The organism is Streptomyces sp. NPDC004838 (genome assembly GCF_053600955.1).
The window spans coordinates 112,977-228,319 of sequence record NZ_JBSGAW010000006.1; the positions used below are offsets into that span (position 1 = coordinate 112,977).

Below are 115,343 nucleotides of genomic sequence, written 5' to 3' on the forward strand. Positions count from 1 at the left end.
GGCCCGTACGACGTCCATGGTCGAGGAGTCCGGTCCGCGTACCGCCAGGCCCATGGTGACGAGCCCGGAGTCGGAGGAGAAGTGCTGGGTGCGTACCCGGCGGATCTCGGCCTCGTTGCTGGGGGTGGTGCTGGTGAAGGGCGGTGAGAGGATCTCCAGCTGTTCGGACATCGCCCCGCCGTAGCCGAACATCGCGCGAATGCCGCTGGTTCGCAGCGCGCGCACGGTCTCGTCTGTGTGCTCGGGCGACGACTGGTTGTGGGAGTAGTCGAAGACCGCGGTGACCCCGCAGTCAAGGGAGTCGTAGGCGCCGAGGGTGGTCCCCAACGACATGTGCTCCGGCGTCATGTGCGGGCCGAGCATCCCGAACATCGTCGTGAAGTACTGAAACAGGGACCAGTCGGTGGCCATTCCGCGCAGGAGCGCCTGGAACAGGTGCCGATGGGAGTCGATGAAGCCGGGGATCACGATGTGCCGTGAGGCGTCGACGATGTCGGCGCTCCCTTCGGCGATCTCCAGATCGGGGCCGATCGCGGCGATCGTCCCGTTCTCGATGAGCACATCGCCGACCAGGTCACCGACCGTCGGGTCCATCGACACGATCCGGCCACCGCGCAACAGCGTGCGCGCCGCCGTCATGGTGTGGCCGCCTTACACCGGTGAAGAGCAGAGTTCATTCGGGAACCCCTCCTGTGAACGGTGGGTCAGTCTGTTACTGTTCTGCATTACAGAACAAGAGACTGTGACACAGAACAATATGTTCGCACCGTTACGAAGCTGTCAAGAGCGTCGTGGCCTGATTCGCCGGAGTACGCGACTCGCTCGCCCCGGATGGCGCAGCCCTCCCGACAGCGCTCCCGTCATCCGCGGCGGATCGGCGAGCGGCGTCGGACGCGGTGCGACGCCGGGGCGGAGAGACGTCCGTGCGGCGGGCGTCTTCGGACGTTCCCGCAACGCGGCACGGGGGCATCTCACCGGCCGTAACGCGCAGGGGGGTGCTGTGGCTGTCGTCGCGCGCCCGCCGGGGATGAAGGGACAGCCCTTAGACTCTGCGCCGTGCCTCGGGACTTCAGACGCGCATTGAGGAGCACTGAATGGTCGCGCCAGCCAAGGAGACGGATACGTTGACCCCGAACTACCCGATCGGCTCAGTCGACAAGGCGCTGCGGCTGCTGTGCGTCCTCGCCGAGGAACGGGCGATCCGGGTCGCCGACGCCGGCCGGAGGATCGGCGTCGCCCGGTCGACGGCCCACCGGCTGCTGGAGATGCTCCAACTGCATGGATTCGCTCAGCAGGATCCGGTCACCCGCGCATACGTGCCCGGGCCGAGGCTGCTGGACATCGGGGCGGCAGCGCTCACCAACCTGGACATCCGGGCGATCGCCAGACCCGTCATGGAGGAGTTGGTGGCCGAGGTCCAGGAATCGGCGCACCTGGTGATCCTCTCCGGCGCGGACATGCTGATCATCGAGGCGGTCGAGAGTTCGCGCGCGTTGCGTGTGGGCTCCCGAGTCGGTGTCCGGATGCCGGGCTACGCCGCGGCCGGCGGACGGGCCATTCTCGCGGAGCTTCCCGAGGACCGTCTGATGTCCATGTTCCCGTGCGAGGAACTGGACGTGATCACACCGAACACCCTCAGCAGCCGCACCCGACTGATCGAGGCGCTGGAGGAGGTGCGTGAGCGCGGGTTCGCCGTGTGCGTCGGCGAGGTGGAACCCGACGTGGCCACGGTGGCGGCGCTGATCCCGAACGGTGATCGCGTCACCCCGGCCGCGATCACCGTGTCGGTCCCCCGCTTCCGGTTCGCGGAGGAAGATCTCACCAGGCTGGCGCATGCCACCATGCAAGCGGCGCGGCGCTGTGCGGCGGCGGTCTGAACCGGCGCCGCCCACCCGTTGGACGCGATGGGCCGGGCAGTCCCCGCCGAGCGCGACCGTGAGTCCCCCATCGGGCGGAGCCCCCGGGGATGAGCCGTCGGACCGCCAGAACCCACGAAGAACGAGGTCAGCGCTCGGCGGCCCGCCGCAGCAGCGGCGTCAGCCGGTAGTCGACGAGTTGGCGCATGACGAGGGCGGTGTTGGTGCGTTCCACCCCCGGGATGCCCAGAATCTGGCCCGCGACGCGATAGAGATCGTCGGCGTCCGTGGCGACGACGTGGACGAGCAGGTCGGTCTCGCCCGAGAGGCCGTGGACCTGAAGTACCTCGGGGACTGCCGCGAGGGCCTCCGCGACCTGGTCCAGTCTGCGCTGGGTGACCTGGGTGGTCACAAAAGCGGTGAGGGGATAGCCCAACGCCGTGGGATCGACCCGGCGTTCGAAGGAACGCAGCTTGCCGGTGCGGTCGAGCGAGGCCAGGCGGGCCTGAACCGTGTTGCGGCTGAGCCCGCTCTGCTCGGCGAGCGCGATGGTCGTGGCGCGGGGGTGTTCGGTGAGTGCCAGGAGGAGGCGGGCGTCCGTGGAGTCGATACGCTCGGGCTTGTGCACGATGCTGCCTTTCGAGCAGAGCGAAGGCCGGTTGTTGGGCATTCTGCGCAACTTCCCGGCAGGATCTTGTGCACATTCTGATGTCGTGGTGTCCTTACTGACAACGACTGCACCCACTTGGAGCGCGGCGCCGGCGGTGATCCGGTCGGTCCCACTCGCCCCTGGGGCAGTACTGCTTCGCGTGTCTTCCACGCGCCCCCCATTTTCTCTTTTCCAGCACGGTGCCTCCCTGTTTCCGCCGGGGTCGCCGGGCGTGAGGAGGCTCGTTTCCCATGTCCACCGCATCTGAGACCCGTCCGCGTACCGCAGCGGATCCCTTCGCCGTCCTCGGCGAAGTCGAGGACCGTGTCCTGTGGCTGTCCAGCGCGATCGTCGACCATGCGAACCGGGTGCGGCCCAACCCCTCGGGTCTGAAGGTCGGCGGCCACCAGGCGTCGTCCGCGTCGATGGTGTCCATCATGACCGCGCTGTGGTTCCGCCATCTGCGCCCCGAGGACCGGGTCTCGGTCAAACCGCACGCCTCACCCGTACTGCACGCCATCAACTATCTGCTGGGCGAGCTGGACGCCTCGTATCTGCCGACGCTGCGTGCCTGGGGCGGCCTGCAGAGCTACCCGAGCCGCTCGAAGGATCCCGATCCGGTCGACTACTCCACCGGCTCGGTGGGCATCGGCGCCACGGCCACGATCTGGGGGGCTCTGGCTCGCCGGTACGCGGACAAGTCCGGCGACGACGGCTTCAGGGGCCGGCAGTACGCCCTGGTCGGCGACGCCGAACTCGACGAAGGCGCCGTGTGGGAGGCACTGCTCGACCCGCAGGTCCCCGAGCTGGGCGAGCTGGTGTGGATCGTCGACCTCAACCGGCAGTCCCTGGACCGCGTCGTTCCGAAGATCGCGGCGGACCGGCTCCGGAGCATGTTCGCGGCGGCGGGCTGGCAGGTCCTCACACTCAAGTACGGCACACTGCTGGAGGAGCTGTTCACCCGTCCCGGCGGGGACGCTCTGCGTGCTCGGATCGATGCCATGTCCAACCCCGAGTACCAGCGGCTGCTGCGCTGCCCGGCGGACGAACTGCGTGAGCGGCTGCCGGGAACCGGCGCGGACGCCGACCGGATCTCCGATCTGCTCAGCGGGCTCGACGACGCGCTGCTGACCGAGGCGATCCGTAATCTGGGCGGACACGACATGGCCGCCTTGGACGCCGCGCTGTCGGCGATCGACGACACCCGGCCCACCGTCGTGCTGGCCTATACGGTCAAGGGCTACGGCCTGCCGTCCCAGGGCCATCCGCAGAACCACTCCTCACTGCTGACGGAACAGCAGATGCGGGAGCTCGCCGACCGGGTCGGGACGGATGCCGACCACCCCTGGGTCGGGTTCACGTCCGATTCGGCGGCGGGACGACTCTGTGCGGAGGTCGCGACGCGACTGCGCCACGACGCCCCGGCTGCGGCGGCCCCGCCGGCCCTCCCCGTGGACATCGGCCGCACACCGGCCGGTACGGCGACCACACAGGCGGCGCTGGGCAGGGTGCTGCTCGACCTGACCCGGTCTGCGCCGGAGGCGGCCCGCAGGGTGGTGACCGTGAGTCCGGACGTCAGCTCGTCGACCAATCTGGGCGGCTGGGTGAACAAGGTCGGCGTCTGGTCGGCCGGTGAGCGCACGAACTGGTTCGCCGACGACCCGGAGACCATTCTGCACTGGCGCGAGAAGCCGACCGGGCAGCACATCGAACTGGGTATCGCCGAGACCAACCTGGTCGGCCTGCTGGGAGAACTCGGCGCGACCTGGAGCCGGTGGGGTGAGCCGCTGCTGCCCATCGGAGTGATGTACGACCCCTTCGTCCAACGGGCCCTCGAGCCCTGGTCCTTCGGAATCTACGCCGGGGGCCAGTCGATCCTGGTGGGCACGCCCTCCGGGGTCACTCTCGCCCCCGAGGGCGGGGCCCACCAGTCCATCACCACCCCGTCCCTCGGTGTCGAACAGCCCGGCTGCATCACCTACGAACCGGCGTTCGCCATCGACACGGAGTGGACGCTCCTGGCGTCCCTCGCCCGCCTGGGGCGGCCCGACGGCACCTCCGCCTATCTGCGGCTCTCCACCCGTCCCGTCGACCAGAGCCTGGCGGACGTGCCCGGCGACCCAGCCGCCCGCGAACGCCGCAGGCAGCAGGTCGTCGCGGGTGCCTACCCCCTGCTCCGGCGCGAGGGCGCCCAGGTCACCATCGCCGCGATGGGCGCGATGGTGACCGAGGCCCTGGCCGCCGCCGACCGGCTGCGCCTGATGGGAGTCACGGCGGATGTGGTGTGTGTGACCAGCCCGGGCCTCCTCTTCCGCGCCCTCAACTCCCGCCTCGGGCAGGACGATGCCCCCGACTGGATCCTCGACCAGGTCTTCCCCGCCGACCGGGCGACCCCGCTCGTCACCGTCCTGGACGGGCATCCGCACACGCTCTCCTTCCTCTCCACGATCCACCACGTGCCGCTCCGCACTCTGGGCGTCACCCGCTTCGGGCAGTCCGGTTCTCTGGAGGAGGTCTACCGCTATCACCGCATCGACACCGACAGCATCATCCGGGCGGCCCTCGACCTCACCGAGTAGGAGCGCCCGCCGCACCACCGTCCGGCCAGACCGACCCCTGGTGCCGCGTCACTCGCACACCTGAGAGGCCGTTCCGCCTGCGTGAAGCACGCGCGCAGGCGGACGGCCCGCTGTCCGCCTCCTTACCCCGCTCCGCGCGGGGAAGGGGCATGGCCTGTTGGGCACTGCCGTGTCCGGTGCGGACATCCGCCCCTCCGTCGGGAACGACCGCCACGCCGGTGAACCGGAAGCTCTGGCGGCGACCGCATGGAGCCTTGCATGGCGCAGCGACTCCCTCGGACTCTGTCGGGTCCCGTCTTCCCGCAGCGTTCTCCGGAGGCCGTTGCGCCTGTTGATCACGCGATCCGCCATACTCGCGCACTCTCCGACTCTGCACAATCCTGCACAGCGATGAACGCTATGCTGCACATTCTGCACGGGCGATGAGGTGTCGCCCGGAGAGCAGGCGGGTCGTACCGGGCATCTTGCCACTCTTCACCCCTTCCCGCCCTCACTCTTCAAGAGATTTTCGCGAGAAGCCGCGCAGACCTTGCACGAATACTGCACATGCGTCCACTATGACGCACATCGCAATCGGCGCTCACACGACTGTGTGGAGGATTGGCTGTGACGGACAACAGAGTGCGCATCCCCATGGGGTGGGCCCGCCGTTCCCCCCGAAGACGAACGGTCCGGATGACGGGAGCGGCGCTGCTCACCACCGCGCTGACCGTCGCCCTCGCCGCTTGCGGCGGCACGGGCACGGACGGGAAGACCGGTACCGAGAAAGCCGGTGACGGGCCGAGCGGAACGCTACGCTTCGGCACGAATCAGCAGTTCACCGACTGGGACCCCGTCACCAAGCAGAACAGCACCTTCACCTCGCTGGTCTACGAGTCGCTGCTCAGCATCGCCCCGGACGGCTACACCCTCCGGCCGCAGCTCGCCACCGAGTGGAAACAGACCCCGCTACAGGTCGACTTCACCCTCCGCTCGGGCGTCACCTTCCACGACGGCACACCCTTCGACGCCGAGGCCGTCGTCAAGAATCTGGAGCGCGTCAAGAACACCCCCAGTCAGTACCGGAACCAGCTTGCCGCCGTCAAGTCGGTCACCGCGGTCGATGCCACCCATGTCCGCATCGACCTCAAGGAACCGGCACCGAGCCTCGTCAACAACCTCGCCCGCTTCGCGATGTACATGATCTCCCCCAAGTCGCTGGAAGCGGGCGACTGGAAGACCGCCGGCGTCGGCACCGGCCCCTGGAAGTACGACGCCAAGGCGTCCACCAAGGGACTGCGCACGGTCGTCACCTCGTACGACAAGTACTACGACAAGAAGTCCGTCGGGCCGGCGCGCATCGAGGTCACGCAGATCAACGACCCCGACAGCCTCTACAACGCGCTGCGCGCCGGACAGCTCGACGTCGTCTGGGCCAGCCCGCCCCTGGCGGAGCGCGCCGAGAAGGAGGGCCTCAAGTCCACCTCGTTCCCGTCCGTGCTCTGGCACCTCCAGATGTACGACACCAAGACGGTGTTCAAGGACAAGAAGTTCCGCCAGGCCGTGTGTCACGCGATGAACCCGCAGGACTACCTCGACGCGGCGCTCGGCGGCAAGGGCGAGATCCACACCCAGCGCTTCCCCGAGGGCCAGCCCGGCCACAATCCGTCCCTGAAGGGCTACCCCTACGACGTCGCCAAGGCGAAGCAGCTGATGTCCGAGCTGGGGGGCGGGAAGCGCTCGTTCACACTGATCAGCTATGACACCCAGCGGCCCGTCGCGGAGCTGTTCCGCAGCCATATGGCGGAGATCGGGGTCGACGTCACACTCGAACTGCCCAACTTCGCACAGTTCCTGAGCTCCTTCCAGAGCGGCGAGTACCCGGCGTCCATCCTCTCCGACGGTTCGCGCTCCGGCCCTGACGACTACTACAACCGGAAGTTCGCCCCGGACGCGGCGGGCAACCCCCTGAAGCTGCCCTACCCGGGGCTCGCCTCCGCCGCCGCCGAGGCGCTGGCGGCGACGACGCCTCAGGCGCAGGACGCGGCCTGGCAGAACATGTCCAAGATCATCGACGAAGAGGCCCTGGACTGCGCCTACTTCGACTACTCCGGCTTCTGGGCGTACAACCCGAAGAAGGTCGAGAACATCGTTTCCACCAACAGTGACGTCGCGGTGTTCCGGTACAAGGAGGCCAAGCCCCAGGGCTGAGCAAAGTCCCCCAGGCGGAGGGCCGCTGCTGTGGAGCACGGCCTTCCCGCCCCTCGAACGGCCGCGTGAGCACATGCCCACGCCCGCCCCGTCGGCGAAGGGTTCGCCCACAACGCGATCTCCGCCGCACTGTCCGTCACCATCCCCGTCTTTCAGGGAGTCAGCTGTGCCCGAAACCCACATCAACGAGTCCAGACTGCTGATCAAGGGCGCCACCGTCCTCACCATGGACCCGGCGCTCGGTGACCTCACCACCGGTGACATCCTCATCGTCGGCGACCGCATCTCCGCCGTCGCCTCCGAGTTGTCCGACCCGGAAGCCGAGGTGATCGACGCCCGCGGGATGATCGCCATCCCCGGCCTGATCGACACACACATGCACGCCTGGCAGACCCCGTTGAAGGGGCTGCACGCCACCGGCTGGACCTTCGACGACTACCAGTCCCGTGTGTTCTACCTGCGAGAGCACTTCAGCGTCGCGGACATCCACGATGCCACCCTCGCGGGCTCCATCGAGATGCTCGACGCCGGAGTCACCGGAGTCCTCGACTTCTGTCACAACGTGATGTCGGCCGAACACGCCGAAGCGGCGCTGAACGCTCACCGTGCCACCGGGCAGCGGACGCTGTGGGCGTACGGAATGCTCGGCACCTTCGACGGCCCCCGTGAGGAAGACGCCTGGCGACTCGACCACGTCAGCGCGATGCGCAAGGAGACCGGCGACGACGGGCTGCTCCGGGTGGGTATGGCGCTCGCGTCGATCGAGCGCGGCAGCATGGACCAGATCGCCAAGGAAATCGGGCTGGCCCGTGAACTCGGCATGCAGATGACCGTCCACCAGAACCCGGCCGGCCAGATCCGCGACCTGCACGAAGCCGGACTCCTCGGCCCCGACATCGTGCCCGCGCACTCCAATCAGGCCGACAACGAGGAACTGGAGCTCATCGCCGCCTCCGGCGGCAGCATCTCCTTCACCCCCGAATGCGAGTTCGGCGGCGGCCGTTCCATGACGGTCCTCAACCGCGCCCACCGGGCCGGGGTCGCCTCCAGCCTCGGAATCGACACCCCGGCCCGAGTGGACATCGATCTGTTCGCCACCATGCGCCTCACCTTCCTCCTGATGCGCAGCGTCGACGCATTCGACGAGCGCGAGGCCGGCCGCTACCCACTGGCCCGCCGCCCCGGAACCCCTCTGGTCGAACCCCGCCACATGCTGGAGTACGCCACGGTGAACGGGGCGCGCGCCATCGGGCTCGGCGACGACCTCGGCCGGCTCGCCCCCGGACAGCTCGCCGACATCGTCCTGATCAACACGGAGCCCTACGGAGTGGCCCTGGGCGACCCTGCCGCCCATGTGGTCCTGCGGACCCAGCCCAGCGATGTGGACACGGTCGTCGTCGGCGGAACCGTCCGCAAGCGGAACGGCAAGCTGACGGACCTGGACCGCGCCGACGCGGGCGCCGCGACCCACAAGGTCCGCGAGCGGATCTTCGCCGACGCCGAGTCTTCGGCGCGGGGCGACGGCAGGTGAGGTAGCCCGGCGTCCAACGGCCGTCCGCCGCCCGCCCACGTCTTCCTCACGGTCACCCGCGCCGCCGAACTCACCGTGGGGAAGGCGGAAACGGATCAGCCGGACTCGTCCCGCTCACCGTCCCCGGACTCCGGCGACCGGGCTCAAGGTCCGTGCGCGCCCCGATGGCCCCAGAACGCGTCGAGCAGGGCGGCGAACTCCTCCGCCCTCTCGATCTGGGGCATGTGACCCGTGCGGGGGAACATGTGGGTGCGGGCCCGAGGGAGGGCGTTCGCCGCGTTGGCGAGATGGGTGGGAGGCAGGATTCGGTCGTGGGTCCCCCAGACGACGAGTATGGGGATGTCGAGCGCCGCCACCGCCGTCAGCAGGTCCGTGCGCCAGTCGCCGTGCACGCCGCTCAGCGAACCGAGCGTACGGACCACATGGCGCAGTGTTCTGGCCGCGTTCGGTCGTCGGGCCAGTTCCAGGGCCAGATCGACGCGGTCGGTGGTGGCGAAGGCGGGGTCGTAGTAGAGGGAGCGCTCCGTTGTCCGTGCGCTGCGCTTGTCGGGGTGCAGCAGGAGCCGCCAGAGGAGCGGCAGATCGAGGACGCGCAGCGCCCAGGTGACCTCGCGGCCGAATCCGGCGCTGTTGGCCAGCGCCAACGAGGCCACGCGGGCCGGGTGGTGGACGGCGAGCCGCATCGCGACGGCTCCGCCCAGCGAATTGCCCACCAGGTGCACGGGAGCGGTGACCCCGAGCCGGTCCAGGGACTTCGCGACGTGTTCGGCCATCGACGCGAGCCCGAGGTCCGGCGGCGCCTGGGACCAGCCGAATCCTGCGAGGTCGAGGGCGAGCAGCCGCCGCGTGGGCAGTGCGGTCCGCAGCGGTTCCCAGTCCTCCAGGCTGCGGCCGAGACCGTGCAGGAGAACTACGGGCGACCCGGTGCCGGTGGCCCTGTAGCGCACGCGGTACCCGTCCACGTCCACGAATCCCGTGGGGGTCTCATCTGTCACGGCCGGTCTCCGTCACCTCGACGACCACGCCGTCGCGGTCCGGACCGCCGTCGCTCGCGAGGGTGGGTACCTCACGTGTCAGATCGGCGAAGAACCGCTCGGCGTCGATGACGGTCTCGGGCGGGTGGACGCCGGGCCTGACGCGAGTACCGTCCAGCAACTGGGCGAGCCCCAGTGCCAGGGGGACGCCGGTCGCCTCCGCCATGTCGTCGATCAGCGATGCCGTGCCGGACGTCTCGGCGAGCCGGGCGAGAACGGTGACCGGCCGGCCGTCACGGGTTCCGGTGGCCACGGCGAAGAACGGCGGCAGCGACCCGGGGCCCTTCAGGGTCATGGCGCCCATCGTCGCGCGCAGCGCACGGGAGACCGAGGGCTTGGCGAGGTCGGCGGCGGCGGTCTCGTTGGTGAGCTTGCCCGCGTCGATGTCGCGGCGCAGCACGTCCAGGTAGGCCACGGTGCCGGGGGTGACGACCATGAGGTTGGCGGCCTCGCCGCTGGGGCGGAAGCTGCGGTGGAGGGTGACCGGCTCGGGGTGGCCGACGGTGTAGGCGGTGCCGGAGCGGTCCGCGGAGACGGTCAGGGTGACGGGCAGGAGCGGCCTGCGGTGCACGAGCCGGCCTCCGCTCACCACGGCGACCTTGCCACTGATCTGCTCCATCCAGTGCACGGCGGCGGCGCTGGGACGCCCGTCGGCGTCGAGGAGTTGCGCGTCGTCCTCGGTGTTGTCGCCGGAGACGTCGACGGGCCACGCGGTGTACACGTCCTCGACCTGGTCGAGGTGGTCGATCGCCCGCGCGGCGAGGAGGTTGCTGACACCGGGGCTGGCGCCCATGCCCACCACCGCGCAGACCCCGGTGGCCCGCGCCGTCTCGTCCAGCTCGAGCATGCGCTGGGTGGGTTCCCAGTCGTCGCAGATGTCCAGGTAGTGCGTGCGGGTGGTGATGGCGGCACGGAGCACGGCCATGCCGAACCGGTAGTACGGGCCGACCGTGTTGAGCACGATGTCGGCCTTCTCCATCGCGGCCCGCAGGGCGGCCTCGTCGGTCACGTCCACTTGCAGCGGTCGCATCCGCGTGCCGCTGTCGGCGAGACGGCGCACGAGTCCCTCTGCCGCCTCCAGCCGGCGGTCGGCCACCACGATCTCGGTCACACCGGACAGTCCGGTTGCCACACGGACCGCGACCGCCCCCATCGCTCCGGGGCCGCCGAGTGCCAGGATCCTCATCCACTCACTCCTTCTATCGAATCATTTACGATCGAATGCTATACGATCGTTTTTGATTCGAGCAATCAGTGGTTGTCAGGAAGGGAGGGACACCCATGTCCGAGAGGGCCGGGATATCGCCGCCGGAGCGTCATGTCTCCGTCGTCATCGTCGGCGCGGGTTTCGCGGGTCTCGGCACGGCCATCCGGCTGCTGCGGGAGGGACACCGGGATCTGCTGATCCTCGAGCGGTCCGACGAGGTCGGCGGGGCCTGGCGGGACAACACCTATCCGGGCTGTGCCTGCGACGTACCGTCCCGTCTGTACTCGTTCTCCTTCGCCCCCAACCCGGACTGGAGCCGGCGCTACGCCCCGCAGAGGGAGATCGCGCAGTACCTGCGACGGTGTGTCGAGCAGTACGCCCTGGAGCCCCACCTGCGGCTCGGCTGTGAGCTGCGGCGTGCCACCTGGGACGCCGAACGGCAACGCTGGGAGCTGCGAACCGGCCAGGGCACCATGTCCGCCGATCATCTGGTGATGGCGCAGGGGCCCTTGTCGGAACCCGCCGTCCCGTCGCTGCCCGGCATGGACGGCTTCGCGGGCGAACTGTTCCACTCCGCGCGCTGGCGGCACGACCTCGATCTGAGCGACAAACGGGTGGGAGTGATCGGGACCGGAGCGAGCGCCATCCAGTTCATCCCCCATCTCCAGCGCGAGGCACGCCAGGTGACCGTCTTCCAGCGGACCCCGCCATGGATCATGCCGCGCCACGACCGGCCCATCCCCGAATGGCGCCGCCGTCTCTTCCGACGGGTGCCACTGGTGCAACGGTTCGCCCGTCTCCGGGAGTACGCGATCCGTGAGGCGAGCCTGCCCGCACTGCTCGGCAACCGCGCCATGGCCGCCCTCGGGCGCAGGGAGGCTCTGGCCCACCTGCACCGTCAGGTCACCGATCCCGTGCTGCGGGGCAAACTGACGCCCGACTACGCCCTGGGCTGCAAACGGGTCCTCATGTCCGACGACTACTACCCTGCCCTCGGCGCGCCCAACGTGGACGTGGTCACCGAACCGATCGCCCGCATCAGGAAGGAGGCGGTGCTGACCGCGCCCGACGGCGACGCGGCACCGGAAGCCGCGGAAGGCGCGGTCCACCCCGTCGACGTACTGGTTCTCGGCACCGGCTTCCGGGTGACCGATGCCACCTACGCGCAGCTCATCGTGGGCGCGGACGGGCGGACACTGCACGACGTGTGGCAGGGGAGTCCACAGGCGTACCTCGGAACGAACGTATCCGGATTCCCCAACCTGTTCCTGATGGCGGGACCCAACACCGGAGTCGGGCACACCAGCCTCATCTACATGATCGAGTCACAGATCGACTATCTGCTCGACTACCTGCGGTTCGTGGGCGAGCGCCGGGTCGGCGCGGTGGACGTGCGCGCCGACGTCCAGCTCTCGTACAACACCGAACTGCAGCGGCGTATGACCCGCACGGTCTGGTCCGCGGGCGGCTGCGCGGGCTGGTACCAGGACCGTCAAGGGCGCATCAGCGCCATCTGGCCCGAGCCGACCTGGCGATTCCGGCGCAGAACCCGCGGCTTCGACCCGGAGCGCCACACGCTGACCGCACGGCCCAGCGGCTCGTCCGGCCCCGCACCCGACCGGCTCACGACGCGAACGGCCGACTGATCGGTGGGCGCCGGCTCCATGACAAGGCGTGGCCCGCGGTGGCATGTGAGCTGCTTGGCGCTGGACCGCACACCCGCCACCCGTCTGTTCGCCGTCGAAGCCCTGAGCACCCTGCCGCTCTCGATGTCCACCCTTCTCGTCACCACACCCGGCCACACCCATGTGCCGGACTGGGTGCAACTGTGGGGACTCGGTGTCCTGCTCACCATGACGGGCGCCACCGTCCACACGTGGCGGCTCACTCTCGCGCGGGGGCTCATGCCGTCCGCACACGAGAGCGCCGCACCGGGGGGAACCAGCCTGCGCCTTCGGCACCAGATGTCGGTGGAGCGCCGGTTGCGACGGATACTCCTGCTCTATCCGGCCGTTCTGGTCGTACTGCTGCCGGTGCCGGCGACCTGGGTGCGTTTCTGGTTCGTCCTGTCACTTCTGAGCATCCTGGGCGTGGCCTTTTCGATCGGCTTCCTGCTGCGTACGCACGTCTCCGCCGGCGGAATCGGCCGTTGCCGGATGCCGAGGCCGGGCCAGGGCATGCCTCGTCGGCGGTTGGCCGGCTGACCGAAGGCGTCTGTCCGGTGAGGACTCGCCCGGTCGTCGCCGGGGGTGTGCGGGTGGGCGGGCCGACAAGCGCGAGCGGGAACGGCCGTGGCCGTTCCCACCGGTCGGCGGGAGGCGGTGTCGCCTCGGGCAGGACCCCCGGCAGGTGAGGGCCTGGTACGGCACCGGGGCGACCCCTCGGTCGGCAGGACCGTCGCCCCTGGCACCGGCCTGCCTTGAGACGCCGAAGGTACCCTTCTTCAAACGATCGGAGACGTTCCGATCGCTCCTCGACTCAGCAGCCCTACGCGGCACCCCGATGAACCTTCCCGACGACGCTCGAAGGGCCCACCAACCCATGACCAGAGCCGATTCGCGCCGCGCTCCGGAACCGGCCGTCCAAGTCCCCACCCGGACCCTCGTCGAGGCACTGATCCGCACTGACCACACCGTCGACACCGGCGAGCTCTACGCCATCGCCCCACTGCTCGGCATGACCGACCAACAGGTGCGGCTGTGCGTCAAGCGGCTGGTCACCGAGGGGCGCTTCACCCAGGAAGGCCGGGGGCGCACAGCCGTCCTGCGGGCCACCGGTGCCACCGAGCGGGCCCTTGGGCCCGACGTCGAGTTCGTCGCCCACGCCTTCAGGCAGGACGCGGGCCTCGCACCCTGGGACGGCATCTGGCACCTGGTCGCCTTCGCGGTCCCCGAGACCGCCCGCACCGCACGCGACGCCCTACGGGCCGCGCTCACCCGGCTCGGCGGCGCCGCGGTACAAGGCGGGCTCTACATCAGCGCCAACGCCTGGGAACCCCATGTCGAAGACCAAGCCCGCCACCTCGACGTCCTCGACCACCTCACGCTGCTCACCACGGACGACCTGCGCCAGGGCGACGAACGCGACCCCGCCGCACTCGCCCGCACCCTATGGCCGCAGGAAGAGGTCGCCGACCGTTACCGGCGACTCGCCTCCGTCGCCCGACCGCGGTTGCGCCGACTCCAGGAGGACGCGGATCTCTCCGTACCCCAGCAGCTGACCATCGCGGTCGAACTGGCTGCCGAGTTCACCCGTGCCATGGAGCCCGACCCCCTCCTGCCCCTGGAGCTGCTGCCCCGGCCCTGGCCCGGCGCCCAGGCTCGTGAACTCGTCGCGCAGTGCTGGTCGCTCCTGGAGGAGCGCACACAGGGGAGCGGGCGCGTCAGCCTCTTCCACCTCTACCGCGGCGCGGTCCACCCGACAGCCGCCGTCGACTGAGACGCCGCGGCCCCGGCCGCTACGGGCGGCTTCGCCGCGCACACCAACCGCTCCCGACTGCGACGCGGCACAGGCGGCGAACCCCCGTCCGGGCCGCGGTCCAAGCCTGCGCCAAGGTCGGCTGTCGTTGATCCATGTGCCTTTCATGTGCACGTGTGCGTCAATGGAATTGAGCGAGCACTACCCTCAACGGCTCAGCGCCAGTTGTTGAATACGGCATCGCTGTTGAACACGGCGTCGCTGTTGAATACGGCATCGCTGTTGGATGCGTCATCGCTCATCGCCGCGGCCACCAGAGCCTGCGTGTCAATCGGAACCGCACCTCAGAGGAAGAGGAGAAAGGGTCATGACCGAGCAACTGAGCAGGGGCAAACCCGGCCACGACGAAATCGTGGCCCAGGTACGCGAAAGTCTCCAGGAATCCGGCATCGACTCCTTCGATGCGATGGTGGAACGACTGGCCGCGTCCGCACCCCGACTCACGCATGAAGATCACCTCATGATGATTGAAAACGCCGCGGTCGAGGACCAGCCACCGCCGCCGCCACACCAACCGCCCGAGATAATGGTGGTGATCGACGGCGAGACCAACGAGCCCGAAACGGTACGGGAATTCGACGGGCAACCGCTCTACTCGATGCCGGGCCTCGACGACAAGGGAAATGAAGTTCTCTACATGTTCACTTCCCTGAAGCGGCTCCGGGATCACCGGCTGACCGCTGCCCGCCACGGCGATACCGGAACGACCAACCCGGACTCGCTTTCGAACGTTTCCCACTACTACGAGCACGACGACCTCGGTGGGGACTGGCTCCAGAATGGCCCCGGGCGCGGCTGGAAGAATCTCAAGAAGGTGCCTCGCGGATTCCTGGGCCTGGGAGACTGGAACGACATCATCTCGTCGGTCGACTGGTGCCGATGGGACATCACGTTGTGGGACAGGCCCGACTGGGGTGGTAACCGGCTTGAGATCCCGGCCGGGTTCACACGCTTCCACCTGAGCAAGTTCGGGTGGAACGACTGCGTCTCCGCAACCGCGAACTGGGGAACTCGTTTCTGAACCGCCCCATCGTATGGGGGCTGGTGTCGGGGACCCCGGGCGAGAACACCGCCCGGACCGCGCCCCCTGATACGGCCACGGGCCCGACGGGGCACCGGTCACGCCGCCACGGAAATCGCCGAAACGCCGACATGCCCGGCACCTGTCCGTGGTGGCCCGCCGGTGCCCGACGGGCCCGTCGGCCCGCGCGTCCTCGAAGTGACCGTTGTACCGGCGGCCACACGGAGTCCCTCACGCCCAAACCAGCCGCGCTCTGTGCGCCCAATAGGTTTCAGCCGGCTCGGGCAGTGCGGTCAGCCGTTCGAGCCGGTCGGGGCTGAGGCTGAGGTGCGCCGCTCTGAGATTGCTGGTGATCTGCTCGACCGTGGCCGCTCCGGACAGGACGACATCCACCCAGGGCTGTGCGGCGACGGCCGCGAGTGCCACGGCATCACACGGGAGACCCGCCGACTGCGCGACCTCGCGCAGGGCGGCTGTTTCCGGCCCTGTGGCGTGGCGATCGGCCAGGCGGCCGTTGGCCAGGTCGAGTCGGCTGCCGAGCAGCGCGCGTGTCTCCGGCATGAGAGGGAGCCCGCGGCCGAGGTGACCGGGCCGGTGACCAGGCGGCCGACAGCCGGTACCGCCGGCCCGGCGGTGTCGGAGAGCCGCTCGCGGGCGCCGCGGGCCGCGCGGTCAGGTGCGGGCGTCGACCTCGCCGGCCAGCGTGAGTAGTGCGTCGGCCGCCGGACCGGAGGAGGCCGGGTTCTGACCGGTGATCAGCAGGCCGTCCTGTACGACGTACGGCTCCCAGTCGCCGGCCTTGGAGTAGGCGCCACCGAGCCGTGTGAGCTCGTCTTCGACCAGGAAAGGGACCACCTCGGTCAGCTCGACGGCGGCTTCTTCCGTGTTCGCGAAGCCGGTGACCTTCTTCCCTCGGACCAGAGGGGTGCCGTCCTCGCCGGTGGTGTGGCGCAGCACACCCGGTGCGTGGCAGACCAGTGCGAGTGGTTTCCCGGCACGGAGTGTCGCCTCGATGAGCCGGACGGAGTGTGCGTCCTCGGCCAGGTCCCACAGGGGGCCGTGGCCGCCGGGGTAGAAGACGGTGTCGAAGTCGTCGGCGGAGACGGTGTCGAGGCGCGCCGTGTTCGCCAGGGCGGCCATGGCTTCGGGGTCTGCTTCGAAGCGTCGGGTCTGGTCGGTCTGGGAGTCGGGCTCGTTGCTCTTGGGGTCCAGCGGCGGTCGCCCGCCCTTGGGGGAGGCGAGGGCGACGTCGACGCCGGAGTCCTTGAAGCGGAAGTAGGGGGCCGCCAGCTCCTCCAGCCAGAAGCCGGTCTTCCTGCCGGTGGTGCCGAGCTGGTCGTGCGAGGTGAGGACGATGAGGACTTTCACGGTGATCAGTCCCTTCCAGTGGACAGGTCGCCTTGGCTGAGATGCCCGGCCGTCTTCCTCCACGATTCCGCCACCCGCTCCCCCGCGCATCGCCGCCCGACAGCGCCTGGCGGCCGGAGCCGGCGTGCCGGGCCCGTCCGGGCTCCTCGCGCCCCCGCCCGGATTCGGCACTCTCCGCCGCCCACCGGTAGTCCCGGGCGATCGGTGCCACTGCCCACAGAAATACTCAGGGAGGGCGGGAAAGGGGGCAAATCGGCCCCATCATCGTTCGACCGCACAGGACGGTCGGTAAATCCCTCCTGATCTGCGGCTCAAAGCGTTCACCCCACCGACTGTCGTTGATCCAAGTGCCTTTCATGTGCGCGTGTGCGTCAATGGAATTGTGTGAGCGCTGCCCTCCACGGCTCAGCGCCCATTGTCGGAGACGGCATCGCTCATCGCCGCAGCCACCAGAGCCTGCGTGTCCGCCAGACCGCATCTCGGAGGAGAAAGGGTCAGGACAGAGCCGCCGAGCAAGGGAGAACCAGGCCACCAGGATTTGGTGGCCCAGGTACGCGAGGCGATGATCGACGGCGAGACCGACGAGCCCGGTAAAGCGCTTCACTCGACCTCACGGAATTTCGCGCCCCCGGAGATCGGAAACGAATGATTTCGTCGGTCGACTGGTGCCGACGGAACATCGCAATGCGGGAAAGGCGCGACCACGGACGGCAACCGACTCAGCATTCCGGCCGAGCGCATGCCATTTCACCTGAGCGAGATCGGGTGAAAGGACCGCGTCTCTTCATCCGTAAACCATAGAATCCGCTGAATTCTCGTGACCGAAAATCCGACCTGACGGCGCTTGGAACTCTGAACGCCGCTACTCAGGAAACTTGACGCGAGCAGCCATTATACCAGCGGTCGCCGAAAGTGTGATCGCGTGAATTCGGGTGGAGTCGATTGCGTTGATTACCACGCGGTGGTCCTTCCAGCACCCGCCCCGGCCCACGGCCACGGGAAGGTGCGGCTCCGATCGTGTCCACGCATCCTTGGACGGGTCTCCCCGCACAGGACGGGAACGTTCACAGAAGCGCCTGGACACGCGATCCGTCGGACAGGCCCCGGGCATCCTTCATGCCCACCGCCTCGCCCAGGGACCGGTAGCGGGCGGTCCACCGCCGGTCGGTGGCGGGCGAGACCCGGAATCGCCCGGCGGTCCGGCGTAGCGGCCGACCGTCCTCGGTCCTCCGGGCTCGCGGAGTCGCCGCGCAGCCGTGGCTGGGACGTCCCTTCCTGTCCTTTCCGGACCCCGGGGCGTTGGGGGATTCTCCGAAAGGAGCCGCAGGTGTCCGCTCTGCCCGTGAAATGGCGGCGCATGATGCGCCGGAGAGCCGAGATGCCCCTTCTTGGGGGAGTCCGGCCGCCCATCGTCGTTCTGTCGTTCCTTCTCCTCGCCATCGCGGGCTTCACCGCAGTCGCTCTCGGTCGCCCCGCCCAGGAGCGCGTTCCGGAGGCCGTACTCACCTCGCAGCAGCACGTCGCCGAGGACGGCGCGATCGGACTGCGTACCTCCATCGACGAGACCGTCGCCGATCTCACCCGGACCGTCGGCCTGCTCAGCGCCTCCGCACGGGAGCCGGCCGACGCCGTCCTCGACCGGGTCGGCGAAGCAGACCACCGCTGGAAGGGCACCGCCGTCGTCGACATCGCCTCGGGCAAGCTCCTCGCCGCCCGTGGCGAGAACGTGCCGCTGACCGGGATCGTCCGAGGGGCGCTCCCCGCGGACGGCGGCCTCACCCCCCGCATCGTGCGGACGGAGAACGGCGACTCCCGTCTCCTCGCGGGCGCCGTACTGGCCCGGAAGGGCGAGCCGGGGCGACTGGTCGTCGCCTCCAGCGGACTCAGAATCCCCGGCAACGGCCCGGACGGCTCCCGGACCCTGGCGGTCGTCGATCGGGACGCCCGGATCCTCGGTCACCAGCGCGGCCCCGGACACGGGCAGGCCGCCGGAACCGACCGGCAGCTCGGCGCACTCGCCGTGACGGCGGCCGCCGCGTCGCGAGAGCACCCCGTGAGCGCCCAGGATCCCGGCGCCGGAGGCTTCCGGGGCATCAGCGGCAGCCTCACCGGCGAATCCCACGACGGAGTCCGTACGGTCGCGGGGTACGCGGCCCTCGCCGCGCCCGAACCGGGCGGATCGACCGCCGCCACCGGCCTCGGCCTCACCGTCCTGACCACCACCGGGGTCGCCGAGACGCCGGCGACCGGCGGCGACCCCTGGTTCGGCCTCGTCGCCGCGGGCTCCCTCCTGCTCGTCGGCGGGCTCACCGTCGCCCTGCTGACCGGCGCCGTCCAGAAACCTCTCGTCCGGCTCGTCCTGGAGAGCCGGGGTCTCGCCCGCGGCGATCCGACCCGCCCCATCACCGTGCCCCTGCACGGCGAGGCGGCCCGCACGGGCCACGCCCTGGAGAGGCTGCGCAGGCAGCTCCTCGTGGAGAGAGCGCCACACGGCACGGCCCGGCTCCGGGAAGACCCCACCGCGCCCCCGCGCCGGCGCCTCTTCGGCACCCGCGCCGTACTCGCCCTCGCGGGCGTACTCCTCATGCTCTGGTCGGGCCCGCTGCTGCTGGCCCTCAACCGAGCCGGGGACTCCGTCGTCGTCCCGCGGCAGATCGTCTCCGACCAGCGCGAGCGCACCGCCACCCTCGCCGACCGGGTCCGCCGTGCCCTCAACGAGGGACAGACGGACCTGGTCCCGGCCGCTTCGCTCGTCGGCGACCGCACCGAGCGCTCCCGGATGACGGAGGTCCTCGACGAGACACTGGCCAGGAACCCGCGGTACGCGTCCCTCTACGTCGTCGACGCCCACGGCACCGTCCTCGCACGGGCGGGCGGCGAACCGAGCGGCGCCCGCGCCACGGAAGCCTCCGCCGTACCGATCCGGATCCTCGACGACCGGGCCAGAGCGCCGGTGATCGCCGCCACCGCCCCCGTTTCGGGACGCGAGGGGGCTGCCGTCGTCGGAGAGCTGCGGATCGGCTTCGTCAACGCCCTGCTCAAACGCCCCGGACTCGGCGAGGTCCGGCTCATCGACGCGGAGCGCCGGGTCATCGGCGCCAACACCGGTTATCGGGCGTTCGAGAAGGTGACCGGCTCCCGTGTCGACGGGCTCGTCGAACGCACCCGGCCGAAGGCCGGTGCGGGCCCGCGTCCGAGCGAGGCCGCCTACCGGGACCACGGCGAACTGCGGATCGCCGCCGCCGCGCCACTCGCCGGTACCGGCCCGGCGGCCTCGCTCGACTGGAGGGTGCTGAGCGAACAACCGGCGTCCGGACTCGCCATCGCCGAGTACAGCCGGGAGAACCGAACCGTACTGGCGGGCCTGTTCGGCGTCACCGCGGCGCTGCTGTGCCCGGGGTGGCTGCACCTGCTCGTGGCCCGCCCGCTGCGCGCCCTCGCCGACCAGGCCGAGGCGCTCGCGGACGGGGACCGCCGTACGGTTCTCTACCCCCGCCATCACGACGAGGTGGGCGCCGTCACCCGGAACCTGGAGATCATCCGTCGAGAGCTCGCCGGGCAGCGCGAGCCGGGCGGTGCGAGGACTCCCGCGGGAAGGAGCTGAACCACATGCTTTTCCTGTACACCGTGCTGGTGTTGTGCGGCGTGGTGCTGCTGGTGGCCGGTGTCGTCGAGCAGCGGCGGCACTTCGGCAACCTCGCGCGCATCCCGACGCGTGTCCTCGTCAACGGCATTCGCGGCAAGTCGTCGATCACCAGGCTCTGCGCGGGAGCCCTGCGAGGCGGCGGGCTGGCGACCGTCGCCAAGACCACGGGCACGGCGGCCCGGTTCATCCACCCGGACGCCTCGGAGGAGCCGGTCCACCGCAAGTTCGGCATCGCCAACGTCGTGGAACAGATCGGCATCGTCCGCCGCGCCGCCGCGTACCGCCCCGACGCCCTGGTCATCGAGTGCATGGCCGTGACACCGGCGCTCCAGGAGATCAACCAATCGAAGCTGATCCGCTCCACGATCGGTGTGCTGTGCAATGTCCGTGAGGACCATCTCGCCGAGATGGGGCCCACCCTGGACGACGTGGCCCGCTCGCTGTGCCGGTCGATGCCCGAGAACGGCGTCTGCGTCACCGCCGAGAAGGAACGCTTCCACATCCTCCAGGAGGAGGCCGACGCCCGTAACTGCCGGCTGGTCTACGCGGATCCGGAATCCGTCGGCGACGAGGAGCTGCGCGGCTTCGGCTGGTTCACCTTCAAGGAGAACGTGGCCATCGCCCTCGCCGTCGCCGAACTGATGGGCGTCGAGCGCACGACCGCCCTCCAGGGCATGTACGACGCCCCGCCGGACCCCGGTGTCCTCTCCGTCGAGCGCTATCTCACCGAGGACGGCAAGCGGCTGCGGTTCGCCAACGTCTTCGCGGCCAACGACCCCGAGTCGACGCTGATGAACATCAACCAGTTGCTCGACCTCGGCGCCGTCCACCGACCGTTGAACATCGTCGTGAACTGCCGCCCCGACCGGGTCGAGCGCAACGGCCAGATGGGTGCGATCATCCCCGAACTCGACCCGGAACAGGTCTTCGTGATCGGCCACCCGTCCAAGTCCGTCATCGACGCCATCCCCGCCGCGTCCCGTTCGCGGGCGGTCGACCTCGGCGGCGACCGCCGCGACCCGAAGGAGTTCATGGCCACGCTGATCTCCCGGCTCGGCCCCGACTCCTCCCTCGTCGCCATCGGCAACATCCACGGCCAGGGTGAGCTGCTGCTGGAGCACCTCGCCGAACTGCAGCCCGACGAGACGCCCGACGAGAGTGTTTACGACGCCATGGGCGCGCGTACGGGACCCGCCGACGGCCTGCGCGACGGCATCGAGCGGTCCGGTACCGACAGGGCCGCGGACCGGTCCCCCGCGTCCGCATCCCGGCACGGCCGGCCACGAGCCCTCCCGCTGCCGGCGCCCCGCCGAGCCGCGGCCGGGCGGTGCGGCCCGGATCCCGGCCGTGAGGCGCCGCCCGGCCCCCCGCCCCGCCGGCCCCTCCCCCGGCCGGCGGGCCGACGCGGAGCGACTCCGCGGACCATACGGGACCCCTGTCCCGTCCCCCGACCCCGCCCGCGCCCCCGCTGAGGAGCAGCAGGGGCACTGCCCTGGAGGAGCGCGTTGAACCGAACCGTTCTCACTCCGGAGATCGCCGCCATCGGTATCGCCCTGGGCCTGCTCTTCTCCCTGGTCTGCTACCTCACGACCAATCTCTCGCCCGGTGGCATGATCACGCCTGGCTGGCTCGCCCTCACCCTCGTCGAGGACCTCCAGCGCGCCGCCATCGTCACCGGCGCCAGTGCCCTCACCTTCGCGACGACCCTGGTCACGCAGAGATTCGTCATCCTGTACGGCAAGAGGCTGTTCGCCGCGGTCGTCCTCACCGGCGTCGTCGTCCAGGCCACGGCCACGATCGCGCTCTCGCTCACCTTCCCGCTGCTGTACAGCAGCCAGACCCTCGGCTTCATCGTCCCCGGTCTGATCGCCTACCAGTTGGTCCGCCAGCCCAAGGGACCGACCCTGCTCGCGACCGGATCGGTGACCTTCCTGGCCTACGTCGTGCTCACCACCGGCATCCTCCTCGGCGTCATGCCGTCGGTGTGAACTCCCGCCCGAGGCCCTGTTCATGGAGCCCCGGGGGGAACCGTCCGCGTTCATGGAGCCCCGGGGGAACCGTCCGCCGTCCGGCCCTCGTCGTAGGAGTGCGGGGCGGGCGGCGCCGGTGTGGAGCCGCGCCGCCGGAACGGGATCGGCGAGGGGGACACCGGGTGGGTACGGGAACGGTACGGATCGACGGGAACAGCCTGCTGCTGGGCGACGGGGCGTGCGTCCGGTTCATCCGCACCCTGCGACTGCCCGAAACGGGCACCCATCCCCTGCCTCCGGGGCTGGGCGAGTTCCCCCTGCGGCGCGTGGAGGACCACGCTGCCTCGGTGCCGCCCGCCATGCGGGAACGCGGCGGCGTCATGCTCCCCATGTACCTGCGCGAGGCGATGTGGCTGAGCTTCACCGGCAGCCGCGAGCCGACGGCGCTCCAGGTCGGCGTCGGCAAGGTCTGCGCGGTGTCGGGCGAGCCCTGGGGCGACGGCCTCACGAGCCGTCCGCAGAACTACGTCGTCGTTCCTCTGCAGCCCTGGCTCGACGGCATCAACTCCGGTACCGGGACCGTCCGCCAGTTCGTCGCCGTCCCGCTGGGCCTCGGGGCGACGGTGGAGGGCCAGGTCACCGGGGAGGAGACCTGGGGCGGGATCCAGCTGCGGTCCTTCCCGCTGGCGGCCGGGGCGCTCGCCGCCTGGCGCGAGGAGGAACGCCGGAAAGCCGAGCGGATTCCGCGTCGGCCCGCGACGGCGTACCCCGAAGAGCTCGACGCACCGGACTTTCTCATGGCGCCGGGTGCCGCACCGGCGACTTCCTCCGGATTCGGGGCGGCCCCCGCGCCCGCCCCCGCGCCCGCGGCGCCGGGGAGTCCGCCACGGGCCCCCGCGCCCGTGCCCGCGATGGGGCTCGGCGCGGGCGGCACCATGCACCAGGAGGTCTACCGGGACGACCGGCCGCCCGCCGACTGGGCGGACGAATACTCGGCGCGGGTGTTCGTGCACCTGGTGACGCCGCCGCAGTGGCGCGCGATCACCGGAGAGGAACCGCCCCCGTCGCCCATCGACCGGGCCGCCTACACAGAGGCGGGGCTGCCCTGGTACGAGTACGGTGACGACGACGCCACGGACCTCGCTCCCGCCCCGGAGCTGATCGGCGTCAAACCGGTAGGAGAGTGGATCGGCGACGACCACGCCCCCTGGACGGCCCCCGGCCCGCACCAGATCAAGCCACTGGGCGACGCCGCGCCCCCCGGCAGCCCGGTGGCCGACGGCGACTGGTGAACCGACGGACCACACCGACTCCCCGTCCGGGGAGCCGGCCCGGTCCTCACCGCTGACGACGACGTATGCGCGCGACCGGCCGTCCTGACGAACCGTCACGCGGCGAATCCGCATATCGTGCGGCTTTCCCGCGGAATGACGGCCACCGCACCCTTCCATATGCCCCACAGGCGGACTTCTCGACGCGGGGCCCGGTCGCCGGACCGGGCCCGCGCCCCCACCCGGCCGCATCCCGCCAAGATGCGGGACGCGCATTGACCCCCGTGATCCATTTCTTCTAACGTTCCACACGTCTAGCCACGTCCATGACAAAGTCGTCAGACGGTCGGCACAGCTTCCCCCCACCGTTCTCCCTCCCCCACGAGGAGACCAGATGACCGTTTCCCAACGTCCCCGTGCCCGCTTCCGGGCACTCATCGCCGCGGCGTGTACGGCCGCGCTCGGCGCGACGCTGCTCACCGGGGTCCAGACCGCCGCGGCGAAGACGCCTGACACCGCCCCTGTGGTGAAGGCCGCGGCCCCCGCCGCGCCCGCCGCCGCCGGAGACAAGGTGATCGGCTACTTCGCCCAATGGGGCATCTACGCCCGCAACTACCACGTCAAGAACATCGCCACCTCGGGCTCGGCGTCGAAGCTGACGCACATCAACTACGCCTTCGGCAACGTCCAGGGCGGTCGGTGCACCATCGGCGACTCCTGGGCCGACTACGAGAAGGCGTACACCGCGGACCAGAGCGTCGACGGCGTCGCCGACACCTGGGACCAGCCGCTGCGCGGCAACTTCAACCAGCTCCGTAAGCTCAAGGCGCAGAACCCCAACCTGAAGATCCTCTGGTCGTTCGGCGGCTGGACCTGGTCCGGCGGCTTCGGCCAGGCGGCGGCCAACCCCGCGGCCTTCGCCGAGTCCTGCTACAACCTGGTCGAGGACCCCCGGTGGGCCGATGTCTTCGACGGCATCGACATCGACTGGGAGTACCCGAACGCCTGCGGCCTGACCTGTGACACCAGCGGACGGGACTCCTTCACCCGGCTGATGTCCGCCCTGCGCGCCAAGTTCGGCGGCAGCAACCTGGTGACCGCGGCGATCACGGCCGACGCGTCCGCGGGCGGGAAGATGGACGTCGCGGACTACGCCGGCGCGTCCCAGTACGTCGACTGGTACCTCCCGATGACGTACGACTTCTTCGGCGGCTGGGCGGCCCAGGGCCCGACGGCCCCGCACTCGCCGCTCACCTCCTACCCGGGCATCCCGCAGGACGGCTTCAACTCCGACGCGGCGATCCAGAAGCTCAAGAGCCAGGGCGTGCCCGCCTCCAAGCTGCTGCTCGGCGTCGGGTTCTACGGGCGCGGCTGGACCGGAGTGAGCCAGGGCGCACCCGGCGGCACGGCCACCGGACCCGCTCCCGGACGGTACGAGCCCGGAATCGACGACTACAAGGACCTGAAGACCCGCTGCCCCGCCAACGGCACGGTCGGCGGGACCGCGTACGCCCACTGCGGCAACGAGTGGTGGAGCTATGACACCCCGGCCACCATCGCCGGGAAGATGAACTACAAGAACCAGCAGGGCCTGGGCGGCTCCTTCTTCTGGGAGCTGAGCGGTGACACCGCCGACGGCGAGCTGATCAGGTCGCTCCGCTAGGACCGAGGGTAGAACCGAGAGCGGCACTGTACGACCGAGGGTGGGGAGCCGGACCGGCTCCCCACCCTTGCCGTGCTCCCCCACCGGCGCACGACCGGCTTCCGCACCCCTGCTCTGGACGCCCTGGCGCGGGAGCCGACGGCGCGCACCGGCTCAAGCGGCACTTCGACGACGTACGGACGGTGTCCTGGCAGGACCGGCTCCGGTTCACCGCCCCCGAGCCCTCACGTGCTGCCACGAGGCCGGCCGCCATCACTGCCGCGCCTCGTCCGAGCCCGACGAACACGTGGACAACGGCTTCTTCCACGAGCTGCGCCACCGCGTCCACGCGCAGGTCACCGAGGCGATCGGCCGGCCGGGTACTTCGCGGTGACGAAATACACCGGATCCTTCCTGTGCCGGTGAACACCAGGTCATTTCGGGTCCGGCGCGTTGATAACGTCGAGGCACACCGCGCCGGCCGGTTCGGTGCGCCGTGCGACCGAGAGAGACCTGATGCCCCCGACGATCCGCAGGGCTGTGATCCCCGCAGCCGGACTCGGCTCCCGCCTGCTGCCCCTGACCAAGGCCATCCCCAAGGAGATGCTCCCGGTCGGCGACATGCCGGTGATCGAGCACACGGTACGGGAGCTGGTGACGTCCGGCATCACGGACATCACCATCGTCGTCTCCGGCGGGAAGTCCCTGATCCAGGACCACTTCCGCCCCAACCCCGCCCTGGTCGAGCAGTTGCGTGCCGACGGCAAGACCGCGTACGCGGACGCGGTGGAGGAGGTCGCCGAACTGGCCCATCAAGGGCATATCACCTATCTCGACCAGCACGGCCCGTACGGCAACGGAACCCCGGTGCTGAACGCGGCCCGCAACGTCGGCGACGAGCCCATGCTGGTCCTCTGGCCCGACGACGTGTTCGTGGCCGCGGTGCCCCGCGCCCAGCAGCTGATCCGCGCGTACGAAGCCACGAGCTGTCCGGTGCTGGCCCTGATGCCGATGGACCGCTCGGAATCCCACCGCTACGGCGTGCCCATGGTCAAGGAGGACCTGGACGGGGGGCTGCTGCGGATCAGCGGCCTGGTCGAGAAGCCGAAACCGGAAGACGCCCCCTCCACCTACGCGGCCATCGGCGGCTATGTCGTCACCCCCGCCATCATCGACGAGCTGCGCGAGCAGACCAAGCGCTGGTACGAGCACCGGACCGGCGAGGTCTATCTGACCGACGCCATCAACGCCTACGCCAAGACCGGGACGGTGTACGGGCAGGTCATCTCCGGACGCTGGTACGACACCGGGAACCCCGCGGACTATCTGGTCGCGCAGATGGCCTCGGCGCTGGCCCATCCCGAGTACGGACCGGTCCTCCGCCGGCTCGCCCGCGAGCTCGACAGCGACGACCGGCCGGAACCCGACACCACCACCTGAACGCCGCTCCCGGCGGGGGCCCGCCCCGACACGGCGAGCGGCAGCGGCGCATGGGAGGGGATCAACGGCCCAGGCGCACCGCCGTTCCGGGCGCACCGCCGTTCCGGGTCAGCGGGTGACGATCAGTCGCGCCATCCGGTCCAGCGCCGCCTCCCAGCGCGCCTGCCTGCGCTCCCGGTCGGCCCGGTCCGGCCGGGACCGCTGGCGCACGCGGATCACCGTCAGCCTGGGCCCGCGCCCGGCCGCCGACAGGCCGACCGAGATCACGACGTGGGTCGCGTCCAAGGTCAGTTCGACGTAGTGGCCCAGGTGGTTGATCCGTATCTCGCCGGTGTAGCCGTCCGCGGTCTCGTACGGCTCCCAGTCGCTGTCGCCCGCCCCTTGGTCCGGCGAGGCGGGAGGGAGCCGCACCCCGTTCCCGAGCCAGCAGGCGAGCCCCACAGGGCCGATGAGGAAGTCCCAGACCGCCGCCGGGTCCCAGTGGAGCACGACGAGAACGACCAACTCCTCCTGGCCTCCGGCCGCCGCCGGGATCACCCGGGAGGATGCGGGCAGACGCAGCCGGCTCAGGTCCGGTTCGGGCCGACGGGACACCGGATCGAACCGATGGCGGGGTCGGGGCGGTTCGGCCGGGTGCATCACTCGTCACCTCCGGGAGCCGCACCCTGGCGGGTGCGGTGCGCGCATGCCTCGTGAAGGTTCCCACAGCACTCCCGGCGTCACCAGCGACGGCGGCCCGGCCGCGAGGTGCCGACGACGATCAAACTCGACGCGGCCCGGCGGAAGTTGGAGAGCCACGGGTCGTCGGGCGACCGTTCCCCGGACGACGCGGCCCGTAGGGCGACTGGACCGGAGCGATGGCAGAGGGGCGGGCGTGCTGTACGCGGCGGGTCGGGGGTGTCGCCGGGTTCACCGCCCGCCGAGGGCACCGGACACTCCGACGGCTCGGACCGGTCGGGATCCCGGACCGGCGAACCGGCCTGCTTCGCAGGGGGCATTCTGGGGGCTGCCGTCCTGCCCCTTGGGGGCGTAGGGGCCCGGCCGCCGCACATTCCAGCCGGGCCGCAAGGGTGCTACACCTTGCAGAAGCCTTCCTTGAGGGCCTGGTTGAGCTGCTTGCCCTGCGTCTCGTCGGTCTTGACGCCGTTGTAGCTGAAGCGCTGCGACGCGAGCAGGTCCAGCTTGGGTGCTTTCGCGTGGATCGCCGCGCACTGGTTCAGGGCGGCCGTGACGGCCTTGGCCTCGTGCTTGGCCGCGTCCGGCGCGGCCTTGGCGATGGCGGCGATCAACGCGGTGCGCTCGGCCCCGGTGGGGTCCTCCGGGACTCCGGCGGCCTCGCGGGCGGTGGCCTGCTGCTCTTTCGTCATCGCGTCGGAGCCGCTGCCAGCGTCGGAGCCGGCGTCGGAGCCGCTGTTGGCCGCGGGCTTGTCGGCGACCGGTTTTGCCGGTTCCTCTTCGGCGCTGCACGCCGTCAGCGCCAGCAGTGCGGCGGCGGCGAAGGCGGCCGTGGTGATGCGGGTACGCATGTTTCTCCCAAGGGGCGGTCGATGGACGGCCCCATCATGGAGGACCCGCCTGTGTGACGCATGGGAAACGGCGAAGGTGGTGTCTTTCGTCGCATCCGTGCTCTTCGATCACCCGCTGATCACGACCGGCCCGCCGACCGTCGGCCCCGGCGGAGAGACCGCCTGCCGGATCGCCTTCGGGGACACGGCCCGCGCCACCCACCGCCCCGCCCGTCGCCGTCGGGCTCCCCGACCGGCGTCGGGCCGACCGACGCGCCGGATCCACAACGCTTCGGGATCAGGAACGGGGAACGCCGACGGGGGTGAGCGCCAGGAGCGCCATATCGTCGGTGACGTTGCCGTTGGTATGCCGCTGGACGTCACCGATCACCGTCTCCAGGAGAGCGCCGGGTGTGGTGAACGGCCGGCCCGCGAGCCCGATGACCGGGTCGTAGAAGACACCGCGGCGGTCGCGGGCTTCGGTGAGGCCGTCGGTGTAGAGCAGCACGGTGGATCCCCGGGGCAGCGGGTACTCCTCGGTCCGGGCCGGTGTTCCGACCAGTCCGGTCATTCCCAGTGGCAGCGCCGGCCGGGCGGGCAGCAGGAGGCGGGGTGTGGCGCCGGCCCGCAGCAGCAGCGGACCGGGATGGCCCCGGCTGACGAGCCGTACCACCGAGCCGTGGTGCGGGATCTCGGCGAGGACCGCGGTGGCGAACGACTCGTCACCGTCCTGGTCGTAGCGCCGTTCGGCCTCGCGGGCCAGGGCCCCGTCCAGCCAGTCGGCCACCGACTCCAGGCTGCTCTCCCGCTCCGCTGCCTCACGGAATGTCCCGACGGCCACCGCCACCATCCCCACAGCACCGAGCCCCTTGCCGCGCACGTCCCCCACGACCAGCCGCACCCCGTACGAGGTGTCCTGCACGGCGAAGAAGTCGCCGCCGATCAGGGCGTCCGCCACCGCCGGCACGTAGCGGGCCGCGATGAGCAGACCGCCCAGCTCCCGCGGCGGAGCGGGCAGCACGGCCTGCTGCGCCGCTTCGGCGATCTGCCGGGCGGACGCCAGACGCTCGCCGCCCCGCCGGATCAGCCCGTTGATCAACAGCGCCAGTACGGAGACCGTCAGCAAAGTGAACTCTTCCGTGTAGGCTTGCGCCTCGGTGAGGGTGCTGTCATGAACATGCAGTACGGTGACAGCCATCGTCGCCGCCAGTCCCGTCACCAGCGTGCCGGCGAACGAGGCGAACGGCGCGGCGGCCAGCGGCGCGGCGACGAACAACGGTGCCGCCGTGAACTGCCGGGGCGTCACCAGCGCGTACAGCGCGCCCCCGGCGATCAGCAGCGCGGGCAACAGCCGCACGAACCACTGCAACCACTGCCGCCTCACGGACCCACTCCCTCCCATCCGGCGGAGACCACCACAGCCGCTCCAGCCTGCGCCCGGCCCGCCCGTACGTCGACCCGGTAGAGCCCAAACAGACCAGCCCGCCGGCCGCGACGGCGCCCGGCCCGCCCCACGCGGACCTCGTGACGGACTCCTGGACGCCGGCAGGCGACACACGGCGCGACGCGCACCGTCCGGGCAGGCCGATCGGACGCCTGGACCACCCGGGCACAGCCGCCCCCGCTTGCCGCCTCCCGGATCTTCAGAACTCGGAGAACTCCGGGGCCGTGATCCACCGGTTCACCGCCGTCGCCGTACGTGCCGGAGCCCCGCCGCGCAGAGCGGCCGGCTGTCGCGCAGCCGCGTCACCGGCCGTACGAAGCGTCGGCCGGGTCCGGTCCGGGGAACTCTCACCCCTCCCCCGCCGACCCGCGTCAGAACGACCGCTCTCTCAGATCGGAACCGCCAGACGACAGATGACAGACCTTCAGAAACGGCGTCGTGCGGTGTTTTCCCCGGCCCTCACCCGCCCGCGCCGGGGCCGACGGAGTGAGCACAGGACGTCAATCGCCCGGACAGACCAACACGCGCTCAACCAGCCGCCGCACCAAGCCACTTACGACCGCGCCGGACGCCGTCCGGGCATCGTATGGGGCCCCGTTTACGTCCACTCGGCCCTCTCCCGCCCCCTCCCCTACGTGTCCGAAATGGCAGATAAAGGGATTATCGGAGTGTCCACCCACGGACCGGCCCCTCAGCCGATGTCTCAGAGATAGGGAACGACATGACCACGCGCAACATCGCCATGACAGCCGCAGTCGCGGCCGCCGCGGCGCTCGTCGCCACAGGCGTCACCTACGCCTCCGCTGCCGCGGCCCCCGAGACGACCTCCGCCGTCCACCAGGCCGCCCTCACGGCGATCCCCGCCGGCAGTGACATCGGAGGCTCCCGCGACAAGGAGGACGAGGACCGCGACCGCGGCAAGGAGCACGAGCGCGGCAAGGAACACGGTCGTAAGCACCACCACCACCGCCACCACCACCATCACCACCACCGTCACCGCGAGGGGCGGATCGACTTCAACGAGCGGACCTACTCCGCCCACCCCGGCGGCTGCATCACCGTTATCAGCGGGCTCGGCGCCAAGACCTTCAACATCCGCAACGAAAGCCACCGGACCGTCGAGGTCTTCCGGGGCGCCACCTGCGACAACGGCGCCCCCCTCGCCACCGTCGGTCCCTGGAGCTCCAGCAACGGCGTCATGCCCCACGAGCACGACCGCCACCACGGCAAGGAAGGCAAGGAAGGCAAGGGAGGCAAGGAGGGCAAGGAGGGCGACCTCGGCGACGGCGGCCTCCACGTCCGCCACGGCGTCGTCGGCAGCTTCCGCGTCATCCACGAGCACCGCCACCACCACCACGAGCGCCGCCACCACCACCACCACGAGCGTCACCACGAGGAGGAGCGCCACCACGAGGAGGAGCACCACGAGGAAGAGCGCGGCAAGTAGCCACACCAACAGCAACAGCAACAGCATGGAGACCCCGGCCCGCCGCAATCGGGCCGGGGTCTCCCGCACACAACACCACACCAGCGGCGAACCCAACACCCGAACAGCCCATCCCCACCGCGCGCGCCGACACCGCACGGAACAAGCCCACACCCTCCTTGTCAACGCACCCCATCACCCCTGAGAGAGCCATGAAACTGCTGTCCAAACCACTCAGGCAGCCCAAGAAGGCGACCGAGACGGCCATGTCCCGACTTCTCCAGCAGAGCATCGACACCGCGGCCCACTGGGCGAAAACCATGCCCAGGGAAGCCGCCCGCCTCGCGCACCGAGCGCGTCTCTACACCCTCGCCTCGGCGACGCTCAGCCTCACCACGGCACTGCTCGCCTGGCCCCTCATCGCCGGCATTCCGCCGCTCTACGCGCAGACACTGATCTCCACCCTCTCCGCTCTCGCCGCACTCACCCTCGCCGCCCCCCACGTCACCGGTCTCCACGACCGCGCCACCGAAGCCATCAAGCTCTGCAGCGCCTACACCGCAATCCACCAGGACCTCCTCCACACGCAGAGTCAACTCACCACCGGAACCGACACCAACACCGCCCACGCCACAGACGCCCTCCACCGCTATCAGCTCATCCAGCAACGCAGACACACCCTCACGAACCCCGGCACCACACCGCACAACACCGCGCTGCCCGCGCTGCCCGTGCTTCCCCAGTGCCGCGAAGCCGATCCCGCAGAGAGCCAGATGGTCCTCATGGGAGGAAATGTGATCACGGCCGCCCCCGGGGAAGAGCCGCTGACCTCGCGCGAGGGTGCGGTGTGGACGCGTCGCGCGTCCGGCTCGCAGCAGCGGATCAAACGTCTGACCGCCGGAGCCGGGCGGGCATCCGGAATCCTCGGGCGATTGCGTCCGGCCGACCGAGGCGAATGGAGAACCGCCGAACCGACCGGGAGCCGGCCCAGCGTCTGAGACCGAGACCCCTGAACCTCTGACGGCCGGCCCCGCGCGGCCCCGGCGCGACGGGGTGACAGGGCGACAGGGCGACAGGGCGACGTTCAGGGCGTAGGGCACCGGCGGTCGAGCGCTCTGCCGTGTGGGCCCTACGCCCCCTCCCTACGCCCCCGGCACGGCGCTCCCCCAGGGACACGCGGCCTCGCGGATACCCCAACTCCGCTTCGGAGTACGTCGGCGACAGCAGCGTCGGCGTCCGCGTCGGCGGGGCTCACCTGACCAGCCCTTCCGCTGTTGCCGGGCCCGTCGCCGGGGCGGAGCGTGGAGGGAGCCCCGTTCCCAGGGAGAAGGGCTGGTAGGCCGTGACGGACAAGAGAGCCAAACGCATCGCGGAGTTCATCGAGCCGCTGCGGGTGGAGCCGGGTACGGAGGTGAGTCTCGCCGAGGACTTCGACCCCCGCTACAAGGCCCATCTCAAGAAGCGGCAGGGTGCGGAGCTGCTGCGGACCGGCGTCGAGCTGCTGTCCGAGTACCAGGCGCGGCTGGCCGCTCAGGACACGTACGGCGTGCTGTTCTGTCTCCAGGCCCTCGACGCCGGAGGCAAGGACGGCACGATCCGTCATGTGATGAGCGGGATGAATCCACAGGGGGTGCAGGTCAGCAGCTTCAAGGTGCCGTCCGCGGAGGAGCTGGACCACGACTATCTGTGGCGGTACGCCCGCAGGCTCCCCGCGCGCGGGGAGATCGCGGTGTTCAATCGCTCGCACTACGAGGAGGTCCTCGTCGTCCGGGTGCACCCGGACGTGCTGGACCGGCAGAGGCTGCCGCCCAGCGCGCGGCGCGCGGGAATCTGGAAGCGGCGCTACCGGGAGATCAACGAGTGGGAGCGCTACATCACCGACAACGGGTTCAAGGTGGTGAAGATCTTCCTCAATCTGTCCAAAGAGGCGCAGCGCACCCGCTTCATGAAACGGATCGACCTCCCGGAGAAGAACTGGAAGTTCTCCGCGGCCGATGTGCGCGAGCGACGGTTCTGGGACGACTACCAGCACGCGTTCTCCGAGATGCTGTCCGCCACGAGCACCGAGTGGGCTCCCTGGTACGTCGTGCCGGCGGACCGGAAGTGGTTCGCGCGGATCTGCGCGGGGGCCGTTCTCGTCCACACGCTGATGGAGATCGATCCCCAGTACCCCACGGTCGGTGAGCAGGCCCGGAAGGATCTGCGCACCGCCAGGCGGGAGCTGGAGGAGGAGGCCCCGAAGGGGGCTCCGGCGGATCCGTACGCGGCGTCCCGTCCGGGCGCGGTGCGCGCGGAACGCAAGGGGCGAGCCGGGCGCAAGGGGCGAGCCGGATCCGAGGAGTGACGATGGCCGTACAGCCGGGCCCGGCGAGCCCTCAGCCCCCAGCCGCGACACACTGGTACGCGCGCTCGCCGCAGGATGTCGCATCGGCGTTCGCTGTGGATCCGGCCGTCGGCCTGCCGGCGGCGCTGGCCGCCGATCTGCTGGCGGCGAACGGGCCGAACGCGCTGCCCGAGGAGAAGCCGCCACCGGCCTGGCGACGCTTCCTCGACCAGTACCGCAGCTATATGCAGATCATCCTCGTGGTGGCGGCGGTCGTCTCGCTGGCGATCGGGCAGTGGAGCACCGGAATCCTGCTCGTCCTGCTGACGCTGCTCAACGCGGTCGTGGGCCTCCGTCAGGAAGGCAAGGCGGAGAGCGCGATGAACGCGCTCAAGTCGATGATGAAGGCGACGGCGCGGGTACGGCGTGACGGAACCGAATCGGAGATCCCCGCCGAGCAGCTCGTCGCGGGCGACATCGTGCTCATCGCCGCCGGGGACCAGGTCCCGGCGGACGGACGTATCGTCGCGTCGAGCGCCCTCCAGATCGACGAGTCCGCGCTGACAGGGGAGAGTGTGCCCTCGGCGAAGGACTCCGGCACGCTGCCGGAAGACGGCCTGGGCCCCGGGGAACAGTCGAACATGGCGTTCATGAACACCCCGGTCACGCACGGCAGCGGCGTTCTGATCATCACCGGCACGGGAGCCGGCACCGAGCTGGGCAAGATCTCCGGAATGCTCTCCGCCACCCGGAAGGAGGATTCACCGCTCACCAGGCAGCTCAACAGTCTGACGCTGTGGATCGCGGGCGCCGCCGGTCTGACCATGATCGTGATGTTCGCCCTGGGGCGTACCCGAGGGCAGGCGTGGGACACGCTGTTCGTCAGCGCGGTCTCCCTCGCCATCGCGGCCATTCCCGAGGCGCTGCCGACGGTGACGCAGGTGATCCTCTCCGTCGGCAGCCTCAGCCTGGCGAAGCGGAACGCCATCGTGAAGGAGCTGCCGTCCGTCGAGACGCTGGGTTTCACCTCGGCGATCAACTCGGACAAGACGGGCACGCTGACGATGAACCAGATGACCGTGGTCGAGGTGGTGACCCCCACCGACCGGTACACCGTCTCGGGCACCGGGTATGGACTCGAAGGAAGAATCCATCGCGCCGCGGGATCCACGGCGAGCGTCGAGGACGCGATCCTCCCGTTCCTGGTCGCCAGCGACGCGAGACTGGTGGACCGTACGGTCGTGGGCGATCCCACGGAGGGCGCGCTGCTGGTCCTCGGTCACAAGGCCGGGCTCGCGATCGACGCCACCCGGCAAGCTCTCCCGCGGCTCGCGACGCTGCCGTTCGACCCGGATTACAAGCTGATGGCCACCTTCAACTCGACGGCCGACGACTCCGGCCGCCCGGTGGTGCGGTGCTTCGTCAAGGGCGCGGCTCCGGCGGTGACGGCGCGGGCGGCGACGGCGCTCTCGGCCGGGCGGACCGTCCCATGGGACGCGGAGCTGAGCCGGCACGCCCGGGAGGAGACGGAACGCATGGGCGGCGAGGGCCACCGGGTGATGGCCGCCGCCACCCGTGATCTCGACCCCGCCGGCTTCGACCCGGACGGCGACCTCCTCGCGTATGTCACCGGGCTGCGGATGACGGCCCTGGCCGGCATGGTCGATCCGCCGCGCGACGAGTCCCGGGCGTCCGTGGCCGCCGCGCAGGACGCCCACATCCGGGTCCGCATGGTGACCGGGGACGATGTCACCACCGCCGCCGCGATCGCCCGCCGGCTCGGCATCCCCGGCGACGCCGTCCTCGGAGCGGATTTCGCCGCGCTCCCGGAAGACGAGCGACTGGCCCGGATCGACTCCATCGGGGTGGTGGGACGGGTCGCGCCGGAACACAAGGTGCTGCTCGCCGACACGCTCAAGAAGAAGGGTGACGTCGTGGCGATGACCGGCGACGGCGTCAACGACGCTCCCGCGATCAAGGCCGCCGACATCGGCATCGCGATGGGCAGCGGCACGGACGTGGCGAAGAACGCCGGCCGGATGATCCTCTCCGACGACAACTTCGCCACGATCGTCTTCGCGGTGGAGGAGGGCCGGAAGCTCTACGACAACCTCACCAAGTACATCCGCTTCGTCCTTCTGCTGCTGGTCGCCTTCGTCCTGACGTTCCTCGGCGCGACCGTCCTCAACATCGCGGCCGGTGAGCCGTTCACGCCGGCTCAGGTCCTGTGGATCCACTTCATCGTCAACGCCCCCTTCGGCTTCGCCCTCGGCTTCGACCGTGAGAGCCCCGGCCTCATGCGGCGCCTGCCGCGTCCTCGGGGGGAGTCGGTGCTGACCGGGCCGCTGCTGATCACCGTCGGGCTCGCCGGACTGGCCGTCACGGCGCTCCTGCTCGCGCTGATCGAACTGGGTGAGCGTCGCTTCGGCAGTGTGGAGACGGGCAGTTCGATGGCGTTCACGGCCTTCGCCCTCTGTCTGATCGTCGCCGCGTTCGAATGCCGCAGCGAGACGGAGTCCGTCCTTCGGGCGTCCACGTTCGACAGCAAGCAGATGAACTGGGCGGCACTGGGCGAGTTCGTGCTCGCCGTCCTGGTGACCCAGATGGACGCGTTCCGCCACATCCTGGGCACCACCCGGCTCGAACTGCGGCAGTTCGGCTGGGCCCTGCTGGCGGCGCTCACGCTTCTGGTCGCCTGGGAGGCGGGCAAGCTCATCGCCCGCAGGACGCGGCGGACACGTGCGGCGGCGCGGGCGCGGCCGGCGGTGCCGGCGTTCCAGACGCCCGGCTGACGGCAGCCGTCGAGTGGGAGGAGGCGGCCGCCGTACCGGGCGGCGGCGGTCAGTGCGGGCCGACCGTGGAGGCGGGTGGAGTCCAGCGGCGGGTGCGGGGGACGGTGGAGGAGACGCCGAAGTCCTTCTTCAGCTGTTCCGGAACGGCGTAGTGCATGACTCGGCCACGGGTGAGCGACGACAGTTCGAATACGGTCGTGAGGTGCCCGAGCCGGTCCAGGGCCCATGCGCCGAGGGGGGACCGGTCCTCGATGGTCTCCAGGACGCCCAGCAGTTGCGGCACGGCCCGCACCACCGAGTCCCAGGCGGTGCTCGGTACGTCCAGCCAGTCCGCGCACGTGTCGCCGATGAGGTAGCGGATCAGCGCCGGGACGACCGGATCGAAGAAGGTGCCGGGAACCACTTCCTCGTAGAGGTCGATCAATTGCCGGGTGAGGCGGGCCCCTTCCTCGCTCGGCCCCATCTGCCCGGTCATATACAGATCGAGGAACTGCCGGGCGGACTCCAGGTCCTCGGGTGCCTGGTCCTGCTGGACGCCGAGCATCGCGCCGACCACGCGCCAGGCGTAGAAGTACGCCTCGGCGCCGTCGACGCTCATGTGGATGCTCAGCCGGTGCAAGGTGTCCAGTACCAGCAGGGAGAAGAACATCTGCCCGCCGATCATGTCCTCCTGGCAGATCGGCGTTCCCATCGCCTTGGCGTCCCAGTGGCCGCCCCGGCTCAGATGGTGGCGGATGGAGGCGTGCAGCAGGCGGACCTTCTGGGCGGCGGGGATGAAGCGGCTGCCTGCTTCGAACGCGCCGGGCTGCATGAGGTAGACGGTGAACTGGCCGGTCTCCGCCATCCGCTTGGAGGGGTACTCCAGCGAGTGCGTGGCCGACAGCAGCTTCGCCACACGGGGCACGACGTAGCAGGCGGGCATGGACGCGAAGGACAGGGCGGTGGAGATGTGCACGTTGTTGTCGATGAAGAAGAGCCGGGCTTTCTCCATCTCGTCCCAGTCCACCCACGCGGGCGGCGCACTCGTCGCGTGAAGGTACTCCCGCGCGACCTCGGGCAGCCCGTCGGGCAGCGGGGCCCCCGCGGTGGACACGTAGCGCATCAGGGTGTTGAACTTCCCGACCTCCCCACGCGCGAACAGCGTGGCCACGGTGGCGTCGGCGAGTTCGTCGCCCGTCTGCCGCAGCATGCTCATCGACGACTCCGTGTAGACCATCACTGGCTCCTTGTCTCAGGGGGAACAGATCTGTGGCGCGCGGTCCGGGAGACCGGTGAACTGCTCTTGCTGTGGCGCGGGTCAGTGGCGGCGGACGGTCACGGAGTGCGCCAGCGTCTCCAGGGCGCGCTCGGCGATCTCCGGAACGGCCATCCCGTGCAGGACAGAGGCGGCTTCCTCGACTCGCGCACGGATCATCTGCTCGATCCGGTCGGGCGCCGCCAGCCGAGTCATCAGCGCGCGCACCGCCTCCAGTCCGTCGCTGCCGACGTCCCGCCGACCCAGCAGGCCGCGCAGTCGCTTCCGCTCCGCCTCATCGGCCAGCCGCCAGGTCTCCGCCAGCAGGACGGTGGGCCGACGGGCGTGCACATCGTCCAGGTTGGACTTGCCGGTGAGGGCCGGATCGCCGAACAGGCCGAGCAGGTCGTCGCGGAGTTGGAACGCCTCCCCCAGCGGCACGCCGAAGCGGGAGTACTCCTCCCGCAGTCCCTCGCCGGCGCCGGCCAGGAGACCGCCGATGAGCATGGGCTGTTCGACGGTGTACTTCGCGGTCTTGTACCGGATCACCTTCAGCGAGTCGTCGAGGTCCGGTACGGCGCCGGTCCGCAGGATCTCCAGGCACTCTCCGGCGATCAGCTCCCGTGCCAGAGCCGCCCACAGCGGGCGGGCGCGAGCCAGACAGGCCGCGGGCAGGCCGCTGGTGACGAACAACTGCCCGGCCAGCGACATCAGGAGATCGCCTACAAGCATCGCCAGCGCCCTGCCCGCGCGCTTCGCGCGTGGCCGGTGGCGCAGCGCCGTGCGGAGTGCGGAGTGCGCGGTGGGTCTGCCGTGTCTGAGCGCGCTGTCGTCGATGATGTCGTCGTGCACCACCGCGGCGGCGTGCACCAGTTCCATGGAGGCCGCGGCCCGTACGAGGGCGTCGCTGTCCGGCTGACCGGCCGCCCGCCAGCCCCAGTAGCAGAACGCCGCCCGCAGCCGTTTGCCGTCGGCCACCGCCGCCTCCACCTGGGTGGCCACCGGGAGGAGGTCGGCGTCGATGGCGAGCAGCTCGTCCGACTCCCGTAAGACGAACCCGGTCAGCACCTCGTCGACGCGGGCCTTGAACTCGGCGGCCTCGTACCGGTCAGTCATCGCCGTCAGCCGCCCGACGCGTCGTGGCCCGCCGGGCGAGCACTTCCAGGTAGGCGGGCGGCGGAGCCACGTACCGGTCCAGCGCCAGCCGGCCGCGCGCGGTGAGGTCCTGGGACGCGTCGCCCGCCAGTTCGGCCAGGTCCGACCGGCCGAGCAGCCCCCGCACCGTCCCCGCGGCGGACCCGACTGCGTCCACGGCCAGATCGGCCAGCCCTGCCATCAGCAGGACCGCCTTCTTCCCCGGACCTCCGCCGTACCCTGCACGACTCATGTCCTCCCCCTCCCCTGTCGGCTTTGTACCGGGACGGCATGGTCGGTGCCGCCACGCATGAGCGTGGAGCATGCGAGGCCGCGGGGGTGCGGGAACTCACCAACGGGTGACAAGGTCGGCACGGCGATGACCGAGGGGCGTCGGCACGGACGGTCCGCGGTCAGCGGGCGCCGGTGTACGCCCGGATCCCGCTGTAGCAGCGCCCCCGAGAGCGCCCGCGACCGCATCGACTCGGACGCGCGACTCCCGGACGGACCGGCGTCCCGCCGGAGTCCGCGGGGTCGCGGGGTCGCGGAACTTCGGCCGAGCAGTCAAAGCGCCCCGGAGCCCGGCCGTACCGCATTTCCGGGCGGCGGGTTCGTCGCTGCCGGGACAGGGCTGCCGGGACGGGACCGCCGGATCGTGTCGAGCCGCTTCCCCGCCAGGGGCTTCACGGGAAGAGACGTACCGTCAGCCGGCGGCGGTGCGGGCCTTCGACGGGCCCCGGAGGCGGGAGGAGACGAGGTCGCCGACGACTTCGCTCATGACGGCCCGTTGCGCGGCTGGGTCGGCGGCGGTGGCCACGGAGACCCCGGCCTGATGGAGCGCGCCGTAGAGCAGATGGGCCAGCGGCTCGGCCTGCTCGGGCGGGATGAGCCCGGACTGTGCGGCCGAGACGAGTGCCGCGCGCAGCAACTGCCGTGCGCAGTGCGGGTCGTCGAAGAGCGCGGACCGTTCCCAGCCGAGGACGAGGGGGCCCTCCAGCAGCAGGATGCGCTGGACCGGGGGTTCCAGGCACGCTGACAGGAAGGCGTCCATGCCGGCCAGCATCCGGGTGACGCGGTCGCCGTCGGCCGTCTCCGCGGCCGAGGCGCAGCGGGCATAGACGTCCTTCTGAACCGCCGTGTAGGCCGCTTCGAACAGCGCCTCTTTGTCGGGGTAGTGATGGTAGAGCGCGCCGCGGGTGACGCCGGCCCGCTCGACGATCCGTGTGGTGGACGCCTCCGCGTAGCCGTGGGCGGTGAACAGGGCGATCGCCGCCTCGACGAGTTGTCTGCGCGTCGCGTCGCCCTGTTCGGCCTTCTTCGTCATGGCCTCATCGTACGGAGTGCACGTTGAAGCCGGCGTCGAGGCCGAGCGCCGCGGGGTCGATACGACCGGAGGCGGCGAGGACGAAGCGCATCGGGTCTCCGGTGACGACCGGGCCGCCGGTGCCGATCTCCAGGGGCTCCAGGCCGTCGAGCGTGAGGGTCACCGGCCCGCGGTCGAGCCGCTGGAGTTCGGACCCGAGCCAGTGCACGCTCGCGGCGAGGCCGGGCCCGAGCGAGGAGGGCTGTCCGAGCGCGGTGCGGATGTCGTCCGCGTGCACGAAGGCGTCGTACCACAGGGTGAGGACGCCGTTGCCGACCGTCCGGCGGTAGCGGTGGTTGAAGGCGGTCCAGATGTCGTCGTCGAGGCCGTCGAGGTTGGTGCGGAGGCGGGCGGCCGCTGTCCGCAGGGTGGCGGCCAGTTCCTCGGGGGTGCCGTCGCGCAGTGCGCGTGCCTGCTCGTCCGGGCTGCGGGTACCGATGGTGCCGTCCAGCGAGTCGACCGCGTTCGCGGTCACGTGACCTGCGACATCGCGGATCTGCCAGCCCTCACACCGGGTCGGTGTCGACCAGTCGGCTGCCTCCAGTGACGCCGTCAGCTCGGCGAACGCCGCGAACTCGGTGGCGAGTCCCCGCACCACCTGCGCCTTGGTGAGGGTCATGTCGTCGACTCCTTCCGCTGTGGCGGCCGGTCGCGGCCGCGGTCCCGCCGACGATACATACATGCAGCCTGTATGTATAGGTGAGGGCGTGCCGCACGGCGGGGGTGGCCGAAGTGACGGGTACACCCCTCGGCCCGACCGCCGACCCGACCGCCAGCCCGGCCGTCGGGCCGCTCGACGCCGTACGCGGAATCCTCCGCGGCGAGGGTGCCGTGCTCAGGGGTGCATCCGCGCGCCCTTGAGGACCTTGTCCACCGCGTTGCGCGGGCCGTAGACGGCGATCCCGACCAGATCGAGCCGGGCGGCTCCCACCGCCCGTACGGCTGCCCGGTTGTCGCGGTCGTTGCCCGTGGCGAACAGATCCGAGGTGAACACGGCCACCGGCAGCGAGCGGGCCAGCGCGCGACCGTGCGCGACGGTCAGCGTCTCCGCCGTCCCCTCGAAGACCAGCACCGGCTGGCGGAACATCGGCAGATACGCGGTGTCGTCGGCGTCCGCGTACGGTTCGCCGATCACCTCGGGTGCCGCCGTGCCGAGCCCGCTGACCAGGAAGGCGGTCACATTCAGCCGCTGCCAGGGCTCCAGATCGTCACGGAGCAGAACGGCGATCTTCGTGTCGAAGCGGGCGGGCACGGACGCATCGCCCGCACCGGCAGCGCCCCCGGCACCGGTCGCGGTCGCGGCCTCGGTCTTCTCGTCGGTTCTCATGCTCCGAGACTCCGGGGTGCGTGCCTGCTCCGTCTTGTACGTTCTTTGCGTGACGCGCACGCAGGAGGTCTCCGCCTGGCGCCCGCGGGTCGCGGGTGTCGTGGAGGTCTTCCACGCCCACTTCACCGAGCACGCGTACCCCATGCACGTCCACGACGCCTGGACCCTGCTCATCGTCGACGCCGGGGCGGTCCGCTACGACCTCGGCCGCCGCGAGCGCGGCACGCCGGGCGGCACGGTCAGCCTGCTCCCGCCGCAGGTCCCGCACAACGGTTCGCCCGCCACCCCTCACGGCTTCCGCAAACGTGTGCTCTACCTCGACATGACACAGCTGGACGAGAGCTTCATCGGGCCGGCGGTCGACGGCCCGGATCTCACCGATCCCGTCCTGCGCAGACGCGTCGGACAACTCCACACGGCTCTCGCCGCCCGAGGAGACGAATTCGAGGCGGAGAGCCGTCTGGCCCTCATCGCCGAGCGCCTGCGCGGCCACCTGCGCCCCACACGGGCCGTCGGTGGTACGGCGCCCGACCGCGGTGTCGCCCGGAGACTGCGCGACCTCCTCGACGAGGGGTTCCTGGAGTCCGTCAGCCTGGAGGAGGCCGCGCGTCTGCTCCACTCCCACCCCACGCATCTCGTACGTGCGTTCAGCGCCGCCTTCGGCATCGCACCCCACCAGTACGTGACGTCCCGACGCGTCGACCTGGCCCGCCGCCTGCTCCTCGACGGCCGGCCGCCGGGCGAGGTGGCGACCGCCGCCGGCTTCTACGACCAGTCCCACCTGACCCGCCACTTCAAGCGGGTCGTGGGCACCACACCGGGACAGTACGCCCGTGCCGGGAAGTCCGGTTGAGGGCGTGCCGACGGCCCGGCGACTTGACGGCCGCCGTGGTGACACCGGTCGCACTCCGGCATGGCGGCCGCCACCGGGGCGATCGGGGCGATCGGGGCGAGGATCCTCTCAGTAGGAGACGTCGAGATAGTCGATGTCGGTGATCTCTACATCGAGTCCCTGGGCGCGGTGGCCGTTGTCCTGGAAGTAGATCTCCCGCAGTCCTTCGGCGACGATTCCACGGAGGAGCCGGTCGCTCGCGCCCTGCTGCCGGGCCTCGAAGAGCCGGTGCGCGTAGACGGGCGGAAGGTGGACCGTGAGGCGGCGCATCCGGGGGTCGTCGGTGGTGCCGATCGGCGCGGTGTAGCCGAACCGGGCGCGCGTCTCGACGGTGATGCCGGTGGAGGTGGCGGCCCGGCGGCGGCGGCGTTCGCGTACACGGGGCTGCCACACCTTCGCCGTCTCCCGGGCGAGCGCGTCCGCGAGGGCCGGGCGCGGCCGTTTGAACTGGCCGGTGAGGTAGCGCTCCACGGTGCGCTGGGAGACGCCCAGGCGGGTCGCGGCCCGGAGGGTGGAGCCGTTCTCCGCCTTCACCAGGAGCCGCATCCGCGCGACCGCGGACTTGGGGGGCTGCCGGGTGAACGTCTCCTGCCCTGCGCGGTCCAGGGCATCGGCGATGTCCCCCACGGCTCTACTCTCCTTCGTCCAGGACGGCGTCGCCGCCCTTGATGTGGCGGGCCGGGTTCAGGCCCTTCTCCATGAGGTCCACGGCCCACGCCACCTCCTGAACGCCTTCGACCTTGACCAGACCGGGCGTCAGGCCGACGCGGAATGATCCGGGCAGCGGCTTGCCGGACGTGGTGTAGGGCAGGAAGTCCAGCGGCGAGGGGCCGGGTGACGCGTAGACCACGCAGTCGGAGAGCACGGCGAGCGGATACCGGCCGGTCGCGCGGGCGGTGTTGGCCATCTTCCTGTGCAGGTTCACCCGTGCCTTGGAGATGACCGCCGCGCGGATGTCGGGCCGCCACGTCGGGCGCTCGAGCGCACCCCACCGCTCCCCCTCGGTGTAGTGCCGTCCCTGGGGCCGCTCGCGCAGCTTCCCCACGCCGCCCTTGACCGTCGACTTGATCGCCGCCAGTACGGCCGCCATCCCAGGATCGTTCTGCTTGTGATGTTCCATCGCGGCGAGGAACCGGTGATCGTCCAGCTCTTTGGTGACCCCGAGGTCGGCCATCGTGTCGACGTACGCCTCCTTGAGCCGGTCATGCCACGGATCCAGGAACGCTCCGGTCTCCCGTCGCAGATACGCCTCGATCGGCTGTGGCTCGAAACCGAGCTCCGCCGCGTACGCCACGGTGTGGGTCTGGTACCAGGCCGGGCCGGTGGGACGCTGCCCGGACGGCGTGAACGGCGACGGCAGCCGAGGGTCCACCTCGACCGGGGACAGGTCCACGTACCAGCTGCCGGGGATCTTCTTGTCGAATCGCGGGCGCTGGACGCGCTCGGGGCCGCTCAGACCGACGACCAGCCGTGAAGCGGCGGCGAGGAAGGCCGTGTTGATGTCCAGGCCGACCGCGTACGGCAGCAGGCACTCCTCGTCGGAGAGCAGTCGCGGGTCCCGCACCCACTGGTACGCCTCCTCGTCCAGGAACCCTCCGGTCCAGCCGCGCGCGACCGGGTGCTCTGCCGGCGCTTCCGGCGGTGCCGGGTCGACCGGATCGCTGCCGAGGGAGCCGGGGTTGTAGCCGGACACCCATACGCCCGTCGGGTCCTTCACCGCGCGGGTCGGCGGCCTGAGAGCGGTCATCAGTTCGAGGCCGGAGACGGCCGTGGAGCCGCGTGGGGTGATGACCCGCCGGGCGTAGACGCCGAGGACGCGGGCGAGTTCCGCCGCGGGGAACCGGTCCGCGCCGGGCCAGGCTCGGGCGTCGAGCGCGTCCCAGGACAGGATCGCGAGCTGCACGCACTGTCGCCGTCCGGCCGTGGCCGGACGGTAGACACGCGACCAAGGGCCGAAGCCGCGCTGGGTCAGCTTCCATTTCGCGCGGGCGATCTCCTTGACGACCCGGTGGTCCTCCGGGAGCCGCAGCGAGCGGCGCGCCTCCGCGCCCTCGAGCCGGGCCGGGAGCCCGAATCGCACGGCGGCGGATTCCGTCAGGACCACGAGCGGGTCGGCGTCCTTGCCGTTGCGGTGGAGTCTGGCCGCCCCGATCCCGGCCTCTTTCAGCGTCCACTCCACCAACCGGGGGATCGTCGTCGCCGGGCACTCGAGCACGATGCCGTCGACGCCGTACGCGGTGCCGTCGCCGTCCAGCACGACAAGCGGCCCGTGCGGAAACCGGGGATCCGCTGCGGCCGGAACCGAGGTGGGCGCCGTCTTCGCACGGGGGCCTGACATCGGCCCGCCAGCCGGGACGGGCCGCGGTTGCGGCTGCGGCTGCGGCTGCGGCTGAGGTGCGGCGACGGTCGGCGGGACGGGAGCGGACGGGGCTGAGGCCGGCTTCTCGACGGAGCCGATGGACGCTTCCGGTACGCCGACCGGTACCGGACCCGGTGCGGGAACCGAAACAGGTTCGGGTGCAGGAGCAGAACCGGGTCCAGGTGCAGCGGCTTCAGAAGCGGGTGCGGCAGCCGGAGCGGGTTCAGTTGCGGTCACGGGTGGCGGTCCGGCCGGATACTTCGCCGCCCAGCCCTCCAGGAGCCGCTGATACGCCTGCAGACGCGGAGGCCGCGGCTCGGACCGTCCGTTCTCCCAGTTCTTCACCGTCTGCGGCGTCGACCTCAGCACATGCGCCAGGCGGTTCTGGGTCACACCGGCCGCCTCGCGCAGCCGGGCCCGCTCCGCCGGGGGCGGCAGCTGCGGCCCGCCCTCCAACAGCGCGTCCACCGCGTCGAACAGCTCTTCCTCAGTGGGCACTACGCGTCACCTCCCCCCGGAAACTAACAGAAATTAACCCACGTATCCGGGACGGCTTTAACCCTCGCGGGGGCCAGGTCGCCTGGGCGGCGCGGGATCCGGAGTCGGTGCCGTTGTCCACGTCGCGGCCGGTGGGCCGTTTCGGCCGGGGCCCGGCAGCGGCACCGGCCGGGGCCGCGGTTCATGTCGTCAGCACCATCGACCGGCGGCAACCGCCAACGCCTGACGCCGCCTCCGACGGCACCCTCCACCGGGGCAGGGTCAGGCGCGAGGCCGGGGGCCGGCGGCCTGACGCAGGGCGACCGGCGACCCGCGGAGGGTCACGCCGGAATCAGCGCCTGAGTCACTACGCGACAAGCCGCCGAGAAAGCCCCCGGGGGCCATCTGCCGCGTTTTCGAGGGGTTGAGGCAGGGGGGATTGACTCACGCCACACAAGAGCGGCACAGCAGCGCATGAGGGCTTTCTCGCCCCATCGGCAAGGGGCATCTTCGATATCCTGGACGGCGTCCCGGTAGTCAACGGTCCCGAGGCTCCTGAGCCTCCGGGGCCCTGTTTGGGCTGCCCGCCCTGTCTCCGCCAGCCGTCCGGCCGCTCCCGCACCACGGTGCGGGAGCGCGGTCCGCCATGCCCGAAAGAGAGCGTCTGTGACCACTTACGACACTCGCACCGCGAGCGGTACCCCCGAATCCCAGCAGCCCGGCCATGCCTTGACGGCGTCGTATGACGCCAACGCGATCGCTGTTCTGGACGGCCTGGACGCGGTGCGCAAGCGGCCGGGAATGTACATCGGCTCCACGGGAGAACGGGGGCTGCACCACCTGGTGCAGGAACTCGTGGACAACTCCGTGGACGAGGCGCTCGCGGGGGTGGCCGACCGGATCGACGTGACGATCCTGGCCGACGGCGGGGTGCGGGTGGTCGACAACGGCCGCGGTATCCCGGTGGGGATGCACCCGGTGGAGAAGCGGCCGGCCGTCGAGGTGGTGCTGACCGTGCTGCACGCGGGCGGCAAGTTCGGGGGCGGCGGATACGCGGTCTCCGGGGGTCTGCACGGTGTGGGCCTGTCGGTGGTCAACGCGCTGTCGACCCGGCTGTCGGCGGAGATCCGGACCGACGGCCATCGGTGGACGCAGGACTACGAGGACGGGGCTCCCACCGCCCCGCTGGCCCGCCACGAGGCCACCTCCCGGACGGGAACCTCCCTGACGTTCTGGGCGGACGGCGGCATCTTCGAGACCACCGAGTACTCCTTCGAGACACTGGCCAGGCGTTTCCAGGAGATGGCCTTCCTCAACCGAGGGCTCACCCTGACCCTCACCGACGAACGGCCCTCCGCGCGCGCCACGGCCGCGGCCGACGAAGCCGGTTCGGACCCGGCGGCGAAGACGGTCTCCTACCGCTACGACGGCGGCATCACCGACTTCGTCGCCTACCTCAACGCCCGCAAGGGCGAACCGGTCCATCCCTCGGTCATCACCATCGCCGCCGAGGAAACGGAACGGCTGCTGTCGGCCGAGGCAGCCCTGCAGTGGAACGGCCAGTACACCGACAGCGTGTACTCCTACGCCAACGCCATCCACACCCATGACGGCGGCACCCACGAGGAGGGCTTCCGCACGGCACTGACCACCGTGGTCAACCGCTACGCGCGCGAGAAGAGACTGCTGCGGGAGAAGGACGCCAACCTCTCCGGCGAGGACATCCGCGAGGGCCTGACCGCGATCATCTCGGTCAAACTGAGCGAGCCTCAGTTCGAGGGCCAGACCAAGACCAAACTCGGCAACACCGAGGCGCGCGCCTTCGTGCAGAAGATCGTCCACGAGCATCTGACCGACTGGTTCGACCGCAACCCGAACGAGGCCGCGGACATCGTGCGCAAGGCCGTCCAGGCGGCCACGGCCCGGGTCGCGGCCCGCAAGGCCCGCGACCTCACCCGCCGCAAGGGCCTGCTGGAGTCCGCCTCACTGCCGGGCAAGCTCAGCGACTGCCAGTCGAACGACCCGGCGATGTCGGAGATCTTCATCGTCGAAGGAGACTCCGCCGGCGGCTCGGCCAAGTCCGGCCGCAACCCGCGGTACCAGGCGATCCTCCCGATCCGCGGCAAGATCCTCAACGTGGAGAAGGCCCGGATCGACAAGATCCTGCACAACCAGGAGATCCAGGCGATCATCTCCGCGTTCGGCACAGGCGTGCACGAGGAGTTCGACATCGCCAAGCTCCGCTACCACAAGATCATCCTGATGGCGGACGCCGACATCGACGGCCAGCACATCAGCACCCTGCTGCTGACCTTCCTCTTCCGCTTCATGCGCCCACTGATCGAGGAGGGCCACGTCTACCTCTCCCGCCCCCCGCTGTACAAGATCAAGTGGAGCCGCGACCACGTCGAATACGCCTACTCCGACCGCGAACGCGACATGCTCCTGGAACGGGGCCGGCAGGACGGCCGCCGGATCAAGGACGGCTCCATCCAGCGCTTCAAGGGCCTGGGCGAGATGAACGCCGAGGAACTGCGCGTCACCACCATGGACCCCGACCACCGGGTCCTGGGCCAGGTCACCCTCGATGACGCGGCCGTCGCCGACGACCTCTTCTCCGTCCTGATGGGCGAGGACGTCGAAGCCCGCCGCCACTTCATCCAGCGCAACGCCAAGGACGTCCGCTTCCTCGACATCTGACCCCGGGCACCGCTCCCGTCCCCTCGGGACGATGACAAAGGGCCCTGTCCGGGTATCCGGACAGGGCCCTGGCGTGAGGTGCCGTTACGGCGTCGCGATGTGGAAGATCCCGCACTGCGCGGACGGCGCGAACAGCACGAAGTGCGGGTTGCACCCGGTCACTACGTTGTACTCCTGGTTGTTGACGATGTTGATATCGCCGAAGTCATGGCCGGTGGCGGTGGCGGTGGTGGCGGTGCCGACGATCCCCGCGGCCGTCAGCGCGAGGGCGGCCATGGCGGTACGGATGCGCATACGTCAGTCCTTCGTTCGTGGGGGGGGTGTCTGTCCGGGTAGCGACGTCGGCGACCGTACCTCCGCGCTCCGCGCCGACCGTGGAGACCGAGCACGTCCTGGGCCGATCGGATCACGCGGGGTCACCGCCCGGTGTGAGCGACGACCGCCTTCCGGCCCATCGGCCACCGGTCCCGGTCCGATCATCGACGCCGACGGAAGGCGGACCGCTGATCGATTGGGTGATGTACGGAGTACGGGGTGCGCCGTCCCGGTCACGGCGGCCGAACCGGAGCCGCAGGCCCAGAGGTGCCGCCGCGCGGCACGCCCCGAGGGGTCCGGCGCTGGTGAACGGCGGCCCCGGAGCCGTCCCGGACACCGCGCCCGTGCCGCCGCCCGCACACCCGGCATGACGAACCCGCCGATCGCTGGGAAACTGGGAGCGTACGGGGTACCGGGCGATGTCACCCTCTGGAGGTGAGGGCCATGGCGACACGCCGTCTGACCGTCCGCGAGCAGCGGATACTCGATGAACTGGAACGCGGTCTGCGCAAGGATCGCGCTCTTCGCGGAAGGCTCCTCGGCCTCGGCGTCCGCACCCGGCTGCGGCACGCGCTTCGGGCGTGCGAGCCCCACGGGCGTCTCGTCGCCGTACTCTTCCTGGCTTCGATGGGCCTTCTGGCGTCGGGGCTCGCGACCGCGGATACGGGGGTGATCTGGGCCTTCGCGGCTTGCTGGCTGCTGACCACGCTTGCCGCCTTCCGCGCCGTCTTCCGCTGGATGACGGCCCAGACCGACCGGACGCACCCTCCGAAACCCTTCGTCTGAACCGCAGGGAACGAGTCGCCCGGCTGAAGCCGACGGCCGCCGGCAGCCGTCGTCGGCGCGAATGCTGACGATCCGCTCCAACAGGTGTGCTCCCCCTGGATGTTCCGGATTCCTGTCGCGGACCGCGGTTCGTCACGTCACCCGAGTCGCCATGCCCGGTGGAGCAGTTCGTCGGTGAGCGCCTCGGAAGGGGGCCCCTCGGCGAGGAGCCTTCCCTCGTGCAGCAGCAGGCAGTGGTCGGCGAGCCGGGCCGCCGCCAGATCGTGTGTGGCGTGCACGACGGTGGTCCCCTGCGCGGCCTGCTCACCGAGGATTTCGGAGATCCGCAGCCGGGCGACGGTGTCGAGCGCGGCGGCCGGCTCGTCGAGGAGGATGAGATCGGCCTCCTGGGCGAGGCCCTGAGCCACCAGTGCCCGCTGGCGCTGACCCCCGGACAGCTGGCCGAGCTGGCGCGCGGCGAGCCCACGCATGCCCACTCTGTCCAGGCATGCGTCCACCACGGACCGGTCGTGTGCCGACGGCCGTCTCCACAGGCCCAGGTGCGCCCATCGGCCCATCGCCACGGTCTCCCGCACGGTGAGGGGCAGGTCGTCGGCCACGGCGCTCCGTTGCACGACATAGGCCGCCGTCCGGTCGGTGCCGTGGGTAATCGTTCCGGTCGTCGCCGGGATCACCCCGGCCAGCAGGCCGAGCAGGGTGGACTTGCCCGATCCGTTCGGCCCCACGACGGCCGTCGTCGCCAACGCCGGTATGTGAGCGGTCAGTTGCCGGAGAGCGGGGCGCCCGCCGTAGCCGGCCGAGACCCCGCTGAGCACCACCCGCCGCGTCTTCCCGATGTCCTTCACTCAACCCCTCCTTGTATTGATAATCATTTTCATTATAGGTTCCCGTTCATGGATTGGCTGATCGGCCCCTTTGAGGTGGGCTTTGTGCAGCGGGCGTTGTGGGGCGGCGTGCTCGTGTCGTCGATCTGTGCCCTGGCGGGCACCTGGGTCGTACTGCGCGGGATGGCGTTCCTGGGTGACGCGATGTCACACGGGATGCTTCCGGGCGTCGCGCTCGCCTCGCTGCTGGGAGGAAGTCCGATAGCCGGGGCGGCGGTGAGCGCGGCGATGATGGCCCTCGGCGTCTCGGTGCTCGGCCGGGCACGGCGGCTGTCACAGGATACGAGCATCGGTCTGCTCTTCGTGGGGATGCTCTCGGCGGGCGTGATCGTGGTCTCGCGGTCCCAGTCCTTCGCCGTCGATCTGACCGGGTTCCTCTTCGGCGACGTTCTCGCGGTGCGCGGGCGGGACCTCGTCCATCTGGCGCTTGCCTTGGGTCTCGCCCTGGTCGTCTCCGTCCTGGGCCACCGGCCGTTCGTCGCCCTGGCCTTCGACGAGCGGAAGGCCCATACGCTCGGACTGCGGCCCCGCGCCGCGCATATCGCGCTGCTGGGGCTCCTCACCCTGGCCATCGTCGCCTCGTTCCACATCGTGGGCACGCTGCTGGTCTTCGGGCTGCTCATCGCGCCGCCCGCGGCGATGCTCCCCTGGGCCCGGAGCATTCCGGTGATCATGGTCGGCGCGGCCTGCCTCGGGGTGAGCGCGACGTTCACCGGGCTGCTTGTGTCCTGGCATCTGGCCACCGCGGCCGGGGCGACGATCGCGGCCTGCGCGGTCGTCCAGTTCCTCCTCTCCGCACTCTTCTCCACTTTCCTCGCCGGCCCGCGGAGCCGCTGGGGCGCACTCCCCCGCCTCTCCTCACCGGCGAGCCGCTCCCGAACGGAAACCGGGCATTCATCATGAGATCGAAGAAGCTGGAAGCGGCCGCCTTGACGGCCCTCATCGCGACCACCGCCCTGCTGTCCGGATGCCGCGACGGCTCCGCCGACGGCGGGTCGCCGACCGAAGCCGCACCCGCCGCCACGCCCCACGGCCATATCCCGGGCGCCGAGGAGACCGCTGAGCAGCAGTCACGGCTGGTGCTGGCGGACGCGGCCTCCGGCACGGTCCGGATACTCGACCCGGCCACGGGTGCCATCACCCCTGTGGCCACGGCGCACCGGCCTCGAGGGATCGCCGGAGACGGCCGGTTCGCCTATGTCGCGACCGCGGGCGGAACGCACGTCGTCGACAGCGGCGCGTGGACGGTGGACCACGGCGACCATGTGCACCACTACCGCGCCGAGGCCCGTGACCTCGGGGAGATCCGCGGCAAACGGGCGACGGGAGTGCACAGCGACACCGCCCTCACCGCCGTCTCGTACGACGACGCGAGTACCGGTCTGTTCGACCGCGAGGACCTCCAGGACGGCAGACTCGGCCAGCCGGAACCGGGCCCCGGCACCGGGTCCGGTTCGGTGGTTCCCTACCGCGGACATCTCCTCGTACCGGGTACGGGACCGGGGCGGGACACCGTGGAGGTACGCGACCGGCACAGCGACCGGGTCACGGCGCTGGGCGAGCGGTGCGGCCGGACGAGCGGTGCGGCCGTCACCCGCCGGGGCGTCGTCCTCGGCTGCGCCGACGGCGCCCTGCTGGTCTCGGAGAAGAGCGGGGTGTTCACCGGGAAGAAGATTGCCTACCCCGCCGTGACGGACGCGCGGGACCGGGCCGTCGGCTTCCGCCACCGGCCCGGCGGCACCACGCTGACGGCCGTCGCGGGCGGTGACGGAGTCTGGCTGCTGGACGTCTCCGGGCCGGGCTGGAAACGGGTCCGTACGGGGCCGGTCGTCGCCGCCAACACGGCGGGTGAGGGCGCACCGCTGCTCGCCCTCTCCCCCGACGGCGTCCTCACCGCGTACGACCCCGCCACCGGCGAGGAAACCGCCCGCAGGCGACTCGTCTCCCCGTCGGCGGCCGGGGCGCGGGACGGTGGGGCCGCGGTCATCGAAGTGGACACGTCCCGTGCGTACATCAACGACTCCTCGGCGAAGAAGGTCTACGAGATCGACTACAACGACGGTCTGAGGGTCGCCCGGACCTTCCCACTCGGCTTCGCTCCCACGCACATGGTGGAGACCGGGCGATGACGACGGCGAAGAGGACGACCACCGAACCGACCGCCATGTCGACATCCACGACGGCATCCTCATCCACGGCTACGGGAGCCGGGTCCGCCACGCGCCGCCGCGTCCTGTCGGCCGTGGTCCTCGCGGCCTTGGCCGGTGCCGTGTCGACGTCCCTCACCGGCTGTTCGGCCGAGGGCGGTGACCGGCCCAGCGTGGTCGTGACGACGAACATCCTCGGGGACATCACCCGCAACATCGTCAGGGGCGAGGCGGATGTCACCGTCCTCATGCCGGCCGACGCCGATCCGCACTCCTTCGGCATATCGGCCCCGCAGGCGGCCCGGCTCGAACAGGCCGACCTGGTCGTCCACAACGGGCTCGGCCTGGAGGAGAACGTCCTCCGCCATGTGGAGGCCGCGCGGGCGTCGGGTGTCGCGGTCTTCGCCGTCGGCGACGCGGTGGATCCGATCCCCTACGCGTCGGACGACATGGCGGGTCGGCCGGACCCGCACTTCTGGACGGATCCGGAACGGGTGCGCAAGGCGACCGGTCTGATCGCCGAACGGATCGTGCGGCACGTCGAGGGAGTCGACCCCCGGGCGATCCGGACCGCCGCCGCCGACTACGGGGAACAGGTCGGGAGTCTCACGGTCTGGATGCGGCAGCGTTTCGACCGCATACCCGAACGGGAGCGGAGCCTGGTGACCAACCATCACGTCTTCGGCTATCTGGCCCGGCGATTCGGCTTCCGTATCATCGGCGCCGTCATTCCCAGCGGCAGCACGCTGGCGTCGCCGAGCGCCGCGGACCTCAAGGACCTGGCGGCCAGGATCGACGAGGCGGGAGTGAAGGCGGTCTTCGCCGACTCCTCCCAGCCGGACCGTCTGGCCCAGGTCCTCAAGACGGAGACACGGGTGGACGTGAAGGTGATCCCGCTGTTCACCGAGTCCCTCACGGCGCAGGGCAAGGGAGCCGGCACGTATCTCGACATGATGCGTGCCAACACACGGTCCATCACCGACGGGCTGGCCAACGGCTCCTGAGCGCCCGCGCGGCTCCGGGAGCGCACTCACGGCTCCCCGGTCGGACCCCCACGAACCTTCACCATCCTGCCGGCCCTCGGGGCACGGCAGCCAGAAAAAAAAGAGAGAGGACACCGCAATGCACCATCCGATACGTCCCCGCGTCAGTAGGGGAATCGCCGCGCTCGTGGCCGTCTCCGCCGCGCTCACGGCCTGCGGCGGAGATACGGAGGACGCCTCGGTCAAGGAGAACGCCGGAGCATCCGGAGCGCCCTCCTCCGGCACCGCGGACCCGATCGTCACCACCCATGAGGGCGGTCTCCACATCCTGGACGGCCGGACGCTGAAAGTCGTCGAGGACATCCCGCTGGCCGGCTTCAACCGGATCAATCCGGCCGGTGACGACCGCCATGTGTTCGTCTCGACCGCGGCCGGATTCCGCGTCCTGGACGCGGTCGGCGGCACGTTCACCGGCGTCGAGTTCAAAGGCGTGAAGCCCGGCCATGTCGTGCACCACGCGGGGAAAACGGTTCTCTTCACCGACGGCACCGGGGAGGTCACGATCCTCGATCCGAAGGACCTCCGCGCCGGGAAGCCGAAGACCACCGGCTACACCTCCGCGGCTCCGCACCACGGAGTCGCCATCGAACTCGGGGACGGCCGGCTCGTCAGCACCCTCGGCACCGAGGACAAACGCGTCGGGATCGAAGTCCTCGACGAGGACCGCAAGCAGATCGCCCGGAACGAGCAGTGCCCCGGCGTCCACGGAGAGGCGACCGCACGGAACGAGGCCGTCGTCGTCGGCTGCGAGAACGGAGTCCTGATCTACAAGGACGGTGTCATCTCCAAGGTGTCGAGCCCGCACCCGTACGGCAGGATCGGCAACCAGGCCGGAACCGGCCACTCCCCCATCGTGCTCGGCGACTACAAGAAGGACCCCGACGCCGAACGCGAACGGCCCGAGCAGGTCTCCCTGATCGACACGGAGACCGGAAGTCTGCGCCTCGTCGACCTGGGCACCAGCTACACGTTCCGCTCCCTGGCACGCGGCCCGCACGGTGAGGGACTCGTGCTCGGCACCGACGGGAGAATCCATGTCATCGACATGAAGGCCGGGAAGGTGACCCGGTCCGTCCCGGTCCTCGATGCCTGGCAGGAGCCGCTCGACTGGCAGCAGCCCCGCCCGGCGATCTTCGTCCGCGGCCACACGGCGTATGTGTCCGATCCGTCCACACGGAAGGTGCACGCCATCGACATCGAATCCGGGAAGCGGCTCGCCTCGGCCACCCTGTCGGGGACGCCCAACGAAATCAGCGGAGTCACCGCCGCGTCCGGCTGACGGGCCGTCCCGTCTCCTGGACGGTCCGTCAGCAGCGGGTGCCCTGTGTCTCGCGGGTGCCGGAGTACGGGTGTCCGGCGCCGGTCCGGCCGCGGTGGTCCGAGCGCCGGGCCGGGCCCGCGGACCGGTCCAGCGCGGTCCGCCATGCCTCCGTGACGGCCATGCGGGCCCGGTCGGCCGCGGTGTCGGGATCGCCGTGCAGGTGGATCGGCCGGCCGACGTGGACGTGCAGGGCGGGCCTGCGCAGCGGGGCGGTGAGCAGACCCGCGATCTGCTTGGCCGAGGATCCGGAAGAGAGTCGCCGGGCTCCGGTCTGCCCCAGAGGCACCACGGGCGCGCCGGTGCTGAGGGCGAGTTCGGCGATCCCTCTGCGGAAGGGGCCCGGTTCCCGTTCGCCCGCGTCCTGCCGGTCGGGCAGCCCGCCCTCGGCGTAGATGAGGACGGCGCGCCCCTCCTTCAGCGCCTCGGCGGCGGGCCGGAGGGCGTCGGCGGCCCGGCCGGTGCCGCGGTGGACGGGTATGTGTCCCTCGCGGGTGAGCGCCCGGCCCAGCAGCGGGAACCTCCACAGTCCGGCTGTCGCGAGCACGACCGGCCGGACTCCGATGCGGTGGAGCGCCGCGAGCACCAGACCCGGATCGGCGAGCGAGGTGTGGTTGGCGGCGAGGATGGCGCCCGCGGGGATGGCCGCGCCGGGGTCCCGTGTGACCGTGATCGTGCCGAACAGGGGGTAGAGGCGGTGGGCGGCGGCGCTGAGCATGGTGGTGGTGTCCCGTCCGTGTGGTGAGCTGTCCGCAGTCTGCCGCGCCGTCGCCGCCGAAGCCTGAGTACGCGTACTCACCGGGACACGGGTGATCGCCCGCGCGGGCACCGCCGCCCGCGCCGGCCGGGTGTGCCCGCGCGGTCAGGGGACGTCTCCCTGCCAGTCCCAGCGCCGAGGGTCCGCGGGCCGGGGCCCGTACACCGCGTGGCCGCCGTGCCCGAACCTGCCGATCTCCGTGGTGAGTACGGCGCTCTCGGACAGTTGCCCGTCCGTCCAGCCGGTCACGTCCAGCAGCAGCCCGTCCAGCGGACCGGCCACCAACTCCCGGTACACGTGTCCCGGCCTCGGGCCGGGGTTCGGGTCGTCGTGGTCGGTTCCGTAGACCCGGCCGCGCATCAGCTCGTCCATACGTTCCAGCGTCGCAGGCCCCACTGACATACGAACGCCGGTACGGCACCCGGACGCCGTCCGGCGCAGGGGGCGTCCGCCACGAGGCGGTGGAGTCGGTACGCACACATGCGTAGGCCCCGGTCCACAGATCGCGACCGGTACGGCCGCGAGCACGCTCCGGGCCATGCGGAGGCGCACTCGGAGTGCCTCCCAGTAGGACGAGATCACTCTTTCTCTGATCATGTCGGATGAAATTCACTCTTTCGATACATGTCCGTCAGAGGTAGCCGAAAGGGATCCGCGGGCATTCCACGGTCAAGTGTTCGCCGTTCCAGGAGGTGGCCTTGTCCGCTCCGATCCCTCCCTCCGAATGGGAGGCCCGCATCCCGGCCCGGCCCGCCGCGGCCGCCGGGCTCGCCCCGGCTCACGCCTTCCCGCCACGGCCCGAAGCCGTCCAGGTGACAGAATCCGACGTGGCCGCGCTCGCGGCCGAAGTACCGCTCGACGTCGACGGCTTCCGCCCGGAGGGCGTGCCGTTGAGCCCGGTTCCCCAGCCCGTTCCCGAGGAGTTAGTGCGGCGTCCGCGCTGGCGCCGGCCCGCCGGCCAGGAGGACGATCTCGGCGAACCGACCACCGTCTTCCCGCCCGACACGCGGTACCAGTTCTACGACACCTCCTTCCCCTGGAGCACCTGCGGCCGGGTGGTGACGCCGGCGGGCTCGGCGTCGGGTGTCATGGTGGGCCCCCGTCACATGGTGACGGCGAGCCATGTGGTGCCCTGGCTCACGGGCGGCGGCACCGACTGGATGACGTTCACCCCCATGCAGTTCGACACGAGCGAACCGTTCGGCACCACCACCGTGACGCGGGTCTACTTCTGGCTGCGGGTATTGGACGCGAACGCCATCTCCTCCAACGAGGCCGCGTTCGACTACGTCGTCTGTGTCCTGAACGCGCGTATAGGCGACACGGTCGGCTATATGGGTTCCCGCGCCTACTCGTCGAACTGGAACGGGCTCACGGCCTGGAGCCACGTCGGATATCCGTTCGACATCGGTGCCGGTGTCCGGCCCGTCTTCCACGGAGACGGGGTCATGGACAGCACGATCAGCGAGAACACCAGCGGGCGCAACTCGTTCCGGATCATGCACCGCAACGACACCGCGGACGGGCAGTCCGGTGGTCCGTACTTCGGATGGTGGCCCGGCGAGAACTGGCCGCGCGTGGTCGCGGACCAGAGCTCGGAGAACTGGGGCGGAGCCGGCGGACCCAACGCCGCGGGCGGCGGCAACGCCTTCCCGGCGCTGATCAACCACGCCCGCGCGGTCGAGCCGTAGCCGACGTACCGTCCGACGCCCCGGACGGCAGCGAACGGTACCCGGTGCGGGCGGCGGTGGACGCCGCCCGCACCGGCGGTTCGCGCGGTACGAGGTCCCGGGCGCGTCCCCGCCGGCCGGGGCGGTGTCGGGGCCCGATGAAGCGAACTGTCCCGCGCCGGGCGGGGCGGAGGCCAATCGGGTGACAGTGCCGGGCGGGACCGGCCGGATCGTCATCCCTTCTGCCTATGGTCACATCACCTCACACGGGCCGGGTCGGTCATGACCCTCGCCCCCACTTGTTCCGTCGGCGGGGGGGCGGGACTCCGGACGCAGACGTACCGCTGGTACGGCGACCGGCCACGACCACGCCGCAGGGGGTGCGGCCGCTTCCGAGGTGTGAGGCCGGGATGGAGAGAGTTCAAGGAGGTTCGATGGTTGACGCCGTCTACTTCGGCGGTGACATCGTCACCGTCGCCGACGGTCGGCCCACCGCCGAGGCGGTAGCGGTCGAGGACGGCCGGATCACCGCCGTCGGTCCCCTGGCCCAGGTGCGGGAACTGGCCGGCGCCGGGACCCGGATGGTGGATCTGCGGGGGCGCGCGCTGCTTCCGGGATTCGTCGACGCGCACAGTCATCTGTCGCTGGTCGGGTTCCAGGCGGCGGCGGCGAATCTGCTGCCGGCTCCCGACGGGACGGTCGACGACCTGCCGGCGTTGAGGACACGGCTCGTCGAGTGGGTCGACGGCGAGGCCGGTCGGCGCTGGGAGTGGATCGTCGGGTTCGGATACGACGACGCCCGGCTGAAGGGCTCCGCGCATCCCACGCGCGACGATCTGGACGAGGTGTCACGGGACCGGCCGGTGCTGGTGATCCATCAGTCCAGTCATCTGGGGGCGGTCAACAGCAAGGGTCTCGAACTGCTGGGCTACGACGCGGACACGCCCGACCCCGCGGGCGGGGTGATCCGCCGGCGGCCCGGATCGAATGAGCCGAACGGTGTTCTGGAGGAGATGGCGTTCTTCCCCGCCTGGAGTCTGTGCAGCGCCGGGTTCGACGAGGAGGAGCGGATCAGGCTCGTCCTGCTGGGTCAGCGGGCGATGGCCTCGTTCGGGTACACGACCGTCCAGGACGGGCGGCTCATGTCCGTCCAGGATCTGGAGATCCTGGAGAAGGCGGCGGAGCGGGGACTGCTCGACCTCGACGTCGTGGCCTATGTGGATTCCTCGCTCACCTCACTGCTCGACGAGAGGGACGAGCGGGTGTCCGGGCGGGAGTACCGGGACAGGCTGCGGATCGGCGGTGTGAAGCTGGGTCTGGACGGGTCGCCCCAAGGCCGTACCGCATGGCTCACGGAGCCCTATCTCACTCCGCCGGAGGGTCAGGGCGAGGGGTACCGCGGGTATCCGGCGCTGCCCGACGCCGATGTGCGGGAGACGGTGTCCCAGGCGTACGCCCGGTCCTGGCAGGTCCTCGCGCACACGAACGGCGACGCGGCCATCGACCAGTTCCTCACCGCCGTGGACCGGGCGACCGCGGAGCACGGACAGAACGACCGGCGGCCGGTAGCGATCCACGCCCAGACCGCACGGGAGGACCAGCTCGACACCATGCGGGAGCTGGGCGTCATCCCCTCGTTCTTCTCGATGCACACCTACTACTGGGGCGACTGGTACACCGACACCGTGTTCGGGCCCGAGCGTGCGCAGCGGATCTCACCGGCCGCGTCCGCGCTGGCGCGCGGCATGATCTACACCTCTCACCATGACGCCCCGGTGGCGCTGCCCAGTTCGCCGGCGGTTCTGTCGAGCCAGGTGAGACGGGTGACCCGGAGCGGAAGGGTGCTGGGTGAGGACCAGCGGGTCAGCCCGCTGGACGCGGTCAGGGCCACCACCCTGCACGCGGCCCACCAGTACTTCGAGGAAGACCGGAAGGGGTCGATCGAGGTCGGGAAACTCGCCGACTTCGTGATCCTCAGCCACAATCCGCTGACGGTCGCCCCCGACGAGATCGGCGCGGTCAGGATCATCGAGACGATCAAGGAGGGCAGGACCGTCCACCCACGGCCCGTGGAGGACGCGCCCGCCTGAGCGGCCGGACGCCGGCCCGCGCCGCCGGCCCGCCCGGCTATCCGGGCCGGCGCACACGCAGGCTCTGCCGACCGGGCATACCGTCGCGTTCGATGACCTCCACCCCGTATCCGAGGCCCCGCAGGGTCTCCGTGACCCGGGTGAGCTGCTCGCGCCGGTACGCGGCGGCGCCGGGCGGGTCCTGGTCGGCGGAGAGTCCGCGGTACTCGCGCGGCGGCTGACAGACGACTTCGACGCAGAGCAGAGCGCCGTCGGGCCAGGCGTCCGGATGGATGGCTTCCACCGTGCAGAACGCGTCCGCCCAACTCCCCCGCCGTTCCTCCGGGTAGGGGGTCAGTCCCGCCTCCTGGAGGCTTCGGGCCACCTCACCGGCCCCGGCGTAGTAGTCGAACCCCTCGGGCAGCGGGGCCTGTGAAACGCCCGTCGCCGGCGTGTCGGCCGGTGGCGGTGGGACGAGCGAGAGCCGGGCGGGATCGAAGTGGTGCAGGTCCATGCCTCATCCTGGCAACAACTCGGCCCGCACACAGCTCTTTTCCGGACAGGTCCCGAGTGACCGAGCCGACCGGCACGGAGTCGACCGGTACGGAGTCGACCGGTACGGAGTCGACCGGTACGGCCCATCGGCCCGGTCGGCGGACCGGCCGGGGCGAGCGCGATCCGCCGGGGCGAGCGCGATCGCAGATCAGTTCTCGGTGAGCAGTCCGTCGCGGAGGTTGGTGAGAGTGCGGGTCAGGAGCCGGGAGACATGCATCTGGGAGATGCCGAGACGCCCGCCGATCTGGGACTGGGTCATCTCCAGGCCGAACCTCATCTCCAGCAGCAGCCGTTCCCGGTCGTCGAGCCGCTCCAGCAGGGGCGCGAGGGCGTGGAGGTCCTCCATCAGCTCCATGGCCGGGTCGACGCCCCCGAGCGTCTCCGCGTACGCACGGCCCGTGCCCGCCACGGCGGGGGCGTCTTCGACGTCCGCAGGCGGAGTGTCCAGGGAGCCCGCCGTGTAGCCGTTGGCGGCGACCATGCCCTCCACGACCTCCTCCTCGCTCAGTCCGAGCAGGCCGGCCAGCTCCGCCACGGTCGGGTCGCGATCCAGCACACCGGCGAGTTCGTCCCTCGCCTTGGCGAGTTCCGTGCGCAGTTCCTGGAGCCGGCGCGGGACGTGCACCGCCCAACTGGTGTCGCGGAAGAACCGCTTGATCTCGCCCACGATGTACGGAACGGCGAAGGAGGTGAACTCGACCTCACGGCTGAGGTCGAACCGGTCGATGGCCTTGATCAGCCCGATCGTGCCGACCTGGACGATGTCCTCCATCTCCCCGCTCCCGCGGTTGCGGAACCGTCGGGCGGCGAACCGGACCAGCGAGAGATTCATCTCGATCAGCGTGTTCCGGGCGTACTGGTGCTCGGAGGTGCCTTCCTCCAACGTGCGGAGCCGGTCGAAGAACACCCTCGACAGCCCCTTCGCGTCGGCCGGAGCGACCTTCCCCGCGTCCTCCACCCAGGGCAGGCCCTCCACCGGCGTCCGGCCGTCTCTCACCGTGCGCACCGGCTCGGCCCGGTCGACGGTGTACGCGGCAGACGTGGCGCTCGGCATGACGGATCCTCACTACGACGGCTCAGTGGTGACAGTGCGTCTGCCCCGCTTCGGCACGCTCACACCCGCGTGACGGAAGAGATGTGTCTCAGGGGCACGCTCCCGCCGCCACGGCCCGCCGCCGGAGCCCTCCCGGGCCCGCCCGCCGTACCTCTGTGTCCTGCCGGGCCGCGTCCCGAAGGCGTCGGCCGGGTCCGGGGCCGCCGCGGGCCGATGACGAAGCCCGTGGATCCCGGCAGCCTCGGTGCGGCACGGCCCTCGGTGCGGATGGCCTCGCGTCCCTCGGCCCGGAGGCACGCGACACAGGGAGTCCATCGCCGGCCGTCGCCGGACCCGGCGGCCGTCCCATGGTGGCGAACATCACATGACGGGGAACGCCGGGAGTGAGACGAGGAACGCCGGGAGTGAAGAGACCGGTCCCCGTCGACGCGGGGAGGCCCCCTGCCCGCTCGGGCGGGCTCGGGACCGGCCCGTCGTACAAGGAGCCGGGCGACCGCATCAGGAGGTGATCATTCCGGCCTTGGGGCCCGGCGACTGTTCCGGCCATGGCCGTGATGCGAAGTCACCGGCGAGAATGTCCGCCGGACGGGTGCCGAACGGGTGCCTCACGCCATTCGAGCAGGTCAGCAGCCTGCCGTCCTGGCCGGTGGCGCGGCCTCGGCGACCCGCCCGAGGGGACCGACCGCCGCTTTCCGCCACCTCCCGGCTGCGGGGACACCGGAACCTACGAGTATCGTTGCGGTGCACATCCGTATTTCTTGGGAAAGCCGCACTGTGCCGTCCATTTATTCGGGCGGCGGGCGGGGCCGGTCAAGGGCGACCGGTCAGCGCCGCGCAGCTCCGGCTGTCCGTTCCCGAAGTGCAAGGAGCCCGATCACCGATGGTGCCATCTCCCATGTCTTCCGCGACGTCCGCCGAACCGTTGAACGGTTCGGAGAGCCGCGTACTCGAACCGCTGTACGCGGAGGTCCTGCGTCGCAACCCCGGAGAGGCCGAGTTCCATCAGGCCGTGCGGGAGGTCCTGGAGAGCCTGGGGCCCGTGTTCGCACGGCGGCCCGAGTTCGTCGACGCCAAGATCATCGAGCGGATCTGCGAGCCTGAGCGGCAGCTGATCTTCCGGGTGCCGTGGGTCGACGACTCCGGCGAGATCCACGTCAACCGCGGTTTCCGGGTGGAGTTCAACAGCGCGCTCGGCCCCTTCAAGGGCGGTCTGCGCTTCCACCCCTCGGTGAACGTGGGCATCGTGAAGTTCCTCGGCTTCGAGCAGATCTTCAAGAACTCCCTCACCGGCATGCCCATCGGCGGCGGCAAGGGTGGCAGCGACTTCGACCCCAAGGGCCGCTCGAACGGCGAGATCATGCGGTTCTGCCAGTCGTTCATGACCGAGCTGTACCGGCATCTGGGCGAGTACACCGACGTCCCGGCCGGCGACATCGGCGTGGGCCAGCGGGAGCTCGGCTACATGTTCGGCCAGTACAAGCGGATCACCAACCGCTACGAGTCGGGGGTCCTCACCGGCAAGGGCCTCACCTGGGGCGGTGCGCAGGCCCGTACCGAGGCCACCGGATACGGCTGTGTGCTGTTCACCGGCGAGATGCTGCGGACCCTCGGGCAGGACTTCGACGGACAGCGCGTCACGGTGTCCGGCTCGGGCAACGTCGCCGTCTACGCCATCGAGAAGGCACAGCAGCTCGGCGCCACCGTGGTCACCTGCTCGGACTCCGACGGCTATGTCGTGGACGAGAAGGGCATCGACCTGGAGCTGCTCAAGCAGATCAAGAACGTGGAACGCGGCAGGGTGGCCGACTACGCCGAGCGGCGCGGCTCGGCCGCCCGGTTCGTCGCCGGGTCCGGCGTCTGGCAGGTGCCCTGCGATGTCGCCCTGCCGTGCGCGACGCAGAACGAGCTGGACGAGGACGACGCCCTCGCGCTGGTACGCGGCGGGGTCAAGGCGGTCGCGGAGGGCGCGAACATGCCCACCACTCCGGAGGCGCTCCGGGTTCTGCAGAAGGCCGGCGTCGCCTTCGGCCCCGGCAAGGCGGCGAACGCGGGCGGGGTCGCGACGAGCGCGCTGGAGATGCAGCAGAACGCTTCCCGTGACTCGTGGACCTTCGAGCACACCGAGGACCGGCTGGCCGAGATCATGCGTCATATCCACGACTCGTGCCACGACACGGCCGAGCGGTACGGGCAGCCGGGGAACTACGTCGTCGGCGCGAACATCGCGGGGTTCGAGACGGTCGCGGAGGCGATGCTGGCGCAGGGCGTGATCTGACGCCCCTCCCGTCATCGAGCGGTCCGTGATCGCGCAGTCCGTCGTCGCACGGTCCGTGATCGCGCGCTCCGTGCGCGCTCCGTGCTTCGCGTTCCGGGCTTCGCGTTCCGGCGGGTTCCTCGGCTCCGGGGCGCGGGACGCTTGCCCGGCCGGGGTGCGGCGGCTTCCTCCGCCGCGCCCCGGCCGTTCGGATGAGATCATGAGCCCCATGGAGAACACAGACGTGTCCGTGCAGGACGTCCCCGAGGCCAAACAGCTCCAGGCCATGGTGGGATCGGACCTCGCCGGGAAGGCGGACTACATCCGCACTCATGAGCTGATCGCCTTCGTGCACACCGAGGTCTTCCGGGAGTTCGAGGGCAAGGGCGTGGGTTCCGCACTCGCCAGGGCCGGACTCGAACTGGCCAGGGCCGAGGGGCTCAAGGTCCTTCCGGTGTGTCCTTTCATCTCCGGCTGGCTGGACCGTCATCCCGAGTACGAGGACCTGCGCTACCGCCCCTCCAGCAAGGTCACGGACTGAGCGGGCGCGTCCCGCCGCGCCGCTCTCCGCGCGGGACGCCCGGCCCGCCTCGCCCCTTCCGGGATTCCGCCGCCCCGGCCGTCACCTCCAGGTGGTAATCCGCCGAGTCGTGGGTACCACCACCTCACGCCCGGATGGCGGGGACCGGCCCGCGCACGGGAACGACGGGGGTGTCGGGTGGTCTATGAGCAGGTGGGGCGGTACATCGGCCGGCCCGGCCCCGAGGAGGCGCTCCGCGCCCTCCAGCGGCCCGACGCGGAACGTCCCGTGGTGGTCGTCCGTGGCGTGACCGGGCTCGGGAAGTCCCTGCTGCTGCGGCAGACGAGATCCACCGCGTCCTGTCCCGTTCACCTGATCGATCTGGACGAGATCGTCCGCAGGCATCCGGTGGGCGAGCTCGCCGAGCATCTGTCCGGCGCCCTCGCGCAGGCGCTGGCGTCGGGCAGCCGTTTCGGGGCGTGGCGTCTGTGGCGGTACCGCCGGGCACTCGGCCGGGGCCGGTCCGGGACCAGGGTGAACGTCGTCCTACGCGCGAGCCGCGGCGGATCGGTGTCCCACAATGTGACGACGGTGAACGCCGGGCGGGAACCGGTGGCCCCGGACGCGCTGGCGGCGGCGCTGCTCCGGATCGCGCGGCGCACCCGGCGGCGTACGCGTCTGGTGATGGTCGACGGGTGTGAATGGCTGCGGTTCCGGGAGACTCCCGTGGCCGAGGACCGCTCGCGCGGTGCCGACGCCGCGACCTGGTTCACCGACGACGTACTGCCCGCTCTCCTGGACGCCGCACCGCATCTGCGCTTCGCGCTGGCGTCCGGTGAGGAACTGCCCGTCGACCGCGCTCCGTCCACCGAGGTCGTGCTGCACGCATGGCACGCGCGCGAGACCTCCGCCTTCCTGGAGTCGTGCGGTCTCGGCACGCCCGAGGTGGCCGAGGCGGTGCACCGCTCCTGCCGGGGCGTGCCCGTCTGGGTGGCGGCCGTGGCGGACGAGGCGTCCCGCCGAGGCGCGTCGTCCCCGGTGACCGCCGAATGGGTTCTGGAGCGGGCTCGCACGGCTCCTGTGGAGCAGTGGCTGCCTCGGGAGTTCGAGTCGCGCCTGCCGGACGCCTACCGCGAGATCCTGCGGGCCGCGGCGGTGCTCAGGGATGTGAGGACCGGTGCGGTGCGAGCGGTCGCCGACTCGGCCGAGCTCCCGCGCGGCTGGGAGCGCCGTCTGCTGGAGTACTCCTTCGTCCGCCGGTACCGGCGCCTGCGGGGCGGCTCCCGGTTCGTCCTCCATCCGCTGCTGCGCATGGCCCTGCTGGCCTCGCTCGCGGAGTCCGACCCCGCTGGTCTGGTGGCGGCCCACCGGCGGGCCGCCGAGTACTACGAGCGGGCGGGGATGCTGCTGGAGGAGTGCTATCACCGGTTCGCGGTCGGGGACGGGTCGACCGCGGACCGGTGGCGGGCCGGACTGCGCACCGCGTACGAGGCGGAGCGGTGGGACGTGGCGCTGCGGTACACCGAGGTCGCGCTCTCGGACGAGACCGTGTCCGCTGTTTCGGCGTCGTTGCCGGAGGTGGCGGCGACGGCCTCGGAGATCTCCGGGCTCATCGCCTGGCGCCAGCAGCGGTACGGCCGTGCGCACAGCCACCTCGGCCGCGCCCTGCTCCTGATCGGCGAACGCGTTGGTGACGGCGAGGGCGCGGCCGCCCGTAGGGCGCTGCTGCTTCCGATGGCCCGCACGGCCGACGCCCTCCGGTTCTACGGAGAGGCCGCGACGCTCTACGCCGAGATCGCGGACGGGGCGACCGCCGCGGGAGAGCCGTCGCCGCTGGCGGATCTGGCGAGAACGGCCGAGTACGCCGGAGACCTGTCGCTGGCCGAGGAGACGTATCGGCGGCTGCTCTCGCCGGCGGCGCGGGCCGGCGATCCGGTCGATCGGGCGATCGCCTGGAACGGACTCGGGCGCGTGAGTCTGGACACGGGATCGACGGCGGAGGCCGTTCTGGCCCATCGACGGGCCCTGGAGCTGGTCGCATCCCTGGGCCGGCCCGATGTGGAGGCCGCGGCCTGGTGCGGCCTCGCGCGCACCGAGCACGGGAACGGCGAGGTCGCCGCGGCGCGGGAGTGCTATCGCAAGGCTCTGGACCTGGGCGTCGAGGCGCGGGACGCCGAACTCCAGGCGGAGGCGTGGAACGGGCTGGGTTACACGGCCTTCGACGAGGGCGAGTTCGACACGGCGCTCGACGCGCACCGTACGGCCCTCGCTCTGTCCACCGCCGTCGGGGACGCGCACGGTGAGGCGGAGGCGTGGCGTGCCGTAGGGAACACCCTGCGTGAGCGGAGCGCTCCCGCGGAGGCCGAGGAGCCGCTGACACGGGCTCTTGAGCTGTACGAGCGGGTCGGGGACCGGCGGGGGCGGGCGTCGGCCCTGTGCGGCCTCGGCCGCGTCACGTCCGATCTCGGCCGCTGGCAGGAGGCGGAGCGGGCGTACGGCGAGGCGCTGGGCGCGGCGAAGAGTTCCGGCGACACCGAGTGCGTCGCCGAGGCGTGGTACGGGCTCGGCCATACGGCCCGTGCGGCCGGCCGGCTCGATGAGGCCGAACGCGACTATCTGCGCTCGCTGAAGCTCTTCGAGGCGACCGGCAGCCCCGGCTGGCAGTCGGACGTCTGGAACGTCCTGGGACACCTGTGGAGAGAGCAGGGCGAGGTGAGCCGGGCACAGGACGCCTATGAAGGCGCGACGACGTTCGCTGTGAGGGCCGGATATCTCGCCGGGGAGGTTCTGGGGCTGGTCGGTCAGGGCCGGGTCGCCGCCCTGCGAGGCGAACTGGACGAGGCGGAGCTGCTGCTCCGGGCGGCGATCGACCGCTGCGGCGACGGCGGATATGTGATGGGCCGGATCGACGCATGGTCCTGGCTGGGGTCGATCGCCCTTGAACGCGGCCGCGCCGGGGCGGCGGAAGAGGCGTATCGGAACATGCTTGAGCTGAGCGCGGAGTGCGGTCCCGAGCAGAAGGTCCGCGCCATCCTCGGGCTGGCGAGCGCCGCCTGGCTGGACGGGGACTGGGAGCGCGCCAGGATCCTGGCCACGGAGTCCCTCGGAATCGGCAGGGAGCTTGAACTGGCCGATGAACTGCGGGTCGACGCCCTGTTGTGCCTCGGCGACACGGCCCTCCGGCTCGGGCACCACGAAGAGGCGTGCGAACGCTCGGCACAGGCCCATGAGCTGGCGCGGCGGGGAGTCGACGCCCGGCTGACCGCCCGAACCGCGCTGTTGTCCGGGCTCGCGCAGACCGCCGTGGGGAACACCGGTGCCGGTCTGGGGCTGCTGGAGAGCGCCTGCGCGTCGGCGCGCCGGTCCGGGGACCGGGTCCTGGAGGCGGAGGCTCTGCTGACGCTCGCCGAGGCGCAGCGTGACGCGGGACAGCTGGCCGAGGCCCGGACCACGGCCCGGCTGATCGACACCGGTGTACTGCACGATCCCCGGATCGTGGCCCAGGTCGGACGGCTCCGTTCCCGGATGACCGTCAGGAACGAGGGAGAGGTGGGCACATGAATCCCAGAGGAGCCGCCGCGGCGTCGGTGCTGCTCGGTGCGGCCGTCGGAGTGGTGACGAACCTGCTCACCGACGAGTGGAGTTGGACGCTGGGAATCGGCTTCGGCGTTCTGGTGTGCGCGCTCGTCGCCGTGGCGATCAAAAGCGCGGCCACGGCTCCCGGCGCCGGGGCGGACACCCCGACCGTGCGCGTGGAAGCCTCGGGCGGGGGGCGGGTGACGGGCAATACGTCGACGGTGAAGCGGCCCGGACGGCTGTGGCTGCGGGCGGCGCGGCGCGGCGTCGTGCGCGGCAACACGACCCGGGCGGGCGAGGGGTCCGCCGAACTGCACGCCGTCGACGGCGAGGTGTCGGACAACGACACGACGATCTCCTGACGCCGCGCACGACCACGACGGGCACGAACCCGGTGGGCAGGTCGGGGCGGGCAGGTCGGGGCGGCGGATGCGCGCTGTGCCGGCCGGGATCAGGGCAGGGCCGGGACGGCGTCGTCCCGGTGCTGCTCGTCCCCCGGGCGTGATGCGCGGACCGGGGTCCGTCCAGACGGCTTCCCACGGGGGATCACGCCGCTCGACGAGCGGTACGGTGGTGGACGTTTCGCACGCGGTCCGGACCGAGGGCGTCGCGGACACCACCATGGAACGGATCCCCCCTCCCGATATGAGCACTCACCGGTACTGGGTCACCCGCGCCGAGACCGACGCCGACATCCCCGCCGTACGGGCCATCGACCTGGCGGCCTTCGAGACTCCGCTGGAGGCGGACCTCGTCGACGCCCTGCGCGCCGACGATGCGTGGATCGAGGGGCTGTCGACGGTCGCGACGGACGAGGACGGCACGATCGTGGGACACGCCCTGCTGACCCGCTGTCATATCGGCGACACGCCGGCCCTCTGTCTGGCTCCCGTCGCCGTACTCCCCCGGTACCAGAGGTCCGGGGCCGGCTCCGCGGCCGTCCGCGCCGCGCTCGGGGCGGCGAAGGACATGGGCGAACACTTTGTCACCGTCCTGGGCCAACCCTCCTATTACCCGCGCTTCGGCTTCGGCCGCGCCTCCGACCACGGCATCCGCCCGCCCGTGGATGTTCCGGACGACGCCATGATGGCTCTCGCCCTCGACGCCGACCACCCGCTGCCCGCGGGCACCATCCGCTACGCGCCGCCGTTCGGTCTCTGACCGTCTCCGTGACGCCGCGGGTCGGCGCGGAGCGGCGGACGGCGGGTGCCGTCCGGGGGACACCGTGGCCGACGGGGACGGTCCGAGCGGGTCCGGCGTGGCCGCTCGAAGGGACCGCCCGGACCGCCGGAGCCGCGGCGGATCCGTGACCGGCCGACGATCGGAGCATCCCTCGACGCTCCCGGATCCGCTCGAAGAGCCATCGAATCCGCCTCTCGGTGACTCTTTCGACAGCGCCCGTCACCCGGAGTGCCGCCCGCACCGGCGCCACGGCCCGGCCCAGCGACCCAGGGCTCTTCGGCCCTCCGGTCATGGCCGTTCGGCCCATAGCCGTTCTCGATGCCATGATCGACCCTGGAGTGGGGACGGCGGTGTCGATGCCGTCGCACGCGAGCGGAGAAATGGGAGTGGTCTGATGAACGGTCCGGTCGTAGTCGGAGTGGACGGCTCGCAGTCGAGTCTTGCCGCGGTGGAGACGGCCGCCCGGGAAGCACGGCTGCGCGGGCGCGGACTGCATGTGGTGCATGCCTTCATCTGGCCCCAGATGCATGTGTCGGTCGGTCCCTCGTCGGTGGGACCGCGCGACGGCGGGCTGCGCAACATCGCCGAGCGGGTGCTCTCGGAGGCCGTGGACCACGCCCGCGCCACCGTTCCGGACGTCGAGGTGACCCAGGACCTCGTCACGGGGGACCCCCTCACCGTGCTGGAGGCCCAGTCGCGCAACGCGTCGCTCATGGTCGTCGGCAGCCGGGGCATGGGCGGCTTCATCGGACTGCTGGTCGGTTCGACGGCCGTGCATCTCGCCGCCTACGGCCGCTGTCCGGTGCTCGTGGTCCGCGGCACGCCCGATCCGTCCGGTCCCATCGTCCTGGCGGTCGACGGTTCCCCCGAGGCGGCCGCCGCCGTCGGGTTCGCGTTCGCGGAGGCGTCACTGCGGGGTGCCGAGCTCGTGGCCCTGCATGTGTGGAACACCTGGACCGAGCGCGGGGACGACGATCCGGGTTATCCGCAGAACCTCGTGGACGGCGTCGACCGGCTCCGGGAGACGGAGGAGCGCGTGCTGGCCGAGGCGCTCTCCGGCTGGACCGACGAGTATCCGGACGTCACCGTGCACCGGCGTCTCGTCCGGGAACGGATCCGCCCGGCGCTGATCGACGCCAGCGAGAGCGCGCAGTTGCTGGTGGTGGGCGCGCGCGGGCGCGGTGGTTTCAAGGGGCTGCTGCTCGGATCGGTCAGCCAGGCCGTACTGCATCACGCGCACTGCCCGGTCGCCGTGGTCCGCGCCGGCCAGGAGTGATCGCCGCCGCCCCCTCGTGCGCGAGGGGGCGGGCTCACGAGCACCGGGCGTCGGACACCTGTTCCCCGGGACGACTTCGGGTACGTCCCACGGGGGACAGCGGGCCGACGCCCGGTGCCGTATCCATGTCCACGGACCGGACAGTGTGAGCGCTCCGGTCGACTCCCCGATCGGTGATTCCTACGATGCGTAGCGAGTTCACCGTACTGAGCGCCGCAGACGCGCTGAGTCGTCATCGGGGGGTATCACATGTCCGGCAATGTCCCGCGGCAGCGGACGGCACACGCCGTCTGGTCCGATTTCTGTGCGGTCGCGCCCAGTCCCGAGCTGCGCGAGCGGCTGAACGAGCAGCTGGCCCGGATCCGGTCCGGGCCCGAGGAGCTGGCCGGGCAGCTCACCGTCGCGCGCGGCCCGCGCCGGATCGGTTTCGACGACGGCACCATCATTCCGCCGGACGAGTTCCCGCTCGGGACCCCGTTCGAGACCATCTCGTCGGCGGCGGCCGACCGGGCTCCCCTGCGCGGGTCGGTACGGGTCGTCGTGGTCCTCGCCGACTTCCCCGACAAGGCGATGACGGCGTCGCGGCAGCACTTCGAGGAGCTGTTCTTCTCGCTCGGCGTGCTGCCGCACGGAAGTGTCCGCGAGTACTTCCGCGAGGTGACGCACGGTCTGGTCGACATCGTCGGCGAGGTCGTCGGACCGCTGCGCCTCCCGCGGACTCTCGCCTGGTACGCCAACGACAACTCCGGCATCGGCAGGCCGAGCGGCACGCCACGGGCGAACATCATGGCCCAGGACGCGGCGCTGGCCTGCGACCCGCTGGTGGACTTCGCGCCGTACGACAACGACGGCAACGGTTTCGTCGACGCCTTCATCGTGGTGCACGCCGGTTCGGGGGGCGAGGCGTCCGGCAGTCCGGGCGACATCTGGTCGCACAAGTGGGTGCTGCCGGCCGTGCACACCGCCGACAAGACGAAGATCTACGCGTATCTGACGATCCCCGAGGACGCCAGGATCGGCGTCTGCGCGCATGAACTGGGGCATCTGGTCTTCGGCTTCCCCGACCTGTACGACACCGACGGAACCTCGGAGGGCATCGGCGACTGGTGTCTGATGGCCGGTGGTTCATGGGGCGGAGGCGGAGACGTCCCGGTGCACCCCTCCGCGTGGTGCAAGGTCAGCCAGGGGTGGGCCTCGTCGACCGTGGTGACCTCCGGCGGTCCGATCTCGTTCGAGGATGTGAAGACCTCCCACACGGTCCACCGGCTCTGGAAGGACGGGACCGGCGGATCCGAGTACTTCCTTCTGGAGAACCGGCAGAAGACCGGATACGACGTCTCACTGCCGACCGGCGGGCTCCTGATCTGGCACATCGACGAGAGCCGGCCGGGCAACTCCGACGAGAACCGCTACAAGGTCGGGCTGGTGCAGGCCGACGGCCGACGGGACCTGGAGCGGTCACGCAACCGCGGCGACGCCGGGGACCCCTATCCGGGCGACACCGGGAACACCTCGCTGACGGGCTCGACCTCTCCGAACTCGAAGTCCTATGCGGGCGTGGACACCTGTGTCTCCGTCACGGACGTCTCCGCTCCGGCGGCGACCATGACGGCGACGGTCGCCGTCTCCTGAGTCGGGCGGCCGATCTAGGTGCCATAAACACCGGGAACGCGGCCGCGAGCCCGCACGGCGCGGATCGGTGCCACCGCCGCCGGTCCGTGCCGGGACGCGGGTACGCCAGGCCGGCGGGACGCGGGCACGCCAGGCCGGTGAGCAGGCATGCTACGAGGCCGGCCGGTGCCCGCGAGCCCGTTCGCACCGGACGTACACGGCCCGGCCCGCCTGGCCGATCGGCCGTCGCCACAGGTCGGCCCCCGGGTGGAGCCGGTCGTACGCCGTGAACCGGCGGCGGGCATCGCCGCCGGTTGCGGAAGGCCGCCGCCGAACGCGGCACCGGCCGTCACGGCCGCGTCCGACCTGCGGCGGACAGCTCACGCCTCCCCCGGCGGCCGAGCCCCCGTGCCGTGCCCCGCGGCCCCCGCGCCGTGGCCCGCGCCGATAACGGCCAACGCCTCGTGGAGCGCCTGCCGTTGCTCCTGCGACATTCGGCCGAAGAACGCGACCAGCGCGGCGGCCGGTCTGTCGCTCCGTGCCCAGGCTTCGTTCATCAGCGTCGCCGCGTAGTCGGCCCGCGTGGAGACCGCTGTGTAGCGGTAGGCGCGGCCGTCGAGTTCTCTGCTGAGCCAGCCCTTCCGATATACCTTGTGCATCACCGTCATCACCGTGGTGTAGGCGATTGAACGTTCCTGCTGAAGTTCTTCCAGGATTTCCCGGACCGTCACGGATCGGTTCAATCGCCACACGCGTGTCATGACCGCGTCTTCGAGCTCTCCTAATTGCGCTTTCACAGGAACCACACTAGGGACACGCCGGGATCGGCCCAAGTCAGCGTCGATGCTGATCACGCTGGCCGCCTCGTCCCGCAAGGCTCCGGCCCTCCGGCCGTCGATGCCCGCTCGGAGCAGGGAGGAAGGGCATCCGGCCCCATATCGTCCGGGCCTCTCGTGCGGCAGAATTCGCCGCGTGCCACCCCCCGTGCCGTTCGCCGCCGCATCTCGGGAGTGCTCTCATGGACCTCTACGATCGCCCGCTCTTCGAACTCGATCCCAACACCGACCCGGTCGAAGAAGCGCGACGGCTTCATGCACAAGGCCCGCTGATCCCGGTCCGGTTGCCCGGCGGCGTACCGGCCTGGGCCGCCACCGACCACGCCACGGCCCAGCTGGTCCTCGGCCATGAGGACCTGACCAAGGACCCCGCGTACTGGCCGGCCCTGGCCGATGGCCGGATACCCGACGACTGGGAGTTGATCGCCGTCATACGCGGTGCCGCCATGCTCCATCAGGGCGGAGAGGACCACCGGCGGCTCCGCCGGCTGGCCGCCTCCGCCTTCAGCCGTGCTCCCGTGACCGCCCTCGGTTCCCGGATCGAGGAGATCGTCGCCGAGCTGCTGGACGCCGTGGACCGCGCCGGAGCCGAAGGGCCGGTCGATCTGCGCGAGCACTTCGCCCTCCTGCTGCCCATACGGGTGATCTGCGAGGTTCTCGGAGTGCCGGACGGCACGGTGCTGGATCTGCGCGAATCCTTCGATGTCCTGGTGACGTCCCAGGACAGCGCGTCGAAGGAACCGGTCGGAGACATCCGGGTGGCGGTGGCGGACATCCTCGGCTCCCTGACGGCTCTCATCGCCGACAAGCGCGAGAACCCCGGCGACGATCTCGCCACCGCGTTGATCCAGGCGCGCGAGGACGGTGACCGGCTCAGCGAGCAGGAGTTGATCGAGACCGTGTTCCTGCTGCTCATCGCCGGACACGAGACCACGGCCAATCTGATCTGCAATGTGGTGCACGCCATTCTGCGCGATCCCGTCGCCACGGCTGCGGTACGGGACGCGGAGGGCGCCCGGCCGTGGGGCGACATCGTCGACGAAGGGCTCCGCTTCTCCCCGCCGATCCGGCACGCCCTGATGAGATACGCGCTCAGGGACACGAGCATCGCCGGCGTCGACATCGCCAAGGGCGAGCCGGTCCTCGCCTGCCTCTTCGCGGTGGGCCGCGACACCCGGCAGCAGCAGGCCCCCGACACCTTCGACTTCACGAGCCCCACACGCCGCGACCATCTCGCCTTCGGCTACGGAGCGCACTACTGCCTCGGGGCCCGTCTGGCCAAGCTGGAGACGGAGATCGCGCTGGCCGCGCTCTTCACCCGCTATCCCAACCTGGCGCTGGCCGGGGAACCGGATCCGCTGGTCTCCATACCGCTCCAGGGATACCGGGCCATGCCCGTCCACCTGGGCTCCGCTCAGCGCGTCGGCTGAGGCGGGGGGGGCCGGACCACGGCGCGGGCGTCGTGGTCCGGTTCCCGGCGCAGGGCGTCGAGAGGGGGCTACCGCCGCCCGCCCAGGAGCCTGCGCCACCAGGGCCTGCGGGGTGCGGTCGCGGCGGACGCCGCCGGCGCGGCGGGCGCGGCGGCGGGAAGCGGCTGGGCCGCCGGAGCCGTCCGCGGGACGCCGTTCATCGGTGCCGCCGCGCCGCTGTCGGCGGTCACCCGCGGGAATCGCACGGGCAGGGCGTCCAGACGGCTGGACATCCACGAGGTGGTCACGCTCAACTCCGCCTCGGAGACGGCGAGCTGCATATCGGGCAGCCGGGCGAGCAGGGTGTCGATGCTGGTGTCCGCGATGGCCCGCCCGATGTCCGTGCCGGGGCATTCGTGGGGTCCCCCGCCGAAGGAGAGGTGCGAACGGTTGCCGTGCATCGGGGCCTTGAGGTCGGGGCGGATCTCCGGGTCGTAGTTGCCGGCGGAGAGACCCAGCATCACCATGTCCCCGGCCCGGATCTTCTGTCCGCCGAGGACCGTGTCGCCCGTCGCCCAGCGGTTCGGTGTCAGCAGAAGCGGCGGGTGGTTCCAGAGCACCTGGTCCAGCGCGTCGGGCAGCGTCATCTGGCCACCGGACAGATTGCCGCGGAATCGGGGATCCGTCAGCACCATGCGGAGGGTGTAGGCGAGGAGATTGACGGTGGTCTCGTTGGCCGAGGTGAGCGTGACCCGCAGGTGCTCGCAGACCTCGTCCTCGGTCAGCGCCGACTCGTGCGCGAGGAGCGAGCTGATGAAGTCCTTGCCGGGCTCGTCCTTCTTCTGCTTCACCACCTCACGCACGGTGTCCATGACGTAGTCGTTGCTCTGCAGGGACGTCGGGGTGCCCTGGACCATGTCACGCACGGCCGCCCCGAGCGGAATCCCGTACTCCTCGGGGATCCCGAACAGATGGGCGAGGACCAGGACGGGCAGCTTCTCCGCGAAGTCGGCCACCAGATCGACCTCGCCCCGCGCGATGAATCCGTCGATCAGCCGGTGCGTGTAGCGGACGGTCTGGCGGCGCACTCCATGGCGGTTGAACTGCGCCAGTCCGTCGGTGATAGCGCTGCGCAGCCGCGCGTGCTCCTCCCCGTCGGCGAAGACCAGCAGCGGCTGCCAGGTGGTGATGGGGAGCAGGGGCGAATCGGCCGACAGCCGCCCCTCCTTCAGCACGTTCCAGTTCCGGGAGTCGTTGGTGAACAGCGAGGGCGTACGCATCGCCTCCAGATTCTCCCGGTGACCGAGGACCAGCCAGGCGGGAACGTCTCCGGGAAGCAGTACGGGCGCGACGCGGCCGTGTTCGCGGCGCAGCTTCTCGTACAGGGTCTCCGGCGAGCCCTCGGCCTCGGGACCGTACACCCGCCGCGGTCCGACCCCTCCGTGAGCGTGCGCGGGGCACTCCGGAGGCGGTACGGGCGCGGATGAGGAGCCGGTCGAGTCTGGGTGCGGGGTGGTCACGATGCCTCCGAGGAACAACGGCGTACAGGACGGCGGTGAAGCCGGGATGCGAAGAAGGATCAGCCCGCCTCCCGCCGAGCCCATGATCGTCGACAGTGCCTCCGTGCCGGACGCCCGGGGTGCGGCGTTGGTTCACTGTGCGCCGCCGGGCTTCTCAGGGGTCATGGAATGACGGGTCCGGGTATGGGCAGACGTCTCCTCGCACAGGGAGCTGAGATTGCACAGCGCCCGCAGCATATCTCCGTGGCGATCCTCACACATACGTGGATTCGCAAGGAACTTGCGGTTCCTGACGAGCACTTGGGGCACCCAAGCCGACTCATCACCAATGGACGGAAATCGCCATATAGATGGACAGCGACTGCCCGCCGCCTTCACTCAGCACCGAAATCGACCCAGACGCGGAGCTATGCACCTCGCCGTGTCGGTGGTGAACTCATAGGCGAAGAACAGCACTTGACGCAGCGTTCGGCACCTACGAGGAGGTCAGCCGCCTGCCGGCCAGCGCAGGCGCACTCGCGCCGCCCGGCTTCCGGTGGTGTGATCACTTCGACAACTGGACCGTACAGTGCGCCGCACCGAAGGGTGCGGCGCACTGTCGAGAAGTAAGGGATTGCTCGTGGCAGTTGAGTTGCAGTCGGCCGATCTGAAGTCCATCCCCCGCGTTCCGGGAGCTGTGCCGCTTATCGGACATGCCCTGAAGATCTGGCGAGACCCTCTGGAATTCCTGAAGTCCCTGCCCGCGTACGGAGATCTGGTCAGGCTCGACCTGGGCACGCTGCCGGTGTACGTCGTCACCTCGGCCGAACTCGCCTACCAGGTCTTGGCGACGAAGTCACGCAGCTTCGAGAAGGGCCGGTTCTTCGACCGGGTGCGTCCCTTCGCGGGGAACGGTCTCGCCAATTCCGACGGGGAGTTCCACCGCAAGCACCGCCGGCTGATCCAGCCGATGTTCTCCAAGGATCGAATAGCGCAGTACTCCGAGATCATGGGCCGCAAGGCGACCGCCATGGTGGAGTCCTGGAAGCCGGGGGACGTGGTCGAGGTACAGAAGGAGGTGACCACCTACGGCGTGGAGACGCTGGCGGAGACGCTGTTCTCCACCGGTGTCGACAAATCGCTGGTGGACGCGATACATCAGAACCTGCCAGTCCTGATGAAGAACATGCTGCTGCGGGCGGCGTCCCCCAAGATCCTCGACCGGGTGCCCGTGCGTCCCAACCGGGAGTTCGACATCGCGTCGGCGAATCTCCGCAAGGTTATCGACGATGTCATCCTGGCCTCCCGTGCCTCCGGGAGCGCCGACCGGCAGGACCTTCTGACCCTGCTGCTCGCCGCGCAGGACCCCGAGAGCGGGGAAGGGCTCACCGACACCGAGGTCAGGGACGAGCTGACCATCATCCTCTACGCCGGAGTCGAGACGACGGCGGCCACGATCTCCTGGGCCGTCCATCATCTGGCCGGTCATCCGGAGGCGGAGGAGAAGCTGATCGCGGAGATCGACGAGGTGGTCGGCGACCGGCCGGTCACCATCGAGGACGTGCCCCGCCTGCCGACGGTGCGCCGCGTGCTGGACGAGGTGATCCGGCTGCACGGCGTCACCCTGCTGATGCGCCGCGCCACGGAACCGGTGGAACTGGGCGGCTATCTGATGCCCACCGGCACCGAGATCGCGTTCAGCATGTACGCCCTTCACCGCGACGGCCGCCTGTACGCGAACCCCGACGCCTTCGATCCGGACCGCTGGCTGCCGGAGCGTCAGAAGGCCGCCGGGCTGGAGCGCGAGCACTACATCCCGTTCGGGGCGGGAAGTCACAAGTGCATCGGGGACATCTACGCGTACACGGAGGCGACCATCGCCCTCGTGACGCTGCTCGCCAAGTGGCGGCTGGTCCCCGCCGCCGGGCACACGCCCAGCGAGATGCCCTCGACGGTGCCGGTCGCGGACCGCGTCTCCATGGTGGTCCAGCCGCGCCGGGCGTGATCCGGGTCCCGTTCCGGCCGTAGGACCGCCCCATGCGTGACGACCGGACGTCCCGTCCAGGCCGACCGGCGGGGCGGAACCCGGTCGCGCGGTCCTGACGGGAGCGAGGGCCTCCCGGCCCGCCGCGGATCGCCGGATCCCGGCGCCGCCGGCCGGAAGGCCCTCGTGCCCCACCGTGGTTCGCCCCCGACCGGGACCGGGCGCGGCCCACCGTGATGTTCGGGGCTCGCCCGCGCGTCGCACGGCGGACCGCCGGCGCCGGTGATCCGGAAGGTCGGACCGCCGGTGCCGGTGCGGGTTACCGTTCCTCAGTCGGCGGCCGGCTCCACGGGGATCCACAGCTCCGCCTCGGCTTCCGTGCCGTCCGGGGACAGCCGGGTCCGCAGGATCTCGGGGCCGGGCCTGCTCCGGTACGGATTGGCGGGGAACCACTGGGTGAAGACGTCCCGCCACAGGTACTGAAGGGTGTGGGGGAACGGTCCGGAACTCTCGAAGACCGCCCAGGTACCGGCCGGAACACCGAGGGTCTCCATGTCCTCGGGCGCGGCGGCCGTGGTCACCACGCCGTGCAGATAGTCCATTTCGGTGCCCTCCGCGCGGCTGGGGTCGATGTTCTCGCTCACCCCGACGATGCCCTGCGGCTCCTGGTCGGACAGGTCCTCCAGCCGGGCGAGGGTCTCCCGGCCGATGCCCCGGATGAACTCGACCAGGGCCGGGTTCATGCCCTCGTGCACGATGGGCACGCGCGTCCTTCTGCCGACGACGCGGAACGCTTCCTTCTCGGCGACCCGATATCGCATGCTGCTGCTCCCTTCGACGATGAGACGGAAGGACATCCGAGGCTGGGAACGCAGGACCGCGCCGGTCCGTCTGGCCTCGCCCGGACCGACGCCGTGCACGGCCCGGAACGCCCGCGCGAACGCCTCGGCCGAGCCGTAGCCGTACCGCACGGCGATGTCCAGGAGCGTCCGCCGCCCGGCGATCACCTCGGCGCCGGCGACGGTGAGACGTCTGCGCCTGATGTACTCGGACAGCCCGATCCCCGCGAGCGCGGAGAACAGCCGCCGGAAGTGGTACTCCGACGTCATCGCGATCCGCGCGAGTTCGGCGACCTCGATCCGATCGCCGAGGCGCGTCTCGATGTGCTCCATGGCCTGGTTGAGCCGATCCAGCATCCCCGTCCCTTCCTTCCGGTCACTCACCCTAGGAAGGTTCCGTGCCGCCGGACCCGACACTCCGTGCCCGGTCCGGTCGGGTGGGCGCTCGGGTGCCGCGGCCGGTGTGCGGGGTCAGCTGCCGGGGGGTGGCGCCGGTGCGGTCGGGGCCGTGGTGCGGTCGTCGTTGAAGATGCCCCCGGAGCCGGCGGGCGCGGAGTTGAGGACCCAGAGTCCGGCCAGCGTGGCGAGGGTGAAGACCACGGCGACCAGGAGCGAGAGGATCAGCCGCCGCTTCCGTTCGCGGCGACGCCACTGGCCGCGCGCGGTCCGGTACGCGTCGGGGGCGGCGTGCACCTGGCCCGCCAGCGCCTCCATGGCCTCGCGCAATCGCTCCTCGGTGCCGGGCCCGTGCACCGGCTGGGTGTCCTGGCTGTTCATCGGCGGTTCTCCATCACCTGGGTCAGTGCGGCGATACCGCGTGCGGTGTGGGTCTTGACCGAGCCGGTCGAGATCCCCATGGCCTTGGCTATCTCGCCCTCCTTGAGTCCCATCCAGTGGCGCAGCACGAGCGCTTCGCGCTGCCGGGGCGGGAGTTGCTGAAGTGCTCCGATCAGCGCCTGCTGGTCGTCGTGGAGCAGAGCCGTGTACTCGGCCGAGGCCACCGGGTCGGCCGGGGGCGCCTCGGTGTGCTTGCGGACGATCTGGAGGTGGCGTATCCGCATCCGGGTCAGATTGCAGACGACGGAACGGAGATACGACTCGGCGCGGTCGGCGTCCCGCAGCCTGCGCCACTTGCGGTAGATCTCGTAGTACGCCTCGGCCACGATGTTCTCCGGATCGTCGGCCCCCAGCAGGGCGGCGAGGCGGAGCATCGAGGTGTAGTGCAGTTCGAAGAGCCGGGCGAGGGCGGCCTCCCGTTCCTGTTCGGCGGGGTCGGTGACCGCCCCGGCCCGCCGGCCGGCGGGCCCTCGGCCGTCCTCCCGCGGCCCGCGCGACTGCTCGGGAACGCGTCCGGTGTCCTTGGGATGGCCGCGGCCGTCGCCCTCGTCCGCGGGCTCCTCGGGCGGGGCGAACAGGGTGCGGGGGGCGCGTGGGGTCCGTCTCATGGCGAACTCGTTCCCGTCTCGGGGCGGGGCTGGACTGTGGAGCGGGTGGACAGCGGAGTGGCGTCCGGTCCTCGCGGCACACCTCGCCATCGCAGCAGGACGGTGCCCAGGGCGGCCACGGCCAGATTGAGGAGGAGGGCCGCCAGACCGGCGTAGATCTCCAGGGAGAAACCGCTCGGGCCGAACGGTACGACGGGTGAGAAGCCTTCCCGGACGACCACGACCGTACCGAATCCCATCCCCGCGGCCCACCCCGCGAGCAAGGCGCGCGCGTGCAGCCAGCGGGTGTAGAGGCCGACGGCGACGGCGGGGAAGATCTGGAGGATCCAGACGCCGCCGAGCAGTTGGAGGTTGATGGCCGCCTGGTCGCGCAGCCCGAAGACGAAGGCGATCGCGCCGACCTTCGCGGTGAGGGAGACCGCTTTGGCGATGCGTACCTGGCGTTTGGGGGTGGCGGTGGGATGGACGTACTCGACGTACACATTCCGTACGAACGAGGTGGCCGCCGCTACCGACATCACCGCAGCCGGTACCAGCGCCCCCACGGTGATCGCGCCGAAGACGAGCCCCGCCATCGGCGCGGGCATCAACCGGTCCACCAGCATCGGGACGGCGGATTCGGCGGCGCCGACGGGGGTGCGCACTCCGGCGGCGACGGCGGCGATCCCGAGGAGCCCGAACAGCGCGAGCACGGCCGTCCACGCGGGCAGCCCCACGCAGACCTTGCGCAGGGTGGCGGGCCCGGAGGCGGCGAAGGCGACGGTGAGCACATGCGGGTACATCAGCAGGGCGAGCGCGGAGCCGAGCGCGAGGGTGGCGAAGGCGGGCTGCTGGTCGGCGGTGAGCAGGAGGGCCGCCTCTCCCCCGCCCTGGGCCGCCAGCCGTCCGGCGGCGTCATCGAAGACCCGGCCCGGTCCGCCGAAGGTGTCGAGGACCAGCCAGACCATGGCGAGCACGGAGGCGAAGACCGCCGCGCCCTTGAAGCCGGAGATGACGGTCGGGGCGCGCAGCCCGTGCCGGTAGGTGGCGACGGCCAGTCCGGCGAACAGCACGATCATCGCCAGATCGCTGGTGGCGGCGGCGGACGGGTTGAGACCTCCCGCTTCCAACACGGCCCGGATGCCCAGCAGTTGGAGCGCCAGATACGGCATGGTCGCGAGGATGCCGGTGAGGGCGACGGCGAGCGCGAGCGGCGGTGAGCCGTACCGGCCGCGGACGAAGTCGGCCACGGTGACATAGCCGCCCGCCTTGGCGACGGACCAGAGCCGGGGCAGCAGGACGAAGGCCATCGGGCAGACGATCACGGTGTACGGGACGGCGAAGAAGGCGAGCGCGCCGTTGCCGTACGCGAGTCCGGGCACCGCGGTGAAGGTGTACGCCGTGAAGATCGTGCCGCCGAGCAGCAGCCAGGTCCATCCGGCGCCCAGGCCGCGGTCGGCGAGCGCCCAGCCGTCCAGCGACGGCAGCGACTCGGTGGTGTGGAAGCGTCTCGCCGTCACGGCCAGCAGCGAGGCCGCGCCGATGACGGCGAGGAACGCCGCCGCTACGGCACCTTCGTTCATCGGTCACCGTCCGTGCTGCGTACTGCGCGCTGTGCGTCCGATGCGACGCCCGACTGCCGCCCGGTCGCTACCTAGTTGCGCGAACCGGCCGTTCCGAGGACACGGAATCCACGGAAATCTTCTGGAAATCCCGTGTCAACCAAACCGCGGTGACCGGCAACTCTTCCACAGACCCTCGGGGACGAGGGGAGAACGGCGAAGGACGACCGACGATCGCGGAGGATCCGGTGGCGGAAAGCGAGCATCGACCAGGGCACGGCGGCCGGAGCACGGCCCGCCGGGTCGCGGCCGGCTTCTGTCTCGTCGCCCCCGTGGTGGCTCTGCTCTGGGTGCCCTGGTACGCGCAGGACCGGCCCCGGCTCGTGGGTGTCCCGTTCTTCTACTGGTACCAGCTCGCATGGGTACCCGGTTGCAGCGTCGGACTGTTCGCCGCGTATCTGCTGACCCGGCGACGCCGTCCCGATTCCTGACCCCCGGCCAGTCCGCGCCCCGCTCACCTCCCTGGCCCGCCCCTACCGCACTCCCGGCCCCGCTCGTTCACACGGCGCGGACCGTGTCCTCGTCATGCCCTCATGCCCTCATGCCGTCGTGCCCGCCCCGGCGGGCGCGAGGCCCCGTCCCATCACCTCACCCCCGTAAGGAGCCAGCGTGTCCCGATCCTTCGTGCCCGCCTCCCGGCCCGATCCGAAATCCGTCCTCCTGTGGACGACGGTCGCCGTCGTCGGCGCGATCTGCTGGGGGGTGCTGGCGCTCTCGCGGGGCGAGGAGATCTCGGCCGTCTGGCTGGTCGCCGCCGCCCTCGGGTCGTACGCCATCGCCTACCGCTTCTACTCCCGTTTCATCGTGTCCCGCGCGCTCAAGCCGGACGACACCCGGGCGACCCCGGCCGAACGGCTGGAGGACGGGGTCGACTACCAGCCCACCGACCGACGGGTGCTGCTGGGGCATCACTTCGCCGCCATCGCGGGGGCGGGGCCGCTGGTGGGGCCGGTGCTGGCCGTGCAGATGGGATATCTGCCGGGCACGATCTGGATCGTCTTCGGCGTGATCTTCGCGGGGGCGGTGCAGGACATGGTGGTCCTGTTCCTCTCCATGCGCCGGGACGGCAAGAGCCTCGGGCAGATGGCCCGTGAGGAGATCGGGAAGGTGGGCGGGACCGCGGCGCTGATCGCCGTCTTCGCCATCATGATCATTCTGCTGGCGGTGCTGGCGCTGGTCGTCGTCAACGCCCTCGCCCACTCGCCGTGGGGCACCTTCTCGGTCGCCATGACCATTCCGATCGCGCTGTTCATGGGCCTCTACCTGCACATCCTGCGGCCGGGCCGGGTCCTGGAGACCAGTCTCATCGGGGTCGCCCTGCTGCTTCTGGCGATCGTGGGCGGCGGCTGGATCCAGAACTCGTCCCTGGCCGACGCGTTCACCCTCAGCCCGACCACCCTCGTGTTCTGTCTCGTCGGCTATGGATTCCTCGCCTCGGTCCTGCCGGTGTGGATGCTGCTGGCCCCGCGCGACTATCTGTCCACGTTCATGAAGATCGGCACGATCGCGCTGCTCGCGCTCGGCGTGCTGTTCGCCACGCCCGTGCTCCAGGCCGACGCGGTGTCCAAGTTCGCCTCGTCCGGCCAGGGTCCGGTCTTCGCGGGTTCGCTCTTCCCGTTCCTCTTCATCACCATCGCCTGTGGCGCGCTCTCCGGCTTCCACTCGCTGGTCGCCTCCGGGACCACGCCAAAGCTGATCGAGAAGGAGTCCCAGGTCCGGATGATCGGCTACGGCGCCATGCTCATGGAGTCGTTCGTCGCCGTCATGGCCCTGATCGCCGCGGCCGTGCTCGATCCCGGTCTGTACTACGCGATGAACGCACCGGCCGGACTCCTCGGGAACAGCGTCGAATCCGCCTCACAGGCCGTCGCCGGCCTCGGATTCACCATCTCCCCGGGGGACTTGGCCGCGGCGGCGAAGGCGGTCGAGGAGGGCACGCTGGTCGCCCGCACCGGTGGCGCGCCGACGCTCGCCGTGGGGATGTCGCAGATCTTCTCCGACGTCATCGGCGGCGCGGGGATGAAGGCGTTCTGGTACCACTTCGCGATCATGTTCGAGGCCCTGTTCATTCTGACGACGGTCGACGCCGGAACCCGCGTGGGCCGGTTCATGCTCCAGGACATGCTCGGCAACGTCTGGAAGCCGATCGGGCGCGTGAACTGGAAGCCGGGCATCTGGCTGGCGAGCGCCCTGGTCGTGGCCGGGTGGGGCTACTTCCTCTACGCCGGGGCCACCGACCCGCTCGGCGGCATCAACCAGCTCTTCCCGCTGTTCGGCATCGCCAACCAGTTGCTGGCCGCAGTCGCCCTCACCGTCGCGACGACCGTGCTGATCAAGTCCGGGCGGCTGCGCTGGGCTTGGGTGACGGGTGTTCCGCTCGCCTTCACGGTCGCGGTCACCTTCACCGCGAGCTGGCAGAAGATCTTCTCCCCCGATCCGAGGGTCGGCTTCTTCGCCCAGCGGGACCGGTTCGCCGACGCGATCGACGCGGGCAAGGTGCTGGCCCCCGCGAAGAACATGGACGACATGCACACCATCGTCCTCAACTCCACCGTCGACGGTGTGCTGATCGCCCTGTTCGTGGCGCTCGTGGCCACGGTCATCGTCAACGCGGCCGTGGTGTGCGTCCGCACCCTGCGCTCCCCCACTCCGCCGCCGACCAGCGAGACACCGTATGTGGCCTCTCAGCTGGGCAAGACGGCGGAGATGGCGGGGACGCGCGAGTGAACACCCTGCTCCGGGCGCTGCGTGCCGTGCACTGGTATCTGCGCGAGGTCACCGGTGAGACGGCGTACGACCGGCACTGCGAGCACCACCGCAGGAGCCACCCCGATGTGCCGCCGCCGACGAGGCGCGAGTTCCAGCGGCTGCGCACCCGCCGCATGGAGGAGGAACCGCAGTCGCGCTGCTGCTGAGCCCGCCCGGCCGGTCGCAGCCGGTCCGCGCCGCGGGTGCCGCCGCTTCGGCGGCACCCGTGGGGCGCGCCCGTCACCCCCGTCAGCCTCTGCCGGCAACCGTGCGAACCGCCGGCACCATCAAAGGACATGCGTCATGTTCCGACGACCCTCCGCCGTGTGCGTCCGTCCTGAACTCGACGACGACGATCTGCACCGCACCCTCACCGACATCCGGCCCAGCCATCAGCTCCACGGCCTCGGTGCGGACCGCAGCCGTCAGGCGTGGCTTCCGGCCGCCGATCTGCTGCGCGCCACGGGTCAGGACTGGGACCGCCGGGTGCACCGGAGCTTCGCCATCGCCTCGGTCCTGCCGCCCTCGGTCGCCGAACGGTGGGTGACGAGCGTTCCGGGCGATCCGGACGCTCTCGTCGTCCGGGCGTGCGTGCGCGCGGTCCGCGCCCGCTCCGGTTCCCGGCCTGCGGTCGACCAGGCCCAGCGCGACTGCGTCCGGGCCGCCCGCGCCTACCCGGAGGACCCCACTCCGCTCATCGCCCTGCTGGGGCTGATGCGGTCCAAGGGAGCGCCGATCCGGCACGCCTCACCCGTCTGGGCCGAGATCATCGCCCGCGCGCCGGGAAACCGGGCCGCGCACCACGAGGTCCTGGGCTACCTCTCCCCGCGCGGACAGGGTTCCGTCGCCGATATGACGATCTTCGCCCGCCGTGCGGCCTCCGGCGCGCCCGAGGGTTCGCCCCTGGTGCTGCTGCCCCTCGCCGCCAGGGCCGAACACTTCGCCCACCGGATGGGCGTGGGCGGTCAGGCCGCGCTGGGCGCGGGGCTCATCTGGAGCGACCCCGGAGCCGCGTACGACATCGACGTCGCGCTGCTCCGCTGGTTCCGGGCCCCGGCCGTGCCGCACGCGGAGATGATGGCCGATCTGAACATCCTGGCGTTCTCCCTGATCGCGGCACGGAGACTGGAAGAGGCGGACACGGTGTTCCGCCGCATCGGACCGCATATGACGATGCATCCATGGGAGGCGCTTCCGAACCCCAAGGCCGCGTTCCTGTACTGGATGAGCAACACCAGACGCTAGGAGATCCCGTCCCCCTCGTCGGCCCGGTCGTGCTCGGCCGCGGAGAGCGGACCGCCGGGCCGTGGCAGTGGTCCCGAGGTGGAGGAAGAGGGCGGCGCGGACCGCAGATACTCGCGGTAGACCTCCTCCACCACCAGCGGCAGCACCTGGCCGAGTCCTTCCATACGGGCGATCCCCTTGAGCGCGGCCCTCCCCACCGCGCTACGGACCGCGCCCGCCAAGGCGGGTGCGGTCCGTGCCAGTTCGTCGCTGAGGACCGACTCCGTCGCACGGCTCTCGGGGTCATCCCCGTTCCCGGCCACGACCATGCAGATCCCCGGCCGGTGGGCGCTGTCGAGTCTGGCTAGATCCGCCCGGAGCGACGGCACTCTCAGGGCCCAGCGGTCGACGAGGAGGACCAGGGGCCCCTGGGGACGAGTGCGGCGTTCGAGATGCGCCAGCTCCTCCTCGAACGTGGTGATGTCCACACGGTAGTTCAGGGTGGAGGCGAGATCCGCGGCCAGCCGCACCAGCGGCCTTGAGGAGTCGGGACGGTACGGATTCCAGTCCTCCGGGGTCGCTCCGTAGTACTGGGGGTCCCGGCCGTCGGGAAGGTTCCGGAGGGTCGGGGCGACCACGGCGAGGCGCAGGTCGCCGGGCGTCGCGTTGACGGATCCGAAAGCACTGGGCGCGTTGCGGTAGTCGTCCGGCCTGCCGGGGGCGATCCGGGTGGTGTCGGCGACGGAGGCGATGCGTTTGGCGAGTTCGTAGACGGCCGCCTCGTACTCCTCGGCAAAGACACGGAGTTTGATCAGACCGTAGAGGCCGTCGGTGGCATAGCGGTCACCGAGGGCCCGGTGGATGTACTGGAGGCTCTGGGCGGGTCCGGGGAGTTGGTCCGGGGGCATGGGCACCCAGAGCGCGGGGACCATCGCCTCCGCGGGCCGGTTGCTCTTGGCCTGGTGGTAGATCGCCCGCTGCGCGAACGCGTACCACTCCTTCCCGCACATCTCGCTGGCGAAGTACCTCGGTGAGAACAGGGGGACGAAGACCCGGCAGTTCGCGAGGACTTCGCCCAGCCGCTCGGACCAGCCCTCCCCCGAGCGGATCTCCCGGTCCATGAAGCCGACCGGCGCCCCTGCCGGTACATCCGTCATCGCCATCACATGGCCGCACAGATCCCGGAAAAACCGCTCCACCCACATATCCGGGTCGGGGCCCCCTGCCCCGTACCGCGGTGTGTGCGCGTAGCTCAGGAAAAAGTACGGGCGACGGTCGCGCCCGCCGGGCCGGATCAGCGGTACGGGCTCGGCGGGCCGGATCACCTCCGACGGCGTTCTCCCCGCCGTCGCTGTCACCGCCGCCGGCTCCGGCCCCTCACCCGGTGCGGCGCCCACCGCGCCGGAACCTGCCGACGCCGCACCAATGTTCCCGCCAGCCGCTTCCGCGTCGAGGGTCGCCGTTCCGGGTGCCCCGCCGACGGAGTCGGAGCCGTCGGTCACCAAGTCGCCGGTCGCGGCCCTGAACGCGACGGCACCGGCCGGTTCCTGGACCGGCATCCCAAGCGCGCGGAGCGTCCGGGCCGAGGCGAAGGCGAAGGGCGCCATCTCCGAGGCGAGTCGGGCGTCTCCGCCGGGATCCGGGACGAGGGCCTGGAAGCGGGAGTGCGCGGAGATGTGAGCGGCGATGAACCGGCTCACCGCGTCATGGGCGCGCCGTGCGTCCCGGGCGCCGAGCCGGGGAGTGAGGAGGTCTCGTACCCCCGGCCTGAACACCAGCACGGGGCCGGCCCCGCCCGTCGGCCCTTCGACGATCGTCACCAGACCGCCGGTGACCACTTCGGCGACGTCCGCCGTGGTGGCCTCCGGTACGACTTCCTGCCGGACGATATGCATCAGCGCCGTGTTGAGGCGCGGGTAGAGGGAGCACAGGACCGCGAGCCGCAGCGCGGGCGACGAGGCGCGGTACAGAAACGACTCCACGAGGTGGGCGCTGTCCGCCGCCTCGGGCGAGGAGATCCGGGTGCGGTCGAGGCCCCCCGGGCGCGGGACGAGTACGGCCTGGCAGCCCGCGGGGTCTCCCCGCATGAGCGTGCGGGCCCAGCGTCCCACGGTACGCGGGGAGAGGCCGACGACGGGCACCGGGAGCCAGTCGTCCTTCCGGGCGGCACGGCCCCGCGGTGGGGCCTCCAGCCGGGGCGGCAGAGCGAAGCGCAGTTGGGTGTTCCGGGCGCCGGGGGTCGGGGGCGGGGTGACTCTGACGGCCGGGAGATCGAGGCCGCTGTGCCGCCAGATCTTGGGCGGCAAGGGGTCCAGCAGCACGGTGGGAACGGCTCGGGCCCACTCGCGGATCCGGTTCCACAACCCCTCGTCGCCCGGTTTCGCGGGCACGCAGTCCGTGACGACCAGTACGAGCCGCCGCGGATGCGAGAAGAATCGCCGCGGCGGGAGTTTCTGCGCTCCGGTTCCGGCGGCCTCCCAGGAGTCGGTCTCCCGGACGCGGAGCGTGCGGAACACTCCGGTGCCGGCCAGCGTCCGCACCAGTTCGTCGACCGTGTCGTCCCATACGCGCATGGTGGGCGAGCGGTCGACGACGACGGTCAGATCGAACCAGCGCTCGTGGCTCGGCCGGAAGGCGGGGACCAGTTCCCCGCTGCGGGCGTAGTCCGAGACGGTGGCGTCGATGTCGAGCCGCAGGCTCCGTCCGGAGCGCCACGGCCGTCCCAGGGGTCTGAGAGCGGTGGCGATCTCACGGGCGCGCGGCAGCGCCGATCCGCGTGGCACGAGGACTTCACGCGCCGGGAGTGCGGCTGCCCCTCCCCCCGACGCCTCGTACACGGGAAGATCCGGACGGTTCCAGTCGAGCAGCCGTTCGCGGGGATCGACGGCCGGGGATCTGTCGACCGGGTCCGCGGAGCCGGCCGGCTCTCCGTCGCCCGGCGGTGCCGGGGCGCGCGCGGCCAGCCACAGCAACTCGGCGACCGAGACTCCGTCCAGGTCCCGGCCGAGGCCGTGCAGGGCTTCGACGACGGTCTCCAGCGGACCGGGCCGGCGGGCGTCAGGCACCGGACAGATCCTTCATCAGGAGGGCGATGAGCCGGTCCCGTTCGTTCGCGGGACCGTCCGCGCCGGTGAGGAGGTGCAGGGTTCCGAGCAGCTGGTCGACCGCCACGCTCTCGCCGGCCGCCACCCGCCGGACGAAGTCGTCGACCAGTTCCGCGGTCGGGCCGGCGTCGCCGACCTCCAGCCGGAGGTGGCTGAGCACCACTTTCCGTATCAGCCGGGCGTCCGGCTTGGGCATGGTGAATCGGACGCAGCGGCGCAGGAACGGGGCGGGCAGTTCCTGTTCGCCGTTGCTGGTCATGACGATGAACGGGAACTCGGTGCACTGGACCAGCCCCTGGCGTACGAGATGGCGCTCGCCACTGTCCCACATGCGTACGCGGGCCTCTTCCTGGCCCTCGCGCAGCAGTTCGGCGATTCGGGACTCGCCGCGTTCCAGTACATCCAGCAGATCGCCGGGCAGGTCCAGGTCCGCCTTGTCGATCTCGTCGATGAGGAGGGCCCGCGGGCGTGGTGCGGGCAGCAGCGCGGAGCCGAGCTGGCCCAGGGTCAGGAAGTCCGCGATGTCGTCCGTGCCCGCCTCCCGGCCCAGGCGCGCCTTCTCCTGCTGGAGTCGGTGGGCGTGGATCCGGCCGAGGGCGTCATAGCGGTAGAGCGCGTCGGCGAGGGTGCTGCGTGAGGTGATGTGCCAGCGCAGTACGGGACCGAGGGCGAGTTCGGCCGCGACCTGTTCGATGACGGTGGACTTGCCGGAACCGGGTCCGCCGGTGATCAGCAGGGGCCGGCGCAGCGCGAGGGCCGCGTTCACCGCTTCCGCCAGTCCTTCCGGCGGCTGGAAGACCTCCGCCTGGGACACACGGGGAAACGTACGCCACGGCGGGGGCTCGGGCAGCCGCGTCCCGGCCCTCGGCACGCCGTCGCCCCGGTAGTACGACATCAGACAGTCCCCTCGTCGATGGCCCGTGCGGCGGGAGCCGACCGGAAGAACCAGCAGAAGCGCAGCCACTCGGGGCCGTCCCAGACGGCCCGGAGATCCGCGAGGTCGGTGAGATCGCCGGTCGCGCAACCTTTCCAGCGGTCCCGGTAGGCGCGGTACAGCGCCTCCGGCATGGCTCCCCAGCCGGCGTCGAGGCAGCCGTGCCGCTCCTTGGGGAATCCCGCGCGGGTGTGCGGCCAGAGCAGGACCGGGGTGTACGGGAGCAGGAGTTCCAGCAGCCGCGCGTCGGCGCCCGGATGCTGAGTCAGGCCGATACCGCGTGTGTATCGGCCGCTGCGCAGCCGGCCGCGCAGAGTCGGTTGGTCCAGGACGTCGTCGTGGACCAGCCAGTCGACGGGTGCGCCCTTGTCACATCCTTCCATCGTCTCCCAGCTGTCGAGGAGGGTGTCCTCGATGCCGCGCAGCACGGCGTCGGGGTTGAGCCGTTCGCTCCAGTGCAGCCGTACGTCGAAGCGAACCCCAAACAGCATCTCCTTTCCGGCTTCTTCGGGCCGCCAGTCGAGGAGCAGCCCGCTGGGGGCGGCGATGTCGAGGCGTTTCAGGGGCAGAGCGAGATTCCTGGCGTGGTCCAGGGCCCAGACCGCGGCGGTTTCGAGCGCCGCCTCGGCACCTCTCCGATCGGCGGACTCATTGGGGAACTGCTCACGGCAGAGCATCGAGCCGTCCCGTAGAAGCCATGCGTCGAGGGTTTCAGGCCACTCTCCCACGAGGGAGGAGTGGAGGCTGACGACCAGGGCCAGCCGGTGCTTCGCGACCTCCGAGGCGCCGTATCTGGCGGCCTCGTTCACCAGGGCGGGCGAAGCGCCGATCTCCCTTCCCCAGGCGTGCAGTTCGGGGCCGTCGAGGCTCTTGCCGCAGCCATGGGCGAGCAGCGCGACGAAGCGGGTGAGGTCCCGCAGTCCGTCGCCGCGCCCGGTGTGGTTGAAGGTCAGTTCGTCGACGATCGCGACATCGGTGATGGGGAGATCGGCGGCGGGCACGCGCCGATCGGCGGCGAGCATGGTGTGCAGGGCATGGCGCATGGCGTTGGTGGTGAGGTCGCCGCCGATCCAGGCGCGGAGGAAGGTGACCGTGCGCACCGCCACGAGGAGTCTTCCCACGGCGCGCAGGGCCCGGTCCCTGGCCGGCGAGGGAGGCGTGCCGCCCAGTTCCACCAGGCAACGCTCCGCCTCCTGGACTCCTGCGCCGGGTACGGGGATCGCGGGGTGCAGGTCCCGCAGGGCCTCGGTCAACTCCTCGTGTGCGAGCCTGCCGCCGAGGCCGCCGGGAAGTGCCGCGCGGTGGGCGGCGTTGCGGGCGATCCACAGGGGTGGGGCCGAAGTGCCTTCGAACTCCAGGCTGGTGACGTTCTGTCCCACCAGGACACCGCTCAGGGCGTCGCGTACACCGCGCGGGCTCAGATTCGCGCCGGCGCCGGGGATGCCCGTGCCGAGCAGCGCGGTGAGTGCCCGGGAGAAGGCGAGGTCCACGGCGGCCTGATCGCGGGAGGATCCCATCAGCAGGGCGAGTCGGCTGCTTCCGTGGCGGGCGCCCGCCGTGAGGTCCTGGGCCGCGGGGAGGGCCCCGGCCGCGTGGCAGGTGTCGATGACCGCGAGCACGCCGGGGATGCCGGGGTGGTCGAGGGCGTCGGTCAGCAGTTCGACCACGTTGACCGAGCCCAGTCGGACGTCCTCCTCGGAGTCGGTGCTCATCAGTCGCAGGGTGCCGCCCTGGCCGGGGACGAAGCCATGGCCCAGGAAGGCCAGGACCAGCACGGCGCCGCGCTGTGCGGCGTACGCGGTGGCCCGGTGCACGGTGGCGGTGACGGTGGCGCTCGTCAGCGCGTCGCCGGTCAGCAGTGCGGTGGCACCGCCGGGCAGGCCGGGCGCGCAGCCGCCGAGCGAGGCGTCGGTCAGCGCCGCGTACAGGGCGGCGGCGGATTCGTCCAAGCGCTCCAGGCGCTCCATGGAGGCGCACTGGGGGGCGACGACCAGGACGTGGCGTCCGATGGGTTCACCGGTCATCGTCCGCCCGCCAGAGCCTCCAGCGCTTCGGCGACCGGTCCGGCGACGTCCGCCTGGGCGAGGTACTTCTCGGCGGAGTGGACCCATACGCCGTCCGAGTCGACGCGTCGGCTCACGGGCCGTACTCCCGCGGTGTTCGGCGACAGGTCGTGCTCCAGACGCGGGCGTACGGCGATGATGTCATCCCGGTCCCAGTAGTTCCGCCAGCCGCTGACGCTTTCGGGCACCCGTGGCGGCTGGGGCAGGAGCCTGGGCAGGACGACGGTGCGCATGGCGATCGGGGAGCCGAGGGTGACCAGGAGGGGGGTCTCCACGGACCGTTCGTGGAGGGTCTCCAGCGCCACGACCGTACCGAGGGAGTGGGCGACGACGACGGCCGGCCGATCGCCCATCACCCCGGCGACGCGGGCCCGTATCCGGCGGTCGAGTCCGAGGCCGTCGGCGTCCGGCTCGGTGCGCGCCAGGTAGCGTGCCACCTGCGACAAATGACGGACCATCACCTTGGGGGTGATCCACCGGGCCGCGCCGCTCCAGGGTTTGAGCGAGAGCACGGTGGTCGCCACGTTGAGCGCTCGGCGTACGACGGCGAGGCCGCCCTGACTCTGCGACCTGGGCTCGGCTTGCGCGCGGGCGTGCGCGAGCACGCGGTTCTCCAGCTCGTCCGGTTCTCCGGCAGCGAGGCCGTCCACCCAGGCGACGAGGAGGTCCGAGAGGATCGCGGCCTCGGTCTCGTCGGCGATTACGTCCCCGTCGCCCTGCGCCTGGGAGCGCCGGAAGAAGTCGGCGTAGTACGCGAAGTCGCGCTCCACCTCGCTGTCCAGCCGTGCTGCGAGGCCCGAGTGCCCGGCGGAGCGCATGCCGGAGGCCAGCGCGTCCGTCCACCCGGTCAGTTCACGGGTTGGGTCGCGAGGAGGGCCTATGCCGTGGACGAAAACGAGCCGCGGTCGCATCAACGGCCTCCCCTGGAGCCTCGTGCTCGGCCTGTCCGCCGGATCCCGCCAAGCAACAAGTGCCCCGGTCGCTGCGGCGCGACGCGGTGACGAGCGGATCGGCAACGAGCAGATTAGCAACGGACGATCAGTCGCGGGAACCGATCGCCCGGACAGCCTGTCGGCCTCCGGCCGACGGCAGGGAACGCCCGCCCTCGGGCGGTGGCGGGCGGGTGCGGACCGCGGTTCCGGGAACCGTGGTCCGCACCCGTGACCGGCGGTCCGCGGTCAGCACATCTTGTAGTCGACCCTGGTGGAGTTGTACGAACAGGTGTCGACCGTGGCCCCGGTGGACTTCTTCAGCGTGGCCTTGTCCTTGTCGTTGTTCCACACATAGGCCGACCGGCCCTGATACCGGGTCGACGCCGAGTTGGCGCCCTTGCCGGTACGGACGGTCACCGTCTTGCCCTTGCCGAGGGTGAAGGCGCCGAAGACGTACTTGTGGTTCGAGGCGTCGGTCAGCGTCCAGCCCTTGAGACTGACGGCCTTGGAGGTGGTGTTGCGGATCTGCGCGTACTCGGCGTTCAGACTGGCGTTGGTACGCCTGTCCGTACCGGGGCTGTCGTAGTAGACCTTGTACAGGTGAACCGATCCTGCGGCGGCCTGGACAGGCGACGGCGTCAGGACGAGTCCGCCGAGGGCCGCCGCGACGAGGGCGGCGACGGTGGAGCGGGTACGGAGCATCGGCATCCTTCGTGTTCAGGCCGGGCACCCCCCTTTTTCTGGGCCCGGCGAGCGGCCCACACTAGGGCCGACTCACGAGTAACGAAGGAACGTTCGACAATTCCCGCGGCAATCGGGGCCGGGCAGCCGGCCGTCGGAAAGCGGCCCCGGTCGCTGGATCGTGAGGAGCGTCCCGACGCGGGGCTCGCCGCCCGGAACCTGGCCCCGGCCGTCGCGCTCGTCTAAAAACCGTCACACGGCCGGGAATCCGAGCCATCGGGCGACCGCGTCCGCGATCGGCTGCTCCGTCTCCAGCTCGATGAAGCCGAACTGACCGCCCTGGTTGCACTCCAGGAACCACCAGGTGCCCTCGGCGTCCTCGGCGAAGTCGAAGGCTCCGTACGCCAGCCCGGACAGCTTCTTGTACAGGGCGACGGCACGCTCCACCCGCGAGGGCACCTCCGTGGGCTCCCAGGTGTGCTCGGTCTCGCCGTACCGGCCGTCGACCTGGCCCGGCTCGGCGGTCTTGCGCGCGGCGAACAGCTCCTCGCCGACGCAGGTCAGCCGGATGTCCGCCCGCTTGGCTATGTACCGCTGGAGCAGCGTCGGAGCGGCGGCGACATCGTCGAAGTCCGCGTCCGGCGGTACGAGCGTGGTCGGCAGCGCCATCGGCGGATCGCCGGGCGGCCTGCCGGAGACGGCCTTCACCACGACCTGCCGGTACTGGTCGGCGAACTGCCGGGCGACCTGCGGATAGGTCGTGATCACCGTCGCGGGCACCGGGAACCCACTGAGGTGGGCCGTGCGCAGCTGCCACGGCTTGAGACGCGCCCTGGCAGCCGCGCCGGGGTCGTTCATCCAGCGGGCCGGCGTGCAGTCCAGCATCCCGTACAGCGCCTGACCGCTCTCCGCGGTCAGCCACGCCGACGGTTCGGCGGCATGCGACGCCGGCTCACCGGGCCTGCGCACCCATACGGAACGCAGTCCGTCCATGCTGACCACACGCCCGCCCGTGGACAGATAGCCGCGGAACTCGCCCCGCACGTACTCGGCGGAGAGCGCGCCTTCGCCGGGGAGGTCGGCGGGATCGAACCGGACGAGGGGAACGCCTCTCGCGTGGAGCCGCGCCACCACCATGTCCGCTGTCACATCCTGCTCACAGGTCAGGATCAGCACCGTCATCTGTGTGGGAGGTCAGTCATCGAAGTGGGTCGCGGAACCGGCTGTCGAGGTGGTGGTGCCGACCGCTGCCAGCAGAGCCCTGTCCATGATGGCGGGGCGGCCGTCGGAGAGGACGTTCAGCTGGAGGGTGGAGTCGTACGAGTACTGGTCGATCACTGGTGACAGCTCGGCCGGACGTGCGTAGTTCCACGCGAACGGTTTCATGCTCATCTCCCTGCCCCACGCGGGACTGTTCTCGGGCCACAGCGTGGCCCTGTAAGGAGCAATACGTGTCGGTGATGTAGCCAGTTCATCACATACCGTCATATTGCGGTAAACGGCGCGCCAGTCGGACGCCTGACCCGGACCGCCGCATCCACGAAGTGCGAACACGACCGCGAACGCGGGTCGTTGACGTTTTCCTGACACCTATAGAGACGCTTGGACGGGCAATTCCGTGCACTCCAAAGGGAAGTGACCTGCGTCACCATTTGACACACGCGCCTCTCTTGCCACGATCACACCGGCGTTCACTTGCACACCCCCTTTCATGTTGAACCCTGCGTGATAGCGCGTTTCTTTTCGGTAAGCCCGACAGACCGGGCGGCCGGGAGGGCCTGTGGGTTCGGCGAGTCCGGCCCGCGCCGTGCGGGACCGGCGGAACGACCGGAGTCACGGCCACCGGCACGGACGGCGGAATCGTACGTGGAAAGGCTGTGAGTACGGCGTGAACGCGTCCCGCCCGCCCGCACGGGTTCACGGCATGGACGCCATCACTTCGAGACGGACGGCCCACCCCGACGGGACACCGCGCGGCCGCTGGGCGCTCGCCGACGGAATCGGCACAGGGTCCCGGACCGCATTCGGCGATGCGAGGCGGATGCGAGGGAACGCACCGCCCCGGGTCATTGACGCAGCCCCCGCGTCCGGAGGGTCAGAGACTCTTCCCCGACCGAGTGACAGACAGGTGACAACGGAGCGACAGTCGGTTACCGCAATTCTGTGAGCAACCGCCTACGATCTGTAATTTCATATGACAGTGATCTTGGGTGATCACATGTCCATAAGCTGATCGAGAGTGTTCCCCAGACCCTTCCACGCGAGTTCCGTGTCGGGCGTACGGGTATGGGGGGCGCGGAAGAGGCCGAGATACGCGGCCACGTCCTCCAGGTCCCATCGCAGCCGGTAGAAAGCGAGCGCGGACTTGTCGGGCGTCCGGCCGGTGAGGTCCTCGTAACGGGCGAGGTCCTCCGGCTCCCTCACCACCAGCCAGAGATCGCGCTCGGGCACCGCGAGTCCCACGGTGTCCCAGTCCACCAGCTTCTGGCCGCCGTCGTCCGGCCACAGGAGATTGCCCGGATGCGGCTCGCCGTGGGTGACGACGAGATCTCCGCCGCTGCCGCGTGACTCCGCGATCCGCCGGTCGAACTCGTCGAGCCGCATGCGCAGACCGGGGCCGGCATGCGCCAGCAGCGCCCTGGCGGGTTCGGCGAAGGGCCCGCCCGCCCACGGCCGGGTCACCTCCCTGATGGTCTCCTCCAGCCGGTTGCGCGCCGAGAGGTCCAGCGGCGCGACGGGGGTCTGGGGCGGCGGCTTGGCCTGGTGCAGGGCGGCCAGCGTCTCGACGGTCAGGGCGCGCTGGGCGTCGGTGAGTTCCTGTCCGAATTGGCCGAAGACCCCGTGCACGTACGGGAAGACGCTGATGGCGTACCGGCCGTCCAGCCGGCGGGCCGTCTCACCATGAGCCGCGCGCAGGGGCGCCACGACGCATTCGTGACCGCCGCGTTCGCCGAGGTGCGCGGCGGTGTCCATGGCCCGGCTCAGACCGTGCCAGGCCGTGTCCTCGTCCGTACCGCAGTGGTCCTTGTTCGCCAGGTCGGCCACCGTGACGAACCACCGCTCGCCCCCGGCGCCTTCGGCCGTCCAGTGGTGATCGCCGAAGCCCACGGGGGCGTACGCCACGCGGTCGGCGTCGATCCCCCAGGCCGCCAGGGCGTGGCCCACGACGGAGTCGTCCATCCCTTCCGGCTGTTCGTTCATGCAGGTGACGCTAGCCGCTCACCTCACGGTCAGGTATCGGTTTTATCCATACGCCACCGGGCGAGGCCGTGGCCCACGGCCGTGACCAGCACAGATCCGGCCACCGTGAGGAGGACCACGGCGGGCGGCAGCGCCTCGCCCAGCATCCACGCGCCGAGCAGTCCGCCCGCGAACATCGCGCCGACGGCCGCCGCGCGGCGGGCCTGGGCCCTGGCGTCGGACGGGATCCGGGTGTCGAGCGCGAGCGGCGCGAGGAGTGAGGTCAGCGTCCGGGTGGCGACGGTGGTGGTCAGGTCCGGCACCCGGGCCCGGAGGGTGGTGACGTTGCGCATGCCCATGGCCGCGGCCACCATCACGGTGACCGTGTAGTGGGTTCCCGTCGGATGCTCGCCCGCCCTGCCGATTCCCCGGGCGACCAGCCCGGCGACGGTCAGCAGAACGGCCTCGGCGAGGAGCGCCACGGTGAACCAGCGGTGTCCGCGCAGATCCATGTCCGACTGGAACCGGGCGCCGAGCACCGCGCCCGCCACGAAGCCGCCGAGCGAGGCCGCCGACGCCGCCGGGGAGAGGCCGCCCTCCCCGGCGATGGCGAAGCCGAGAAGGAGGAGATTGCCCGTCTGGACCGCGGTGAAGACAGGCCCCAGGACGAGGAAGCTGACCGCTTCGATCACGCCGGTGGTCACGGTGAGCGCCACCATGGCCGTCGTGAGGGCGGCTCCGGGGTTCGCCTTCACCGTTCAGCTCCTTCCCGCCCCCGCTTCCGAAAGGGGACGATACGGTCAGGGAGGGGAGCTGTCGGCTGACGCGCCAAGGTAGTGGAATCCGGGCTTCGGGTGCATCAGGAAGTCGTGGTGGGAGATGTTCCACGCGTACGCCCCCGCCAGCGCGAAGACCACCCGGTCTCCGGCGCGCAGGCCCGGCGCGTGGACACCGCGCGCCAGGACGTCCTTCGGGGTGCACAGCTGGCCGACGAGGGTGACCGGTCCGCCGTCGGGGGCCGTGGCTCGCGGCCAGGGGTGGGGCCAGTCGTCCACGGGGAGCACGCTGCACGGCTGGTCGTGTCCCTTGGTGACGGGGGTGCGCAGATGGTGGGTGCCGCCGCGCAGGACCGCGAAGTTCTCGCCTTGGCTGCGCTTCACGTCCAGGACCTCGGTGGCGTACCAGCCGCAGTACGCGGTCAGGGCCCGGCCGGGTTCGATGCGGAACACGACGCCGGGATGCCGGTCGGCGAGTCGGCCGAGGCCCTCGCCGAAGGCGGCCCAGTCGAACCGTTCGTCGGGGCGGGTGTAGTCGACGGTCATGCCGCCGCCGATGTTCACCTCCCGCAGCGGGACCCGGTGGCGGGCGGCGAGCTGTGCCGACCAGCCGGCCACGGTCTCGGCCACCGCGAGGTGCTGAGGTCCCGTCAGTCCGCTGGCGAGATGGGCGTGAACGCCGCGCCACTCAAGTCCGGGCCAGGTGCCGTCGGTGAGTTGGCGGACAAGCGTGTCCGCTTCGCCGGGGTCGGTTCCGAACGGCGCCGGACGCCCGCCCATCGCGAGGGCGCTGGTCTCCAGCACTCCTTCGGCCACCGGGAGGTTGACGCGGAGCAGCACGGCCACCGGTCTGCCGGACGCGATGCGGGCGAGCATTCCCAGTTCGTACGCGCTCTCCACATGGATGCGCTCCACTCCCAGCCGGAGTGCGGCCTCGATCTCCGCGGGCGTCTTGCCCGGTCCGCCGAAGGCCAGCGGGCGGCCGGGAACGGCGTGTGCGACATGGGCGAGTTCGCCGCCCGAGGAGACCTCGTAGCCGTCGACGAACGGGGAGAGTTCGGCCAGGATCCGCGGATCGGGGTTGGCCTTGGCCGCGTAGTGCATCTCCACCCGCGGGGGCAGCGCCGACCGTACGGCGCGGGCGTGCTCGCGCAGGGCGCGCAGATCGTGGAGGTAGGCGGGCAGCCGCTCGGCGGGAAGGGAGAGGGCGAGGTCGTGGACCGTGGTCATCGCGGGCTCCAGTCGGCGTCGGCGCGGGTCGCTTCGGAGAGGACGTCCTCGGCGAGCGGGGACGGCAGCCGGACGTACCCCGCGTCGCGGTCGGCGGAACGGTCCCAGCGGGTGAGCAGATTGGCCTTGGCGGGCAGGGGGACTCCGGCCAGCAGGGCGCTCAGTCTCGGGGGGCAGCCGTGTTCGCCGGCGTACCGCTCGATCGTGCGGCGCACCTGCGACCAGAGCGCGGGTTCGGTCTGCGGGTGCAGATCGGCGAGGGCGGCGAGCATCTCGGCGATGTGGTTGACGAAGAGGCAGTAGACGACGCGGTCCCAGCCTCGGCGGGCGTCGTAGGCGAGGGGCCCGGCGACGTCGGCTGGGAGTGCCGCGAGCGCCCCGGCGTGGTGCTCGGGGAGGAGCTTGGCGCCCTCCAGGTCGCGGAAGAGGATCTGGGCGGGTCTGCCGTCGGGGCCAACGCCGAGGACGACGTTCTGCAGATGGGGTTCGAGGACGAGTCCGTGGTCGAAGTAGGCGGCGAGGACCGGGGGGACGAGCAGCCGGAGGTACTCCCGCCACCAGTCGAGGGCCGCGGAGGGGTCGGGTCCCGTCAGCCGGGAGACATGGCCGGGGCCGGTGGGGTACTCGTCGGCGACGGCGGCGGCGAGCAGCGGGGTGACGCCCGCGCGCAGCCGGTTGCCGAGCCCTTCCCGCACGATCACCCCGAAGCCCTCCAGCAGCCCGATGTCGGGGCGGCCGTCCGGGCCGGGGAGACGGATGCTTCGGTAGGCGGGCTCGCGGAGCATTCCGGTGCCGGGGAAGCGGGCGGCGAGATCGGCGAGGGCGGGGGCGAGCAGCCGGGTCAGGGCGACGGCGCCGGAGAGTTCGTAGTGGGCGTTCTTCCGGACGCAGTTGGTGATCCGGACGTCGAGACTGAACTTGAGGAAGGTGTCGCCGTCGTAGAGGGTGCGTACGGAGGCGGTCGGGGTGAAGCGTCTGCGTCCGGGGCCCAGGTCGATGACGTCCCCGGCGGCGAGCGCCGTCCGCAGGGCGGGCCGCAGCTTCTGGTACTGCCAGGGGTGCGCGGGCAGCAGCCGGTATCCGGCGGGCACCGCCGCCAGCCGGTCCAGCGGTTCGGCGGCTCCCGGCTCGGCGCACTCCTGGGCGACGAACCGGTCGCGTACGGCGAGGAGCCGCAGCGGGAAGGAGACCCCGGCTTCGGGCGCGTACGAGGACCAGGTGGCGGGGTCGCCGCTGTGGGCCTTGGGCGTGGGATGGAAGCGGTGGCCGAGTGCGAGGGACTGTTCGGAGGCGAGATAGGTGTCGAGCGGATCGCCGCCGCCGTCTCGCGGACGGCGCAGCAGCGCGGTCAGGGCCGCGGAGACGCCCTGGTGGCTGGCGGTGATCTGGGCCAGGAACTCGTCGTTGCCCGTGCCGGTGCGCAGCGTCAGCTCCGTGTGCGCGTACTCGGCGAGCCGCCGCCAGGCGACCTCGGCCCAGCCGTCCGCCGACTGTTCGCTGACGGGTCCCGCGAAGCGGTGCGCGCCCAGGAGCGAGGTGCGGCGGACGGCGACGCGGAGCAGCACTCCGCGGCGCGGCAGCCGCAGCAGCAGATGTCCGTCGATGACGGCGGTCTGGTGTTCGGGTCCGGAGACCTCCCGGAGCAGACAGTTGAGCAGTGTGTGTGCCACGGCCTCGTCGGCGGTGGGCGGACCTGCCGGCGGGCCCGCCGCGGGGGTGGGACGGTCGGGGGTGGTGCTGGTCAACGCTGATCACTCCCCCGGAGCAGATAGTTGGGACCGGTGGTGTAGTGCTTGTTGATGTCCAAAGCGCCTGATCTCTCCTTGGCGAGCAGGGTGCCCGCCGTGACCATTGCCTTGACGGGCAGCTGGGCCGCGTCGAGGACATGCGTGCGCAGGAGGGCGCCGGGCTCGCCGCGGCCGGTGCCGAGGCGTTCCGCGGCCTCGCCGAGCCGGTCGCGTACGAGGGCGAGCACCTGGTCCAGCGGCGCGCGCCCGTGGCGGGCCAGTCCGAAGGCGTACGCGCCCGCGCAGAGGTGGACGGTGATGGTGGTGAACAGGTCGATCACGGGTCCGTCGTCGTCGGTGACGATGCGCGGGTCGTGGAACCGCGGCGGGTCGGTGCCGAGGGTGTCGCGGAGCCGGGAGCCGTTGACGCGCGGGCCGTCGTTGTCCTTGAGCAGCAGCCGGGGGCCGCGCTCGTCGAGGAGCAGGGAGATGTTCTGCTGGTGGGATTCCAGGGCGATTCCGTATCCGAGGAGAGTGGTCTGCCAGTCGAGGAGCAAAGTCAGCACGGCGTCGAGGAGCGCGAGCACCTCGCCGCCGAAGAAGCGGTCGGCGAGGTGGTCGACGACGAGCCGGCCGCCGGGGGCGGAGCTGAGGAGGGCGGCCATCGGGACGACGGTCGTGTCCTGTAGTCCCGCGGGGTAGCGGCGTTCGAGCGCGGCGAGGAGTTCGTGTCCGGCGTGGGCGAACCGGGTCTCGTCGGTGTGCAGGACGGTGTCCCGGAACCGGGGTTCGCGGGCTATGACGGTCTCGATGAGGCGCTGGCCCGCGGCTCCGTCGGCGAGGGTGCCGGGTTTGATGGTGCGGCGGTTGAGCCGGCCGAGGGTGGAAGTGGCCAGGGGGAGTTTGAGGTGGACGGCGGGGTGGGCGGTGAGGGCCACGGTCCGGGTCGACAGCGTCGGTACGGCGTCCAGGTACGGACGGTCGGCGACGAACGCGCGGTCGGCGAGCCCGGTGTCGCGGAGGGCCTCGCGAAGGAGCGGGCCGCTCGCGGTGAGCGGATGGACGGGGAGGGCGAGGTGGCTGGCGTCGAGTTCCGGCGGCAGTCCGAGGGCCGATGGCGGCGGGCCGCCGGTTCCGGGGCCGGTGACGGCGTCCTTGGGCAGGGCGAGCCAGCGGAGCCGGAAGCGGGGGTGGAACTCCGGCGCGTACGCCCGCAGATCCGCCTCGGTGAAGCCGGAGCGCCCGCGGGCCGTCGGATAGACGGGGTGGCCGGTGCGGGCGGCGAGGGTGTCGAAGGCGAGCCCGGCGGGGAGTCCGGTCCAGTGGGCGGGGCGGTCGCCGTACCGGCGGACGAGACGGGCCTCGGTCCTGGCCCGTGTCGTGATGTGCAGGCGTTGTGCGGCCAGGGCCTGACGGCACTCGGCCGCGAAGGCGTCGAACCCTTCGCGGTCCCGTGGGTCGGCGAGGTCGGCGAGCGCGGTCAGGACGGCGTCGGCGGTGTCCAGTTCCCTGCCGTCGGACTCCCTGCGCAGCAGGGGCAGCCGGGCCACGGTCCCGCTCTGGAATCCGGGCACGGCGGCGCGGACCGGGAGCAGCAGCGCGTCCCGGTCCCCGGTGGGGAGGCGGAGCCAGCTCCCGTCGGGCCGTTCCACGGGGGTGCCTCGGGTGCGCAGGCCGACGGCGTCCTCCCGGAGCAGGGTGCTGAGGACGTCGAGGAGCAGTCGGTGCTCGGCGGCGTCGGCCGTCATGGTGTGATCTCCCAGCTCTGCCGGGCGAGAAAGTCGTCCACGGCCCGGTCCACGGATCTCTGGTCCCTTCCGGTGGCCCGGACGATGCCGAGGAAGTCGCGGTTGGTGTGGTGCAGCTCGTGCCGCTCGCCTATGGCGCGCACCGGGCGGTACGTCAGCCGTACGTCGCCGTCGGTGAGATCGGCCGGTCCGGGGGCGACGGTCAGGGTGCCCGCGCGGTCGGCGCAGGGGTACTCCAGCCGGGCCGCGCCGTCGGTCCGCGCTCCCAGGTCGTCCGGGAGGGGCCGGCCGAGGTGGGTGCGGAGGATGTGCTCGAAGAGCGGGATGCCGAGGAGTTCGGCGAGCAGCAGATCGCACTGGTCGCCGATGGCCCGGTAGTTGACCTCGATGATGCGTACGCGTTCCTCGTGCACCACGAACTCGGTGTGGCAGGCGCCGAACCCCACTCCGAGCGTGTGCAGCCGGTCCAGTACCCGGGCCACGACCGGTTCGGGGTGGGCGGGGACGAAGGACAGCCGTTCCTCGATGAAGTACGGCAGGGGTGAGAGCCCGGTGCGGAAGCCGCCGAGCACATGGAGGCGCCGTCCGTCCCCGAGGGTCTCCAGGGTGTGCAGCTCGCCGGGCAGATACTCCTCGGCGACCAGGGCGGCTCCGGGGCGGCGGGCCCGGATCTCCTCGTAGCGGCGCACCAGGTCCGCGGGCCCTTCGACCCGTACGACGTCCTCACTGGCGACACCTTCGCGGGGTTTGAGCACACAGGGGAAGGGGACGTCGAGGGCGGCCAGGGCCTCGGGGGTCAGGTCCGCGGCCAGTTCCACGGAGCGGACGGCGTCATCGGCGGCGGCGTGGGCGGCGAGGTGGCGGCGCATCTCGGCCTTGTCCTTGGTCCGGAGCGCGGCCCGCCAGTCCTTGGCGGGCAGGCCGAAGTAGTCGGCGGCCAGCGCGGTCTGGACCTGAAGGTGGTCGCTGTTGCTGAACACCGCGTCCGGTGCGCGATGGGCCGAGATCCGGCTGATGACGGCGTGGTGGTCGCGCACGTCGCACCGGAGGATCTCCAGATCGGGGTGGCGGCCGCGGTGCGCCTCCGGCTGGTCGGTGAGGAGCGTGGTCCGCAGACCGAGCCGGTGTGCCGCGGGCAGGAATCCCTCGGTCACCGAGTCGGTGGGGTTGAGGGCGAGCACATACAACTGCGAGGTCTGCACGTTCTGCATGGACTGCATGGTCTGCATGGGTGAAATACTTCCGCGCGCGCATTCGCTGGTCAGGGGACAGCCGGAAACAACCGCCGGGCGGCCGGGGTGGCCCGGCTCGGGGGCCGGGGACGAACTCCCTGGTGGATGCGGCCTGGTCGCTCTGGATCATCACCCCGGAGCTTAGGTTAGGCATCCCTAAACATTCCAATTGAGCGCGCCACGCCGCCAGTTCGCGAACAACAGCTCGATGTGGTTAAGGTGAGCCTTACCTTCCTCTTGATCGTTCCCCCCTGTGAGGAGTACCCGTTGCCCCTGGCCCCGGCGCTGGCGCCTGCCGGAGTCGCCCTCAGCTGCTCCACCCTGCTGGCCTCCACCCACCGGCGGCTCGCCGCGCACTGCGGCGAGACCCCGCGCATCGAGGTGGCGAGGCCGCGGTCGCGCGCCGGACAGGGCTGGATCGACGGGGCGGAACTGGCGTACCACCCCGAATTGCTCAACGCCTATCTGGCCGCCGAGGCCCGTCGCGTCCAGGACCGGTACGGCCACACCGCGCGGGCCGATGTCATCGCCTCCCGCGCGCTGCACGGCTACCTCTGGGCCGCTTGTCTGCTCATCGCCGGCCCCTGGTATCTGGACCGCCGGGTGCCGCGGCTCAGCCCCGAGGACGTCCGGGTCAGCCGGACGACCGACGCCCTCGCCGTCGTGCCCGGCGGCTTCGCCTGTCTGCCCGACGACCCCGCGGCCGGACTGCCCGGCGTACGGGTGATCGCGGACGAGGAGACCCTCCGCGACGAGCTGCGCGCGGCCGTCGCGGACCATGTGCGACCGCTGCTCGCCGCGATGGGCCCCGTGCTGCGGCGGGGGCCGCGTGCGCTGTGGGGCATGGTCGGCGACGATCTGGTCTCCGCCGTCTGGTACCTCGGCCGGATGCTCGACGAGGAGGAGCGCGCGGTCCGCGAGGCCGGGGAGCTGCTGCCGGGACCGGTCGCGCCCTTCCTCGGCGGCGCGGGATTCCGGCGGCTGACGGGCCGTGACGGCCGGTCGTATCCCACGCGTACCCGCATGGGGTGCTGTCTCTACTACACCATCCGCCCGGCCCAGCCGTGCGGAACATGCCCCCGGACGGGTGACGCGGAACGGCTGCGGCGGCTCGAAGGACCCGCTCTGTAGGGACGCGAGCGGCCAGACGTCCGGCAGGCCGTGTCAACAGGGACATTCCTGGTAAATACGTTCCATGTCCACGCATCCGGGAACGCTCATCCTGATCATGGCCGCCGCCGTGCTCGCTCCCCTGCTCGCCCACGGATTCGGCCGCTGGATCCGGATCCCCCTGGTCATCTTCGAGATTCTGCTGGGCATCGTCATAGGGCCCGCTCTCCTCGGCTGGGCGCACCCGGACACCGTCGTCGACACCCTGTCCCATCTGGGCCTGGCCATGCTCATCTTCCTGGCCGGATACGAGATCGAGTTCGACTCGATCCGGGGTGACACCCTGCGCCGCTCGCTGTGGGCATGGCTGATCTCGCTCGTACTCGGTCTGGGCGTCGCACTGGCGCTGACCGGCGCGGATCTGGAGCGGAGCCTGGTCATCGGCACCGCCCTCACCAGCACCGCGCTGGGGACCGTACTGCCCATCCTGCGCGACAGCGGGGATCTGCGCGGTCGCTTCGGCACGGTGATGCTGGCCTTCGGGGCGGTGGGCGAGTTCGGCCCGATCATCGCGATGGCGCTGCTGCTCAGCGGCCGCGGGCCCGGCGAATCGGTGGCGCTGCTCACCGCGTTCGCCGGCGTGACGGCCGCCGCGGTCTTCTGGGCGCTGCGGCCCCGTCCGCCGTGGTTCTCCCGCGTGATCGCGAACACCCTTCACAGCAGCGGCCAGTTCGCCGTCCGGTTCGTGATGCTGCTGCTGGTGTCGATGCTCGCGCTGTCGGCGGTGTTCGGCGTCGACATCCTGCTGGGCGCGTTCGCCGCGGGCGTGCTGACCCGGCTGGTGCTGAACGGGGCCGCGCCCGAGAGCAGCGGGGAGATCCTCGGCCGGATCGAGGCGATGGGGTTCGGCTTCCTGGTGCCCGTGTTCTTCGTCGTCACCGGTGTCCAGTTCGATCTGGACGCCCTGCTGGAGGGCGGCAGGGCACTCGTCCTGCTCCCCGTCTTCCTGCTGCTCTTCCTCGTCGTACGCGGGCTCCCGGTGTACGCCCTGGCACCGCGTGATCTGACCGGCGTCGACCGCCGGGCGCTGACCCTGTACGCCTCCACCTGTCTGCCCCTCGTCGTCGCGATCACCACGATCGGGCTGGCCGAGAAGGTCATCGACACGGGCGAGGCGGCGGCGCTGGTGGGCGCCGCCATGGTGTCCGTGCTGGTCTTCCCGCTCCTCGCGCTGAAGCTCCGCGCCGGGGAGGGCGAGGCGTCGCCCGCCGCCGGGCGGGGCGCGGGTTCGGAGTCCTGGTGACGGATCCGGGCGGCGGGGGCGCACGGTGTCCCGGGGCGCATCCGGGCGGGCACGGGCGGGAGTTACGCCTATGGGGCCAAGGCGACGGGGATCGTCCGCGCGGTGACGACGAACCGGCGCACCCTCGAATTCGCCGTCATCATGGAGATCGTCGCGATGGCGGACGAGGCGGTCTCGTCCGGGCACCGAGGGCCGTCGGCGGACCGGGGCCGCGGACCGGGAGAACCTGGCCGGGGCGGCGGGCCGGTCGGTGACCCCGCCAGAAGGAGGAGAACGCCGTGCTCTTCAAACAGTCCGTGCTGGACGCGATCGCCCGCGGCGACGTCGATCTCGCCTACCGCACCTGGCGGGCTCCTCGGGTGCGGGCCGGCTCCCGGCTCCGTACCGCGATCGGCGTGCTGGAAGTCGTGTCCGTCGAATCCGTCGACACGGCCCGTATCTCCGCGGAGGACGCCCGCCGGGCCGGCTTCTCCTCTCCCGACGCCCTCCGCACGGCCCTGGCGGAGCGGGAGGGCACCCCCTACCGCATCGCCCTGCGCCGTGCCGGCGACGATCCGCGCGTCGCGCTGCGCGGCGACGACACGCTGGACGCGGAGGCGCTGGCGGAGCTGCGCCGGAGGCTGGGGCGCCTCGACGCGGCGTCCCGCCACGGCGTCTGGACGCTGAAGGTGCTGACCCTGATCGCCGACCATCCGGGCACCGGCTCCGCGGAGCTCGCGCCACGCGCCGGCCGCGAGCGCCACCTGTTCAAGGCGGATGTGCGCAAGCTGAAGGAGCTGGGGCTCACCGAGAGCCTGGAGGTCGGCTACCGGCTCTCCCCCAGGGGCAGCGCCGCGCTGAGTGCGCTGCGGACCGATCTGGGTGAGGATGGGAGAAGGTAGGGGGTAGGCCCGTCAGGAGGCCGCATGACCTACGCAGAAACATATGAACTGGTGTTCAGGGCATCCGCCGCCGAGGACGACGTGGTGATCGTCCGGCGTACGGACAGAGCGGGCGCCGGCGGCAACCCCGTCTACGCGGACGACACCGGCATCATTCGCGCGGAGATCAATGAACAGGGCGAGGTCCGCATGCTCGCGAGCGGCGGCCATCAGGCGCCTGGCATGCCGGTGACGGTCCGCCCGCTGACGCCGTGATCCCGTTGCCCCCGGCCTCCACGAACCCACGGGCCCGCGCCCGGACCGACCGTCACCGTCATGCGGGGCGTCGGGCCTGACAGACCGGCGCTGATGGACCCGCCGGGCGGTGACAGGCCCCGAGCCCGGGCGCATGCATCGAGGAGCGGGCCGGATCCAGCCGTCCACCCGCGGGCGGACTCGGGCTTGGCGCGGACCCCTCTCAGGGATTAGGTTAGGCAAACCTAACCTTCCCGGAGTGTGGAGATCTGGATGCGCCTGTTCAACACCCCCCTCGCGCTGCCGACGAGCGCGGAGCGGATCCGGACCATCCTCACGGCCGCGGACTCGATGACCGTCGTCACCGACGAAGGAAGCACCGAGGTCTCCCGGCTGAACGGGACCGGCGCCACCGAGCACATCCATCTCCACCCGGCGACGACCCGCGCCTCGGACGCCGGCTCCGACGGCGGCGCGGGCTCCGGCCCCGCCGCGAACGGCCCGGTACGCGCCACTCTGGAGTTCACCGACATCGCCCCCACCCCGGTGCGGGACCGCGTCCGCGCCCGCGTACTGCTGGCCGGATGGCTGCTCCCGGCCTCGGAACACCCGAGCCCGGAAGGCAGCCGCTGCATGGAGTTGGCCCATGCCGTCCTCGAACGGTCGGGCGAGCGGAGCACGGTCGGACTCGAAGAGCTGATGGCGGCCGAGACGGACCCCCTGGCCACCTGCGAGGCGGGGATGCTCACCCATATGGTCGACGACCACAGCGATCTCATCGGCCTGCTGCTGCGCCTGGTGAAGCCCCGGCTCGCCCTGGGCGTCCAGCGCGCCCTGCCCCTCGCCATCGACCGCTACGGCATCACCCTCCGCCTGGAGTACGCCCGCTCCCACGAGGACGCCCGACTCCCCTTCCCGGCCCCGATCAAGAATGTCGACCAGGCCGGGGCCCGCATCCACTCCCTCCTCAACACGGCCAGGCACCGCTCGCCCCGGGGCTGGCTGCTCAGCGATTCGTGACGCGAAACTCCGTACGGGGGCTCCCTGTCCAGCCCGACCGGCCAGGCCACCGCTCGACGGGCGGACCGCCTCCCACCGCGTGAACGGGCGACCGGGCACGCCCCCGCCCGAACACGCCGTCCCGGCGGGATGACGGTCCGAGAGTCCGAGCAGGAATCGCGCGATACGCGGACGGCTGCCCGCTGGGCGGGCGAGAGGCCGGGACGCCCGTCGTGGGGGCGCTCAGCGCCCTGTGCTCCGGCCTTCACCATCAGCATGGCGGCGATCTCCAGGCATGCCCGCCGCCCCAGCCGTAAACCCTGCGGCCCTGGCCGACGGAAGCCCGGCCAGGGCCGCCTTCTCGTCGAGCCGTCTCCGCCGTCGGCGCACGAGTCAGAGGCGAGAACCTGGGCGTTCGCGCCCGGGGAGCCCTGGGCTTCGCCGTCCTCGGACGTGAGACGTGACGCCGCAAACGACGAGCCGGCTGCCCGCAGGCCCCGAGGCCCTGGTCCGTCTCGCCTTCACCGGCCCAGCGCCTGTTCACCGGCCCGAACGCCTGCCGCGTCACCGGTGACGCCGCCTTCTCCCGGCATGACCCCGCTTTTGAGGATCAAGCGCCCCATCCGCGACAGCACACCGGGAGGGGGCGACCTCTCGTGAGCCCGGAAACTCCGGCGCGAGAGCAAGGGGAATGACTTCTTCCAGCTACAGGTTGTGTCACATGCACTGGTTATGTAATGTTCCCAGTGGATCGAAAAGGACCCAGTCAGGATCCGCTCACCCTCCCGACAGGAGAAACGGCAATGCCTACCCCCTCCCAGCCTGCGAACTTCGACGGCGCCAGGCCCGTGATCGACCCCGAGAACGTGGCGATGCTGCTGATCGACCACCAGAGCGGTCTGTTCCAGACCGTGCAGGACATGCCGATGCCCACGCTGCGCGCCCACGCCACCGCGCTCGCGAAGATGGCCACCCTCACGCAGGTCCCGGTGATCACCACCGCATCGGTCCCGCAGGGCCCCAACGGACCGCTGATCCCCGAGATCCACGAGGCCGCTCCGCACGCCAAGTACGTGGCCCGCCGCGGCGAGATCAACGCCTGGGACAACCCCGACTTCGTCGCCGCCGTCGAGGCCACCGGCAAGAAGCAGCTGATCATCGCGGGCACCATCACCAGCGTGTGCATGGCGTTCCCGGCGATCTCCGCGGTCGCCGCCGGCTACCAGGTCTTCGCCGTGATCGACGCCTCCGGCACCTACTCCAAGATGGCCGAGGAGATCACCCTGGCCCGGGTCGTCCAGGCCGGCGTCGTACCGATGGACACCGCCGCGGTCGCCTCCGAGCTCCAGAAGACCTGGAACCGCGAGGACGCGATGGAGTGGGCACAGCTCTACACCTCGATCTTCCCGCCGTACCAGCTCCTCATCGAGAGCCACATCAAGGCCCAGGAAGTCGAGCGCAACCACGAGACGCTCGACTCGACGCGGGCCTGAGCCCCCAGGGGGAGCGAGGTCTCTCGCTGAGCCTCGCTCCCCCGCCTATCCCAGCCGTTGAATCCCAACCGCCGTATCCCAGCCGTCGGCCCGGCTGAGATACGGATCGACCAGCCGCCCGCACGGGCACGAGGCGCCGGTCCGGGCGACCCGGCCGTGGCGCATCGAGCGAACCCGTTCCCGGCCGAACACCGCCGACAGGACCTCCCGCCGCCGCGAACGCCGCCTCGCCGCCGATGAAGCCTTCGGCGACCTCGCCGGCACGGACATCGCCGTACGCGGCCTGCACCGCCGGCCCTGGACCTCTCACCGCTAGGAGACATATCCGTGACATCGACCACGACCGGCCGCCTGTCCGCGCGGTACGCCTCCTGCCCGCGTGATCCCTGGGTGCCGCCCACCGCCCAGGCGCGCCAGGAGACGCCGAACTGGACCAGGAAACTATTTGTGTTCCTAGGTATTCTGGACGTATGAGCGAAGTCCTCGATCTGCACAGCTGTGGGCACACCGACCGTGCGTTCTCGGTGCTGGGTAAGCGCTGGACGGGGCTGATCGTCGACCTGCTTCTGCAGCGTCCGGCCCGGTTCAGCGAGTTGGAGCGGGCCGTACCCGGGCTGTCGAAGCGGCTCCTGGGCGAGCGGCTGCGTGAACTGGAATCGCTGAACCTCGTCGCCCGGGTCGTCGATCCCGGTCCGCCCATCACCTCGACGTACTCGCTGACCCCGCGCGGGGAGGCGTTGCGACCCGCTCTGGACGCCCTGCGCGTGTGGGCGGCCGGCCACTTCGACGGCCAGCCCGACTGACGCAGCCGCATCGGGAGGGGTGCCCCGACCGGCCGGCTCGTCAACGGGGGCGCCCTCGCGCCCCAGGCCGTCGTCATCCCACTCGGCCGACGGGCCGGGGTGGCGGCGGGGCGATGAACCAGCGCGGCCAGGCCCGGGTCAGCGCCTGCCGCGCCGGAGCGCCGCGGACGCCGCCAGCGCCAACAGCACCAGGGCCGCCGCCGAGCCACCGATCAGCATGATGGTGTCGTCGCCGCCGTCCGCCACAGCCTGGGTGCGGACGGGCCGCACCGGCTCCTGACCGGGCTGCACGGGCGCGGGCGAGACAGGAGCCGTCGCCGTACCGTCCGGGACAGGGGCCACCGCGCCTGGGGTGGGGTCGCCGCCGGGAGATGAGGCCACGGCTCCCGACAGGGTGACGTCCGAACAGGAGTAGTACGTGTCCGGGGTGTCGGTGTTCCGCCAGATCGTATAGAGCACATGACGGCCGGTCAGCCCGGTCGGCAGTCTGCCGGTGATGCGGTAGGCCCCGTCTCTCGGTTCGGGATCGCTCGCCGAGGCGAAAGGTTCCGCCTCGAGGTCGGACCAACGCAGCGGTATGGCCGGATCGTAGCCCTGTTTGGTGAGGTACAGACTGAACGTCCCCTGGTGCGGAATGGTGGCCCGGTAGGTGAGGGCGAAGACGCCGCCGGCCTTCAGGGGTGTCGACGGCCAGTCCGCGCGTGCCGTGTCCAGCCCTCTGTAGGCGGGCAGTCCCGCACTGCACAGCTCTCCGTCCGGGATGACCTCCCGGTCGCGGCCACGGACGTCGGCCACGCGCAGATCGTCCCAGGCGTCGAACGCCAGTCCGCCGTTCGCGGCGACCGCCGAGCGGCAGGCCGTGGAGCCGCGCTGGGTCCCCTCGGGCCCGCAGGCGGCGACCCTGCTGACGGGATCGGTCGGTGCTCCGTGGGCGCGGGCCACCCCTGTTCCCAGAGCGGTGAGCGCGACCGGCACGACCCCGGCGAGCGCGACGGCGACTGCGGTACGGCGATGGGCGGTCATTCTCGGCAGTGCTCCTCGTCGGTCCGGGCGGTCTGCCGTGTACTACGGGCGTGGCACCCGGCGTGTTCACCCGGACGGCGGACAGTCCGCGCCGTTCACGGCGACGGGCCGCGCCACTCCTGGAAGACTCCCTTCGGGCCCGGCGCGGCTCGCCCCGACGACCCCCTACCGCGTGTCACACCCGTACGACCGCGCAGCGCCCTCGCGCCACCGCATCGGAGCCCGCTCCACCTCGCGGCGGGAGAACGAGCAACCAGTGGAGGAGTCATGGCCGGTACGTTCGAGGCGACCGTCGAGATCGACCGTCCGGTCGAGGAGGTCTTCGCCTTCCTCGCCGACGGCGAGAACGACCCGAAGTTCAGCCCCCGCGTGGTCAGGATGACGAAGACGACAGAAGGCCCCACCTCCGTCGGAACCGTGTACTCCAGCACGGTCAAGGACGCCGGGCTCACGACCCAACGGGAGTTCCGGATCACCGAGTTCGCGTCTCCGACCAGGATCCGCTGGGCCGAGGTCTCGAAGAACCTCGTCATGGCCAGGGAAGGCGGCTACGACCTGGAGTCCACCGGCCCCGGCACCACCCGGCTCCGGGTCTTCAACGTGCTCGAAGGCCACGGCGTCGGAAAGCTCATCGCGGGCCTCGCTCTGAGCGCGGCCCGCAAGGACGCCGACGCGTTCGCCAGGCGTATCAAGGCGGCCGTCGAAGCGTCCTGACCCGCACACAGCCGACAGGCGCCCCGAGGGGATTCCCACCCGTACATGTCAGGGCCGTACGCCGAGGGAAGCGCGCCGAGGAGCGTGCGCGTGCATGCCGTGGACACGCCCTGCGGCGTGTCCACGGCAGCGAACGGGCCGGTCCACCACGGGGCGGACCGGCCCCGTCCTCCACGCGTCCTCCGAGCGTCCCCCGACGGAACGGCGGGCGTCCCGCCGGGGAGACGTCCCGCTCAGATGGATGCGCTATGGCGCTTGCCGCTTCTCATCGCCGCGGCCGTGCAAGCCAGCCCCAGCAGGATAGTGAGGCCGCCGAGGACGGCGTTCATCCAGATGATTCCCTTGTCAGGGCCGCTGCCCACGACCCACGGGGCGACGATCATCCATGCGCCTATGACGCACATGGCCCAGCTCAGGCCGTACATTCGCTGTGGCATGACGGCGAATCCGAGCGCGAGCACGACGATCGCGACGCCCACGATCAGGTTGTGCGCCGCGAGGGCAGGCTGGGTGGCCGTGAAGTGGATTATCCACGGGGAAACCGCGAATGCCAGGCCGACCAGGAACACCGGGCCGTCCATGAGGGCCACATCGCGCCCTCCGAGCACGCGGGCGTAGCGATCCCGCATTTCTGTGACGTCGGGATGACCCGCCAGATCTCCCCTGTGTGAGACGTCGGCCATACGACTCGCCTCCTTCTGTGCGCTGCAAGTACGACCGCACTGCGCGTTCTGGATCCGCGCACTTATATTTTGCTCTTATCTGTTCCTTATGGGTAGTGATCCGGACGGGTAGATTCCGTTTAGATTCCGGAGGACCGGTGCGGCCACGCCCCACCCCACCACCAGGGCCCCTGAACGCTCTCCGCGCCGACGACGAGGCGATGACCCCAGGCAATCAAAGGCGTCTGCAATAGTTGCGGGCGCTCACCACTCACAGGCGCGGCACCCGGCCCGATCGGGGGGCCGACCCGTCCGGGCAGATCCCGACACGGCAGCAGATGACGAATCGCTCACACTTCAGGCCGCGTTGGGACCGGACGGCCAACCGCCCCGCAGGCGACGGAACCGGGCAAAGAACTCGTCGCCGCTGGTGGCCCCGCGATAGCGACTCGACACCAACGGCCCCAGTCGGGGCATCTCGAGCCAACTGGCCGACCAGTCGGTCCATGCAACCATGCTCGGCATTCCGACCGGTAGGTAACATGTGCCGCTCCCCCGGTACGCCCTGCCCCGCCATGGAGCCGACGGCCACCGGCCGTTCGTCGCCCAGTCGCCCCCCAACGCCCAACGCCCCAAACGCCCAGTCGGCCGGCCGCACCCGCGTCCCAGCCGCACCCGCCGAGGCATTCGAGGACCCGCAGCGATGTCGTACCACCGTCAACAGCCTTCCCATCCGGAGTTTCCCGAGTTCCCCGTCCAGCGGAGCCGCCTGGGCCATCAGGGCGAGCCCGGACGCAGTGACCGCGATGGAGGGCCGGGACACCCCGCGTACTCCTGGCAGCACCCGGCACAGCCGACCGGTCCCCGCAAGGAGATACGCGCGCTGGGCTCCGCCTACCGGCGGCTGCGCCGGGTCTCGACCTTCACCGCTCTCGGCTACTTCGTACTCTTCCTGCTGCTCTCCGCGTACGCCCCCGAGCTGATGTCCGGCACGGTCGCGGGCGGTCTCACCACGGGCCTCCTGCTCGGGCTGATCCAGCTCCCGGTGACACTGATCGCCGTGCTGGCGTACGAGAGGTCGGCGCGCCGGAACGTGGACCCGCTCGCCGAATCGGTCCGCCTCCACGGCACGCGGGCCGACACACCCGCCCACGCGCGCGGAGACCTGCGATGACCGGATTCAGCCCCGACGCCCAGACGATGGTCCTCGTGGCGTTCATCGCGGTGACCACGGTGACGCTGCTGCTCTGCGTCACGACCGGGCCCGACCGTGACGACCTCGGCGAGTTCTACACCGGCTCCCGCTCGCTCTCCCCCGTGCAGAGCGGCCTCGCCATCGCCGGTGACTACATCTCGGCGGCGAGTGTGCTCGGCACCATCGGCGTCATCGCCCTGGTCGGCCAGGACGGGGTCGTACTCGCCCTGAGCACCGCGCTCTCCCTGGTGCTGCTGATGTTCCTGCTGGCCGAACCCCTGCGCAACGCCGGACGATTCACGATGGGGGACGTCCTCACCCGGCGCGCGCCCAGCCCCGCCGTACGCGTCACCGCCTCGCTCGTCACGCTCATCGCCCTCTTCCCGCTGCTCATCTTCCAGCTCGCGGGCGCGGGTGATCTGCTGGCCTTCGTCCTCGGCATGGACAGCGCGGGCTTCAAGACCGGTTCCATCGTCCTGCTCGGACTGCTGATGATCATCTACGCGGCCATCGGCGGGATGAAGGGCACCGCGTTCATCCAGATCGTGAAGACCGTGGTGCTGTTCGCCGCGGCCGCCTCCATCGCGGCGCTGGTTCTCCACCGCTTCGACTTCAGCCTGCCCGCCCTGCTGGACGCCGCCGCGCGCGGCAGCGGCGCCGGGCCCGCCTACCTGTCGTCCGGTCTCCAATTCGACGGCAGCGGACTGGACATGATCAGCAGTCAGCTGACCGTCGTCCTCGGCGCGGCCTGCCTTCCACACATCACGATGCGCATGTTCGGCTCCCGGAGCACCACGGCCGTACGGCGTTCCATGACCTGGGCCGTCTCGACCGTCGTGGTCATGGGCGCGCTCAGTGTGGTCCTCGGCTTCGGTGCGGCGGCGATCGTCGGCCATGAGCGGATCGTCGCGGACGACCCGCAGGGCAAGACCTCCGTCCTGCTGATCAGCCAGGCGGTCATGGGCGCGGAGGTCACCACCTTCGAGACGCTGCTGTTCACCGTCATGGCCACGGCGGTGTTCCTCACCCTGCTGGCGTCCGTGGCCGGTATGACGCTCGCCTGCGCCAACTCCCTCGCGCACGATCTGATCGCCCATGGCCTGCGCCGCAGGCGGGAGTTGCGCGCCGCCACGGAGATGACGCTGGCCCGCTCGACCGCGGCCGGAGTCGGTGTCGCCGCGATCATCCTGGCGGCGGCCTCCAGGCACTGGAACCTCCAGGCGATGGTCACGCTCTCGTTCTGTCTGGGAGCCTCAGCGATCGCGCCGACGCTCGTCTACAGTCTCTTCTGGCCGCGGTTCAACCGGGCCGGGCTGCTGAGCGGCATGATCGCGGGCAGCGCGGCCGTGCTGATCCTGATCACCGGGACCACGCTCGTGTCCGGCTCGCCCCAAGCGGCCTTCCCCGAGCAGGACTTCACCTGGTTCCCGTACACGACCACGGGTCTCGTCTCCATCCCCGTCGGCTTCCTCGCGGGCTGGCTCGGCACCCGGCTCACCCTGCGGGGCTCCGGTACCGGCGGCCGGCCGCGCGTCGACTACGAGGCTGTGGAGGCGTCCATACTCACGGACGTCCCGATACGGCGTCGCTGACCGCCCTTTCGCCCCGCCGGCGCGAGACCCGTCTCGGGACCCGTCTCGGGAGCCTCGCCGACCTCGGGCCGGATCCGGGCGGATCCGGCCAGGCGGTGGTCCCAGAGTCCGATGCCTGGGCCACATGTGTACGAACTGCGCCACAATGGGCCCGTGTTGGAGAACCTTCCCGAGGAACCGAACAGCTTCGTGGGACGGAACTGGGAGTTGTTCCGACTGGACCGGGCGCTGGAGAAGCACCGACTGATCACACTCGTCGGCAGCGGCGGTGTGGGCAAGTCGCGCCTGGCACTGCGGGCTGCCCGACGGGCTGCCGCCGGGTTCCCGGACGGGGTGGCGTGGGCCGAGCTGTCACCCCTGTACGGTGACCGGCTGCTGCTGACCACCGTGTCCGACGCCTGTGATCTGACCGACCACACGCCCAGGACGCCGGTCGACGCCCTGTGCGAACGGCTCGCGGAGAAGCGGCTGCTGCTGGTGCTCGACTCCTGTGAGCATCTCGTCGACCCGTGCCGGGTCCTCGTCGGCGATCTGCTGACCACGGTTCCCGGACTGACCGTACTGGCCACGAGCCGACAGCCCCTGGGCCTCGGCGTCGAGCGGCTGATCGAGGTGGAGCCGCTGCCGGCCGACGGACCGGACGCGCTGGAGCTGTTCACGCAACGGGTCGCTTCGGCCCGGGGCGGTGAGACACGAGCGCGCCCCTCGAACGACGGTCCGTCGCACAGCACCTCCTTGGGACACGCCGCTTCGGCGAGCCGGACGTCGAAGGACCCGCGCTCGGCGGACCGTTCGCTGGCGGACCGTTCGCCAGCGGACCGTTCGCTGGCGGACCGTTCGTCGGCGGACGGGGCGGGCGAACGACAGCGGCTCACGGCTGCCGCGGCCCGGATCTGCCGTCGGCTCGAAGGGATTCCGCTGGCGCTGGAACTGGCAGCCGCGCAAGCGGGCCGTGACGGCGTCGAGGTCGTCGCCGAGCGACTCACCTCCCGCTTCGACCTCCTCGAAGCCGCCGCCGGCGTCGACGTACGCCCGGAACGGCACCGGACGATGCGGACCGCCATCGGCTGGAGTCATGAACTCTGCGCTCCGCTCGAAAGGCTGCTGTGGGCCCGGCTCACGGTCTTCCGCGGCGACTTCGACGAGGAGTCCGCGCGGGCCGTCTGCGCGGGCGGCCCGCTGGACGCCGACCGGATCGGACCGCTGCTGGATCGGCTGGTCGCCGTATCGGTGCTCAGGGCCGTCAAGTCCGTGGACGGCCACGGCAT

The 115,343-nt window shown here is 70.9% G+C and carries 95 protein-coding genes (2 of these 95 cut by a window edge); 51 read left to right on the forward strand and 44 right to left on the reverse strand.

What is annotated here, in order from left to right; genetic code table 11:
• Window positions 1-639: the 5' end (the start) of an amidohydrolase family protein gene (locus ACWEFL_RS09360; protein ID WP_451709737.1), read on the reverse strand. 771 nt of this gene lie to the left of the window's left edge; 639 of the gene's 1,410 nt are visible here — the first part of the coding sequence; it begins with the start codon at window positions 637-639; its stop codon lies off the left edge, out of view.
• A gap of 455 nt (window positions 640-1,094) precedes the next feature.
• Here ACWEFL_RS09360 and ACWEFL_RS09365 point away from each other — a divergent pair, with 455 nt between their 5' ends.
• On the forward strand, window positions 1,095-1,877 hold the full coding sequence (locus ACWEFL_RS09365) for an IclR family transcriptional regulator (protein ID WP_451709740.1): 783 nt from the start codon (window positions 1,095-1,097) through the stop codon (window positions 1,875-1,877).
• A 127-nt stretch (window positions 1,878-2,004) separates the two neighbouring features.
• On the opposite strand, the gene ACWEFL_RS09370 is transcribed toward ACWEFL_RS09365, so the two are convergent.
• Window positions 2,005-2,526, reverse strand: coding sequence for an Lrp/AsnC family transcriptional regulator (locus tag ACWEFL_RS09370; protein WP_451709743.1), 522 nt, complete (start codon window positions 2,524-2,526; stop codon window positions 2,005-2,007).
• Between the two features lie 230 nt (window positions 2,527-2,756).
• Between ACWEFL_RS09370 and ACWEFL_RS09375 the strand changes: the two genes are divergently transcribed.
• The 3 genes from ACWEFL_RS09375 to ACWEFL_RS09385 all read left to right on the forward strand — a co-directional run bounded on the left by ACWEFL_RS09375 (window position 2,757) and on the right by ACWEFL_RS09385 (window position 8,805).
• On the forward strand, window positions 2,757-5,084 hold the full coding sequence (locus ACWEFL_RS09375) for a transketolase-like TK C-terminal-containing protein (protein ID WP_451709745.1): 2,328 nt from the start codon (window positions 2,757-2,759) through the stop codon (window positions 5,082-5,084).
• A gap of 606 nt (window positions 5,085-5,690) precedes the next feature.
• The gene (locus ACWEFL_RS09380; RefSeq protein ID WP_451709747.1) at window positions 5,691-7,274 is read left to right on the forward strand and encodes an ABC transporter substrate-binding protein; all 1,584 of its coding nucleotides are present in this window, start codon (window positions 5,691-5,693) and stop codon (window positions 7,272-7,274) included.
• Window positions 7,275-7,440: 166 nt separating this feature from the next.
• Complete coding sequence (locus ACWEFL_RS09385; protein ID WP_451709750.1) at window positions 7,441-8,805, forward strand: amidohydrolase family protein; 1,365 nt, start codon at window positions 7,441-7,443, stop codon at window positions 8,803-8,805.
• 143 nt (window positions 8,806-8,948) lie between these two features.
• On the opposite strand, the gene ACWEFL_RS09390 is transcribed toward ACWEFL_RS09385, so the two are convergent.
• Complete coding sequence (locus tag ACWEFL_RS09390; RefSeq protein ID WP_451709753.1) at window positions 8,949-9,800, reverse strand: alpha/beta fold hydrolase; 852 nt, start codon at window positions 9,798-9,800, stop codon at window positions 8,949-8,951.
• Complete coding sequence (locus ACWEFL_RS09395; RefSeq protein WP_451709755.1) at window positions 9,790-11,025, reverse strand: saccharopine dehydrogenase family protein; 1,236 nt, start codon at window positions 11,023-11,025, stop codon at window positions 9,790-9,792. The genes ACWEFL_RS09390 and ACWEFL_RS09395 overlap by 11 nt, the downstream gene beginning before the upstream one ends.
• Window positions 11,026-11,120: 95 nt before the next feature.
• On the opposite strand from ACWEFL_RS09395, the gene ACWEFL_RS09400 reads away from it, so the two are divergent.
• The 4 genes from ACWEFL_RS09400 to ACWEFL_RS09415 all read left to right on the forward strand — a co-directional run bounded on the left by ACWEFL_RS09400 (window position 11,121) and on the right by ACWEFL_RS09415 (window position 15,544).
• Window positions 11,121-12,692: a flavin-containing monooxygenase gene (locus ACWEFL_RS09400; protein WP_451709757.1), complete on the forward strand. Its 1,572-nt coding sequence runs from the start codon at window positions 11,121-11,123 to the stop codon at window positions 12,690-12,692.
• 45 nt (window positions 12,693-12,737) lie between these two features.
• Window positions 12,738-13,250: a hypothetical protein gene (locus tag ACWEFL_RS09405; protein WP_451709759.1), complete on the forward strand. Its 513-nt coding sequence runs from the start codon at window positions 12,738-12,740 to the stop codon at window positions 13,248-13,250.
• A 337-nt stretch (window positions 13,251-13,587) separates the two neighbouring features.
• Window positions 13,588-14,484 (forward strand): PaaX family transcriptional regulator C-terminal domain-containing protein, encoded by an 897-nt coding sequence (locus ACWEFL_RS09410; RefSeq protein WP_451709761.1) that lies wholly within the window; start codon window positions 13,588-13,590, stop codon window positions 14,482-14,484.
• 346 nt (window positions 14,485-14,830) lie between these two features.
• Window positions 14,831-15,544, forward strand: coding sequence for a hypothetical protein (locus tag ACWEFL_RS09415; RefSeq protein ID WP_451709764.1), 714 nt, complete (start codon window positions 14,831-14,833; stop codon window positions 15,542-15,544).
• Window positions 15,545-15,775: 231 nt separating this feature from the next.
• Here ACWEFL_RS09415 and ACWEFL_RS09420 read toward each other — a convergent pair whose 3' ends face one another.
• Complete coding sequence (locus ACWEFL_RS09420; protein WP_451709765.1) at window positions 15,776-16,105, reverse strand: aldo/keto reductase; 330 nt, start codon at window positions 16,103-16,105, stop codon at window positions 15,776-15,778.
• 111 nt (window positions 16,106-16,216) lie between these two features.
• The gene (locus ACWEFL_RS09425; RefSeq protein ID WP_451709768.1) at window positions 16,217-16,912 is read right to left on the reverse strand and encodes a type 1 glutamine amidotransferase domain-containing protein; all 696 of its coding nucleotides are present in this window, start codon (window positions 16,910-16,912) and stop codon (window positions 16,217-16,219) included.
• Between the two features lie 1,327 nt (window positions 16,913-18,239).
• Here ACWEFL_RS09425 and ACWEFL_RS09430 point away from each other — a divergent pair.
• The 6 genes from ACWEFL_RS09430 (at window position 18,240) to ACWEFL_RS09455 (ending at window position 26,881) form a co-directional block, all read left to right on the forward strand.
• Window positions 18,240-20,516: a HAMP domain-containing protein gene (locus ACWEFL_RS09430; RefSeq protein WP_451709770.1), complete on the forward strand. Its 2,277-nt coding sequence runs from the start codon at window positions 18,240-18,242 to the stop codon at window positions 20,514-20,516.
• Between the two features lie 5 nt (window positions 20,517-20,521).
• Entirely contained in the window at window positions 20,522-22,030 is a 1,509-nt protein-coding gene (gene pgsB, locus ACWEFL_RS09435) for a poly-gamma-glutamate synthase PgsB (RefSeq protein ID WP_451709773.1), read from the forward strand.
• A 33-nt stretch (window positions 22,031-22,063) separates the two neighbouring features.
• Window positions 22,064-22,546 carry a poly-gamma-glutamate biosynthesis protein PgsC/CapC gene (locus ACWEFL_RS09440; protein WP_451709776.1) on the forward strand — a complete coding sequence of 161 codons (483 nt, stop codon included), beginning with the start codon at window positions 22,064-22,066 and terminating at the stop codon, window positions 22,544-22,546.
• A gap of 164 nt (window positions 22,547-22,710) precedes the next feature.
• Window positions 22,711-23,820, forward strand: a complete 1,110-nt coding sequence (locus tag ACWEFL_RS09445) for a hypothetical protein (protein WP_451709778.1) — start codon at window positions 22,711-22,713, stop codon at window positions 23,818-23,820.
• 373 nt (window positions 23,821-24,193) lie between these two features.
• Window positions 24,194-25,462, forward strand: a complete 1,269-nt coding sequence (locus tag ACWEFL_RS09450) for a glycoside hydrolase family 18 protein (RefSeq protein WP_451709780.1) — start codon at window positions 24,194-24,196, stop codon at window positions 25,460-25,462.
• Window positions 25,463-25,957: 495 nt separating this feature from the next.
• A complete protein-coding gene (locus ACWEFL_RS09455; RefSeq protein WP_451709783.1) occupies window positions 25,958-26,881 on the forward strand; it encodes a UTP--glucose-1-phosphate uridylyltransferase in 924 nt (307 codons plus the stop codon).
• A 108-nt stretch (window positions 26,882-26,989) separates the two neighbouring features.
• Here the strand turns inward: ACWEFL_RS09455 and ACWEFL_RS09460 are convergent, their stop codons facing one another.
• From ACWEFL_RS09460 to ACWEFL_RS09470, 3 genes are all read right to left on the reverse strand, one after another.
• On the reverse strand, window positions 26,990-27,475 hold the full coding sequence (locus tag ACWEFL_RS09460) for a hypothetical protein (RefSeq protein ID WP_451709786.1): 486 nt from the start codon (window positions 27,473-27,475) through the stop codon (window positions 26,990-26,992).
• Between the two features lie 479 nt (window positions 27,476-27,954).
• Window positions 27,955-28,407: a hypothetical protein gene (locus tag ACWEFL_RS09465; RefSeq protein WP_451709788.1), complete on the reverse strand. Its 453-nt coding sequence runs from the start codon at window positions 28,405-28,407 to the stop codon at window positions 27,955-27,957.
• A 277-nt stretch (window positions 28,408-28,684) separates the two neighbouring features.
• The gene (locus tag ACWEFL_RS09470) at window positions 28,685-29,770 is read right to left on the reverse strand and encodes a PP2C family protein-serine/threonine phosphatase (RefSeq protein WP_451709790.1); all 1,086 of its coding nucleotides are present in this window, start codon (window positions 29,768-29,770) and stop codon (window positions 28,685-28,687) included.
• Between the two features lie 781 nt (window positions 29,771-30,551).
• Here ACWEFL_RS09470 and ACWEFL_RS09475 point away from each other — a divergent pair.
• The 4 genes from ACWEFL_RS09475 (at window position 30,552) to ACWEFL_RS09490 (ending at window position 36,371) form a co-directional block, all read left to right on the forward strand.
• Window positions 30,552-31,277 (forward strand): hypothetical protein, encoded by a 726-nt coding sequence (locus ACWEFL_RS09475; RefSeq protein ID WP_451709793.1) that lies wholly within the window; start codon window positions 30,552-30,554, stop codon window positions 31,275-31,277.
• Window positions 31,278-31,468: 191 nt separating this feature from the next.
• On the forward strand, window positions 31,469-32,254 hold the full coding sequence (locus ACWEFL_RS09480; protein ID WP_451709795.1) for a hypothetical protein: 786 nt from the start codon (window positions 31,469-31,471) through the stop codon (window positions 32,252-32,254).
• Window positions 32,255-32,598: 344 nt separating this feature from the next.
• A complete protein-coding gene (locus ACWEFL_RS09485; protein ID WP_451709797.1) occupies window positions 32,599-33,600 on the forward strand; it encodes a polyphosphate kinase 2 family protein in 1,002 nt (333 codons plus the stop codon).
• A gap of 2 nt (window positions 33,601-33,602) precedes the next feature.
• Window positions 33,603-36,371 (forward strand): cation-translocating P-type ATPase, encoded by a 2,769-nt coding sequence (locus ACWEFL_RS09490; RefSeq protein WP_451709799.1) that lies wholly within the window; start codon window positions 33,603-33,605, stop codon window positions 36,369-36,371.
• Between the two features lie 49 nt (window positions 36,372-36,420).
• Here the strand turns inward: ACWEFL_RS09490 and ACWEFL_RS09495 are convergent, their stop codons facing one another.
• The 6 genes from ACWEFL_RS09495 to ACWEFL_RS09520 form a co-directional block, all read right to left on the reverse strand.
• Entirely contained in the window at window positions 36,421-37,587 is a 1,167-nt protein-coding gene (locus tag ACWEFL_RS09495; protein ID WP_451709802.1) for an oxygenase MpaB family protein, read from the reverse strand.
• Window positions 37,588-37,668: 81 nt separating this feature from the next.
• Window positions 37,669-38,721, reverse strand: a complete 1,053-nt coding sequence (locus ACWEFL_RS09500) for a polyprenyl synthetase family protein (RefSeq protein WP_451709805.1) — start codon at window positions 38,719-38,721, stop codon at window positions 37,669-37,671.
• On the reverse strand, window positions 38,714-38,992 hold the full coding sequence (locus ACWEFL_RS09505; protein WP_451709808.1) for a polyprenyl synthetase: 279 nt from the start codon (window positions 38,990-38,992) through the stop codon (window positions 38,714-38,716). The genes ACWEFL_RS09500 and ACWEFL_RS09505 overlap by 8 nt, the downstream gene beginning before the upstream one ends.
• Window positions 38,993-39,442: 450 nt before the next feature.
• A complete protein-coding gene (locus tag ACWEFL_RS09510) occupies window positions 39,443-40,063 on the reverse strand; it encodes a TetR/AcrR family transcriptional regulator (RefSeq protein ID WP_451709810.1) in 621 nt (206 codons plus the stop codon).
• 4 nt (window positions 40,064-40,067) lie between these two features.
• Complete coding sequence (locus ACWEFL_RS09515) at window positions 40,068-40,721, reverse strand: maleylpyruvate isomerase family mycothiol-dependent enzyme (RefSeq protein ID WP_451709813.1); 654 nt, start codon at window positions 40,719-40,721, stop codon at window positions 40,068-40,070.
• Window positions 40,722-40,937: 216 nt separating this feature from the next.
• Complete coding sequence (locus tag ACWEFL_RS09520) at window positions 40,938-41,429, reverse strand: DUF2000 family protein (protein ID WP_451709815.1); 492 nt, start codon at window positions 41,427-41,429, stop codon at window positions 40,938-40,940.
• Between ACWEFL_RS09520 and ACWEFL_RS09525 the strand changes: the two genes are divergently transcribed.
• On the forward strand, window positions 41,428-42,282 hold the full coding sequence (locus ACWEFL_RS09525; protein ID WP_451709818.1) for a helix-turn-helix domain-containing protein: 855 nt from the start codon (window positions 41,428-41,430) through the stop codon (window positions 42,280-42,282). The genes ACWEFL_RS09520 and ACWEFL_RS09525 overlap by 2 nt on opposite strands.
• Before the next feature lie 108 nt (window positions 42,283-42,390).
• On the opposite strand, the gene tpg is transcribed toward ACWEFL_RS09525, so the two are convergent.
• Window positions 42,391-42,948, reverse strand: a complete 558-nt coding sequence (gene tpg, locus ACWEFL_RS09530; RefSeq protein WP_451709821.1) for a telomere-protecting terminal protein Tpg — start codon at window positions 42,946-42,948, stop codon at window positions 42,391-42,393.
• A gap of 4 nt (window positions 42,949-42,952) precedes the next feature.
• Window positions 42,953-45,178, reverse strand: coding sequence for a telomere-associated protein Tap (tap, locus tag ACWEFL_RS09535; protein ID WP_451709824.1), 2,226 nt, complete (start codon window positions 45,176-45,178; stop codon window positions 42,953-42,955).
• 645 nt (window positions 45,179-45,823) lie between these two features.
• Here tap and gyrB point away from each other — a divergent pair.
• A complete protein-coding gene (gyrB, locus tag ACWEFL_RS09540) occupies window positions 45,824-47,857 on the forward strand; it encodes a DNA topoisomerase (ATP-hydrolyzing) subunit B (protein ID WP_451709827.1) in 2,034 nt (677 codons plus the stop codon).
• An 84-nt stretch (window positions 47,858-47,941) separates the two neighbouring features.
• Here gyrB and ACWEFL_RS09545 read toward each other — a convergent pair whose 3' ends face one another.
• Window positions 47,942-48,151 carry a hypothetical protein gene (locus tag ACWEFL_RS09545; RefSeq protein WP_451709829.1) on the reverse strand — a complete coding sequence of 70 codons (210 nt, stop codon included), beginning with the start codon at window positions 48,149-48,151 and terminating at the stop codon, window positions 47,942-47,944.
• A 465-nt stretch (window positions 48,152-48,616) separates the two neighbouring features.
• Between ACWEFL_RS09545 and ACWEFL_RS09550 the strand changes: the two genes are divergently transcribed.
• Window positions 48,617-48,958, forward strand: coding sequence for a DUF3040 domain-containing protein (locus ACWEFL_RS09550; RefSeq protein WP_451709832.1), 342 nt, complete (start codon window positions 48,617-48,619; stop codon window positions 48,956-48,958).
• Between the two features lie 137 nt (window positions 48,959-49,095).
• Here the strand turns inward: ACWEFL_RS09550 and aztA are convergent, their stop codons facing one another.
• Window positions 49,096-49,803, reverse strand: coding sequence for a zinc ABC transporter ATP-binding protein AztA (gene aztA, locus ACWEFL_RS09555; RefSeq protein WP_451709835.1), 708 nt, complete (start codon window positions 49,801-49,803; stop codon window positions 49,096-49,098).
• 48 nt (window positions 49,804-49,851) lie between these two features.
• Here aztA and aztB point away from each other — a divergent pair, with 48 nt between their 5' ends.
• The 4 genes from aztB (at window position 49,852) to aztD (ending at window position 54,311) form a co-directional block, all read left to right on the forward strand.
• Window positions 49,852-50,745 carry a zinc ABC transporter permease AztB gene (gene aztB / locus ACWEFL_RS09560; protein ID WP_451709838.1) on the forward strand — a complete coding sequence of 298 codons (894 nt, stop codon included), beginning with the start codon at window positions 49,852-49,854 and terminating at the stop codon, window positions 50,743-50,745.
• The gene (locus ACWEFL_RS09565; protein ID WP_451710022.1) at window positions 50,739-51,971 is read left to right on the forward strand and encodes a hypothetical protein; all 1,233 of its coding nucleotides are present in this window, start codon (window positions 50,739-50,741) and stop codon (window positions 51,969-51,971) included. Before aztB ends, ACWEFL_RS09565 begins: the two co-directional genes overlap by 7 nt.
• A 35-nt stretch (window positions 51,972-52,006) precedes the next feature.
• Window positions 52,007-52,993: a zinc ABC transporter substrate-binding protein AztC gene (aztC, locus tag ACWEFL_RS09570; RefSeq protein WP_451710024.1), complete on the forward strand. Its 987-nt coding sequence runs from the start codon at window positions 52,007-52,009 to the stop codon at window positions 52,991-52,993.
• Window positions 52,994-53,111: 118 nt separating this feature from the next.
• Entirely contained in the window at window positions 53,112-54,311 is a 1,200-nt protein-coding gene (aztD, locus tag ACWEFL_RS09575) for a zinc metallochaperone AztD (protein WP_451709841.1), read from the forward strand.
• A 28-nt stretch (window positions 54,312-54,339) separates the two neighbouring features.
• Here the strand turns inward: aztD and ACWEFL_RS09580 are convergent, their stop codons facing one another.
• Both ACWEFL_RS09580 and ACWEFL_RS09585 read right to left on the reverse strand, forming a co-directional pair.
• Window positions 54,340-55,068, reverse strand: a complete 729-nt coding sequence (locus tag ACWEFL_RS09580) for a lysophospholipid acyltransferase family protein (RefSeq protein WP_451710026.1) — start codon at window positions 55,066-55,068, stop codon at window positions 54,340-54,342.
• A 144-nt stretch (window positions 55,069-55,212) separates the two neighbouring features.
• Window positions 55,213-55,479, reverse strand: coding sequence for a hypothetical protein (locus ACWEFL_RS09585; RefSeq protein WP_451709844.1), 267 nt, complete (start codon window positions 55,477-55,479; stop codon window positions 55,213-55,215).
• 326 nt (window positions 55,480-55,805) lie between these two features.
• Between ACWEFL_RS09585 and ACWEFL_RS09590 the strand changes: the two genes are divergently transcribed.
• Both ACWEFL_RS09590 and ACWEFL_RS09595 read left to right on the forward strand, forming a co-directional pair.
• Entirely contained in the window at window positions 55,806-56,798 is a 993-nt protein-coding gene (locus tag ACWEFL_RS09590) for a trypsin-like serine peptidase (RefSeq protein WP_451709847.1), read from the forward strand.
• A 413-nt stretch (window positions 56,799-57,211) separates the two neighbouring features.
• Entirely contained in the window at window positions 57,212-58,867 is a 1,656-nt protein-coding gene (locus ACWEFL_RS09595; RefSeq protein WP_451709849.1) for an amidohydrolase, read from the forward strand.
• Window positions 58,868-58,904: 37 nt separating this feature from the next.
• On the opposite strand, the gene ACWEFL_RS09600 is transcribed toward ACWEFL_RS09595, so the two are convergent.
• Window positions 58,905-59,360, reverse strand: a complete 456-nt coding sequence (locus ACWEFL_RS09600) for a hypothetical protein (protein ID WP_451709852.1) — start codon at window positions 59,358-59,360, stop codon at window positions 58,905-58,907.
• Between the two features lie 189 nt (window positions 59,361-59,549).
• Window positions 59,550-60,455, reverse strand: a complete 906-nt coding sequence (locus ACWEFL_RS09605) for a SigB/SigF/SigG family RNA polymerase sigma factor (RefSeq protein ID WP_451709854.1) — start codon at window positions 60,453-60,455, stop codon at window positions 59,550-59,552.
• An 895-nt stretch (window positions 60,456-61,350) separates the two neighbouring features.
• Here ACWEFL_RS09605 and gdhA point away from each other — a divergent pair.
• From gdhA to ACWEFL_RS09640, 7 genes are all read left to right on the forward strand, one after another.
• Entirely contained in the window at window positions 61,351-62,730 is a 1,380-nt protein-coding gene (gene gdhA / locus ACWEFL_RS09610; RefSeq protein ID WP_451709857.1) for an NADP-specific glutamate dehydrogenase, read from the forward strand.
• 208 nt (window positions 62,731-62,938) lie between these two features.
• Window positions 62,939-63,250, forward strand: coding sequence for a GNAT family N-acetyltransferase (locus tag ACWEFL_RS09615; protein WP_451709860.1), 312 nt, complete (start codon window positions 62,939-62,941; stop codon window positions 63,248-63,250).
• A gap of 177 nt (window positions 63,251-63,427) precedes the next feature.
• Window positions 63,428-66,790, forward strand: coding sequence for a tetratricopeptide repeat protein (locus ACWEFL_RS09620; RefSeq protein ID WP_451709863.1), 3,363 nt, complete (start codon window positions 63,428-63,430; stop codon window positions 66,788-66,790).
• The gene (locus ACWEFL_RS09625; protein ID WP_451709865.1) at window positions 66,787-67,167 is read left to right on the forward strand and encodes a hypothetical protein; all 381 of its coding nucleotides are present in this window, start codon (window positions 66,787-66,789) and stop codon (window positions 67,165-67,167) included. The genes ACWEFL_RS09620 and ACWEFL_RS09625 overlap by 4 nt, the downstream gene beginning before the upstream one ends.
• 283 nt (window positions 67,168-67,450) lie before the next feature.
• On the forward strand, window positions 67,451-67,966 hold the full coding sequence (locus ACWEFL_RS09630; RefSeq protein WP_451709867.1) for a GNAT family N-acetyltransferase: 516 nt from the start codon (window positions 67,451-67,453) through the stop codon (window positions 67,964-67,966).
• A 415-nt stretch (window positions 67,967-68,381) separates the two neighbouring features.
• A complete protein-coding gene (locus ACWEFL_RS09635; RefSeq protein ID WP_451709869.1) occupies window positions 68,382-69,263 on the forward strand; it encodes a universal stress protein in 882 nt (293 codons plus the stop codon).
• Window positions 69,264-69,512: 249 nt separating this feature from the next.
• Complete coding sequence (locus tag ACWEFL_RS09640) at window positions 69,513-70,895, forward strand: M6 family metalloprotease domain-containing protein (protein WP_451709872.1); 1,383 nt, start codon at window positions 69,513-69,515, stop codon at window positions 70,893-70,895.
• Window positions 70,896-71,254: 359 nt separating this feature from the next.
• On the opposite strand, the gene ACWEFL_RS09645 is transcribed toward ACWEFL_RS09640, so the two are convergent.
• Window positions 71,255-71,671, reverse strand: coding sequence for a BlaI/MecI/CopY family transcriptional regulator (locus ACWEFL_RS09645; protein WP_451710028.1), 417 nt, complete (start codon window positions 71,669-71,671; stop codon window positions 71,255-71,257).
• A 221-nt stretch (window positions 71,672-71,892) separates the two neighbouring features.
• Between ACWEFL_RS09645 and ACWEFL_RS09650 the strand changes: the two genes are divergently transcribed.
• Window positions 71,893-73,140 (forward strand): cytochrome P450 family protein, encoded by a 1,248-nt coding sequence (locus tag ACWEFL_RS09650; protein ID WP_451709874.1) that lies wholly within the window; start codon window positions 71,893-71,895, stop codon window positions 73,138-73,140.
• A gap of 68 nt (window positions 73,141-73,208) precedes the next feature.
• Here the strand turns inward: ACWEFL_RS09650 and ACWEFL_RS09655 are convergent, their stop codons facing one another.
• A complete protein-coding gene (locus ACWEFL_RS09655) occupies window positions 73,209-74,639 on the reverse strand; it encodes a cytochrome P450 (protein ID WP_451709877.1) in 1,431 nt (476 codons plus the stop codon).
• Window positions 74,640-75,258: 619 nt separating this feature from the next.
• Between ACWEFL_RS09655 and ACWEFL_RS09660 the strand changes: the two genes are divergently transcribed.
• Window positions 75,259-76,623, forward strand: a complete 1,365-nt coding sequence (locus tag ACWEFL_RS09660) for a cytochrome P450 (RefSeq protein WP_451709880.1) — start codon at window positions 75,259-75,261, stop codon at window positions 76,621-76,623.
• Window positions 76,624-76,931: 308 nt separating this feature from the next.
• Here the strand turns inward: ACWEFL_RS09660 and ACWEFL_RS09665 are convergent, their stop codons facing one another.
• The 4 genes from ACWEFL_RS09665 to ACWEFL_RS09680 form a co-directional block, all read right to left on the reverse strand.
• Complete coding sequence (locus tag ACWEFL_RS09665; protein WP_451709881.1) at window positions 76,932-77,798, reverse strand: GyrI-like domain-containing protein; 867 nt, start codon at window positions 77,796-77,798, stop codon at window positions 76,932-76,934.
• A gap of 114 nt (window positions 77,799-77,912) precedes the next feature.
• Entirely contained in the window at window positions 77,913-78,218 is a 306-nt protein-coding gene (locus tag ACWEFL_RS09670; protein ID WP_451709882.1) for a hypothetical protein, read from the reverse strand.
• The gene (locus ACWEFL_RS09675) at window positions 78,215-78,886 is read right to left on the reverse strand and encodes a sigma-70 family RNA polymerase sigma factor (protein ID WP_451709884.1); all 672 of its coding nucleotides are present in this window, start codon (window positions 78,884-78,886) and stop codon (window positions 78,215-78,217) included. The genes ACWEFL_RS09670 and ACWEFL_RS09675 overlap by 4 nt, the downstream gene beginning before the upstream one ends.
• Window positions 78,883-80,448 (reverse strand): sodium:solute symporter family protein, encoded by a 1,566-nt coding sequence (locus ACWEFL_RS09680; RefSeq protein WP_451709886.1) that lies wholly within the window; start codon window positions 80,446-80,448, stop codon window positions 78,883-78,885. The genes ACWEFL_RS09675 and ACWEFL_RS09680 overlap by 4 nt, the downstream gene beginning before the upstream one ends.
• A 227-nt stretch (window positions 80,449-80,675) precedes the next feature.
• Here ACWEFL_RS09680 and ACWEFL_RS09685 point away from each other — a divergent pair, with 227 nt between their 5' ends.
• The 4 genes from ACWEFL_RS09685 (at window position 80,676) to ACWEFL_RS09700 (ending at window position 84,480) form a co-directional block, all read left to right on the forward strand.
• Window positions 80,676-80,918 (forward strand): DUF3311 domain-containing protein, encoded by a 243-nt coding sequence (locus tag ACWEFL_RS09685; protein WP_451709888.1) that lies wholly within the window; start codon window positions 80,676-80,678, stop codon window positions 80,916-80,918.
• Between the two features lie 178 nt (window positions 80,919-81,096).
• The gene (locus ACWEFL_RS09690) at window positions 81,097-83,214 is read left to right on the forward strand and encodes a carbon starvation CstA family protein (RefSeq protein WP_451709890.1); all 2,118 of its coding nucleotides are present in this window, start codon (window positions 81,097-81,099) and stop codon (window positions 83,212-83,214) included.
• A complete protein-coding gene (locus ACWEFL_RS09695; protein ID WP_451709892.1) occupies window positions 83,211-83,402 on the forward strand; it encodes a YbdD/YjiX family protein in 192 nt (63 codons plus the stop codon). The genes ACWEFL_RS09690 and ACWEFL_RS09695 overlap by 4 nt, the downstream gene beginning before the upstream one ends.
• A 136-nt stretch (window positions 83,403-83,538) precedes the next feature.
• Window positions 83,539-84,480, forward strand: coding sequence for a hypothetical protein (locus tag ACWEFL_RS09700; RefSeq protein ID WP_451709894.1), 942 nt, complete (start codon window positions 83,539-83,541; stop codon window positions 84,478-84,480).
• Here the strand turns inward: ACWEFL_RS09700 and ACWEFL_RS09705 are convergent.
• The 13 genes from ACWEFL_RS09705 to ACWEFL_RS09765 all read right to left on the reverse strand — a co-directional run bounded on the left by ACWEFL_RS09705 (window position 84,477) and on the right by ACWEFL_RS09765 (window position 102,063).
• Window positions 84,477-87,524: a TIR-like protein FxsC gene (locus tag ACWEFL_RS09705; RefSeq protein WP_451709896.1), complete on the reverse strand. Its 3,048-nt coding sequence runs from the start codon at window positions 87,522-87,524 to the stop codon at window positions 84,477-84,479. The genes ACWEFL_RS09700 and ACWEFL_RS09705 overlap by 4 nt on opposite strands.
• A complete protein-coding gene (locus ACWEFL_RS09710; RefSeq protein ID WP_451709897.1) occupies window positions 87,517-88,458 on the reverse strand; it encodes an AAA family ATPase in 942 nt (313 codons plus the stop codon). Before ACWEFL_RS09710 ends, ACWEFL_RS09705 begins: the two co-directional genes overlap by 8 nt.
• Window positions 88,458-90,521: a vWA-MoxR associated conflict system protein gene (locus tag ACWEFL_RS09715; RefSeq protein WP_451709899.1), complete on the reverse strand. Its 2,064-nt coding sequence runs from the start codon at window positions 90,519-90,521 to the stop codon at window positions 88,458-88,460. The genes ACWEFL_RS09710 and ACWEFL_RS09715 overlap by 1 nt, the downstream gene beginning before the upstream one ends.
• A complete protein-coding gene (locus ACWEFL_RS09720) occupies window positions 90,518-91,471 on the reverse strand; it encodes a hypothetical protein (RefSeq protein WP_451709901.1) in 954 nt (317 codons plus the stop codon). Before ACWEFL_RS09720 ends, ACWEFL_RS09715 begins: the two co-directional genes overlap by 4 nt.
• Window positions 91,472-91,738: 267 nt before the next feature.
• Entirely contained in the window at window positions 91,739-92,194 is a 456-nt protein-coding gene (locus tag ACWEFL_RS09725; protein ID WP_451709903.1) for a lamin tail domain-containing protein, read from the reverse strand.
• 231 nt (window positions 92,195-92,425) lie between these two features.
• Window positions 92,426-93,355 (reverse strand): ATP-grasp ribosomal peptide maturase, encoded by a 930-nt coding sequence (gene tgmB, locus ACWEFL_RS09730; protein ID WP_451709905.1) that lies wholly within the window; start codon window positions 93,353-93,355, stop codon window positions 92,426-92,428.
• A gap of 12 nt (window positions 93,356-93,367) precedes the next feature.
• Entirely contained in the window at window positions 93,368-93,559 is a 192-nt protein-coding gene (gene tgmA / locus ACWEFL_RS09735; protein WP_451709906.1) for a putative ATP-grasp-modified RiPP, read from the reverse strand.
• Between the two features lie 828 nt (window positions 93,560-94,387).
• Entirely contained in the window at window positions 94,388-95,374 is a 987-nt protein-coding gene (locus ACWEFL_RS09740; RefSeq protein WP_451709908.1) for a phosphotransferase enzyme family protein, read from the reverse strand.
• Between the two features lie 29 nt (window positions 95,375-95,403).
• Complete coding sequence (locus ACWEFL_RS09745) at window positions 95,404-96,108, reverse strand: YoaK family protein (RefSeq protein WP_451709909.1); 705 nt, start codon at window positions 96,106-96,108, stop codon at window positions 95,404-95,406.
• A gap of 45 nt (window positions 96,109-96,153) precedes the next feature.
• The gene (locus ACWEFL_RS09750) at window positions 96,154-97,359 is read right to left on the reverse strand and encodes a type III PLP-dependent enzyme (protein WP_451709911.1); all 1,206 of its coding nucleotides are present in this window, start codon (window positions 97,357-97,359) and stop codon (window positions 96,154-96,156) included.
• Window positions 97,356-99,104 (reverse strand): IucA/IucC family protein, encoded by a 1,749-nt coding sequence (locus ACWEFL_RS09755; protein ID WP_451709912.1) that lies wholly within the window; start codon window positions 99,102-99,104, stop codon window positions 97,356-97,358. Before ACWEFL_RS09755 ends, ACWEFL_RS09750 begins: the two co-directional genes overlap by 4 nt.
• Entirely contained in the window at window positions 99,101-100,834 is a 1,734-nt protein-coding gene (locus ACWEFL_RS09760) for an IucA/IucC family protein (protein ID WP_451709914.1), read from the reverse strand. Before ACWEFL_RS09760 ends, ACWEFL_RS09755 begins: the two co-directional genes overlap by 4 nt.
• On the reverse strand, window positions 100,831-102,063 hold the full coding sequence (locus ACWEFL_RS09765) for an ATP-grasp domain-containing protein (protein WP_451709916.1): 1,233 nt from the start codon (window positions 102,061-102,063) through the stop codon (window positions 100,831-100,833). The genes ACWEFL_RS09760 and ACWEFL_RS09765 overlap by 4 nt, the downstream gene beginning before the upstream one ends.
• 270 nt (window positions 102,064-102,333) lie before the next feature.
• Between ACWEFL_RS09765 and ACWEFL_RS09770 the strand changes: the two genes are divergently transcribed.
• The 7 genes from ACWEFL_RS09770 to ACWEFL_RS09800 all read left to right on the forward strand — a co-directional run bounded on the left by ACWEFL_RS09770 (window position 102,334) and on the right by ACWEFL_RS09800 (window position 108,889).
• Entirely contained in the window at window positions 102,334-103,197 is an 864-nt protein-coding gene (locus ACWEFL_RS09770) for an iron-sulfur protein (RefSeq protein WP_451709918.1), read from the forward strand.
• A 64-nt stretch (window positions 103,198-103,261) separates the two neighbouring features.
• The gene (locus tag ACWEFL_RS09775; protein WP_451709919.1) at window positions 103,262-104,479 is read left to right on the forward strand and encodes a cation:proton antiporter; all 1,218 of its coding nucleotides are present in this window, start codon (window positions 103,262-103,264) and stop codon (window positions 104,477-104,479) included.
• Between the two features lie 278 nt (window positions 104,480-104,757).
• Window positions 104,758-105,360: a hypothetical protein gene (locus tag ACWEFL_RS09780; RefSeq protein WP_451709921.1), complete on the forward strand. Its 603-nt coding sequence runs from the start codon at window positions 104,758-104,760 to the stop codon at window positions 105,358-105,360.
• Window positions 105,361-105,384: 24 nt separating this feature from the next.
• Window positions 105,385-105,615 carry a DUF6296 family protein gene (locus tag ACWEFL_RS09785; protein ID WP_451709923.1) on the forward strand — a complete coding sequence of 77 codons (231 nt, stop codon included), beginning with the start codon at window positions 105,385-105,387 and terminating at the stop codon, window positions 105,613-105,615.
• 252 nt (window positions 105,616-105,867) lie between these two features.
• On the forward strand, window positions 105,868-106,614 hold the full coding sequence (locus ACWEFL_RS09790; RefSeq protein WP_451709925.1) for a DUF2470 domain-containing protein: 747 nt from the start codon (window positions 105,868-105,870) through the stop codon (window positions 106,612-106,614).
• 782 nt (window positions 106,615-107,396) lie between these two features.
• On the forward strand, window positions 107,397-108,086 hold the full coding sequence (locus ACWEFL_RS09795) for a hydrolase (protein ID WP_451709927.1): 690 nt from the start codon (window positions 107,397-107,399) through the stop codon (window positions 108,084-108,086).
• Between the two features lie 470 nt (window positions 108,087-108,556).
• Window positions 108,557-108,889: a winged helix-turn-helix transcriptional regulator gene (locus ACWEFL_RS09800; protein ID WP_451709928.1), complete on the forward strand. Its 333-nt coding sequence runs from the start codon at window positions 108,557-108,559 to the stop codon at window positions 108,887-108,889.
• 138 nt (window positions 108,890-109,027) lie between these two features.
• On the opposite strand, the gene ACWEFL_RS09805 is transcribed toward ACWEFL_RS09800, so the two are convergent.
• On the reverse strand, window positions 109,028-109,912 hold the full coding sequence (locus tag ACWEFL_RS09805; protein ID WP_451709930.1) for a lytic polysaccharide monooxygenase auxiliary activity family 9 protein: 885 nt from the start codon (window positions 109,910-109,912) through the stop codon (window positions 109,028-109,030).
• 267 nt (window positions 109,913-110,179) lie between these two features.
• On the opposite strand from ACWEFL_RS09805, the gene ACWEFL_RS09810 reads away from it, so the two are divergent.
• Entirely contained in the window at window positions 110,180-110,626 is a 447-nt protein-coding gene (locus ACWEFL_RS09810) for an SRPBCC family protein (protein WP_451709932.1), read from the forward strand.
• A 233-nt stretch (window positions 110,627-110,859) separates the two neighbouring features.
• Here the strand turns inward: ACWEFL_RS09810 and ACWEFL_RS09815 are convergent, their stop codons facing one another.
• A complete protein-coding gene (locus tag ACWEFL_RS09815; protein WP_451709933.1) occupies window positions 110,860-111,309 on the reverse strand; it encodes an SPW repeat protein in 450 nt (149 codons plus the stop codon).
• A 682-nt stretch (window positions 111,310-111,991) separates the two neighbouring features.
• On the opposite strand from ACWEFL_RS09815, the gene ACWEFL_RS09820 reads away from it, so the two are divergent.
• The 3 genes from ACWEFL_RS09820 to ACWEFL_RS09830 form a co-directional block, all read left to right on the forward strand.
• A complete protein-coding gene (locus ACWEFL_RS09820) occupies window positions 111,992-112,462 on the forward strand; it encodes a DUF485 domain-containing protein (protein ID WP_451709935.1) in 471 nt (156 codons plus the stop codon).
• Window positions 112,459-114,075, forward strand: coding sequence for a sodium/solute symporter (locus ACWEFL_RS09825; protein WP_451709937.1), 1,617 nt, complete (start codon window positions 112,459-112,461; stop codon window positions 114,073-114,075). The genes ACWEFL_RS09820 and ACWEFL_RS09825 overlap by 4 nt, the downstream gene beginning before the upstream one ends.
• Window positions 114,076-114,228: 153 nt before the next feature.
• A protein-coding gene (locus tag ACWEFL_RS09830) for an ATP-binding protein (RefSeq protein WP_451709939.1) crosses the window boundary here: on the forward strand, window positions 114,229-115,343 show its 5' portion. The gene runs 1,102 nt beyond the window's last position; 1,115 of the gene's 2,217 nt are visible here — the first part of the coding sequence; it begins with the start codon at window positions 114,229-114,231; its stop codon lies beyond the right edge, outside the window.

Bases quoted from the DNA above. Each gene is read 5' to 3' on its own strand.
- ACWEFL_RS09365 (WP_451709740.1), top strand. From the start codon at position 1,095: ATGGTCGCGCCAGCCAAGGAGACGGATACGTTGACCCCGAACTACCCG.
- ACWEFL_RS09370 (WP_451709743.1), bottom strand. From the start codon at position 2,526: ATGCCCAACAACCGGCCTTCGCTCTGCTCGAAAGGCAGCATCGTGCAC.
- ACWEFL_RS09375 (WP_451709745.1), top strand. From the start codon at position 2,757: ATGTCCACCGCATCTGAGACCCGTCCGCGTACCGCAGCGGATCCCTTC.
- ACWEFL_RS09395 (WP_451709755.1), bottom strand. From the start codon at position 11,025: ATGAGGATCCTGGCACTCGGCGGCCCCGGAGCGATGGGGGCGGTCGCG.
- ACWEFL_RS09400 (WP_451709757.1), top strand. From the start codon at position 11,121: ATGTCCGAGAGGGCCGGGATATCGCCGCCGGAGCGTCATGTCTCCGTC.
- ACWEFL_RS09410 (WP_451709761.1), top strand. From the start codon at position 13,588: ATGACCAGAGCCGATTCGCGCCGCGCTCCGGAACCGGCCGTCCAAGTC.
- ACWEFL_RS09415 (WP_451709764.1), top strand. From the start codon at position 14,831: ATGACCGAGCAACTGAGCAGGGGCAAACCCGGCCACGACGAAATCGTG.
- ACWEFL_RS09420 (WP_451709765.1), bottom strand. From the start codon at position 16,105: ATGCCGGAGACACGCGCGCTGCTCGGCAGCCGACTCGACCTGGCCAAC.
- pgsB (WP_451709773.1), top strand. From the start codon at position 20,522: ATGCTTTTCCTGTACACCGTGCTGGTGTTGTGCGGCGTGGTGCTGCTG.
- ACWEFL_RS09450 (WP_451709780.1), top strand. From the start codon at position 24,194: ATGACCGTTTCCCAACGTCCCCGTGCCCGCTTCCGGGCACTCATCGCC.
- ACWEFL_RS09455 (WP_451709783.1), top strand. From the start codon at position 25,958: ATGCCCCCGACGATCCGCAGGGCTGTGATCCCCGCAGCCGGACTCGGC.
- ACWEFL_RS09465 (WP_451709788.1), bottom strand. From the start codon at position 28,407: ATGCGTACCCGCATCACCACGGCCGCCTTCGCCGCCGCCGCACTGCTG.
- ACWEFL_RS09475 (WP_451709793.1), top strand. From the start codon at position 30,552: ATGACCACGCGCAACATCGCCATGACAGCCGCAGTCGCGGCCGCCGCG.
- ACWEFL_RS09480 (WP_451709795.1), top strand. From the start codon at position 31,469: ATGAAACTGCTGTCCAAACCACTCAGGCAGCCCAAGAAGGCGACCGAG.
- ACWEFL_RS09490 (WP_451709799.1), top strand. From the start codon at position 33,603: ATGGCCGTACAGCCGGGCCCGGCGAGCCCTCAGCCCCCAGCCGCGACA.
- ACWEFL_RS09495 (WP_451709802.1), bottom strand. From the start codon at position 37,587: ATGGTCTACACGGAGTCGTCGATGAGCATGCTGCGGCAGACGGGCGAC.
- ACWEFL_RS09500 (WP_451709805.1), bottom strand. From the start codon at position 38,721: ATGACTGACCGGTACGAGGCCGCCGAGTTCAAGGCCCGCGTCGACGAG.
- ACWEFL_RS09505 (WP_451709808.1), bottom strand. From the start codon at position 38,992: ATGAGTCGTGCAGGGTACGGCGGAGGTCCGGGGAAGAAGGCGGTCCTG.
- ACWEFL_RS09510 (WP_451709810.1), bottom strand. From the start codon at position 40,063: ATGACGAAGAAGGCCGAACAGGGCGACGCGACGCGCAGACAACTCGTC.
- ACWEFL_RS09515 (WP_451709813.1), bottom strand. From the start codon at position 40,721: ATGACCCTCACCAAGGCGCAGGTGGTGCGGGGACTCGCCACCGAGTTC.
- ACWEFL_RS09525 (WP_451709818.1), top strand. From the start codon at position 41,428: ATGCTCCGAGACTCCGGGGTGCGTGCCTGCTCCGTCTTGTACGTTCTT.
- ACWEFL_RS09520 (WP_451709815.1), bottom strand. From the start codon at position 41,429: ATGAGAACCGACGAGAAGACCGAGGCCGCGACCGCGACCGGTGCCGGG.
- ACWEFL_RS09545 (WP_451709829.1), bottom strand. From the start codon at position 48,151: ATGCGCATCCGTACCGCCATGGCCGCCCTCGCGCTGACGGCCGCGGGG.
- ACWEFL_RS09550 (WP_451709832.1), top strand. From the start codon at position 48,617: ATGGCGACACGCCGTCTGACCGTCCGCGAGCAGCGGATACTCGATGAA.
- aztB (WP_451709838.1), top strand. From the start codon at position 49,852: ATGGATTGGCTGATCGGCCCCTTTGAGGTGGGCTTTGTGCAGCGGGCG.
- aztC (WP_451710024.1), top strand. From the start codon at position 52,007: ATGTCGACATCCACGACGGCATCCTCATCCACGGCTACGGGAGCCGGG.
- aztD (WP_451709841.1), top strand. From the start codon at position 53,112: ATGCACCATCCGATACGTCCCCGCGTCAGTAGGGGAATCGCCGCGCTC.
- ACWEFL_RS09580 (WP_451710026.1), bottom strand. From the start codon at position 55,068: ATGCTCAGCGCCGCCGCCCACCGCCTCTACCCCCTGTTCGGCACGATC.
- ACWEFL_RS09585 (WP_451709844.1), bottom strand. From the start codon at position 55,479: ATGGACGAGCTGATGCGCGGCCGGGTCTACGGAACCGACCACGACGAC.
- ACWEFL_RS09595 (WP_451709849.1), top strand. From the start codon at position 57,212: ATGGTTGACGCCGTCTACTTCGGCGGTGACATCGTCACCGTCGCCGAC.
- ACWEFL_RS09600 (WP_451709852.1), bottom strand. From the start codon at position 59,360: ATGGACCTGCACCACTTCGATCCCGCCCGGCTCTCGCTCGTCCCACCG.
- ACWEFL_RS09605 (WP_451709854.1), bottom strand. From the start codon at position 60,455: ATGCCGAGCGCCACGTCTGCCGCGTACACCGTCGACCGGGCCGAGCCG.
- gdhA (WP_451709857.1), top strand. From the start codon at position 61,351: ATGTCTTCCGCGACGTCCGCCGAACCGTTGAACGGTTCGGAGAGCCGC.
- ACWEFL_RS09615 (WP_451709860.1), top strand. From the start codon at position 62,939: ATGGAGAACACAGACGTGTCCGTGCAGGACGTCCCCGAGGCCAAACAG.
- ACWEFL_RS09625 (WP_451709865.1), top strand. From the start codon at position 66,787: ATGAATCCCAGAGGAGCCGCCGCGGCGTCGGTGCTGCTCGGTGCGGCC.
- ACWEFL_RS09630 (WP_451709867.1), top strand. From the start codon at position 67,451: ATGAGCACTCACCGGTACTGGGTCACCCGCGCCGAGACCGACGCCGAC.
- ACWEFL_RS09635 (WP_451709869.1), top strand. From the start codon at position 68,382: ATGAACGGTCCGGTCGTAGTCGGAGTGGACGGCTCGCAGTCGAGTCTT.
- ACWEFL_RS09640 (WP_451709872.1), top strand. From the start codon at position 69,513: ATGTCCGGCAATGTCCCGCGGCAGCGGACGGCACACGCCGTCTGGTCC.
- ACWEFL_RS09650 (WP_451709874.1), top strand. From the start codon at position 71,893: ATGGACCTCTACGATCGCCCGCTCTTCGAACTCGATCCCAACACCGAC.
- ACWEFL_RS09665 (WP_451709881.1), bottom strand. From the start codon at position 77,798: ATGCTGGATCGGCTCAACCAGGCCATGGAGCACATCGAGACGCGCCTC.
- ACWEFL_RS09670 (WP_451709882.1), bottom strand. From the start codon at position 78,218: ATGAACAGCCAGGACACCCAGCCGGTGCACGGGCCCGGCACCGAGGAG.
- ACWEFL_RS09675 (WP_451709884.1), bottom strand. From the start codon at position 78,886: ATGAGACGGACCCCACGCGCCCCCCGCACCCTGTTCGCCCCGCCCGAG.
- ACWEFL_RS09680 (WP_451709886.1), bottom strand. From the start codon at position 80,448: ATGAACGAAGGTGCCGTAGCGGCGGCGTTCCTCGCCGTCATCGGCGCG.
- ACWEFL_RS09700 (WP_451709894.1), top strand. From the start codon at position 83,539: ATGTTCCGACGACCCTCCGCCGTGTGCGTCCGTCCTGAACTCGACGAC.
- ACWEFL_RS09710 (WP_451709897.1), bottom strand. From the start codon at position 88,458: ATGTCGTACTACCGGGGCGACGGCGTGCCGAGGGCCGGGACGCGGCTG.
- ACWEFL_RS09715 (WP_451709899.1), bottom strand. From the start codon at position 90,521: ATGACCGGTGAACCCATCGGACGCCACGTCCTGGTCGTCGCCCCCCAG.
- ACWEFL_RS09720 (WP_451709901.1), bottom strand. From the start codon at position 91,471: ATGCGACCGCGGCTCGTTTTCGTCCACGGCATAGGCCCTCCTCGCGAC.
- ACWEFL_RS09725 (WP_451709903.1), bottom strand. From the start codon at position 92,194: ATGCTCCGTACCCGCTCCACCGTCGCCGCCCTCGTCGCGGCGGCCCTC.
- tgmB (WP_451709905.1), bottom strand. From the start codon at position 93,355: ATGACGGTGCTGATCCTGACCTGTGAGCAGGATGTGACAGCGGACATG.
- tgmA (WP_451709906.1), bottom strand. From the start codon at position 93,559: ATGAAACCGTTCGCGTGGAACTACGCACGTCCGGCCGAGCTGTCACCA.
- ACWEFL_RS09740 (WP_451709908.1), bottom strand. From the start codon at position 95,374: ATGAACGAACAGCCGGAAGGGATGGACGACTCCGTCGTGGGCCACGCC.
- ACWEFL_RS09750 (WP_451709911.1), bottom strand. From the start codon at position 97,359: ATGACCACGGTCCACGACCTCGCCCTCTCCCTTCCCGCCGAGCGGCTG.
- ACWEFL_RS09760 (WP_451709914.1), bottom strand. From the start codon at position 100,834: ATGACGGCCGACGCCGCCGAGCACCGACTGCTCCTCGACGTCCTCAGC.
- ACWEFL_RS09765 (WP_451709916.1), bottom strand. From the start codon at position 102,063: ATGCAGACCATGCAGTCCATGCAGAACGTGCAGACCTCGCAGTTGTAT.
- ACWEFL_RS09775 (WP_451709919.1), top strand. From the start codon at position 103,262: ATGTCCACGCATCCGGGAACGCTCATCCTGATCATGGCCGCCGCCGTG.
- ACWEFL_RS09785 (WP_451709923.1), top strand. From the start codon at position 105,385: ATGACCTACGCAGAAACATATGAACTGGTGTTCAGGGCATCCGCCGCC.
- ACWEFL_RS09790 (WP_451709925.1), top strand. From the start codon at position 105,868: ATGCGCCTGTTCAACACCCCCCTCGCGCTGCCGACGAGCGCGGAGCGG.
- ACWEFL_RS09795 (WP_451709927.1), top strand. From the start codon at position 107,397: ATGCCTACCCCCTCCCAGCCTGCGAACTTCGACGGCGCCAGGCCCGTG.
- ACWEFL_RS09800 (WP_451709928.1), top strand. From the start codon at position 108,557: ATGAGCGAAGTCCTCGATCTGCACAGCTGTGGGCACACCGACCGTGCG.
- ACWEFL_RS09805 (WP_451709930.1), bottom strand. From the start codon at position 109,912: ATGACCGCCCATCGCCGTACCGCAGTCGCCGTCGCGCTCGCCGGGGTC.
- ACWEFL_RS09810 (WP_451709932.1), top strand. From the start codon at position 110,180: ATGGCCGGTACGTTCGAGGCGACCGTCGAGATCGACCGTCCGGTCGAG.
- ACWEFL_RS09815 (WP_451709933.1), bottom strand. From the start codon at position 111,309: ATGGCCGACGTCTCACACAGGGGAGATCTGGCGGGTCATCCCGACGTC.
- ACWEFL_RS09820 (WP_451709935.1), top strand. From the start codon at position 111,992: ATGTCGTACCACCGTCAACAGCCTTCCCATCCGGAGTTTCCCGAGTTC.
- ACWEFL_RS09825 (WP_451709937.1), top strand. From the start codon at position 112,459: ATGACCGGATTCAGCCCCGACGCCCAGACGATGGTCCTCGTGGCGTTC.